Genomic DNA, 111,785 nt, shown 5'->3' with positions numbered 1-111,785 from the left:
CCTCGAACAGCGCGACATCGAAACCGCTGGCCAACGGCTTGGGTTGGCGCACCGGCATCAACGGCTCGGGCTTGACCGCGTCCTCGCGGCTACGCGCCAACGGGCGTTCGTTCAATGGCACCACCGAGGCGACCTCGGCAATGTCGTCGGCTGCTTCGCTCTCTGCGGGCGGGCTCTGCGCCGCCGAGCCGAGCGCGGCGGGCAACAGCAAACCGATCAGGCCGATCCGGGCGAGCGGGCGACGAGCTGGATGTCGGCTTTTCATCGGGCCTTCCCCCTGCGTATGCTCCGGCAATAGCGGGGATGATATAGCGCGTCAAATCCGGTTTGCATGAACAAGGGGAAGTTTGATGGGTAGCCTGCTGATCCTGCTGGCTTTTATCGGTGTGCTCTTCGCACTCGTCCTGTGGGGTGTGGGGATCTACAACGGGCTGATCACCGCCCGCAACGCCTACCGCAACGCGTTCGCGCAGATCGATGTGCAACTCCAGCGGCGCTTCGACCTGATTCCCAACCTCGTGGAGACCGCCAAGGGCTATCTGCAGCACGAGCGGCAGACGCTCGAGGCGGTAATTTCCGCACGCAGCGCGGCGCAGGCCGGACTCGCGGCGGCCAAGGCCGCCCCCGGCGACCCGGCCGCGATGGGCCGACTGGCGCAGTCGCAGGGCGCGCTCGACGGCGCGCTGGGCCGGTTGCTGGCGGTGTCGGAAGCCTACCCCGATCTCAAGGCCAGCCAGACCATGCTGCAGCTGACCGAGGAACTGGCCAGCACCGAGAACAAGGTCGCCTTCGCGCGCCAGGCCTACAACGATGCGGTCATGGCCTACAACAACCGGCGCGAGGTGTTCCCCTCGAGCCTGGTCGCCAACAATTTCCGCTTCCGGCCGGCGGCGCTGCTCGATATTCCCGCCGATCGTGCCGAGGTCCGCGACGCGCCCAGGGTGCGCTTCTGAGCCACGGGGAGCGGGGTTTGCGCATCGGGGACGGGACGTGGCGCGCCGCCTGTCTGCGGTTCCGGTGCCCCGATCCCGGGCTGCCATGAACTTCTTCGAACGCCAGGCCCAGGCCAGACGACAGTCGACACGGCTGGTGCTGCTGCTGTCGCTGGCCGTGATCGGGATCGTCGGACTCGTCGACGCCGCGGTGTGGTGGCTGATCGGACCGCACGCCAAGACGCTGGCCTGGGCGACGGCGCTGACGGCCGGCACGATCGTGATCGGATCGCTGTACCGCATCGCGACATTGCGCGGCGGTGGCGACCGGGTCGCGCGCCAGCTCGGCGGCACGCCGGTCGTTGAGGACACGCACGACGTGCAGTTGCGCCGGCTGCGCAACGTCGTCGAGGAGATGGCGATCGCATCGGGCGTGCCGGTGCCGAAGATCTATGTGCTCGAAGGCGAGCCCGGTATCAATGCCTTCGCCGCCGGCTACGCGGCCTCCGACGCCGCGGTCGCGGTGACCCGCGGTGCGCTCGACCGGCTCAACCGCGACGAACTGCAGGGTGTGGTTGCGCACGAGTTCAGCCACATCCTCAACGGCGACATGCGCTTGAACGTGCGCCTGATGGGCGTGCTGTTCGGTGTGCTGATGATCGGCGTCGCCGGCCGCAAGGTGCTGGTGTACGGGCGCCATGCGCGTTACAGCCTAGTCGCGGCATTGATGGGGCTGGCGGTCGTGGCGATCATCGTCGGCAGCGTCGGTACGTTCTTCGCGCGCATGATCAAGGCGGGCGTGAGCCGCAGCCGCGAGGAACTGGCCGATGCCTCGGCCGTGCAGTTCACGCGCCAGACCGCCGGCATCGCTGGCGCGTTGAAGAAGATCGCCGGCACGACCGGTGGCTCGCGCTTGGCGCGCCGTGATGCGGCCGAGGAAGCCAGCCACATGCTGTTCGGCGACGGGCTGGGCCTGCACGGGTGGTTCGCCACCCATCCGCCGCTGTTGCAGCGCATCCAGGCGCTCGAGCCGGGGTTCGACGCCGACCAGCTGATGCGGCTGCAGGTGCAGTGGTGGCAGTCGCCGCCCGACGGGCTGGCGGAGGATGCCGCGCTGGGCCTGCTACCTGCAGCGCAGGCCTTGCCGCAGGCGGGCGGATCGATGGCGCTGGACCCGCGCGCGGTGTCGGCGCAGGTCGCCCAGCCGCATCAGGACGATTACGCGCGGGCGCATGCGCTGGTGTCGGCAATCGGTGACGACCTGCGTGCGGCGGTCCTGCATCGGGACTCGGCGATGCCGCTGCTGCTGGGACTGTTGCTCGACGACGATGCGGGCGTGCGCGGCCTGCAGCACGAGGCGATCGCGAGCCGGCTCGGTCAGGCCACCGCGATCGAGGCCGATCACCTGCGCCAGGCCCATCTGCGCATGCTCCATCCGATGTTGCGCCTGCCGCTGGCCGCGCTGGCCTTCCCGGTGCTGCGACGCCAGGCGAGGCCAGCACTCGCCGCGTTCCTGGACACGGTCCACGCGGTGGTGCATGCGGACGACCACGTCTCGCTGTTCGAGTACTGCCTGGGCCGGCTGCTGGACGCGCAGGTCCGCGAGGCGCTCGCGCCGGCGCGCCATGTCCGCTTCGGGCGTCGCAAGCCGGGCAACGTCAAGCACGAGCTCGCGACCCTGCTCGCTGTGGTCGCGCAGGCCGGCCATCCCGACGATCCCGCCGCGGCCCGGCGCGCCTATCTGGCCGGCATGCAGCGGGTACTGCCGCGCGATCACCTGCCGTACGCACCGCCGAGTGCCGGCGTGCAGGCGCTCGATGCGGTCTGGGCGCCGCTCGACGCCCTCGATCCGCTGGCCAAGGAGGTGATGGTCGAGGCCATCACCGCAGCCGCCAGCCATGACGGCCGCATCGGCGTCGCCGAATCCGAATTGCTGCGCACGATCTGCGGTGTGCTGCACTGTCCGCTGCCCGCCGCGCTTGAGCCGGCGGCGGACCGGCTGCCCGGCGCGCCGTGATTCAGGTCCGCTGGATCACGCCTGCAGGATCAAGGCCGCGGCGCGTTCGGCGAGCATGACCACCGGCGCATTGAGGTCGCCGCCGGGCAGCGTGGGGATGACCGAGGCATCGACGACACGCAGGCCGGCGACCCCGCGGACCCGCAGTTGCGGATCGACGACGGCCTGGTCGTCGGTGCCCATGCGGCAGGTGCCGGCCGCGCGAAGGACCGACTCGGCCTGGTCGCGCACGAACGCGGCGAGTTCGTCGTCCGAGGCCGCGTCGCCCGGCGGCAGCGGCGCGTTGCGGATGCCATCGAAGGCGGCCTGCGCCAGGATCGTGCGCGCGATGCGCGCGCACTCGACCAGCATCCGCAGGTCGAAGCCTGCCGGATCGCTGAGGTAGCCGGGGTCGATGCGCGGCCGGTCGGAGATCCGGTTGCCGGTCAGTCGTACATCGCCGCGACTGCGCGGTCGCAGGACGCAGGCGCGCAGGCTGCAGCCCGCATCGAACGACCGCGGGTCGTGGGCATCGAGCTGCGCCGGTGCGAAGTGGAACTGGATGTCGGCGCGGTCATCGCCGGCGAGCGGCGAGCGGAAGAAGCCACCCGCCTCGAACCCGTTGCTGGTCCCCGCACCGCGCCGGCCGCGCACGAAGTAGTTCCAGGCGATCGCCGCCTCCCGCATGCGGCGGTGGCGCGGGGGACAGTCGCTCGGGAGCGCGATGCGGATGCCGAGCGCATCCTGCAGGTTGCGCCCGACATCCGGCGCGTCGTGCACCACTGGCAGCCCATGCCGGCGCAGCGCCAGCGCGGGGCCGATGCCCGAGAGCATCAGCAGTTGCGGCGAGTTGACCGCGCCACCGCACAACAGCACCTCGCGCGTCGCCGGCTGATGGAACGCGCCGCGCGCGCTCGCGTAGACCACGCCGTTCGCGCGGCCGTGCTCGAACGTCACCCGGTTGACCCGCGCCCCGGTCACGATCGTGAGGTTGGGCCGTGCCCTGGTCGCACGGTCCAGGTACGCGGTCGCTGCCGAGCAGCGGGCGCCGTCACGCTGGGTCACCTGGTACAGACCCACGCCGTGCGGGTCGGGGCCGTTGAAGTCGGCATTGGCCGGCAACCCGGCCTGTTGTCCCGCCTCGATGAACCGCCGCGTGTGCGGATCGACATGACGCAGATCGGAGACCGTCAGCGGCCCGTCGCTGCCATGCAACGGATCGCGGCCGCGACCATTGCCTTCGGCGTGCCGGAACCACGGCAGCACGTCGCGCCAGGCCCAGCCCTCGGCGCCGTGGGCGGCCCAGTCGTCGTAGTCGGCCGGGGCGCCGCGGGTGTAGCACATCGCGTCGATCGCGCTCGAGCCGCCCAGCACCTTCCCATGCGGCCACCGCAGGGTGCGCCCGGCAAGCGGTGGCTGCGGCGCGGTGGTGTCGTCCCAGGTCATGCCGCGGCCACGGAGTTTGCCTGCCGCCGCGGGCATGTGCAGGAACGGGTGGCTGTCGTTGGGGCCGGCCTCGAGCAGCAACACCCGGACCTTGGGGTCGGCGCTGAGCCGGTGCGCGAGCACGCAGCCGGCAGAACCGGCGCCGACGATGATGTAGTCGTGGACGGGCGGGGGCGTTGGGGGCATCGGACAACCGGGCGGGTGCGGGGCGACAAGGATAGGGCTGCGGTGTGTCCGGCGCTGGCGGTGAACCGGGGCATCGGCTAACGTGCGCGTCGACAGCCGCCTCCCGCACGTGTCCCGATGACCGACGTTGACGCCGATGCTCCCCACGGGCGCGGCCAGTTCCGGCGTGCGCTGCGCGAGTCGCCGCCGCTGTGGTGGGCGCTGCTGTACTTTTTCTGCCTGCTGTGCGGCTACTACGTGCTGCGCCCGGTGCGCGATGCGATGGGCGCGTCGACCGACGCGGTCGCCATCTTTCCTGGCTTCATGCTCGACTGGGCCGCCGCACGCGGCATCGCACTGGCTGAGTTCACCCTGCAGGTGCTGTTCACCGGCACGTTCTTCGTGATGCTGGTGTTGCAGCCGCTCTACGGCGCGCTGGTCTCGCGCTTTCCCAGGCGGGTCTTCCTGCCGCTGGTCTACCTGATCTTCATCGCGTGTCTCATGGCGTTCCGGTGGGCCTTCGACAGCGCCTTGCCCGGGCGCGGCGCGCTGTTCTTCATCTGGATCGCGGTGTTCAACCTGTTTGCGGTCAGCGTGTTCTGGAGCTTCATGGCCGACGTCTTCGACGATGCGCACGCCAAGCGCTATTACGGCTACATCGGCGCGGGCGGAACGATCGGCGCGTTCCTGGGGCCCTTGATCACGACGTTGCTGGTCGGGCGTCTCGGGGTGCAGACCCTGCCGCTGATCAGCGCGGGCTTTCTCGCCGTGTGCCTGCTGTGCATCCTCAAGCTGCGGGCCTGGGCGCGCCGGAATGAGGCGCGCCGCGCCGCGCAGGACGAGCGTGCGATCGGCGGCTCGATCTGGGCCGGGCTGAAGCTGATCGTCCGCGATCCGCTGTTGCGCGGGCTGGCGTTGCTGATGTTCTTCGGTGTCGGCGTCGGCACGCTGCTCTACAACGAACAGGCGGCGATCGTGCGCGCGTCGTACGCAACCGCCGAGGCGGCCACGCGCTATTACTCGACCATCGACTGGGCCGTGAACGGGCTGACGATCGTCGTCCAGTTGCTGCTCACCCGTTGGCTGCTGCGCCGCTACGGTGTGGCGCCGTTGCTGCTGCTGCCGGCCTGCGCGATCCTGGTCGGCTTCTCGCTGCTCGCGGCCTCGCCCTATCCGTTGCTGGTGGCGGTGGTCCAGGTCGCGACCCGGGCCAGCGAGTTCTCGCTGTCGAAGCCCGCGCGCGAGACGCTCTATACCCGCGTGGACCGTGAGTCCCGCTACAAGGCCAAGGCGGTCATCGACACCGCGGTCTATCGCGGCGGCGATGTCACTTTCGTGTGGGTGCACAAGGCCTTGGCCGTGCTGGGCTCGCAGGTGGTGTTCCTGGCCGGCGTGGGCATCGCCGCAGGCATGCTGGCCGGGGCCTGGCGCGTGGTCCGCGCCGAGCGGCGGCTGCCCGATCGCGGGCGCGACCCGATCGTCTAGACGCGCCGGTGAGGGGGCGCTTGACCGGCCTCAGCCGGATGCGAGCCCATGCACCGCCAGCGTGGTGAACATCAGCGCACCGAGCAGGAACAGGGCGCTCAGCCCATGCACCAGTCGATGGTGCACGCGGAGCCAGACGAACTGCAGTGTCAGCCGCAGCCACCAGAAGGCCGCCATGCCGGCGAGCACGTCCGACATCGCCAGGCACAGCCACGCGACGCCGGCAAACACCAGCACGAGTTGCGCATTGGCGATCTGCAAGATCGCGCGGTTGGCGATCGTCGTCGTCTGAAGCGTGCGCGGCCAGCCGAACAGACGCCAGAACGCGAGGTGGAACACCGCAAACGCCAGGCTGTGCACGCCACAGGCGATGAGCAGGGCGGCGTCGAAAGCGGGAAAGACTGCGCGATGGCATACGCGGCTCCAGAGACGACAACGGGCACGGCCCCCAGGAGGACCGTGCCCGTTCGGGTTCGCAGATCGCCGCCTCAGGCTGCTTCGCGGGACCTGTCTTCGCGGCGTCGTGCGACCAGGTCGCGATAGCCGGCCGAGCGCAGCTCCTCGGGGTCGAAATCGTCGACGGTGATCGTGTCGAGCGTCAGCGCGCGCAGTTCCTCGAGCAGCGCACGTTCCTCGGCGCTGATATGGCCCTCACGCACCGCCTCGTCCAACTGCGCGTCGTAGTCCAGCGCCTCGATGCCCTTGCTCTTGAGCGCCTTGAGGAACTTGCGCTCCACCGGCTCGGCCGCGACCGCCTTGGCGAGGTAGCTGGCGATGCGGCCACCGGGATTGTGCTCGGTCGGCTGCAGGAACACGCCATCGGCCAGACGCTCGCGCGCATCGTTGAGGCTCATCAGCAACGCCGCCACACGATGCCCCAGGCGATCGCCGGGCGCCTCGGCGCGGCGGCCGAGCGGGAAGATCAGCGCCCACATCAGCCAGCCGACCGGACGGATCGGGAAGTTGCGCAGCGCCGCCGACAGCGCGGTTTCGATCTTGTGCACGCTGTCGTGGAACGCCCAGGCCAGCAGCGGCTTGTCGGCTTCGGGCGCCCCCTCGTCGTGATAGCGCTTGAGGATCGCGCTGGTCATGTAGATGTGACTGAGCACGTCGCCGAGCCGGCCCGACAGCGACTCCTTGAACTTCAGCTTGCCGCCGAGCATCAACATCGACACGTCGGCCATCAGTGCGAGGTTGGCCGAGTAGCGGTCGAGCTTGCGGAAGTAGCGCCGGGTGTAGGCATCGCCGGGCGCCGCGCCGATGCGGGCACCGGTCAGGCCGAACCAGAACGAGCGCACCGCATTGGAGATCGCGAAACCAATGTGGCCGAACAGACTGCGGTCGAACGCCTCCAGGCCGGCCGCGGTATCGGGGTCCTGCGCGGCCTTCATCTCCTTCATCACCCACGGATGGCACAGGATCGCGCCCTGTCCGAAGATCAGCAGGCTGCGCGTCATGATGTTCGCGCCCTCGACGGTGATCGCGATTGGCGCGGCCTGCCAGTTGCGGCCGGCGAAGTTGCGCGGCCCCAGGATGATGCCCTTGCCGCCGATCACGTCCATGACGTCGCTGATGACCTCGCGGCTCATCGTCGTGCAGTGGTACTTGGCGATCGCCGACGGCACCGACGGCACATCACCCCGATCCACTGCGGCGGCCGTGGCCTGCGACAGCGCGCTGATCGCGTAGGCCTTGGCGCCGATGCGCGCCAGCGCTTCTTCGACGCCTTCGAAGCGCCCGACCGACAGCCCGAACTGCTTGCGGATGCGCGCATAGGCGCCGGTGATCACCGCGCCGGCCTTGGCGCCGCCGCTGGCCGTGGACGGCAGCGTGATCGAACGGCCGACTGCCAGACACTCGTTGAGCATGTTCCAGCCCTTGCCGGCCATCTCGGCGCCGCCGATCAACTGGCTCAGCGGAATGAACACGTCCTTGCCGCGGATCGGGCCGTTCTGGAACGGCGAGTTGAGCGGGAAATGGCGGCGGCCGATCTCGACCCCGGGGGTGTCGCGCGGCAGCAGCGCCAGCGTGATGCCGATGTCCTGGGTATCGCCGATCAGACCCTCGGGGTCGTACATGCGGAAGGCCAGGCCGATCAGCGTCGCGACCGGGGCCAGCGTGATGTAGCGCTTGTCGAACGTCAGCCGCACACCGAGCACGTTGGCGCCGTTCCACTCACCCTTGCAGACGATGCCGTAGTCGGGGATCGAGGTCGCGTCCGAGCCCGCGAACGGACCGGTCAGCCCGAAGCAGGGCACTTCCTGGCCGACCGCCAGGCGCGGCAGGTAGTAGTCCTTCTGCTCCTGGGTGCCGTAGTGATTGAGCAGTTCGCCGGGACCGAGCGAGTTCGGCACGCCGACCGTGGAGCTGACCACGCTCGAGACCGAGGCCAGCTTCTGGATGACCTTGTGGTGCGCGAGTGCCGAAAAGCCCAGACCACCGTAGGCCTTGGGGATGATCATCCCGAAGAAGCGGTTCTCCTTGATGTAGGCCCACAGCTCTGGCGGCAGGTCGGCATGGACATGGGTCAGCTCCCAGTCGTTGACCATCGCGCACAGCGTCTCGACCGGCCCGTCAAGGAAGGCCTGCTCCTCGGCGGTGAGCTGCGGCTTGGGGTAGTTCAGCAGAATGTTCCAGTCCGGATCGCCGGTGAACAATTCGCCTTCGAAGCCGACCGAGCCGGTTTCCAGCGCGATGCGCTCGGTCTTCGACAGCGGCGGGAGCACCTTGCGGAAGAACGTCAGCAAAGGCGCGGTGATCAGCGCCTTGCGGACCGGCGCGATCAGCAGCGGAACCGCGATCAGCGCAACGACCACGGCCGCAACGACCGTCGCGGTGGCATTGGCCCCGAGCAGCCAGCAGGCCAGCAACAACGTGATGGTGATCGCGGCCCAGTAGGCGAGCCGCAACCGGTGATAGGCGGCGAACGCGCCGGCTAGGAGGAAGGCGAGGAAAGGGATCGCAACGCTCATCATGGACTCCGACAATCGGCGTGGCAGGCAGGAAGGCGACAACTGACGTCGCCCGATGGGCCGATCTTGACCGTACGGTCGAGTATGGTAACGCGAGCGACCGAAGTCAATGCTGCGCCGCGGCGCGTCTTCGGAGCGTCGATACTGTTGCCGACGCAGGCGTATGGATAGACTGTGGCAATGAGTAAATCCGCTTCATCGCCCGCCGCGGGCACCGCCCGGACCGGCACCGCTGCGACCGAACGCCAGGGACGACTGAGCGCCGACGACTGGGCCCAGGCGGCCCTGGACCTGATCGCCGAAGCCGGGGTGCAGGCCGTCGCGGTCGAGCCCCTGGCCCGGCGCCTTGGCGTGACCAAGGGCAGCTTCTACTGGCATTTCCCGTCCCGCGACGCCCTGCTGCAGGCCGCGCTCGAGCGCTGGGAGAATGTCGAGCAGGAAGCGCTGTTCGGTGCGCTCGAATCGATGCCCGACGCGCGCGAGCGCCTGCGCGCGCTGTTCCACATGGTCGCGCGCGAATACAAGTCGCACGTCATCTATAGCGCCCTGCTCAAGGCGCAGGACCATGCCACGGTGCAACCGGTCATCGAGCGCGTGTCCAAGCGTCGCCTCGACTACCTGACCGCGTCCTTCCGCCAGGCCGGACTCGGCCGCGAGGACGCCCAGCACCGCGCGCGCCTCACCTACGCCGCCTATGTCGGCTTCCTGCAGCTGAACCTGCAACTGCACCAGGCCCGCATGCAGCAGGAGGAATTCGACGCCTATGTCGAGCACCTGGCGCAGACGCTGGTGCCGAGGTAGAGCACCGTAATCTTGGGGTCGGGCAATTCGGCCTCAGACACGGGCTCTGGCCTGCTCACAATCCGGCTGGTGGGCGTTGCGGTTCTACGCCTTGCAAGCGAAACCGGGCATTGAACGCAACGGTGATGCGCAAGCCATCGCCTGAGGGCTCGAATGGGGTGACCTCGTGGAGCAGCCAGGATGGAAACAGCAAGAGCTGTCCGGGTTCGAGCCGCGTGGGAATGTTCCCTAGCTGGAAAGGCGGAGTGAGCCTGTGCGAAGCCATGTCGACATACATGGTATTGGCGGCATAAGGGCTGATGAAGGTCAACTTGCCGCTGTCCGGGTTATCGCTGTCGCCCTCCTGGCAAACGCAATACACGCCCGACCAGGAATGCATAGGGTGGTTGTGCACGCCGAAGTAACCCCCTCTTCGAGTGACATGAAACCAGGATTCGTGTGCGATATGCAGCCGTTGCAGCATCTGCGTGTCGTAACCATTGAGGTCGCGCAGCGCCTGATACAGATGCGTCCAGCAGAAGTCGCGAAGGCGCGCGACCGCGGGGTGGCGCCAGTCGAACAGGGTGAACTGACTTTCAAATAAGGCCGGGTTTCGATGCGTGAACGGATCGGGGTTGGCGTATCGTTCGCCCTGCTCGGCGCAAGCGAAAAAGAAACTGCGTAGCTCGGCATTCAATGTATGACAGTCCTCCATCTGAATACTGACGATGGGGACTGCGAAGGCTGTGATGATCGTGGAGGACGCCATGGCGGGTTCCTTGCGAGGACGTGTCGCCGTATGTGAAAGGGAAGTCTCGCAGCGCTATCCATACCGAAAGGGGGCCCTGGTGGGCCCCCTTCCATCGAACATGCCGCCTGATCAGAACCGCTGTGTGTAGCGGAAGTACGGCACGCGCCCCCACGGATCGTAGAGGTACGAGTCGTAGCTCGCGCCGCCCTGCGACGTGTCGTACACCGGATCCTTGTTGGCGATATTGTTGACGCCCAGCGTGATCGTGGCATTCCACGGTGCACGGTAGTTGAGCTGGATGTCCTGGGTCAGATACGAGGGCAGACGATCGGGATAGCTCTCGTACAACGCCATATTGCGATCCTGCGTGGGGCTCCTGTTCGGGTTACGCGCCAGCGCCAACCACTCGCGGTACGCGGTGGACTGCGTGCCGTGGATGTAGTTGATGTTGTAGTTGAGCGTCCAATCACCGAACGACCAGGTGTTGTTCAACACGCCGCGCATCCGAGGGCTTCCCGGTCGGCCGGCGATGTTGGGATTGCCGTTACTGCTGTACTCGCCGACGTAGGTCAACGTCAGCTGGTTGCGCAGCGAACCGAAGTCGCCCAGGTTGAAGTTGGTCCGTGTGCTGAAGTCGTAACCCTGCGTTTGGATCCAGCCGATATTGGCCGAACCGGTCTGCGCGTTGACGATGCCGCCCGTGACCGGGTCGAACTGCGCACCCAAGCCCAACTGCTCGTTCGGTACCGAGGTGCCGCCCGGGAACTGGCTGATCCCGGTCGGGCACACGTCGATGGTGCCGCGCAGGCAGCCGACAATCGTGGCGAGGCTGACGGACTGGATGGACTCGGTGATCTCGATGTTGTAGTAGTCGAGGCTGAGGTTCAGCCAGCTCGCTGCATCCCACACCGCGCCCAATCCCCACTGCTCCGACTGCTCTGAGCCGAGCGCGGGGTTGGAGATGGAGTAGGTGGTCACCTGCGTCTGGCAGCTCGGCGTTCCGGTCAGCAGTGTGCACGTGGCCGGATCGGTGGTCGCCGTCGCGCTGAAAGCCGTCTTCTGGGTCAGCAGGTTCAGCGGCGGCGCGCGGAAACCCTCGCCGTAGGAAGCACGCAGGGTCAGCGAATCGATCGGCTGCCAGCGGAGCGAGACCTTGGGTGCAAAATCGCTACCGTAGTCGCTGTAGTCCTCGTACCGGCCGGCAACGTTGACCTCGAAGCCGTCGAAGATCGGGAACAGGAATTCGGTATAGGCGGCATAGACACTGCGTCCGCCCGCGGCCGAGTTGCCGGCCGAGCCGACGATCTGGCCGCTTTCCGACAGCGGATCGTAATTGTCCTGGTAATACTCGTCGCGGTACTCGGCGCCAAAGACCGCGCCGACCGTGCCGCCAGGCAACTCAAACAGGTCGAAGCCTGCGCTGGCGTACACCTCCTCGGAGGTGGTCTTCATGTCGCGCGAGATCGTCGAGGTGATCCCCAGAGCGCCCGGATTGCCTGAGTACGGGTCATAGATGTTGTAGCGGCCTGCAGTGATGGCCTGCTGCGCCAGACCTCCGACGACGTAGTTCGTCCCCAGGCTGGTGGCGCGCGATTCGACGTAACGCGCGCCGAATTCGAGATCGACCTCTCCCAGCCTTCCACGGAAGCCACCCAGATAATCGTAGGTGGTGTTCTCGACCCGGCCATCGCGTGCGCCGAGAGCGGCGAAGCGATGGTAGAGAAGCAGATCACGCGTCGCGAACTGCTGGTAGTAAGGGTCGCTTGCGAGCGGATTGTTGCCGCCGATCGTGCCAGGGTGATTGGGCGTACCGGCTTCCAGCAGGATGGCGCCGCCGGGCCACGGGCTGGAGGGAACGGGCGCGAAGCGTCCGAAGGACTCATTGCGATTCACCCGCGCGCTGAAGTAGACACTCCAGTCGTCGCTGATCTGGAACTCGCCCTTGCCGAAGATCGCGGTGTTCTCCAGGCTGGTGAGGTTGGCCGATGTCGCGCTGTGATTGAACTGGCAGGTCAGGTCGGCGGATGTGGAGCCGCTCAGGTAGAACAGGTCGCTGTCGTCGCCGTTGGTGCACAGTCCCGGCACGGCTGCGCCGTACAGGGGGTGGCGAAGGCGACCGGCCGTACCGAGTGCACTGGGGCGGGTCAGATTCCCGTCCGCGTCGGGAACCAGGGTGGAGAAGTTGTTCGAGTACGAGGAAGCGCCGGGCGAATCCGGGCCGAACCAATAATCGCGGTCACGGGTGTAGACGACATCGCGCTTGTTGTAGGACGCGCCTGCCAGCACGTGTCCGCGATCGCTCGAGGTGCCGACAACAACGCTGATCTCTTCGGTATCGCCACCGGCCTCAGTGGGGCGGCCCGCGCCATAGGTGAACTCAAGACCGTCGAGATCCTTGCGCATGATGATGTTGACGACACCGGCGATCGCGTCGGAGCCGTAGATCGCCGACGCGCCGTCCGAGAGCACCTCGATGCGCTCGATCGCGGCCATGGGGATCGAGTTCAGGTCCTGGGCGCTACCGACCATCGGTGCCTTGGGCGCCCGGCGCCCGTCGATCAGGATCAAGGTGCGCTCGGCGCCGAGGCCTCTCAGGCTGATGCCGGAAAAGCCGCCCCAGGAGCTGCCCGAGGTCGACTGATAGGAGCCGAATGAGTTGAAGTTCGTGTTGCGGAGGAAGTCGGCCACCGTGATGTCGCCGGCAGCGTCGATTTCCGTGCGGCTGACGACCGTGACGGGCAGGGCGCCTTCGATCGCTGCGCGGCGAATGCGCGAGCCTGTGACCTCGATGCGATCGAGGGTGGTCGCCGAAGAACCCGTCTGGGCCTGCTGACTCTGGGTCTGGGCGAATGCAACGCCGTGACCTGCGAGTGTCGTTGCACCTGCTGCAAGCGCGAATGTGACTGCATCGCGAAGCCTGTTCGTCTTCAACTTCATTCCTCTCTCCAAGTCAGTCTTGGGATTTCCCCAGGGGAACCCGCCGCTGGCGTCAAGCGAAACGCCAAATCCAGCAAGGTTGCAGCCGATACTAGCGAGGGCGAGAGAAAAATTAAAGGTCCGTTAACGAAATGCTTGCGCGGCGTGAAATCGCCTGAAGAGGCCATGCGAGGCCGGTCAAGCTGAATGTCTGTTCAGCTTCGACGTGCGTCGTGGGCGGGGGATCAAGACGAAAAAAAGGGCGCCGATGGCGCCCTTCTTACAGATCCTGCTGGTACCGGATGTACGGCACGGCGCCGTCGTCGTCGGGCAGGTCGGCCATGCGAGAGAACGGGTTCTTTCCGCGGGTGACGACGTTCTCGGCGCCGACGGTGAGTTGGCCGCTCCAGGGCGTGCGCCAGCTCACGCCCACACCCAGGCCTTCCCACTTGGGGAGCCCGGGGGTGTCGACGACCTGGCCGACGATGTTGGCGCTGAAGCGCCCGATGCCGCCGCCGACGCTGACGCTGCTGCTCGTCCACTGGTCGCTGAGGTCGGGCGGTGCGGTCGCTGACGGGATCAGGGTGGCTTTGGCGAGCGTCCCGGCCAGCGAGACGTACGCGTCGTCGCCAATGTTCTTTCTGGCGAACACGGTCAGGTCGTGGACGTCGACCCGGCCTGCGGAGCCGCCACGCGCAGGCGTCAGCCAGCCCGGCAGCGTGTCGCGGCCTTCGCCGAAGGTCACGCCGGCACCGCCGCCGGGTCGGCTGAAGGAGGCGGTCGCGGTGGCCCGACGGTTACCGGGGGCCGGGTCGTCGAGCGAGGCGAGCTGGCAATTGCGCGCCAGGCTGCTGACGGCACCGTTGAAGCTGCTGCCGGGGCTGCACAGCAAGGCGAGCGAACTGCCGGGTTCGAGGCCGAAGGCGGCGTCGAATCGGTTCTCGCCCATGCGCCAGCGTCCGCCCGCCTGGTGCGGCGTGGCCGGTTCCAGAACGAGGAAGGCTTCGACTTTGCCGGACGTATCGAGGACCGGCAGCACGGTCTGGTTACGCTTTTCCTGCGCATGCGCACCCGCCGCCACGCAGAGCGCGAGGGACGAGGCGAGCAGCAGTGGCGTCAAAGACAGTCGCATGGCCGATGTGACCCGGTCGTTGCCGGGAAGTTCCCCAGATTCACCGACCCTACTCTAGAGGGTTTATGTTTATTTAACAATCCTGCCGGTGCTCTGGCAGGGCCCCCTACTGCAACCGGTCCGACGCCTCGCCGCTGGCCACTGGCGCCGCGAGCAAGCGCTCAATCTCGTCCGCGGAGAACCGGTAGACACGACCGCAGAATTCACAGGTGATCGAGGCCTCGCCGTCGACGGCGGCCGCGCGGGCCTCCGTTTCGCCCAGCGAGACCAGCATCGCCTCCACGCGCTCGCGTGAGCACGAACAGGCGAAGGCCAACGGACGTTCGCCGAGCAGCTGTGGATCGTCGTCGGGAAACAACCGGGTCAGCAGCGTCTCCACGGGCCATCGAAGCAATTCGCTGGTCGAGAGCGTGTCAAACAGGATGCTCGCCCGGTTCCAGCCGTCTTCGTCGCCTTCGTCGCCCGGCAGCTTCTGCAGCATCAACCCGGCGGCGTGGTCGCCCTCGACCGCGAGCAGCACACGGGTCGGCAACTGTTCGGACTGGCGGAAGTAGTCCTCGAACGCGCCCGACAGCGATTCGGACTGCAGGCCGACCAGGCCCTGGTACCGCATCGGGTCGCGGCCCTGTGCGGGGTTCTCGATCGTCAGCGCCAGAATCGCGTCATCGCCCAGGGTGCGCAGGTCGCGTGAGATGGTCTCCGCGCCCGTCTCCGCGATCCGCGCGATGCCACGGATGGTGCCGGCTGCGGTGCACTCGGCAAACAGCGCCCGCAGCGGCCCGGATGCGCGCAGCTGCACCGACAGCCGGCCGTCGACCTTGGCATGGCCGGTGAAGAGTGCGGCGGCGGCGCAGGCCTCGCCCAGCAGGACCTCGACCGAGGCGGGGTAGCGTGCGTTCGCCAGGACCCGGCGCCAGGTTTCGGTCAGGTGCACTCGGACGCCGCGCACGCCGGCGCGCTGGAGCAGGAAGCGGGACAGCCGGTCGCTGTCGGGAGCGGAGGTTTCGGTCATGAGGTCGTCGGGAAGCAGCGGCGATTGGCGGCATCGGGCGTGCCCGATACAGTGGCCGCCATGATGCAGTCGGTTCGAGAAGATGGGGGCGAGGGCGGCGCGGCGCAAGCAGGCGCTGGACATCGTGGCAGGCCGCCGCGTCGGCGCCGATGGCTGCGCCGGTTGCTGTGGCTGCCGGTGCTGGCGATCGGGTTCACCGTGCTGCAGGTCCTGGTGCTGCGTGTGGTCGATCCGCCGTTCTCGACGGTCATGGCACTCCGTCAGATCGAGGCCTGGACCGGCGGCGAGGACGATTTCGTGCTCTATCACCAATGGCGCGATCTGGACCGGATCGCGCCGTCGCTCGCGGTCTCGGTGATCGCTGCCGAGGACCAGAACTTCGCGCGGCATCGTGGCTTCGATCTCGAGGCGATCGAGCGCGCCCGCGCGCACAACGCCCGTGGCCGCTCGACCCGGGGCGCAAGCACGATCAGCCAGCAGACGGCGAAGAATCTGTTCCTGTGGAGCGGGCGCAGCTGGGTGCGCAAGGGCTTGGAGGCCTGGTACACGGTGCTGATCGAACTGCTCTGGCCCAAGACCCGGATCCTGGAGGTATATCTGAACGTTGCCGAGTTCGGTGACGGGATCTATGGCGCCCAGGCTGCTGCACGTGCGCATTTCGGCAAGGACGCGGCGCAGCTGTCGCGCGCGCAGAGCGCCCGCTTGGCGGCGGTGCTGCCGAGCCCGCGGCGCTACAACGCCGCCCATCCCGGGCCCTATGTCCAGCGCCGGGCGCAGTGGATCGAACGCAATGCCCGCCAGATCGGCGGCGAGGCCTATCTGGACACGCTGCGATGAGCGCCGGCGCGCCGGCCGAGCGCCTGACGATCGTCATTGCTGCCTTCGACGAGGCGCGGTCGTTACCGCTGCTACACCCCAGGATCGCGGCGGTCATGGAGACGCTCGCCGACGACGGGATCGATGCAGGCGTGCTGTATGTCGACGACGGCAGCACCGACGGGACCTGGGAGGTGCTGCAGGCGCTGGCGGTATCGGATCGGCGGGTGTCGCTGCTGCGGCTGTCGCGCAACTTCGGCAAGGAGATCGCGCTGACCGCCGGCCTGGATCTGGTGACCGAGGGGGCGGCGATGATCCTCGATGCCGATGGCCAGGATCCGCCGGAGTTGATCCCGCGCTTTGTCGCGCTCTGGCGTCAGGGCTACGACGACGTCCACGGCACCCGGCTCAGCCGCGAGGGCGAGCGATGGATCAAGAAGCTCACCGCGCATGTGTTCTATCGGGTCATGCAGCGGCTGGCCAAGACGCCGGTGCCGGCCGATACCGGCGACTACCGGCTGCTGTCGCCGCGCGCACTGGCCGCGCTGCGCCAGTTGCGCGAGCGGCACCGGTTCATGAAGGGCCTGTTCGGCTGGATCGGGTTCAACCGCGTCGCGCTGCCCTACGAGCGGCATGCGCGCCTGGCGGGGCGCACGAAATTCGGCTTCTGGCGACTGTGGAATTTCGCGCTCGAAGGCGTGACCAGTTTCTCGACCGCGCCGTTGCGGCTGGCGACCTACGTCGGCGTGTTCACTGCGTTCGGTGCGTTCGCCTTCGCATTGTGGGTCATCGCCAAGGCGATGCTGTTCGGCGATCGCGTGGCCGGCTGGCCGACGATGATGGCGGTGATCCTGTTCCTGGGCGGTGTGCAACTGGTGGCGCTGGGCGTGATCGGCGAGTACCTGGGCCGGCTGTACGAAGAGTCCAAACAGCGGCCGCTCTACTTCGTGCGCGATTGGCATCCGGCGGGCGCTGCCAGGCCTGCCGTCGACCCTCCGGCCGATCTGCGCCGCAGCAGCTGAGGCTCACTTGGCGTAGGCACCGCCGCAGCTGCTGTCCTCGCCGCCGCCCAGTTCCAGGGTCGCCAGCAGCGCGGCGGGCGGGGCGATCGAACCGAGTGCGAGTGCGACCGCGCCGCGCAGGCCCAGGCGGGCCATGTCGGGGCGGAAGCTGGGATCGGCAAAGGTGCCACCGATGACCAGCGGCGAGCGCAGCGCGAGGATGCTGCGGTCTTTGGGACGCGGGCGCAGCTCCAGATCCAGCGTCTCCTGACCGAGATCGATGCGACCGTCGCCCACGATCAGAGTGTCGGTGGTGTCGAATGCGAGCGCGCGACTGTGCATGACGCCCTTCCGCACGCCGAAGTCGGCGAATGCGCAACGCACCGGAATCTGCTTGTCCTTGCCGATCAGGTACTTGAGGGTCTCGTAGATGTCGATCCCGGCCAGTTCGACGAGCATGTTGCTGACCCGGCCCGCACCCATGCCGACCGCGATATCGCCGTTGGCGCTGCCCAGCATTGCGGCCACCGAGTTGCCGGTGCCGGCGAGGTTGAAATCGCCGCCGATCTTGCCCACCGCCTGGTTGGCGAGGGCGGTATCGGGGAACAGGCCGCCCAGGTCGACCCGGCGGACGCTGGCCTGGAGCCGAGTGTCGATGACGTCCTTGCGCGCATCCATACGCACGGTCGAACGGATATTGCCGCCGGCGACGCCGAAGTTCAGTGGATCGAGCCGGAGCAGGCCTGCCTCGAGCTTGAGGTGGGCGTCCATGTCGTCGATCGGCAGCTTCGGCGCATTGATGCGTTGCGCACGCAGGCGCACGTCGGCATCCATCGAGCGCAACTTGCCCAGCTCATAGGGCGTATCGGGAATCACCTTGCCGCGGGCGGCCAGGGCCTGTTCGCGTCGGACGAGTTCGGGATCCAACGGGGCATCGCCTTCGGCGTCGGGGGTGCCGCCGATGAAACCGGCCAGGTCGTCGAAATCCAGGCGTCTGGACACCAGGTCGGCCTGCAGGAACGGGCGCTCACCGCCGACGGTGAAGGCGGCCGAGCCAGCGAGATCGCTCTGGCCGACCTTGCCGGTGAAACCGTCGTAGTGCCAGGTCTGGCCGTCGCGGGTCAGACGCCCGTCGAGGGCATAGGGCGGGGTGTCGGGCAGCGCAACCCCGACCAGCGGATACAGATGTTCGAGGTTGCGTCCCGACAGCGCGAATTGCAGATCGAAGTCGCGCAGTTCGAACGGCGCAGTGAGGCTGCCGCGCGCGTGTGCGTGGGTGGTGCCGGCCGACGCGCGCAGATCGAGGTGATAGGGCTTGTCCTCGTCCTGCAACGCCAGCGGTGACTCGGCCACGCCCTCGAGCGTGAAGCGGTTGCCGCTCCACTGGCCGTCGCCTTCGATCGCGATCGCAGGCGCGGCGTCGGCCCCTGCGCGCGATGACCGGCTGGCCAGGCGGACGTCGACGCGAGTCTTGCTCGATGCATCCACGAAGCGCAGGCGGCCGTCGTCGACCCAGAGACGGCGGATCTGCATCGGCTCGCCGTCGCCATCGCCCATGTCGAACGTCCAGTTGCCGCCGTTGCCGTCCGGATTGGTTTCCAGCAGCAGCACCGGGCGTGCCAGGCGGATCTCGGGCAAGCGGATACGGCCGCGCAGCAGCGGGAAGACTTCGACCTGGAGCTCCAGCCGGTCCGCCGCCGCCATCGTTCTGTCCTGAGCCCAGTCGGCGTTGGCGAAGCGCAGGCGGTCCGCACGCACGGTGGTCACCCGGCCCAGGTCGACATCGAGGTCGCCGCCGATCTGCAGTACCCGACCTGTCTGCGCGTGGACGATGCGCTCGACCGGGCGTTTGAACCAGTTCCAGTCCCAGAAGATGATCACCAGCAACAGCAGGACCGCGATCACCACCAGCACGATGCGCCCAGGATGGCCGGAAAACGCGCTACGCATCCGCGTAGTGGTCGAGCGCTGCTGCGGTACGGCAGTGGGCGTGGGATCGGTCATCGCGGCTCGCGTCCTGTTTGCGAGGCACCATCCCGCCGGCTCGATCAAGCCTGGGTGAATCCGTTGTGGCGTGTTCAGTCGCCGCGCGCAGAGGCCGTGGACGCGTCAGCGTGCCGGTACGACCTGCGCCAGCACTGCGACGTAGTGACAGACGCTGCCGGCGATGCAGAACAGGTGCCAGATCGCATGCGCGTAGGGGATCGACTCGCGCATGTAGAAGAACGTGCCCAGGGTGTAGAACACGCCGCCGGCGATGATCCAGCTCAAGGTCCAGGTGTCGAGCGCGGCGGCGACCGGGCCGATCGCGATCACCACCAGCCAGCCCATCGCCACGTAGATCGCGGTCGACAGGCCACGGAAGCGCCCGGTGTAGAACAGCTTGAAGACCACACCGGCCAGTGCCAGGGTCCAGATGGTGCCGAACAACCACCAGCCCAATGTGCCGCGCAGCCCGATCAGCGTGAATGGCGTGTAGGTACCGGCGATCAACAGGTAGATCGCGCAGTGGTCGAACACTTTCAGCCGGCCCTTGAGGACCGGGTGATGGACGGCGTGATAGAGCGTGGAGGCCAGGTAGAGCAGCAGCAGCGTGATGCCGAAGACGATCGAGGCGCCGAGTTGCCAACCGTTGCCGAACAGCGCGGCGAGCGTGATCAACACCGCGCCGGCGGCGAGCGCGGCAGTCGCACCGAGGCCGTGGGTCAGCGCACTCGCGAATTCCTCGCGCTTCTCGCGCAGGGACGGGGCAGGGGAGGGCATGTTGGTGCGTCCGACGGGGGAGGGACTGGTCGGATTATGACCCCCGCGGCGCGGTCCTGTCAGACCGCGCCGGTCGAGCCGGCGGTCAGGCGGCCGGCATCGCGTGCGCATGCTCGCGCGTGGCCAGGAACTCGACGCCCGGCGCGCGCTCTTCGGCCAGCTGCAGGTTCACCCGGGTCGGCGCGAGGTAGACCAACTGATCGGCCGCGTCGATCGCGAGATTGCCGGCGTGCTTGTCGCGGAAGTCCTCGAGCTTCTTGGCGTCCGCGCAGCGGATCCAGCGCGCGGTCGAGACCTGCACCGGTTCGAAGATCGCGTCCACGCCGTATTCGTCCTTGAGCCGGTAGGCGACCACGTCGAACTGCAGCACGCCGACCGCGCCCAGGATCAGGTCGTTGCTCATCAGCGGCTTGAAGAACTGGGTCGCGCCTTCCTCGCTGAGCTGCGCCAGGCCCTTCTGCAACTGCTTGAGCTTGAGCGGGTCGCGCAGGCGCGCGCGGCGGAACAGCTCGGGCGCGAAGTTGGGAATGCCGGTGAAGGCGATGGGCTCGCCTTCGGTGAAGGTGTCGCCGATCGAGATCGTGCCGTGGTTGTGGATGCCGATCACATCGCCCGGATAGGCCTCGGCCGCGATCTCGCGGTCGCTGGCCATGAAGGTCAGCGCGTTGGCGAGCTTGAGCTCCTTGCCGCTCCGCGGGTGGAAGGCCTTCATGCCCGCGGCGAACCGACCCGAGCACACGCGCATGAACGCGACCCGGTCGCGATGCTGCGGATCCATGTTGGCCTGGATCTTGAACACGAAGCCGGTCAGCTTGTCCTCCTGCGGCGCCACGGTGCGCGTGGTGGTGGCGCGCGGTTGCGGCGGCGGTGCGTGTTCGACGAAGAAATCGAGCAGCGGCTGGACGCCGAAGTTGTTGACGCCCGAGCCGAAGAACACCGGCGTCTGCCGGCCGGCGCGGTAGGCCTCGAGGTCGAACGGATGGCTGGCGCCCTGCACCAGCTCCAGCTCGTCGCGCAGGTCGGCCAGCATCGCCGGGCCGATCCGCTCGGCCAGGCCGGGCGCGTCCAGCGAGGGGAAAATCGTCGAGTCCTGGCGGGTGAAGTTACGGCCTTGCTCGTAGAGATGCACTTCGCCGGTGAGCAGGTGCACGACGCCCTTCAGGCGCTGGCCCATACCGATCGGCCAGGTCACCGGTGCGCACTGGATGCCGAGCACGCGCTCGACTTCGTCGAGCAGGTCGACCGGGTCCTTGCCCTCGCGGTCGAGCTTGTTGACGAAGGTCATGATCGGCGTGTCGCGCATGCGGCACACCTCCATCAGCTTGATCGTGCGCTCCTCGACGCCCTTGGCGACGTCGATGACCATCAGCGCCGAGTCGACTGCGGTCAGCACGCGATAGGTGTCCTCGCCGAAGTCGGCGTGGCCGGGCGTGTCGAGCAGATTGACGATGCGACCCTCGTAAGGGAACTGCATCACCGAACTGGTGACCGAGATGCCGCGCTCCTTCTCCAGCGCCATCCAGTCGGACGTCGCGTGGCGAGCGGCCTTGCGGCCCTTGACCGATCCGGCCATCTGGATCGCGCCGCCGAACAGCAGCAGCTTCTCGGTGAGGGTGGTCTTGCCGGCGTCCGGGTGCGAGATGATCGCGAAGGTACGGCGGCGGGCGGCTTCGGTGGCGACGTCGGGCATGCAGGCGGCGCACGCGCGTGCGTGCGGTCTCGAGGCTTCAGGAAGCCGGCGATTATACGCGGCGGGTCGGCTCAGTCCGGTGGGGGCTGGGCGAAGCGCAGAACCCCGCCGGGCCCGAACATGCGGAACGGCAGCGATTCCAGGCGCAGGCCACGGTTGGCCTGGACCGCGAAATGCAGGTGCGGACCGGTACTGGCGCCGGTGTTGCCGGAAAACCCCAGGATCTGGCCGCGGCGCACGCGCTCGCCCGGCGCGACGATCACGCCGCCGCGCTGCAGGTGCGCATACAGCGCCATCGTGCCGTCGTCGTGCAGCACCCGCACGAAGTTCGCGCGGGCCAGGTCGTCGTGCGCCACGCCCATGCGTGCATGGCCCGACATGCCAGCCTCGATCTGCATGACGGTGCCATCGCGCGCGGCCAGCACCGGCGTGCCCTCGTCGACCGCGAAGTCCACGGCATGGGCGTGCTCGGGGGCGCGATGGCTGAAGCCGCCGCCGAAGCCCTGGGCGATCCGCAGCGGAGCGCCGCGGAGCGGGTAGGCGTACTCGACATCGCGCGGGCGCGCGCTGGGATGGCCGGGTACGGCCTGCAGCGCGAGGGTGACCGTGCTGTCGGCGGCGTCGGGCAACCAGGCGACGAGCGTGCGGCCATGGGCCGGGACGGTCGCGCGGGCCGGCAGCGGCGGGTCGCTGCCCGGTGTCGCGCCGTCGGCGGTCAGCAGCACCTCCACCGGACCGGCCAGGGTGTTCTCCGCGACGACGCCCACGCGCCCGGCGGCGGGTTGCCGGTGCAGTCGGACCGCTGGCGAGGCTGTCGCCGGCGACCCCTGCGGGGACGCGGAAGACGGCGCCGGCCAGGCGGCGCTGGACGGCGTCTGGGCCGAGACGACGAGGGGCAGCGCGAGCGCCAGGCCGACGAGGCTGCCTGCAAGCACGGCATCGATGACCGGGCCGAGGCGTCTGGCGCGTGGGGCCAGGTCGGAAAGGGGCGGGCGGCGCATGCGCGCGATTATGCCGGGCGCTCGCCTGTCGCCGATGCCTCGTTGCACCGTGGTCTCGGCTGTATCGGCGGCAAGGCGTCGGATCCTGCGATCGCCTGCCGTGAATTCCATCGCTGCATCCGGATGAAGCGATTGACATGGCGTGCAGGGGCTGGCAACCTGCGTGGCATCCATCGAGACCGGCGGAGGGACAGGCCCTTTGATGCCGGGGCAACCTGATGGGATCCACGCGCCGCGTGGGCCCCGTCGCGGTGCCAAGTCCTGCGGGGACCTGTGCGTCCACCGGAAGATGGTCATGCGTCGCTTCGGCATCGAGGCGATGCATCCGCCGAGTCGGCGGCTTCCGGCATCCCCCGCAAGACGCGATGGTCCGTTCCCATCTGGACATCGCCATGAGTCTTGTCGACACCGCGCCCCGCCATTTCGACGCCGGCCCCGATCCGGCGTTCGTGCCCACGTCGTCGCCCGCGAACGCCGCGACCGAAGACCGCGCTCTGCGTGGCCGCATCGACGTCGCGCTGCCGATGCGCCACGCCGGTTTGCGCCACGTCGGCCTGCGCTACGAACTGCGCGGCACCCCTGGGACGCCGGTGGTGTTCGTGGCCGGCGGCATCTCCGCGCACCGCCATGTCGCCTCGAGCGCGTCGTATCCCGAGCCGGGCTGGTCCGAGGCGCTGCTCGGCGGGGGCCGTGCGCTGGACCCGGCGTGCGTCCAGGTGCTGGCCTTCGATTTCATCGGCGCCGACGGCGCGCTCGATGCGCCGATCGACACCGCCGACCAGGCCGATGCGATCGCCGCGCTGCTCGACGCGCTCGACATCCCGGTGCTGCACGCCTTCGTCGGCTATTCCTACGGTGCACTCGTCGGGCTGCAGTTCGCGGTGCGCCATGGCGGCCGGCTGCGGCGGCTGGTCGCGGTCAGCGGCGCGCATCGCGCGCATCCCTACGCCGCGGCGTGGCGCGCGCTGCAGCGCCAGACCGTCGCCCTTGGCCAACTGCAGTGCGCCGATGCGCAAGGCCTGTCGCTGGCCCGGCAATTCGCGATGCTCAGCTATCGCACACCCGAAGAATTCGCAGAGCGCTTCGACGCCGCGCCCGAAGTCGTCAACGGCCGTGTGCGTGTTGCCGCCGAGGACTATCTCGACGCCGCGGGCGCGCGCTATGTCGCGCGCACGCCGGTCGCCGCGTGGCTGCGGCTGTCCGAATCGATCGATCTGCACCGGATCGAGCCGGCGCAGGTCCGGGTGCCGACCACCGTCGTCGCCGTCGAGGGCGACCGGTTGGTGCCGCTGGCCGACGCGGTGACGCTGCTCGAGGGCCTCGGGCCGAACGGCCGGCTGCGCGTGCTGCGCTCGCCCTACGGCCACGACGCCTTCCTCAAGGAAACCGATCGCATCGACGCCATCCTGGCCGTCGCCCTGCGCGACACCGACCACGGAGATCTTGCATGAGCATCCAGAGCCCGTCCTTCGATCCGGCCGCGTGCCGCCCCAGCACACGCGCGGTGCGCGCCGGCATCGACCGCGATCCGGCCTACGGCGCGGTGACCCCGCCGATCGTGCTGTCGAGCAACTTCAGCTTCGAGGGCTTCGAGCGCAAGCGTGAGTATGACTACACGCGCAGTGGCAATCCCACCCGCGACCTGCTCGGTGAGGCGCTGGCCGGGCTCGAGGGCGGCGCCGGCGCGGTGGTCACGCCGACCGGCATGGCGGCGATCACGCTGGTGCTCAACGCGCTGCTGCAGCCCGGTGACCGGCTGGTGGTGCCGCATGACGCCTATGGCGGCAGCTGGCGGCTGTTCGATGCGCTGGCGCGCAAGGGGCATTTCGAACTGGTCACCGCCGATCTCACCGACCCGCGCGCGCTGGCCGATGCGCTGGCCTGCGGGCCCAAGCTGGTGCTGATCGAGACGCCGTCCAATCCCCTGCTGCGCATCACCGACCTGCGTTTCGTCATCGAGGCCGCGCAGCGGGCCGGTGCGCTGACCGTGGTCGACAACACCTTCCTGTCGCCGGCGCTGCAGCGGCCGATCGCCTTCGGCGCCGACGTGGTGCTGCACTCGACGACCAAGTACATCAACGGCCACAGTGACGTCGTCGGAGGCGCGGTGGTGGCGCGCGATGCCGAAGTGCACGCGCAACTGGCGTGGTGGGCGAATGCGCTGGGCATCACCGGCTCGCCGTTCGACAGCTTCCTGACCCTGCGCGGGTTGCGCACACTCGATGCGCGGTTGCGCGTGCATCAGGAGAACACTACCGGCATCGTCGCGCTGCTGGAGGCGCATCCGGCGGTGGCGCGGGTGCACTACCCGGGCCTGACTTCGCACCCCGGGCACGCGGTCGCCGCGCGCCAGCAGTCGGGCTTCGGCGCGATGCTGTCGTTCGAACTGGCTGGCCGCGATCCGCGCGCGGCGGTGCGCGCGTTCGTCGAAGGCCTGCAGTACTTCACGCTGGCCGAGTCGCTGGGTGGGGTCGAGAGCCTGGTCGCGCATCCGGCGACGATGACCCATGCCGCGATGAGCGCGGAGGCGCGCGAGGCGGCCGGCATTTCCGAAGGTCTGCTGCGGCTGTCGGTCGGCATCGAGGCGCTCGACGATCTGCTCGCCGACCTGCAGGCAGCGCTGGCACGCGCGGCCACGGTCGCCGGCCAGACGCCAGCGATCCGCGCCGGAGCCGACGCATGAGCACGGTGGTCGCCCTGCGCCGTGCGCGCCGGACGCAGCCGCAGCCCGCCCGGCTCGCGTTGCTGGGCACCGGCACCGTCGGCAGCGCCTTCGTCGCGCGCTATCAGCGGCTGGCCGCGCAGGGGCTGGCGCTGCCGGCCTTGGCGCGGATCTGCAATTCGCGCACGCAGATCGCCTGCGGCGACGATCCGGTGGCGGTGCTCGAGCAGGCGCGTGTCGCGGCGACCCGACGCAACGGCTTTCCGCCTTGGGCCGAGGGCGAGAGTCCGCGGCCGGGCGATATCGTGGTCGATGCGACCGCCAGCGAGACGGTCGCCGACTGGCATCCCGAGTGGCTCGCGCGCGGGGTCCACGTGGTCACCGCCAACAAGCTCGGCACCGGCGGCGAACTCGGCCGGGCGCAGGCGATCACCGAGGCGGTCGGCAGCGAAGGTGGCGGCCGCTATGGCGACAGCGCCACGGTCGGTGCGGGATTGCCGTTGCTGCGCAGCCTGCGTGCGCTGGTCGCCGGCGGCGATCGCATCCACGCCGTCGAAGGGGTGCTGTCGGGGTCGCTGGCCTGGTTGTTCGCCCGGTTCGACGGTAGCCAGCCGTTTTCGACCCTCGTGCACGAGGCCCGCGCTGCCGGCTTCACCGAGCCCGATCCGCGCATCGATCTGTCGGGCGAGGACGTGCGCCGCAAGCTGCTGATCCTGGCGCGGGCGGCGGGGTTGCCGCTGTCGGCGCATCAGGTCGCGGTCGAATCGCTGGTGCCGCCGGCATTGGCCGGATGCGAAATCGGGGCGCTCGAGGCCGGCTTCGCCGAGCTCGACACCGCGCTCGCGGCGCGCTGGACCGCGGCGTCCGCCGACGGGCTGCGGCTGTGCGTGGTGGGGCGTTTCGATGCGCTCGGCGGCGCCAGCGTCGGTCTGCGTGCATTGCCGGCGCATCACCCGCTGTGCGCCGGCGGCGGAACCGGCAACCGCGTCGCCATCCACAGCGATCGCTATCGCGAACAACCGCTCGTGATCCAGGGCCCCGGCGCCGGTGCGGAGGTCACGGCCGCAGCATTGCTCGACGACGTCCTGGCCTGCGCACGCCGCTGACCTGCGCCAAGCCTGGGGCGAACCCTAGATGGGGTGCACCCCGATGGCAGGAAGCTGAACGGCGCGCTGAAATGGCGTCATTCAGTTTCCATGTCGATCACGGGGGTCTTCCATCATGTCCAACACATCTTCCTTGAGCATGTCCGTCTCGCTGAGCGTCAGCGGCCAACTGCCGTCGGTGCAGAGCTCGGCCAGCACTCAGCGCACATCCGACGGGCGGGTGCAGTTCGAGAACGACAACTACCGCATCACCGCCGGCGACAACGACGAGGTGGTGGTGTTCAACAAGAACACCGGCGAGAACTACCGCATCTGGGGCGATCCCCACGTCGAGATCGACGGCAAGCACGCCTTCGACTTCTGGGGCCAGACCACGTTCCTGCTCGACGACGGGACCAAGGTCACCATCGAGACCACGCCGTGGGAGCAGGGCGGCAATGGCGCGACGGTGGCCTCGGTCGTGACGATCACCGATGGCGACTACGGCGTGCAGATCTCCGGTGTCGACAGCAACACCTATGGCGACCTGGCGTTCCAGGAATTCGCCGGCGGCGGCCGTCTGCTCGATGCCGCGGTGCGCGACGGCAATGTGCTGCTGGAGAACGAGAACGGCAGTGGCTTCATCGCCGTCGACCAGAACGGCAACATCCAGAATGTCGACCAGGCCTTCATCAATGCCACCGACGAGCTGAAGAACGGCGGCCCGGACTTCCTGGCCCACTTCGCCGAGATCTTCTCGTTCTTCACCGGCCTGATGTCGATCGGTTTCAACGGCGGGCTGTCTCTGGGCAGCGACAATCCCAACCGCGATCCCGAGCCGACCGCCCAGCCGGTGCCGTGGCAGTTCAGCCTGACGCTGTCGATCCGCGCCTGATTTGACGTGTGTCCCCAAAACGGCGTGCCGCGAACGCGGCGCGCCGTTTCCGTTTCCGTTTGCGGTAGGCGAGGCGCCGCGCAGGCGGCTCAGCACTCGATAACGTTCACCGCCAGGCCGCCGCGCGAGGTTTCCTTGTACTTGTCGCGCATGTCGCGGCCGGTCTCGCGCATCGTGCGGATGACCTTGTCGAGACTGACCTTGTGCTTGCCGTCGCCGCGGAAGGCCATGCGCGAGGCGTTGATCGCCTTGACCGCGCCCATCGCGTTGCGCTCGATGCACGGAATCTGCACCAGGCCGCCAATCGGATCGCAGGTCAGGCCCAGGTTGTGCTCCATGCCGATCTCGGCGGCGTTCTCGATCTGGCTCGGAGTGCCGCCGAGCGCGGCGGTCAGGCCGGCGGCCGCCATCGAGCAGGCCACGCCGACCTCGCCCTGGCAGCCGACCTCGGCGCCGGAGATCGAGGCGTTCTCCTTGTAGAGGATGCCCACGGCCGCTGCGGTCAGCAGGAAGTCGAACACGCCCTGCTCGTTGGCGTTGGGAATGAACCGGTCGTAGTAGTGCAGCACCGCCGGCAGAATGCCGGCCGCGCCGTTGGTCGGCGCGGTGACCACGCGCCCGCCTGCCGCATTCTCCTCGTTGACCGCGAGCGCATAGAGATTGACCCAGTCGAGCACGGTCAGCGGGTCGCGCATCGCCGCTTCGGGCTTGGCGGCGAGTTCGGCATGCAGCGCCGGCGCGCGGCGGGTGACGTGCAGCCCCCCTGGCAGGGTGCCGCCCTCGCGGATGCCGCGCGCGACGCACGACTGCATCGCCGCCCACAGTTCGCGCAGCCCGTCGAGGATCTCGGCCTCGCTGCGCCAGACCTTTTCGTTCTCCAGCATCAGCCGGGCGATGCCCAGCCCGCTGTCCTGCGCCTGGCGGATCAGCTCGTCGCCGCTGGCGAAGGGGTAGGGCACCTGGGTGGTGTCGGCGACGATGCGGTCCTCGGCCGCCTCGTCCTGGTTGACGACGAAGCCGCCGCCGACCGAGTAGTAGTCGCGCGTGGCGATCACCGCATCGTCGGCGCCGTAGGCGGTGAAGCGCATGCCGTTGGTGTGGAACGGCAGCTTCTGGCGCTTGTTCATCACCAGGTCGCGCTTCTCGTCGAAGTCGATCTCGTGGGTGCCGCCCAGCCGCAGCCGGCGTCCGCCGCGGATGCGCGCCAGCGCATCGGGAATGATGTCCGGGTCGATGCGGTTGGGCATGTGTCCTTCCAGGCCCATCATCAGCGCCTTGTCGGTGCCGTGGCCGCGGCCGGTCAGCGCCAGCGAACCGAAGACCTCCGCGCGGACGCGGACGACCTCGTGCAGGCGGCCGGGCTCGGTGAGCCAGCGCGCGACGAAGCGGGCACCGGCGCGCATCGGCCCGACGGTATGCGAGGAACTCGGCCCGATGCCGATCTTGTAGAGGTCGAAGGTGCTGACTGCCATCGCGCTATTCTACGGCCCGCTCCCCGTTCCATGCCTGACGCGACGCCGCATGACGCCCCAGACCCTGATCCTGTACCAGCGCGACGACTGCCATCTGTGCGACCTCGCGCTCGAGGTGCTGGCGCAGGCGCGCGCGCCTGCGTTCGACAGTGTCTTCATTGATGACGACGCTGCGCTCGAGGCGCGCTACGGCAGCCGTGTGCCGGTGCTGCGCGATGCCGGACGCGACGTCGAACTGGACTGGCCGTTCGACGCCGACGCGGTGCGACGGCTGCTGGCCTGACCCGCCGACAGCGGCGTCAGTTCGCAGGCTTGAGATACACCCGCGTGGCGACCGCGATCTCGTCGGGGATCGTGCCGGTGTCGGCCCATTCGCCGCCGCCGACGCCGAAATCCAGGCGACGCACGGTCGCCCTGCCCGACAGCAGCGGACGCGTGCCCGGGGTCCAGGTGAAGGTCAGCGTGACCGGCTTGCGCACGCCGCGCAGCGCGAGCTCGCCGTCGGCGGCGTAGCGGCCATTGCCGAGGTCGCGGAACCGGGTCGCGGTATAGGTGGCCTGGGCAAAGCGGCCGGCGTCGAAGAACGACGCGCCGCGCATCTCGCTGTCGTAGTCGTCGTTGCGGGTGGTCGCGGTGGCGATCGGGATCGCCACTTCCAGCTTGGCGCTGCTCAGGTCGGCCGGGTCGAACGCGAGCGTGGTGCGGAAGTCGGGAAACGTGCCGGTGAACACCTCGCCCTGGTACTTGCCGGCGAACGCCAGCGACGAGCCGGCGGCCTGCACGTAATCGGCAGCGGAGGCGGAGAGCGGCATCGCGACGGCGAGCGCGGCCGCGAGCAGGAAGCGGGGAGCGTGGGGCATCGATCAGTCCTGGAGTGAGGGCGGGGAAGCGGCGCGCAACCAGCCGCGTGGCAGCATCCGTGCCAGCGTGGCATCGCGCAGGAACAGGTGGTGGTACAGCGCGGCGGCGGCATGCAGCAGCGCCAACGCCACCAGCGTCCAGAACAGCCACTCGTGCGCCTGGTTGGCCAGGCCGCGCAGATCCGGGTTACGTGCGACCAGCGCCGGCAGATTGAACAGGCCAAACCACTGCAGCGGGTAGCCGGCGGCCGAATTGAAGGTCCAGCCGCTGAGCGGGATTGCCAGCAGCAGTGCATACAGCAGCCAGTGCGTGAGCGTGGCGATGCGGTCCTGCCAGCGCGGGGTGCCGGGCACCGGGCGCGGCGCGCCGGCGAACAGCCGCCAGGCCAGCCGCAGCGCCGCGAGCGCGAGAATCGTCAGGCCCAGCGACTTGTGCAGGGCGTAGACCTGGACCTTGGTGGGACTGGGCCGCATGTCGCCCATGGTCAGGCCGATGATGCCGACCGTCAGGATCAGCACCACGACGGTCCAATGCAGCAGTTGGCTCACCGCGCCCCAGCGCTCGACATTCTTCAGCGTCATGGTGTCTCGTCTCCGGGTGTGTCGGTGCCCACCGCCGTGTCGTCGGCATCGTCCGCATCGTCGCGACCCGTGCCGCGCTCGCGCACTGCTTCGAGTTCGATGCGCAGGCCGACCGTGTCGCCGATCATCGACGGCCAGGCGTCGATGCCGAAGTCCGCCCGCGACAGCTGGGTGGTCGCCGAGAATCCGACCATGCGCCTGAACGGCGGCATCGGGTGGCGGCGCGCGGCGTTGAACGTCGCATCGAGCGCGACCTCGCGCGACACGCCGCGCAGCGTCAGCGTGCCGTGGACGATCGCGTGCGTGGCATCGCGCGGCTCGATGCGGTTGGAGACGAACGTGGCGGCGGGATGGCGCTCGGTATCGAGCAGATTGCGCGCGCGGACCGCACGATTCCAGCGGTCGTCGCCGAAGTCGACGCGCGCCAGCGGCACCGAGACCTCGACCCGCGCGCTCGACCAGTCCGCGGGATCGAAGACCAGCGTGCCCTGGCTGCCCGACACCGTGCCGATCGCCTTCGACAGGCCGGCGTGTTCGATGTCGAGCATCACCCGGGTATGCACCGGATCGAGCGCGTACTGCGCCGGCCGCGCGGCCACCGGCGCGCAGGCCAGTGCCAGCAGCAGGCAGGGGACGAACAGGCGCCGCGGCAGTCGCATCGTCTCAAGTTCCGGTCGCCGCGGGCGGCATGCGGGGATTCTAGGCACGAATCGCACGGCCGCGCAGCCGTGGTGGCGCTTGCATCCGGGACGATGCGTTGCGAGCATCGCGCGTTGCGGGCAAGGCCGCGGGGAAAGGGATGTCGGGCCCATGTGGAAGCGTGTCGCCGCTCTGGCGCTGATCTGGACGTTCGCCTGCGGTGTCCTGGCCGCGACGCCGGAGATGCCGCGGTTGCGGGTGCTCGGCGTCGCCGACGGCCTGCCTACGTCCGATGTCACCGGTATCGCCCAGGACAGCGACGGCTTCGTCTGGATCGCGACCGCCGACGGCCTGGCCCGCTACGACGGCGCCGGGTTCATGGTCTGGCAGCACGACCCCGAAGCGGCGGATGCCTTTCCCGGCAACAATCTGCAGGCCCTGCATGTCGACCACGAGGACCGCGTCTGGGTCGCGGCCCAGGAAGGCGGTGTCGCGGTGATGGACCGCGATCGCTCGGCAGGCTTCCGGCCCTATCGGATTGACGCGCATCCCGAAGCGCGGCTCGGCGATGTCTGGGATTTCGCCAGCCGGCCGGGTGAGATCTGGATGGGCCTGGGGACCGACGGGGTCTACGGCCTGCGCGCCGACGGCAGTTTCGTGCATTTGCGCCACGATCCCAACGACCCGCGCACGCTGCCCAGCGACAACGTGGTCAGCCTGTCGTTCGACAACGACGGCATGCTGTGGATCGCGACGATGGCGGGTCTGGCCCGCTACGACGGCCGCCGTGTCTGGCGCGAGCTGTTGCCCGGCGGCGACATGCCGCTGACGGTCACCGATGTGCAGGCGATGGGCGACGAAGTCTGGGCCTCGAGCGCGCGCGGGCTGTTCGTGCGCATGCGCGATGGCCAGTGGCACTGGCGCCCGTGGTCGGGCATGTTCGCCCGGCCCAACAGCGTGCTGTCGATGCTCGCCGATCCCCGCGGCGGCTACTGGCTGGGCACCCGTCGCGGCCTGTGGCGGTTGTCGGAGGACGGCATCCCGACCCCGGTGCCGGTCGGCCGGGACGCGTCGCGGCCGTTCCCGGCGCGGGCGATGTTCCTGCAGTCCGACGGCGCGCTGTGGGCATCGGCGCCGGGCGAGGGCGTCGGCTTCCTGCGCTCGGACTGGCGGCATGTGGCCGAGCTGGTGCGCGGCGAACGCGGACTGCAGGGCCACGGGTACGCGACGATCGCGCCGGCCAACGACGGCGGGCTGTGGCTGGGATCGGAAACCGGCGTCGTCGAGCATGTGGACCAGGCGCTGCAGGTCTCCCGGCTCGATGGGGAGGCACGCGCGCGCCTGGCCAACCAGCGCATCCTCGGCATGGCCGAGACGCGCAGCGGTGTGCTGTGGATCGGCCATGTCGGCGGCCTGTTCCGGCACGGGCGCGACGGCACGCTGAGCGAGTGGGAAGGCGAGCCGGGCACGTCGGTCGCGCACGGCGTGGGCTACAACATCGTGCGCGCCGCGCCCGACGGCACGCTGTGGACCGGCAGCATGGGCGGCTACGGGGTCGAGCACCGCGATGGCGACACCGGCCGCATGCTGTGGCAGGCCGGCGACGATCCCCTGGTCCATGAGGGCGTCTACGGCTTCGACGTCGCACCCGACAACACCGCCTGGGCGGCTTCGGTGCCGGGGCTGGGCTACTTCGACCCGCATGCTGGCCGGTTCGTGATCGTCAGCGGCGAGCAGCCCTATTACGCGGTCGCCGTGCAGGGCGAGGACACGGTCTGGGCCGCCGGGCGCGACGGCCTGGAGCGCTGGCGCCGCGAGGACGGCACCTGGGCGCGGCAGGAGCGGATCGGCACGCGAGAGGGGCTGCCGTCGGTGATGCCGATGGGGCTGGCGGTCGATGTGCGCGGACGTGTCTGGGTCTCCACCCGGCGTGGTCTCTACCGCTGGGATCCGCAGGCCCGACGCATGCGCCGCTATGGCAGCGAACACGGCCTGTCGTCGCAGGAAATGCTGTTCCGCTCGATCGCGGTGAGCAGCAGCGGCCTGCTCGCTGCCGGGACCGCAGTCGATTCGGTGGCCATCATCAACACCGCCTCGGAGGAGACCGGCCGGGTCGAGGAGCCGAAGCTGCGCGTCCTCGGCCTGGACGTGCGCCGCGACGGGCTGTGGCAACCGCTCGAAGGCGCCCATCCCGAACTGTTCCCCGACGACCGCGAACTGCGCGTCTCGGCCCGGCTGCTGGCCTATGACGACCCGGGATCGAACCACTACTGGACCTGGCTCCAGGGCCTGGACACCGGCTGGGTCGACCAGGGCGCCAATGGCGACCGGGTGTTCTCGGGCCTGCGGCCCGGCAACTACGTGCTGCGCATCCGCGCCAGCGACGCCTACGGCAACGCCGCGCCGATGCAGGAACTGCGGTTCCGGGTGTTGCCGCCGTGGTGGCAGACCTGGTGGGCACTCACGCTGCTGATCTGCATGATGGGGCTGATCGCGCTGTGGGGCGCATCGATCTACCGCCGGCGCGTGCGGCGGCGCGCGGAACTGCAGTTGGCCGGGCGCCAGCGCGAACTTGCCGAGCAGGCATCGCTGGCCAAGAGCCGTTTCCTGGCCACGCTCGGCCATGAGGTACGCACGCCGATGACCGGCGTGCTGGGCATGAGCGAGCTGCTGCTCGATACGCCGCTCGACGCCCGGCAGCGCAGCTACACCGAATCCATCCGCCGCGCCGGCGACCACCTGATGCGCCTGGTCAACGACGCGCTGGATCTGGCGCGGATCGAGGCCGGCAAGCTCGAGCTCGATCCGCAGCCGTTCGAGCTGCGCGCATTGATCGAGGACATCGTCTCGCTGTCCGCGCCGATGGCCCGGCACAAGGCGCTGGGTTTCGATGTCGCCTTCGACGAGGGCGTGCCGGCCTGGGTGCACGGCGATGCAGTGCGGGTGCGTCAGATCCTGTTGAACCTGATCGGCAATGCGATCAAGTTCACCGATGATGGCCGGGTCGGGCTGCGGATCGCGCGTCCGCCCGAAGGCCTGTGTTTCCAGATCAGCGACACCGGCCCGGGGCTCAGCGCCGAGCAATGCCAGCGGCTGTTCCGGCGTTTCGAGCAGGCCGATGGCGCCCGCACCGCCGCGCGCTACGGCGGCAGCGGCCTGGGGCTGGCGATCAGCCAGGAACTGTCGCTGGCGATGGGCGGCCGGATCGATGTCGAGAGCACCCTGGGCGAGGGCACCCGGTTCACGGTCGTGCTGCCATTGGCCGAGGTTGCCACCCCGCCACGGCGCACGCGCTTCGAGGGGCACGAGCGCATCACCGCGGCGGTCGGACTGGTGGTGTTGCTGGTCGAGGACGACCAGACCGTGGCCGACGTGATCCGGGGTCTGCTCGAGGCGCAGGGCCACCAGGTCGCGCATGCGATGCATGGACTCGCTGCGCTGACCGACGTGCGGACCCAGACGTTCGACATCGCGCTGCTCGATCTGGATCTGCCGGGCATCGACGGCCTGACCCTGGCCGGCATGCTGCGCGCGCAAGGCTTCGACCGTCCGCTGGTTGCGGTCACCGCGCGCGCCGATGCCGAGGCCGAGCCGGCGGCGCGCGCGGCCGGTTTCGACGGCTTCCTGCGCAAGCCGCTGACCGGCGAGATGCTGGCCGACGTCCTGGCCCAGAGCTGGCGGCCGGTCCACGAAGGCGGCGGCCTGGACCACCGCGAGGACTGAACGGCGGCTTGGCACCGCCTGCACGGCGGCGTCGCCAGACTGCCGCCATGGCCGCCTCCCGCCCGTCTTCCACCGCCCGCATGCCGAAACGGCGGCGTGACGACCTCATCCAGTTGCGCCCCGAGGGCCTGTACTGCCCGGCCGGCGATTTCCATATCGATCCGTGGCGTCCGGTGCCTCGGGCGGTGATCACTCACGGCCACGGCGACCATGCGCGCACCGGCATGGGCGCCTACCACACCACGCGCGCCGGGCTGCCGATCCTCGAGTGGCGGCTGGGCGAGCAGATCTATGTCGCACACGATTACGGCGCGCCGTTCCAGATGGGCGCGGCGACGGTGTCGCTGCATCCGGCCGGCCATGTGCTGGGTTCGGCCCAGGTGCGGGTGGAGGTCGACGGCGAGGTCTGGGTCGCGTCGGGCGACTACAAGCGCCAACACGATCCGACCTGCGCGCCGTTCGAGGTCGTGCGCTGCGACACCTTCATCACCGAGGCCACGTTCGGCCTGCCGGTCTACCGCTGGCCCGACACCGCGCAGGTTGCAGGCGAAATCGAAGCCTGGCGCGCGCAATGCGAGACACGCGGTGAGGCGGCGGTGCTGTTCTGTTATGCGCTGGGCAAGGCCCAGCGCGTGCTGGCCGAACTGGCGGCGCACACCGACCGGCCTGCGCTGCTGCACGGCGCGGTCGCCGCCGGCGTCGAGGTCTATCGGCGGGCCGGCATCGCGATGCTCGACACGCTGCCGGTCGCCGAGACCGATCGCAGTGCCGATGTCGCCGGCCGGTTGGTCATCGCGCCGCCATCGGCGGCCGGCAGTGCATGGATGCGCCGGTTCCGCCGTGCGCAGCAGGGTTTCGCATCGGGCTGGATGCGCATCCGCGGCAACCGGCGCCGTCGCAACTACGATCGCGGCTTCGTGGTGTCCGACCACGCCGACTGGCCCGATCTGATGCGGACCGTCCGCGAGACCGGCGCCACGCGGGTGATCGCGACCCACGGCAACACCGATGCGATCATCCGCGCGCTGCGCGAGGACGGCATCGCGGCCGAAGCCTTCCGCACCGATTTCGGAGACGAGGAATGAGCGTCCGGCGCCGGAGGGCCTGCGCATGAGGCGCTTCGCCCGGCTGTACCGGGAGCTCGATCGCAGCACCGCCACGCTCGACAAGCGCGCGGCGCTGGTCGCCTACTTCCGCGAGGCGCCGCCGCACGATGCCGCCTGGGCGCTGTTCCTGCTGGCCGGCGGCAAGGTCGCCGGGGCCGGGCGACGCATCGCCAATACCCGCGAACTGCGCGAATGGATCGGCCAGGCCGCAAGCTTGCCCGACTGGCTGGTCGACGACAGCTACGACCAGGTGGGCGACCTGGCCGAAACCTTGGCGCTGCTGCTCGACGATCCCGTCGCGCCGGCCGATGACATCTCGCTGGCCGAATGGATCGAGCGGCGGCTGGTCCCGGTCGCCAATCGCGACCCGGCGGTCCGGCGCGCGTTGGTGGTCGAGGCCTGGGCGTCGCTGTGTTTCGACGAGCGGCTGGTGTTCAACAAGCTGCTGACCGGCGCGCTGCGCGTGGGCGTCTCGCAGCGGCTGGTGCAGCAGGCACTGGCGGAGATGAGCGGGCTGGACATCGCGCGTATCGCCCAACGCATGCTCGGCAGTTGGACGCCGAGCGCGCAGTTCCTGCGTGACCTGCTCTCGCCTGACGAATTGCCCAGCGACCGGCGTCAGCCGTATCCGTTCTTCCTCGCCTCGCCCTTGGAGCAGGCGCTGCGGCCCGACACGGCGAGCGAGGGGACGGACACCGACGCCGACGCGGCCCCCGATGCGGATGCGGCGGCGCCGGTGCTGGCCAACGATCCCGACGCGGTCGCGCGTGCACTCGGTCCGATCGACGACTGGCTGCTGGAATGGAAGTGGGACGGCATCCGCCTGCAACTGATCCGCCGCGGCGCCGACATCGCGCTGTGGTCGCGCGGCGAGGAACGTCTCGACGGGCGCTTTCCCGAGATCGAAGCCGCAGCGCTGACGCTGCCGCGCGACTGTGTGTTCGACGGCGAGCTGCTGGCCTGGCGGCCGGGCGAATCCGCGCCGATGCCGTTCACCGCGCTGCAGACCCGGATCCAGCGCCGCAAGCCCGGACCCAAGACACTCGCCGACACGCCGGTGCGCGTGCAGGTCTACGACCTGCTCGAGCTCGACGGCGAGGACTGGCGCAACCGGCCGCAGGCCGAGCGCCGGGCGATGCTCGAGACATTGGTCGCCCAGCATGACGATCCGCGCATCGTGATCTCGCCGCGGGTGGATGCGGCCAACTGGGCACAGGCCGCCGCCCTGCGCGCCGATGCCCGCGCGCGCGGCGTCGAGGGCTTGATGCTCAAGCGCGCCGATGCCCGCTATCAGGCCGGCCGGCGCCGCGGCGACTGGTGGAAGTGGAAGATCGATCCGCTGACCATCGATGCAGTGCTGATCTACGCGCAGGCCGGCCACGGCCGGCGCAGCACGCTCTATACCGACTACACCTTCGCACTGTGGGATGGCGACACCCTGGTGCCGGTCGCCAAGGCCTATTCGGGGCTCGACGACCGCGAAATCCTCGCGCTCGACAAGTGGATCCGCGCACACACCCTCGAGCGCTTCGGGCCGGTGCGTTCGGTCACCGCGCACCATGTGTTCGAACTCGGTTTCGAAGCGGTCAACCGCTCGAGCCGGCACAAGTCCGGCATCGCCGTGCGCTTTCCGCGCATCCTGCGCTGGCGCCGCGACAAGCCGATCGCCGAAGCCGATCGGCTCGAAACCTTGCGGGCACTCGCACGGTGACGACGGCGTCCGGCGATTGCGGCCATCAGCGGTGCGCAGGGCCGTGGCCCGGCCGGTGGCGATGACTGGTCTTCGCGGCCCCGATGCGCCGCTGCGCGCCTGGTTCGCCGCCCAGGGCTGGCGGCCGGCGCCGTTCCAGCGCGAGGTCTGGCGCCGCTATCTGGCCGGCGAGTCGGGCCTGCTGCAGACCCCGACCGGCAGCGGCAAGACACTGGCCGCCTTCGGCGGGCCCTTGCTCGAGGCACTGGCTGCGCGCCCGCGCGCGGCGGCCAGTCGCCATGCAGCGTCGGTGAAGCCGGCCGGGCGCGGCAAGGACGCCGGGCGCAGGTTTCAGGTGCTGTGGATCACCCCGCTGCGCGCGCTCGCGGTCGACACGGTGCGCGCATTGCGCGCGCCGATCGAGGCGCTGGGCCTGGACTGGACGGTCGCGATGCGCACCGGTGATGCCAGTGCGCGCGATCGGCGGCTGGCGCGCAGCGGCCAGGCCGAGGTGCTGGTCACCACGCCCGAATCGCTGTCGCTGCTGCTGTCCTATGCCGACACCGCGCCCTTGCTCGCCTCGGTGCGTTGCGTGGTCGTCGACGAATGGCACGAACTGCTCGGCAACAAGCGCGGCGTGCTGCTGCAACTGGCGCTGGCGCGGTTGCGCCGGCTTGCGCCGGCGCTGCGCATCTGGGGCGTCTCGGCGACGCTCGGCAATCTGGAGCAGGCGCGCGATGCGCTGCTGCCGCATTGTCCGCAGGCGCAGGTGGTCGCGGGCGTGGCGCCCAAGCGTTTCACGCTCGACACGCTGCTGCCCGGCGAGGACGAGCGCTTTCCGTGGGCCGGCCATCTGGGCCTGGCGCAGTTGCCGCGCGTGCTCGAGCGGCTGATGGCCGAACGTACCAGCCTGTTGTTCGCCAACACCCGCTCGCAGGCCGAACTGTGGCATCGCGCGCTGTCGGCGGTGTGGCCGGAGGCGCCCGAAACCCTGGCGCTGCATCACGGTTCGCTCGATCCAAAACTGCGGGCTGCCGCCGAACAGGGGCTGCGCGCCGGCAGCGTGCGCTGCGTGGTCGCCACCTCCAGCCTGGATCTGGGCGTCGACTTTCCCGCCGTCGACCAGGTACTGCAGATCGGCAGCCCGAAAGGCGTATCGCGGCTGCTGCAGCGCGCCGGGCGCGCGCGCCACCGCCCGGGCGAGGCCGGGCACGTGGTCTGTGTGCCGACGCATGCCCTGGAACTGGTCGAGTACGCCGCGGCCCGCGCCGCGGTCGCCGCCGGCACGATCGAATCGCGTCCGCCGCCAGTGCTCAGCCTCGACGTGCTGGCGCAGCACTGCGTGACGCTGGCGCTGGGCGGCGGCTTCGAAGCCGATGCGCTCTACGACGAGGTCCGCGGCACCCATGCGTTCCGCGCGCTCGACCCGCTCGCCTGGCGCGCGGTGCTCGATTTCATCGTCCAGGGCGGCGCGGCGTTGGCGCATTACCCCGATTTCCGCCGCGTGGTGCGCGGCGATGACGGGGTCTATCGGGTCGAGGACCGACGCATCGCGCTGCGTCATCGCCTGTCGATCGGCACGATCGCCAGCGATGGCGCGGTGCGCGTGAAGCTGCTGCGCGGCGGCGGCCTGGGCTCGGTCGAGGAAAGTTTCGTCGGTCGCTTGCGGCCACGCGACCGGTTCCAGTTCGCCGGCCGCACGCTGGAACTGGTGCGGCTGGAAGACATGACCGCGTACGTGCGCGTCGCCAAGGCCGGCAGCGGCACGGTGCCCAAATGGCAGGGCGGCCGGATGTCGCTGTCGGGCACGCTGGCGCACGAGGTCGAGCGCCTGTTCGCCGGCCCGCGCGATGCACCGGAGCTGCGTGCGATCGGGCGGCTGCTCGATCTGCAACAGCGGCTGTCGGCGCTGCCGGCGCCGGGCCGCCTGCTGGTGGAGTGGATCCGCGCGCGCGGTGCGCGCCACCTGTTCGTGTTTCCGTTCGCCGGGCGTCAGGTGCATGAGGGCCTGGCCGCGCTGCTCGCGCTGCGCTGGGGCCGCCTGCGCGCCAACAGCTTCTCGTTCGCCGCCAACGATTACGGCTTCGTGCTCTCGCCCGCGCAGGAGGTGGAGCTTGATGCGCTCGATGTCGAAACGATGCTTTCGCCCGAGGCCTTGATCGACGACCTGCGCGAGAGCCTGAACCTGGCCGAGCTCGCCCGCCGCCAGTTCCGCGACATCGCCCGCGTTGCCGGTCTGCTGCCGCCGTCGCTGCCCGGGCGCGCGCCACGTTCGATGCGCCAGCTGCAGGCCTCCAGCGGCCTGCTGTTCGATGTGCTGCGCCGGCACGATCCCGATCACATGCTGCTGGCGCTGGCCGAGCGCGAGGTGTTTGCCGCGCAACTGGACGTGGTGCAACTGCGCACTACGCTGGAGGACTGCAGCGCCCGCACGCTCGACCTGCACCCGTTGCGCACGTTCACCCCGCTGTCGTTCCCGCTGTGGGCCGAGTCGATGCGCGGCCAGCTCAGCACCGAGGACTGGCGCACGCGCGTGCAGCGCGCGGCGGCGCAACTTGAGCGGCGCAACCGTGGCTGACGGCGCGTTGGAGATCGAGATTGCCGGCGAGCCGCTGCAGTTGTTCGCAGAGCGTGCACTGCTGTGGCCGCGGCAGCGCGCGCTGGTCGTGGCCGATGTGCATCTGGGCAAGGCGCAGCACTTCCGCGAGGCCGGCATCGCGCTGCCGCGTGGCGGCACCGAGCACGATCTCGGACGGCTCGATGGCCTGATCAAAGCCAGCGGCGCGACGCGCTTGCTGGTGCTCGGTGACCTGCTGCACGCCGGTGCGCGCGATGCACCGTGGCGTGCAGCCTGGCAGGCATGGCGGGCCCGCCATCCGACGCTGTCGGTCGAACTGGTCGGCGGCAACCACGATCGCGCCCTGCGCGCCGCGCCCGAGCTGGCGCGCACGCTCGGCCTGCACCTGCACGGTGCGCTGTTGCACGCGCCGCCGTTCGTGTTCGTGCACGACGTCAACGATGCGGTCGCCGTCGACGTCGCGGGCTATCGGCTCGGCGGGCATCTGCATCCGGTGGTGCGCCTGCCGGGCCTGCCGCGCTTGCCGGCCTTCGTATTCGCGCGCGATGCCGGCCTGCTGCCGGCGTTCACCGCGTTCGCCGGTGGCCTGCCGATCGCACCGTCGCCGGGCATGCGTCTGTACCCCTGCGCGCCGGGCGCCGTGGTGGCCTTGCCGGTGACTTGACCGTCAGCGCGCGCTGTAGGCGTGCACCTCGTCGACGAGCACCGCGACGTGGTCGGGATTCATGTCCGGCGACATGCCGTGGCCGAGGTTGAACACGTGGCCGTCGCGCGAGCCCTGGTTGCCGGCCGCGTAGCTGTCGAGTGCCCGCCGCACTTCGCGGCGGATCGCCTCGGGCGCGCCGTACAGCGTCGCCGGGTCGAGGTTGCCCTGCAGGGCGACGCGGCCGCCGGTGCGGCGCGCGGCATCGCCGAGCTCGATCAGCCAGTCCACGCCGACGCCGTCGGCGCCGGTCTGTGCGAGGTCGTCGAGGTAGGCGGCGGTGCCCTTGCCGAACAGGATCAGCGGCGCGCGGTCGGCGCCGTCGCCGCGCTCGAGTTCCTTGGCGATGCGCGTCAGGTATGGCAGCGAGAACTCGCGGTACATCGCCGGGCTCAGCACGCCGCCCCAGGTGTCGAACACCTGCAGCGCCTGCGCGCCGGCCGCGCGTTGTGCGGCCAGGTAGGCGATCACCGCGTCGGTGTTGACCGACAGCAGTGCGTGCAGCGCCTGGGGGTCGTTGAGCGCCATGGCCTTGATGCGCGCAAAGTCCTTGCTGCCGCCGCCTTCGACCATGTAGCAGGCCAGTGTCCACGGGCTGCCCGAGAAGCCGATCAGCGGCACCGCGCCGTCGAGCTCGCGGCGGATCAGCCGCACTGCGTCCATCACGTAGCGCAGCTCGGTCTCCATGTCCGGCACGCCGAGCCGGGCGATCGCCGCCGCGTCGCGCACCGGGTGGCGGAACTTGGGGCCTTCTCCTTCGACGAAGTACAGCTCCAGGCCCATCGCATCGGGGATGGTCAGGATGTCGGAGAACAGGATCGCCGCGTCGAGCGGAAAGCGACGCAGCGGCTGCAGCGTGACCTCGCAGGCGATCTCCGGCTGCTTGGCCATGCCCAGGAAGCTGCCGGCCTGACGACGGGTCTCGCGGTACTCGGGCAGGTAGCGCCCGGCCTGGCGCATCAGCCAGACCGGCGTGCGGTCCACGGGCTCGCGGCGCAGGGCGCGCAGGAAGCGATCGTTCTTCAGAGGTGCGGACAAGGGGGTCTTCCTTACTCGGTGCGTCGGCATGCGCCGCGCGGGCATCAGGGGGCGGACGGCATCATTGCTGCGTGCGTGCCGACCAGGTGGAAACCGCGCCGCAGCTGGGTGTCGCGCGCGCGTTCGAGCGCGCCCAGCGCACTGGGTTCGTCGGCGTACTGCTGGCTGCGCAACTGGCTGCGCCCGCCGATCTGCCCCGATTCGCGCACGAGCGTCCAGCCGCCGAGCAGGTCGGGCTGCAGCATCAGCTGGACGAAACGCGCGGCCTCGTGGCCCTGGGCCGGTTGTTGCAGCAGCAGTCGCATGGGCGCCATTGTACGGGGCGCAGGCAAGGCGCGGGCCCGTCGCCGGGGAGACGCGATGTCGCAGCGGCGTTCAGCCGGTGCGCAGCACGCCGATCACCGCGCTCTCGGGCACGTCGGCCAGCACCTGCGCGCGACCGGCGCCGGACCAGACGATGAAGCGCAGGCCGCCGGCCTGGGCCTTCTTGTCGAGCCGCATATGCGCCAGCAGGCGTTCGGGGTCGAGGCCTGCCGGCAGCGCGACCGGCAGCTGCAGCCGTGACAGCAGCGCGATCAGGCGTGCGGTGTCGTCGGCCGGCGCCAAGCCCAGCGCTTCCGACAGCCGCGCGGCGAGCACCATGCCGACCGCGACCGCCTCGCCGTGGTTGAGTCCGCCGTAGCCCTGCTCGGTCTCGATGGCGTGGCCGAAGGTGTGGCCGAAGTTGAGTAGGGCGCGCTCGCCGTGCTCGAACGGATCGCGTGCGACGATCGCAGCCTTGTGCGCGCAACTGCGCGCGACCGCCTCGGCCAGCGCGGCCTCGTCCATCGCCAGCAGCGCCGGTGCCTGCGCATCGAGCCAATCGAGGAACGGCGCATCGGCGATCGCGCCGTACTTGACCACTTCGGCGAGCCCTGCGCGCAGTTCGCGCCCGGGCAGGGTGCGCAGCGCCGCGGTATGGGCGATGACCGCGCGCGGCGGATGGAAGGCACCGACCAGGTTCTTGCCCTGCGGCAGGTCGACCGCGGTCTTGCCGCCCACCGATGAATCGACCATGGCCAGCAGCGTGGTCGGCAGTTGCACGCAGTCGATGCCGCGCATCCAGCACGCGGCGGCGAAGCCGGCCAGGTCGCCGATCACGCCGCCGCCCAGGGCGAACAGCGTCGCATCGCGGCGCAGCCGCGCCTGCGCCATCGCATCGACGACCTGGGTGAAATGGGCCAGGGTCTTGGCCGACTCGCCGGCCGGCAACACGTGACGATGCACGCGCAGGTCGGGCCGGGCGGCCTGCAGTGCGGCGGCGACCCGGTCGGCGTAGAGCGGGGCGACGTGGCGATCGCTGACCAGCATCGCCTCGCCGCCGCGCACGTGCCGGACGAGCAGCGCGCCGTCGTCGAGCAGCGCCGGGCCGATGTGGATGGTGTAGGGGCGTTCGCCGGCGACGGCGACTTCACGAAGCGGTGGGGACATGGCAGATGACTCGGTTGCGCGTGGGGCCTGGCCTGCCGCATCGACGTGGTGCAGGCCCGGCAGGGGCGTGGAGGGTGAGGTGCGGCTCATTCGGCCGGCGGATCCGGACTCGGAGACGAGGCTGGGTGCCAGTGGGTCTCGACCAGGTGGCCGAGCGCGGCAGCGGCTTCCGCGCAGCCATAGGCGCCGGTGTCGAAGCGCAGATGGGCGGCCTGCGCGTACAGCGGCGCGCGCACCTGGGCCAGCCGATGCAGCACGTCGCTGCGATCGTCGCCAGCGATCAACGGCCGTGCGCGGTCGCGGGCCAGGCGTGCGAGCTGGGTCTCGACATCGGCGTGCATGTGGACCACGAAGCCGCGCGCGCGCATGCGCCGCCGGTTCTCGGCGTCGAGGACCGCGCCGCCGCCGGTCGCGACGATCTGGCGCGTGCCCTGGAGCACCGCGGCCAGTGCCGCCTGTTCGCGCGCGCGGAAGCCCGCTTCGCCCTCGCAGTCGAAGATCGTGGCGATCGTCGCGCCGGTGCGGACCTCGATTTCGTGGTCGACGTCGACGAACGCCAGCCCGAAGCGAGCTGCCAGGCGACGGCCGATCGACGACTTGCCGGCGCCCATCGGACCGACGAGCACGAGGTTGGGAGCACAGTGCATGGCCGAATCCTAGCAGCGGGGCGCACCGCATCGATGCCGCCGCGCGTCATTGCCGGCGCGGCGATCAGCCGGGCAGGCGCACGCGCCGCTGCGCGTCCAGCGCGATCACGACATCGGCGGTGTCCGGCAATGTACGCAGCAGTCGCCGGCTGACGCGCTCGTAGTGCTGCACGAAGCGTTCGACCTGGGCGCGGTCCATGCCTGCCCGATCGCGCGCCGCACTGCGCAGCGCCTGCTCCTGCTGCCAGCGCCAGGCCGGCACCACCTCGAAACCCGGCGGCTGCAGGAACAGCAGCCGGCCCACGCGCTGCCACAGCGCAGGGTAGTCGCGGGCGAGCGCGGCGTTGCACCAGCGGCGCCAGGTGCCGTCGGGATCTTCGTCGCGCTCCAAGGCGTTGATCGGCGCGGCCAGCGCCTCCGCAGGCTCAGGCGTCGCGCCCAGGCACCAGCCCTCGAACACCGTCAGCGCGACCGGGCCGGCGCTCGTCCAGTCCGCGGCCGGCCGCCGGTCGTCGCGCCCCTTGTCGAAGCGTGGCAACCGGGCGCTGCCGCCCGTCCGCAGTGTGTCGAGCAGCGCGCAGCCCAGCGCGACCTCGTGCGTGCCCGGCGGGCCGCGGGTGGCGAGCAGCGGGTGCACGGTGCGGGCCAGGTGCTGCCGGGCACGGTGGTCGAGATAGAGGTCGTCGAGCGAGAGCACCGCGATCGCCAGGCCACGCGCCCGACCGGCGGCGGCGAGCTGGGTGGCCAACGTGGACTTGCCTGTGCCCTGCAGGCCACTGATGCCCAGCACGCGCGCCCCATGCCGCAAGGCGTCGTCGAGCACGCGCGCGACGAGCGCGTCGGACCATTGCGCGGGTGAGGGCGGGGTGGCCATCGCGGCACGATACCCGAGCGTCGACGCGGCCAGTGACGAACGGTGCGCCGACGTTCGACATCGCGACGCGACGGCGCGATGATCGGCACATGACCACGCCCTGCGCCGCCCTGCTGACCGAAGCCCTGTCCACGTTCTCCGTGCTGTTCGACGAGGCCGCCGCGGCCGGCGAACCCGACCGCACCGCGATGACCGTCGCCACCGCCGCCCTCGACGGGCGCCCCTCGGCGCGGGTCGTGCTGCTCAAGGCCTGGGACGAGCGCGGTTTCGTGTTCTACACCCATCTCGATGGCCGCAAGGGCCGCGAGCTGCAGGACAACCCGCAGGCGGCATTGCTGTTCCATTGGCCACGCGTGCGCCACGGCGTGCAGGTCCGCATCGAAGGGCCGGTGGTGATCGTCGGCGACGACGAGGCCGACGCATACTTCGCGTCGCGTCCGCGTGGCAGCCAGCTCGGCGCCTGGGCCTCACGGCAGTCGGAGGAGCTCGACGACCGCGCGACCTTCGAGCAGCGGCTCGACGACGCCGCCCGCGAGTTCGAAGGGCGCGACGTGCCACGCCCGCCACGCTGGTCGGGCCTGCGCGTCCGTCCCGACCGCATGGAGTTCTGGTACGGCGCCGACTATCGCCTGCACGAGCGCTGGCTCTACGAATGCGATGCCGCCGGCAACTGCCGCAAGCGGATGCTGTATCCGTAGATCGGCATCGGGCGGGCGGCCGGTCACGGGGCGGAACGCTGCTTTGCACGGGCGTCATCCCCCCGTGGCAGCCCGCGCACTAGCATGCAGGCCCCCAGCTTCGAGAGTGCCCCCATGCAACGCATCGCCATTGTCGGCGTGACCGGCCGGGTCGGCTCGCGCCTTGCGCGCGAACTGCTCGCGCGTGGCCACCGCGTCACCGGTATCGCCCGCAACACCGCCGATGTCCCACCGCAGGCGGGGCTGAGCCTGCAGTCCGCCGATGCCTCGCGCAGCGAGTCGCTTGCGCCGGTCCTGGCCGGGCACGACGTCGTGGTCAGCGCCGCCCGCTTCGACGGCGGGCCGAACGCGCAGGTCATCGTCGACGGGGTTCGCGCGGCCGGTGTGCCGCGGCTGCTGGTCGTTGGCGGTGCCGGCAGCCTGGAGGTCGCACCGGGCGTCGCCTTGATCGACACCCCGGAGTTCCCCGAGGCCTATCGCGCCGAGGCCGCTGCCGGCCGCGCGTTCCTGCAGGCCTTGCGCGAGGTCGCCGACCTCGACTGGACCTTCGTCTCGCCGGCGGCTGTCTTCGAACCCGGCGAGCGCACCGGTGTGTTCCGGGTCGGCGGCGACAGCCTGCCGGTCGACGCCCAGGGCCACAGTGCGATCTCGATGGAGGATTACGCCATCGCCTTCGCCGACGAGATCGAACATCCCGCGCACCCGCGTCAGCGCATCAGCGTCGGCTACTGAGGCGCGTGCACGGGCGCGGCCCCGCCGCCGCGCCTGGCCCCTGCGTGCCGTCAGCGCGGGATCTCGCGGCTGAAACGCAGCACGGTGCGGACGCCGTCGGCGCCCGCGACCGCGATCTCCAACCGCAAGGTGTCGGGGCCGGAAGCGCGTGCAATGGCGATGTGCTCGACCTGCCTGTCGACGGTGACCGCTGCGAACGCCAGTGACTGACGCACACCGCGCAGGTCGCGCGCATGGCCGGTCACGGTCACCGGCGGCGTGGCGTCGCCGTCGCGGACGCTGACCAGTACGAGCACACGGTCGGCGCCGCGGTCGACGCCGTACTGGCGCGCGGCGGCCTCCGAGATGCGCGCGGTCGGCACGACGCTGGCCTCGACTTGCGCGGTGCCGAGCATGGCGCGTTCGGGCATCGCGAGGGTGTTGCCGACGCCGCTGACGACCGGCGGGGGCGGTTCGCTGCCGCAGGCGACGAGCGCCAGCGCCAGCATGGCCGCGAGCGGCAGCCGGCGCTCAGTCATTGGCGGCCGACAGTTCGGCGCCGCGGCGCGCCGCGCTCGCGATCGCGTCGGCGACCAGGGCGCGCAGCCCGCCGGCCTCGAAGGTCTCGATCGCCGCCTGGGTGGTGCCGCCGGGCGAGGTCACGCGCTGGCGCAGCGCGGCAGGCGCCTCGTCGCTCTCGGTGAGCATGCGCGCCGCACCGAGCACGGTCTGCAGGACCAGCGTGCGCGCGTCGGCCGCCGGCAGGCCCTGGGCGATGGCCGCCGCCTCCATGGCCTCGGCGAGCAGGAAGACATAGGCCGGGCCGCTGCCCGAGACCGCAGTCACCGCGTCCATGCGCGCTTCGTCCTCGATCCAGACCGTGGGCCCGGCGCTGCGCAACAAGGCGTCGGCGCGCTCGCGCCTGGCAGCGTCGACCTGGGCGTTGGCGAACAGCCCGGTCACGCCGGCGCCGAGCAGGGCGGGGGTATTGGGCATGGTGCGCACGACCGCGACACGGCCGCCGAGCCAGCGATCGAGCTGTGCAGCGGTGATGCCGGCCGCGATCGACAGCACCAGCGGACGTGCCTGCGCGGCCAGCGGCGCGAGCGCCTCGCAGACCCCGCGCAGCACCTGCGGCTTGGTTGCCAGCACCCAGGTCCCGGCGCCGGCGACGGCCTCGGCGGCGGTCTCGAACGTCAGGACGCCGAAGTCGCGCGCGAGCGCATCGCGGGTGCCGGCATTGGGATCGGCGACGCGGATCGTGCGCGGGTCGGCGTCGCGCGCGAGCAGCCCGCCGATCAGGCTGCGTGCCATGTTGCCGCCGCCCACGAAAGCGGTCGTGGCGTCGGGATCGAAGACAGAGGCTTGGGGCATGAGGAGTCCGGAAACGGCAGGAAGGGAGCCGCCGCCAATGCCGCGCCGCGCAGTCCGGCGACGCGGCCGCATCGGGGCTGCGACGGCGAGGTCTATACTGCCGCCGGACACCGGGAGGCGCCAGTCGCCGCCGGCCTGCGCCGTCGCCCGACCACCAACGAGGGACACCATGGACATCGCCGAACTGCTGGCGTTCTCGGTCAAAAACAAGGCCTCCGACCTGCACCTGTCGGCCGGCCTGCCGCCGATGATCCGCGTCGACGGCGACGTGCGGCGCATCAACATTCCCGCACTCGACCACAAGCAGGTGCATGCGCTGATCTACGACATCATGTCGGACAAGCAGCGGCGCGATTACGAGGAATTCCTCGAGGTCGACTTCTCGTTCGAGATCCCGGGCCTGGCACGGTTCCGCGTCAACGCGTTCAACCAGAACCGCGGCGCCGGTGCGGTGTTCCGCACGATTCCGTCCGAGGTGCTGACCCTCGACGACCTCAACTGTCCGCCGATCTTCCGCCAGCTGATCGACCAGCCGCAGGGCCTGATCCTGGTGACCGGGCCGACCGGCTCGGGCAAGTCGACCACGCTGGCGGCGATGCTCGATCACATCAACAAGAACGAGTACGCGCACATCCTGTCGGTCGAGGATCCGATCGAGTTCGTGCACACCTCGCAGAAATGCTTGGTCAACCAGCGCGAAGTCCACCGCGACACCCACGGCTTCAACGAGGCGCTGCGCTCGGCGCTGCGCGAGGACCCCGATTACATCCTGGTCGGCGAGTTGCGCGACCTGGAGACGATCCGCCTGGCGCTGACCGCCGCCGAGACCGGCCACCTGGTGTTCGGCACCCTGCACACCAGTTCGGCGGCCAAGACCATCGACCGCATCATCGACGTCTTCCCGGCCGGGGAGAAGGCGATGGTGCGCTCGATGCTGTCCGAAAGCTTGCGCGCGGTGATCTCCCAGGCGCTGCTCAAGAAGGTCGGCGGTGGCCGCACCGCGGCCTGGGAAATCATGGTCGGCATTCCGGCGATCCGGAACCTGATCCGCGAGGACAAGGTCGCGCAGATGTACTCGGCGATCCAGACCGGGCAGCAGTCGGGCATGATGACCCTCGACCAGCATCTCCAGGACCTGGTCCGGCGCGGCGTCGTCGCGCGCGCCCAGGCCAAGGAACATGCGAAGGACAAGCGACTTTTCGAATGAGTCTTGATGTCAGGATTCGTGAACAGTGATTCGTCAAGGCCAAGCGCGGCTGTTCGTCCGACTCCCGAATCACCCTTGACCAATCAGGGCTCCGCAGGAGCACAGATGAGCAGCCTCGACTTCACTTCGTTCCTCAAGCTGATGGCCCACCAGCGGGCCTCGGACCTGTTCATCACCGCCGGCCTGCCGCCGTCGATGAAGGTGCACGGCAAGATCTCGCCGATCACCCAGACGCCGCTCACGCCGCAGCAGGCGCGCGACATGGTGCTCAACGTGATGACCCCGCCGCAGCGCGAGGAGTTCGAGCGCACGCACGAATGCAACTTCGCGATCGGCGTCTCCGGTGTGGGCCGGTTCCGCATCTCGTGCTTCTACCAGCGCAACCAGGTCGGCATGGTGCTGCGGCGCATCGAGACGCACATCCCGACGATCGAGGAACTGAACCTGCCGGCGGTGGTCAAGACGCTGGCGATGACCAAGCGCGGCATCGTGATCATGGTCGGCGGCACCGGTGCCGGCAAATCGACGTCGCTGGCGGCGATGATCGGCTATCGCAACCAGAACTCGAGCGGCCACATCATCACGATCGAGGATCCGATCGAATTCGTGCACCGCCACGCCGGCTGCATCATCACCCAGCGCGAGGTCGGCATCGACACCGATAGCTGGGAGGCCGCGCTCAAGAACACGCTGCGCCAGGCCCCCGACGTGATCATGATCGGCGAGGTGCGCACCCGCGAGGGCATGAACCACGCGATCGCGTTCGCCGAGACCGGCCATCTGGTGCTGTGCACCCTGCACGCCAACAACGCCAACCAGGCGATGGACCGGGTCATCAACTTCTTCCCCGAGGATCGGCGCAGCCAGTTGCTGATGGACCTGTCGCTCAACCTCAAGGGCGTCATCGCCCAGCAACTGATCCCCACGCCCGACGGCAAGGGCCGGCGCGCGGCGATGGAGATCCTGCTCGGGACCCCGCTGGTGCAGGACTACATCCGCGAAGGCGAGATCCCCAAGCTCAAGGAGATCATGAAGGAGTCGACCAACCTGGGCATGAAGACCTTCGACCAGTCGTTGTTCGAGCTCTACCAGGCCGGCGAGATCTCCTACGAGGACGCCCTGCGCTACGCCGATTCGGCCAACGAGGTGCGCCTGCGCATCAAGCTGGCGCAGGGCGGCGATGCGCGTACGCTGGCCCAGGGCCTGGATGGGGTGGAAGTCGCCGAGGTCCGCTGACGGCATGCAGCCGGACGCTTGATCGGCGAGGTGCGTGCGGCCGAAAATCCGCGCGCGGCGACGGGCCCGGTGCGCGTCGCCGGCCCCTCCCATCACAAGGAAGCACCATGCATCACTTCGTTCCCCGCTGCGTCCTGGCCGTCTCGCTGTTGGCCGCGGCGGTCTCTGCCGCGCACGCGCAGAGCGCCCTCGATCGTCTCAAGGGGCTGGGCGGCGGCCGCGCCCAGACTGCGCTGGATGTCGGCAGCGACGTCGTCAAGGGGCTGACGCTCAGCGACGCCGACATCGCCACGCTCGGCGCCGAGGCCGCAGTCGCCTACGATGCCGAGAACCTGGTCGCGCCTGCCAGCGATCCCTACGCGCAGCGGCTGGCGCGCCTGGTCGCGGGTTGGGAGAACGATGCCGGCCTGAATCTCAACTTCAAGGTCTACCGCACGCCCGAGATCAACGCGTTCGCCTTGCCCGACGGCTCGGTGCGGGTGTTCAGCGGCCTGATGGACGCGATGGACGACGACGAACTGCGCTTCGTCATCGGCCACGAGATCGGCCACGTCAAGCATGGCCACAGCAAGGCCCGGTTCCGTACCGCTTATCTCGCCCAGGCCGCGCGCAAGGGCGTGGCGAGCACCAATAACGCAGCCGGCCGCCTGGCGGCGTCCGAACTGGGTGGCGTCGTCGAAGACGTGATCAAGGCGCAGCATTCGCAGTCCAACGAGCTCGAGTCCGACGGCTACGGCCTGGGGCTGCTGCAGCGCGGCGGTTTCAACCCGCAGGCGGCCGTGACTGCATTGCAGAAGCTCGATGACGGCGGCCCGAAGGCCGGCATGCTGTCCAGCCACCCGGACCCTGCGCGCCGCGCGCAGCGGATCCAGACGCAGCTGCGCTGACCGGCGCCGGGCACGCGTCGCGGGACTTGCCCGCCGCGCGCGCCGCGAAACGCTGCGTTGTTCCGATCCGGCCCGTGCTGCGCGTATCGTGGCCGGGCCTTGTCGCCAGTTTGACCTCCGTCGGAGGACAATGGCGCATTCATCTAAGAGGAGTTCCGCTGATGGCCTACACCCTTCCCGAACTTGGCTACGCCTACGACGCGCTCGAGCCGCATATCGACGCCAAGACGATGGAGATCCATCACACCAAGCACCACCAGACCTACATCAACAACGCCAACGCTGCGCTCGAAGGCACCGAGTGGGCGGATCGCCCGGTCGAGGAGCTGGTGGCCAATCTCGACAAGCTGCCCGAGGACAAGCGTGGTCCGCTGCGCAACAACGCCGGTGGTCATGCCAACCACTCGCTGTTCTGGACGGTGATGTCGCCCAAGGGCGGCGGCGCGCCGGTCGGCGATGTGGCCAAGCACATCGACAGCGACCTGGGCGGTTTCGATGCATTCAAGGAGGCCTTCACCAAGGCCGCGATCAGCCGTTTCGGCAGCGGCTGGGCCTGGCTGTCGGTCGACAAGGCCGGCACGCTGAAGGTCGAGAGCAGCGCCAACCAGGACAATCCGCTGATGCAGGGCATCGGCTCGGGCAACACCCCGATCCTGGGCCTGGACGTCTGGGAACACGCCTACTACCTTAAGTACCAGAACCGTCGTCCCGACTACATCGCCGCGTTCTACAACGTCGTCGACTGGAACGAGGTCGAGCGCCGCTACCAGGCCGCGGTCAAGGGCTGAGCCACAGTCAGTGCGGTCCCTGCAGCGCCCGCCGGTCGCACCGGCGGGCGTTTGCGTTCAAGGCGTCGCGATATCGGACGCCGGAACGATGTCGACCGCGAGCAGGCGGCGCTCGGTCGTGAGTGCGATCTCGGCGATCTGTGTGGCCTGCCGGTCGTACACCCAGGCCATGCAGCAGCTCTGGCCGCCGGCTGGGTGATCGCTGTTGAGCAGGTTGATCACGGTGACCTCGCTGCAGTCGCCGTCGTGGTGCAGCGCAAATGTCGCCGCGAACTCGAAGGTGTAATGCCCGGCGCCATGCCAGGGGCGGGGGGCATCGTCGCTGCGCTCGGGGCACGCGGGGGCCGGGCCGGTGCGCGTGGCAAGTGCGCTGAGGCCCTGATCGACTGCGGCCAGCAGCGATGGCGCTGACGGCTGGCTGCCTGGCTGCGGTGCGACCCGGTGGCGCATCGCGTAGCGCACGCGCAGTCCGTCCTGCGCGGGCTCGGCGTTGAACGGACGGGTGAGGGTGAGCATGTCCTGCGCATAGGCGCTGTCGCGGTAGACGATCCAGATGCGGCCGTCGATTGCGATGAGGTCGAAGGCCTGGTCGCCACCCCGGCCGTTGATCGAAAAGGTCATGGTGTCGCGCGCGTCGGCGTCGCCGACATCCGCAGGCGGCCACGCGAAGCCGTCCGGGCGCTGGCGGATCAGCTCGATCTGCGAAAACAGGCCAGTGCCGCCGACGTAGGTCTCGCGAACGAGGTCGAGACGTCCATCGCCATCGAGATCGAGCAGTTGCAGGTGGGCGCCGCGTCCTTCGCCATCGCCGCGATCGCAGGTGCCCGGCCAGCGCGCCAGGGCCTGCCAGTCGGCCAGCGGCACGCCTGGGGGCCGGACGATGTGCGCCAGGCAGTCGGCCAGCGGCGCGTCTGTCGCATCGGCCAATGCAATGTCGAGCTCCGTGGTGCTCCCGGCCTGGAGCGGGGAGAGGGCAGTCGCCAGCGGATCGACAGCGCCTGCGGTGGCGGCGTCCAGAATCGCCTGGCGCAGTGTGTCGACGGGGCGCTCGGCCTGCGCCGCCAGGACAGGCGCAAGCGCGAGAGCTGCGATGCGCAGCCCGCGCAGGCCGCCGGGCGTCATGGCGCGGCGCGTTGCCGCAGTTCGACCGCGACCGGGCAGTCGGGGCGATGCGCGCCGGGCAGATAACCCAGGCTCATCAGGAACTCGCCGGTGATCTCGCCACCGGTGAACCGGAACGTACGCTTGAACAGCTTCACCCACGAGGCCTTGTCGCGCCGTTTGCCGTCTTCGTTGGCGTGCGCGTCCAGCCAGGCCGCAAAGCCACCATGGCTCGCACGCATGCGCTGCACGACCCCGGCGTTGTGGATCGCCGCGTCGATCTTGAGCCGGTTGCGGATGATCGCCGGGTCGGCCAACAGGCGCGCGCGGTCCGCCTCGCCGTAGCCGGCGACCGCATCGACGTCGAACCCGTCGTAGGCCGCGCGGAAGCCCGCGCGCTTGCGCAGCACCGTCTCCCAGCTCAGCCCGGCCTGGTTGATCTCCAACAGCAGGCGCTCGAACAGCACCGCCTCCTCGCGCTGCGGAAAGCCGTACTCGGTGTCGTGGTAGGGCCCGTGCAGCGGATGGCCGGGGGCGATGTCGCAGTAGCCGCTCATACGCGCAGCATAGGCAGGGCCGCGGCCTGGCGCCAGGTGCCGGCTTGCGCCCTTCACGGCGGCCGCGCGACCATGCGCCATCGCCCAGCAGGAACCGTCGATGGAAATCGCACACCGTCGTGTCGCCACGGTCCACTTCACGCTGTCGGACACCTCCGGCGCACAGATCGCCACGACCCGCGGGCATGACCCGCTGGTCTACATGCACGGCAGCGGCTCGATCATCCGCGGGCTGGAGGAGGCACTCGAGGGGCGCAGCGCCGGGGACACGTTCACCGTCGAGATCCCGCCCGAAGCCGGCTTCGGGCCGCGCCACGATGGGTTGGTGCAGCGCCTGCCGCGCAGCGTGTTCACCGGCAGCACCGTGCCGGCGGTCGGCGAGAAGCTGCGCGCGCAGACCGAGAAGGGGCCGTTGGACGTCACGGTCACCGCGCTCGATGGCGACAGCATCACCGTGGACGGCAACAATCCGCTGGCCGGGCGCACGCTGCGCGCCGAGGTCGAGGTGGTCGGCGTGCGGGTGGCCACGCCCCAGGAAATCCAGTTCGGGCTGTGAGCCGGTGGCCGGCTCAGCCCGGCCGGGCAAGGTGGCCCAGGCGCGTTGCCAGAGCCTGGGCGTCGAACGGCGCGCGGACCTTGGCGTCGTTGTCGAAGTAGCAGTAGACGTCGCGACCGGAGGCCGCCGGCGGCGCCCGCGGGGCGCTGCGCGCGGCATCGCGCGGCTCGCCGCCGGCCGCCCAGCGGGCGACCCGGCGCGCCCAACGGTCGAGGGCCGCCTGGCCGTAGCCGCTGGTGTAGAGCTCGGTGTCGCCATGCAGGCGGATGTAGACGAAATCGGCGGTGACATCCTCGAGCACCGGGTGCCGCCCGGCGCTGTCGGAGACTACCAGGCCGACGCCATGGGCGCGCAGCAGGGCGATGAACGCGGGGTCGCGGAAACTCGCATGGCGCACTTCCAGCGCATGCCGGATCGGCCGTTCGCGCAGGCGCGGCAAGGCGGTGCGGCCGGCCATCCGGTCACGCTCGCGCCGCCGGGCCAGTGACAGCGCCTCACCGGTATCGCGCGGCAATGCGCGCAGAAAGGCGTCGATGCGCGCCGGCTCGAAGGCCAGGTTCGGCGGCAACTGCCACAGCAATGGGCCGAGGCGGTCATCGAGCGTCAGCACGCCGGATGCGAAGAAGTTCGCCAGCGGCCTCTCCACGTCGCGCAATCGCTTCATGTGGGTGACCAGACGCGGCCCCTTGACCGCGAACACGAAGCCTGGCGGGGTCGCATCGCGCCAGCTGCGCCAGCTCTTGGGCGATTGGAGCGAGTAGAACGACCCGTTGATCTCGATGGTGCGGAAGGTGCGCGAGGCGAAGGCCAGCTCCTCGCGCTGGACCAGGTCCTGGGGATAGAAGACCCCGCGCCAGGGGGCATAACGCCAGCCGGAGATGCCGATGCGGACCGTCATGGGACGAGCTTGGCGACCGGCGGCGGGGGCTGCGTGAAGCGGATTGCGTCGCCTGCGGCGCCGGCCTGCAGGTCGTGCACGCGTGGCGTGCAGCGCGGCCGGCTAGAATGCCGCCATGTCGTTCTTCGCCAATCACCTGCTGGTCGCGCTGCCGGCGCTGCAGGATCCCGACTTCGCGCGTTCGGTCGCGTTGATCTGCCAACACGATGCCGAGGGCGCGATGGGCGTGGTCGTCAACCGGCCCTCGGAGTACACCCTGGGCGAGGTGTTCGAGCAGATGGGCATCGTGCTCATCGACCAACGCCTGCGCGACCATCGGGTGCTCGCCGGCGGCCCGGTGCATCCCGAGCGCGGTTTCGTGCTGCACGATGGCCAGGCGCGCTGGGATTCGAGCCTGGCGATCGCCGAGGACCTGAATGTCACCACATCGCGCGACGTGCTCGAGGCGATGGCGGCCGGCGAAGGTCCGGACAACGCGATCGTCGCGCTGGGTTGTGCCGGCTGGGGCGCCGGCCAGCTCGAACAGGAACTGACTCAGCACAGCTGGCTGACCGTGCCCGCCGATGCGCCGCTGCTGTTCGACACCCCGCTCGACGCGCGCTGGCAGGCGGCGGCGGGCCGGATCGGCGTCGACATGACCCTGGTCGTCAGCCACGGCGGTCGGGCGTGAGCGAGGTCGCGCCCGCCGCGCCGGCGATCCGCCGCGACGGCACGGTGCTCGGTTTCGACGTCGGGGCGCGACGCATCGGCGTGGCCGTGGGCAGCGCGTTCGGCCATGGCGCGCGTGCGCTGGCCGTCGTCGATGTGCACGGCGGCCAGATCGACTGGCCGGCGGTCGCGCGGCTGCACAAGGAATGGCGGCCGGACGGCATGATCGTCGGCGACCCGCTGACCCTGGATGGTGGCGACCAGCCAGCGCGGGTTCGGGCGCATGCGTTCGCGCGCGAACTCGTCGCCCGCTTCGACTTGCCGGTGGTCCTGATCGACGAGCGCGCAAGCTCGATCGAGGCGGCCCGCCGCTTCGCGATCGACCGCGCCGAAGGACGCCGTCGCCGCCGCGACGCGGCGACACTCGACGCGGTCGCTGCGGCGGTCATCGTCGAGCGCTGGCTCGCCGCGCCGGACACCGGCACGCCGGTGACGCGCTGACCGACGCGCGCTATCCGCGCGGGCACCGGGTGCGGGACAATCGAGCTCCCGCCGCTGCCCGCTCACCGCGATGTCCCAGACCGCTTCTTCCGCGCAACTCGACGCCGACGGCCGCCTACGCCACCTGCTGACCCTCGACGGCTTGCCGCGTGCGACGCTGGAGACATTGCTGGACCGCGCGCAGGCGATCCTCGACGGGGACGAGCGCAATGCGCGTCTGGCCGGCGTCGCGGTCTGCACCCTGTTCTTCGAGCCGTCGACGCGGACCCGGCTGAGCTTCCAGCGCGCGACCCAGCGCCTCGGCGCCGACGTCCTCGGCTTCGACGCATCGACCTCGTCGACGACCAAGGGCGAGACCGCGCTCGATACCTTCCGCAACATCGAGGCGATGGGCGTGCGCGGTTTCGTCGTGCGCCACAGCGCCGACGGCGCGGTGGCCGCGCTGGCGCAGGCCGCCGCGCCGGACACCGCCCTGCTCAATGCCGGCGACGGGCGCAGCGCGCATCCCACGCAGGGCCTGCTCGACATGCTGACCTTGCGCCAGGCCAAGGGCACGGATTTCTCGGGTCTGCGGGTGGCGATCGTCGGCGATGTGAAGCACTCGCGGGTCGCGCGCAGCGACCTGCAGGCGCTGCGCACGCTCGGCGCCGGCGAGATCCGCGTCTGCGGCCCGGCGGCGCTGCTGCCGGACGAGACCACGCTGACCGGCTGCGCGGTCTCGCACGATCTGGATGCCGCGCTCGACGGTGTCGACGCGGTGATGATGCTGCGGTTGCAGCGCGAGCGCATGGAGGAAGGCCTGGTCGGCTCGCTGGAGGACTATCACCGCGACTACGGGCTCGACGCGCGCCGGTTGCGGCTGGCCGCGCGGGATGCGGTCGTGCTGCATCCCGGCCCGATGAACCGCGGCGTGGAGATCGCCGACGAGGTCGCCGACGGCCCGCAATCGCGGGTGCTGCGCCAGGTGCGCAATGGCGTCGCAGTGCGCATGGCGGCGCTGGAGGCGCTGCTGGCGTAGCGCAGTCGGCGGACCCGCTTACGCGCCGGCGCGCAGTTCGGCGAGCAACTGCTGCGCGCGGTCCTGGCGGACGTGGCCGTCGGCCGCCAGTCGGGCGGCCAGCGCGGCGACTTCGTGCTCGGCGGCGCCGGCGGCGACGGCGACGTTGCGCGCGTGCAGCGACATGTGGCCGCGTTGGATGCCTTCGGTCGCCAGCGCGCGCAGCGCGGCCATGTTCTGCGCCAGCCCCACAGCGGCGGTGATCTCGGCCAGTTGGTTGGCGCTGCGGACGCCCAGCAGCTTCACCGCTGCCTGAGCGGTGGGATGGGTCCGGGTCGCGCCGCCGACCAGGCCCAGGGCGAGCGGCAGTTCGAGGCTGCCGACCAGGTGACCGTCGGCGTCCTTCTCGAAGTGCGACAGCGACGTGTAGCGACCGTCGCGGCAGGCGTGGCAATGGGCCCCGGCTTCGATCGCGCGGGTATCGTTGCCGGTCGCCAGCACGACTGCGGAAATGCCGTTCATGATCCCCTTGTTGTGGGTCGCCGCGCGGTAGGGATCGGCGGCGGCGAAGCGGTACGCCTCGACGATCCCCTCGACCACGGCCTCGCCCCCCAGCTTGTCGGCATCGAACACCGCGCGCACCCGCACCAGGCGCAGGTCGGCCTTGTTGGACAGAATGCGCAGCAGGCTGCGGCCGCGCGCGATCGCCGCGATCCGCGGCGCCAGCGCCTCGGCCATGGTATTGACCGCATTGGCGCCCATGGCATCGCGCACGTCGACCTGCAGGTGCAGTACGACGGCGCGGAAGTCCGCCGATTCGACCAGCCGCACCTCGATGTCGCGCGCGCCGCCGCCCAGTTCGACCAGCAACGGATCCTGTGCGTTCGCCAGCGCGAGCAGTTCGTCGCGGGCCTCGAGCAGGCGCAGTCTCGCGGCCTGGGGATCGGCGACATCGAGCACCTGCACCTGGGCGATCATGACCGGCGCCATGCTGGAGGTGTGGAACCCGCCGCGCTCGCGGGCCACCAGCGCGGCATTGCTCGCCGCCGCGACCACCGAGGGCTCCTCGGTCGCCATCGGCACCAGGTGGTCGCGGCCGTCGATCAGGAAATTGGCCGCGACGCCCAGCGGGATCGCGATGGTGCCGATGGCGTTCTCGATCATGCGGTCGGCGATCGACGCCATGCCGGCATCGGTGTGCCGCATCGCGTGCAGGTGCTCGGCGGGCAGGCCGCTGACCTCGACGATCTTGCGAAAACGGCTGTCGGGGTCGAGCTTGTAGAAACCGGGAATGCGGCTGCTAGCGTTCATGGTGGTCCTGGAGACGATGGGCGTGGAGATCGGATGGCCCGGCGACCCTGGCGCGGGGCGCACCGAGACGCGCGCGGGCAGACCGGACGTGGTGGCGTCGGGGTGGGCGCAGCGGCCCGGATCAGTCGAAAACCGGGGTCTGCTTCTTTGCGAACGCAGCCAGGCCGCGCCGCGCATCGGCGCTGGTGAAGGCGCGCTGGCCCAGCCGCGCTTCTTCGGCGAAGGCCTCGGCTTCGGGCAGGTCGACCAGCCGTTGGGCCGACTCCTTGATCACGGCCAGCGCGCCGGGGCTGAGCGCTTTGATCCGCTCGGCCAGCGCCAGCGTCTGCGGCATTAGATCGGCGGCCGGCACGACGCGATTGATCAACCCCTTGGCCAGCAGCTCGTGTGCGCTGAAGCCGTTGGCGGTGAGCAGCAGTTCCATCGCGTGCGCATAGGGAATCTGCCGGACCAGCCGCACCAGGGTGCCGCCGGCCGGCACGATGCCCAGCGACGGCTCGGGCAGTGCGAACTTGGCATGCTCGGCCGCGATACGGATATCGGTGCCCAGCATGATCTCGAAGCCGCCGCCCAGACACAGTCCGTTGATCGCGCACAGCACCGGCTTGTAGAGCCGCAGATTCTTGAGGTGGGCGTCATCCCATTGCGAGATGTCGAACCGGTCCTCCATCAAGGCGGGGATCGACTCGCCGAGGTCGGCCCCAACGCAGAACGCGCGCTGGCCGCTGGCGGTGAGGATCACCACGCGCACGCGTGGGTCGTCGCGGGCGGCGACGAATGCCTCGCCCAACGCCTGATACATCGCCAGGGTCAGCGCGTTGAGCTTGTCGGGCCGGTCGAACCGGATCATCGCGATGCCGTCCGACACCTCGTAGGCAATGGCCATCAGTGGTCTCCTGTCGATGCGCGGTACATCACACCGCGCCCAGCGATTTCAGACGTTGCAGTTCCTCGGCATCGATGCCGAGCAGATCGGCATAGACCCCGGCGTTGTGTTCGCCCAGCCGCGGCGCGCGGCCGCGGACCTCGGCCTGGGTGCGCGAGAGCTTGATCGGCGTGCCGAACATGCCGACCCGGCCTTCGGGATACTCGACATTCACCACCATGTCGCGCGCGGCGATGTGCGGGTCCTCGACCACCTCGCGGATGTTCTTCACCGCGCACAGCGGGATGTCGTCGCCGGCCATCGCTTCGAGTTCGGCCTTGTCGCGATCGCGGAACCAGCCTTCGACCACCGGCTTCACCCGGTGCGCGTACACCTGCGGGTCGAAGCGCTTGGCCATGGTGTCGATCTCGGGGTCGTCGATCAGCTCGGGCGTACCGAATGTCCGGCACGACAGCGCCCACAATTTGTCGTTGTAGCCGCCGAAGAAGACGTGGCCGTCCCGGCATGGGAACTGCCCGTAGGGTCTGACGAAGGGATGATCGTTGCCCAGCGGCGCGGCGATCTCGCCGTCGACTGTGTACTTGACCACCGCGTTCTCGGTCAATGCGAGCACCGAGTCCTGCTGGGAAACATCGACCAGTTGCCCCTGACCACTGCGCTCGGCTTCGCGCACCGCGGCCAGCACGCCGATCGTGGCGAACAGCGTCGCCGACACATCGCCGATGATCGTGCCCACCCGGACCGGTGGGCGGTCGGCGAAGCCGTTCATCGACCACAGGCCGCCGGTGGCCTGGCCGCTGTTGTCGAAGCCGGGCTTGCGCGCATTCGGACCGGTCTGGCCGAAGCCGCTGATCGCCGCGTAGACCAGCCGCGGATTGAGCTCGCGCAGTACCTCGTAGCCGACCCCGAAGCGTGCCATGGTGCCGGGACGGAAGTTCTCCACCAGCACATCGGCCCGTGTCGCCAGCTGTTTGAGCAGCGCGCGACCGGCCTCGTGCTTGAGATTGAGGGTGATGCCCTCCTTGTGCCGGTTGTACTGCGCGAAGAAGGCGCTGAAACGTGCGTCGCCCTGACCGACCAGCGGTGGGAACTCGCGGACGTAATCGGGATCCTCCGGGTGCTCGATCTTGATGACCCGCGCACCGAGGTCGGCCAGGATCATCGCGCAGTAGGGGCCGGCAACGACGCGGGTGATGTCCAGGACCAGCAGCCCGGCCAGCGGTCCACGGCGCGCCTGCGGCGCGCTCGCGGTCATCGCGCACCTCCCGGGACGGGCCGGGTCGCCGGACTCAGCCGGTGGCCGGCGTCAGCGGATAGCCCTTGAAGGCCTTCATCTCCTCCATCAGAAAGCTCGAGACGATCTTCTCCACGCCGAAGTCGCCATCGGTCATGTCGCGCATGATCCGCTTCCAGTCGTGCAGATCGCTGACCACCACCCGCAGCAGGTAGTCGTAATGCCCGCTGATACGGATCGATTCGGCGATTTCCGGGGTGCGCTGGGCCCAGGCGTCGAAGTCCACGAACCGGCCGGCCGAATGCCGCTCGAAGGAGACCTGCGCGATCACGATCGTCGCAGTGCGGATGCGGTCGATCGCGACGTGGGCCCGGTAGCCGGTGATCAGCCCCCGGGCTTCCAGGTCGCGGATCCGGCGCAGGCAGGCGCTGGGCGACAACGCAACCCGGTTGGCCAGGTCGCGATTCTTGGTCTGGGCGTCTTCCTGCAGGACCTGCAGGATCCTCAGGTCGATCCGGTCGAGCGTGTCTTTCGGGGGCATGGCGGGCATCGGACGAAGCGGATGCCACGAGTCTCGCCGCTGCGCCGCAGAACGACAACGGCGTCGGCCGCCCGCTCGCCGGGTCGTGCGTCGCGCGGTCGCCGGGACAACTGCGCGCATTGTCCGTGTCGCGACGCGCTGCGCGCGCGTTTGCAGCGTCCGCGACGCTGCGATGTTGCGCGCAAACCTGGCGTTTGCCTGTCGAAACAACGACATATCCGAAATCGCGTCCGGCGCGCCGGCTCTGGACAGCCGACTCGCGCCGGCTTCTCATGCGGGTATGGACTGAAAGGATGATGGCCAAGAATCGAGGCACCGATGGAAGGTGTTCGCAAGCGTAGTCCCGGGGCGTGGCGGCCAAGATGCCGATCGGGGCGGCGACTTCACCGAAACCGCCCGGGCCACGCCGGCGCCCACGCGCTGCGAGCCGTTCGTCCACGACGGGTCCTGTCGGTTTCACGACCGACCGCGGAGTTTCCGCCGACTGCTGGATGCGGATGGCCTACCGGTTCGACGCGGGCATGACGCCCGGCGCTCGGCCAGGCATGGAGGTGATGACCGATGATCCTCGACGAGCGCACGATCGAAGACATGCTCGGCTGCGCCGGGCAGGCCTCGGACCTGGCGCACTGGCGCAGTGCCGTGGTGCACGAAGGCTGGCGCGAGCCGCTGGCGGCCGGCCATGGCTTCAGGCACCGCTACGATGCCGCCGTGGGCGATGGCGGATGGGTGTTCCACCAACTCAACGATGCGCTGTCGATGGCGATCGTCGATTTCCGCGCCGCGCGTCCGCTCTCGCGGCTGCATCGCCACGACGACCACCTGGTGTTCTGCGCCTGGATCGAAGGGCGCAGCACGATCTGTGCCGGCGACGAGCGTGATGACGATGCGCTGGCGCACGGCTTCTGCACGTTCTACGGCCTGTCCAGCGGCGATGCGGTGCGCACCGTCTACGAACCCGACCGGCCCCTGCGCTGGGTGTCGATCTTCCTGCGCCGCGACCGCGTACGCGATGTCCTGGGCGTGGACGCGGCTGCGCTGCCGGCCCTGTTTCGTGACTACATCCTGCATCGGACGCCGACCGGGCTACGCCACGTGCCGCTGGGCAGCGCCGCCAGCGTCGCCGCGCACCAGGCCTTCGAGTGCGCCGAGCAGGGCGAGCTGCGGCGGCTCTATCTCATTGCCAAGGCGATCGAGATCATCTGTGCGGTGATCCGTGCGCATGCCAGTGGCCACGCCGATGGCGGTCCGGTGCTGTCGCGGATCGAGGTCGACAAGGTCAAGCTCGCCAGGCAACTGATCGAGCGCAATCTCGACGAGCCGCTGAGCGTATCGGAACTCGCGGCGGCGGTCGGCATGACGGTCAAGAAGCTGCAGGCCGGGTTCCAGGGGCTGTTCCGGGGCAGTGTGGGGCAGGTCTACAAGCAGGTGCGGCTGTCGAAGGCACTGACCCTGGTCAGCAAGAGCGACATGCCCATGATCGACATCGCGATCGAATGCGGTTACGAGTGCCCGGGCAGCTTCACGCGTGCGTTCAAACTGGCATTCGGGACCTGTCCGACCCTGGTGCGCGCGTCGGCGGCCCGGGGTGCGACTGCTTCGCCGTCATGCGAGGGCGTGGCGGGACGGGTGAACTAGCGGATGTCGCGCCTTACGAACGCGCGATCGATCGGAGACAGCACGATGCGGCACTTGTTGACACCCCTCGCGGTCGCGACGCTGCTCGCGACCGCCACGAGCACCGCCACCGCCGCGGGCCTGCCGTCTCCGGACGGCGGATACGCCGTCGGCACGATGCAGACGCAGTTCGTGGATCGCACGCGAACGCTCGATACGGGCGATACCGAGAGTGGCCCCCGGTTGCTGCCGGCGGTGGTCTGGTATCCGGCGCACGCGGTCGCGGCGCGTGCCGCCGTTGCGCCGACGTACCTCGACGGCGCAGCGCTGGCCACGACCTTGCCGGCCATCGCCCGCAACTTCGGTTATGCCCAGGACGATCTGCGCGCATTGGCCACCGTCCGCGTGGACGTGCATCCCGGGGCGCCGCCGGCGCACAGCCCGGCGGGATTCCCGCTGGTGGTGTTCAGTCACGGCTTCTTCCTGTATCCCTCGCAGAACACCGCGCTTGCGATGCACCTGGCCAGTCACGGCTACATCGTCGTCTCGATCGCGCACCCGGGCGATGCCGCCGACATCGGCCTGGATGACGGTCGCGTCGTCCAGACCCGCCTCGGCGTCGAGGGCGACGATCCGCGGCTGGCGAAGACGTTGCAGGTGCTGGCGGGCGGCGCGGACCGGCAACAGCTGCGCGAGGCGCTTCCGATCTACGCCGACGCATTGCCCGCGACGCGGATCGGACGGTCCTTCGCCGACTGGCGCGACGACACCCTGGCGGTGGCACAGCACCTGCGCGACGGACGGTCCCCCGAGGCGCTGCACGACGTGTTGGCCGGTGCAGATCTCGGGCGTCTGGCCTTTGTCGGGATGTCGTTCGGCGGCGCCACCGCGGCCACGAGCTGCCGGCTGGTGGCCGTCTGCCGCGCGGCGGTCAACCTCGACGGCCAGAACTTCGACCCGGCGCTCTACGACGGCCCGGTCGATCGCCCGCTGCTGCTGATGCTCAGCGACTGGACACGCTATGGTCTGCTCGCGGGCCAGTCGCGCGATACCGACTTCAGCCCGAACGATCTGGCCTATGCACGATGGCGCGATGCCGCGCGCGACAGCGATGTCGTCCGCGTCCGCCTGCAGGGGGCGCGCCACCTCGGATTCACCGATCTCGTCGCCCTGCTCGATGGCCCCGAGCGCGAGGCGCGCGTCGGCGAACTGGACGGCGACGCGGCGCTGTCGGCGATCGGCGACCTGGTCCTCACCTTCCTCGACGCGCATGTGCGCGATGGCGAGATCGCGGAGGTCGATCGCGCGATCGGACGCCATCCGGCCCTGGTGCGGCATGTGCCCACGCGGCTGCGGTCCTGGACGACGCCGGTGCGCGCGGCCACGCCCGATCCGCCGTGAGCAGCGGGTCACGCGCTGCCGCCTGCGGCATGCCCGGATGCGGGCCAGGCGTCACAGGTGGATGACGCGCGCCGGTCCGCCCGGCGCGCCCAGCCTCAGAAGCGCCAGTCCAGGCTGATCGCGTACTCGCGCGGCGCGCCGTAGTAGCTGACCGAGTACAGACTCTGGATGTACTTCTTATCGCCGATGTTGTTGACGTTGGCGCGCAGCGTCAGGTCGGGGGCGATGTCCCAGGCGGCGAAGGCGTTGAACAGCGTGTAGCCGCCCTGTCGCACCGGTGCACTGGTCACGTAGCTTTCGAAGTTGGAGATGCGGCTCTGCCAGCGGCCGCCCACGCCGACCGAGAATGCCGGATTGCCGGGCAAGCGCGTGCTCAGCAGCAGGTTCGCGGTGCGACGCGGCACCCAGCGGTAGGTGTCACGGCCATCCTCGCCGTCCATCGACAGTTGGGTGTAGCCGAGCAACAGGTCGCTGTGTTCGCCGATCCGGCCCGAGGCCTCGAACTCGAAGCCTTGCGAGTCGATGTCCACCGGCCGCGAGTAGCCGTAGGCGTAGCCGTCCATGAACCGCGTGCCGACGTAGGTGGCCAGGCCCGCCTGCTTGGCGCTGAACCAGGCCAGCGTGGTCAGCAATCGGCGATCCAGCCATTCGGCCTTGACCCCGAGTTCGTAGTTCGTGCCCTTGCTCGGGTCGAAGTACTGGCGCTCGTAGTCGACCTCGTCCTGCGGCTGGAAGATGTACGAGTAGTTGGCGTAACCGGTCACGCGGTCGTTGAAGTCGAAGGTGATGCCGGCATACGGCGCGAGGTTGCGGTCGGTGTTGTCCGAGGCGCCGCCGGCGTTGTCGGTCGTATCGCGCTGGTACTGCGCCCAGTTGAAACCCAGGACGCTCTTGAAGCGGTCGGTGAACGCGATGCGGGTCGCGCCGAACACACGGGTCATGCGCTGGTTCAACGTGGTGTAGACCCGACGCTCGCCCCAGCTGGGCTCGCCGATCGCGTTGCCGGGGTAGGGGAAGCCGGGCAGTGCGCCGAACGCCGGGCCTGTGGTGTCGGTCGGGTGGTACCAGTCTGTCCCGCGGCTTCTGGCCGCACTCATGCCGAGCATGGCTTCCTGCTCGCGGCCGAATAGGGTGAACCGCCCGTTGAGCGTCAGATCGCCCAGGTGCGCCTTGGTCTGGTACGGGCTCTTGTAGGCCCAGCCGTACAGCCCGGTGCCGGTCGCCGGATCGATGCCGAACAGCGAGTAGGCCATGAACAACTGCGCGTCGTGCTCGTAGAGCCGGTAGTTGTAGGAGACCTTCGCCTGCCAGTTGGCGCCCAACTGATGGGTGTAGTCGACGAACCCGGCCTGGGTGGTCGAGTTCCAGTAGGTCCAGTCCTGCGTGGTCGAGGCGCTGCGGTCCCATTCGAGCTGGCGGCCCTGGGTATCGATGAAGCTCAGCGCGCCCCACATGTTGCCGCTGGTGTCGGCCTGCTGCCAGGCGTAGCCGACGGCCAGCGTGCCGTTCTCGCCGACCTGGCCGTCGACGACGCCGTAGAGGTAGCTGCGGTCGCTTTCGAAGTCGCGCAAGTAGGAATCGCTGTCCTCGCGCGCGGCGACGATCCGCCCGGCCCACGTTCCCTCCTCGGTGAGCGGTGTCGAGTAGTCGGCTTCGAACCGGCGGCGGCCGTGCGAACCGAAGGTGACGCCGAGTTGCCCGCGGGTGTCATTGGTGGGCCGCTTGCGCACGTAGTTGATCGTGCCCGAGGCATTGCCCACGCCGGTCAGCAGACCATTGGCGCCGCGGATCACCTCCAGCTTCTCGAAGCCGAAGGCATCCATCGCATTGGTGACCACGCCCCAGCCGTTCGGCAGGCCGACGCCGTCGATCTGGGTGTTCTTGATCTCGAAACCGCGCGCGAGGTACTGCGTCTGGTTGGTCGAGACCTTCTCCACCTGGATCCCGGTGGCCAGGCGCAAGGCATCGTCGAGGCTGTCGGCACCGAACTGCTGCATCTGGGTCTGATCCACGACGCTGATCGACTGCGGGGTTTCCTTGATGTCCAGGTCGAGGTTGGTGGCGCCGTTGCTGACACGGCTGGCGCGCTGGCCCACGACCAGCACCGCATCCAGTTCGCGCGCCTGCGGGCTCGTTGCGGTGGCTTGCAGCGGCGTGCCGGTGTCGTCGGCGGTCTGTGCGAAAACCGGTGTCGCCAGCAGCGCGAGCGCGAGCGCGCTCGGCATCGCGGCGCGGGTGGATGCGTTCTTCATGTCGACCTGTCCCCTTTCAGGATGTCGTGCGTCGGCGGCGTATCCGCGTCCTGTCACGATCGTGTGATAACGCAGGCACTGCCCGGTCCGCTTGGCAGGTCAGCACAGGCGCTTAGCCATTCGATGCCGACGCGGCGGCTTCGCTCGCGGCGATGTCGGCGCGCAGGTGCCGGGCCGACATCACGAAGCCGAACACCGACACGGCCGAGCCCGTGGTCGCGGCCAGCATCGCGTAGCGCAGCGAGTCCTCGCCCAGCGCCGGTCGCCACAGATCGCTGGCCAGACCGACGAACTGCGGCCCCAGGCCGAGGCCGACGACGTTGTCGATCAGGATCAGGGTCGCCACCGCGGTGGCGCGGCTGCGCAGCGGCACCAGCCGCTGGACGACCGCGATCGTCGGACCGATGAAGGCGGCGGTCAGCGACAGCGGCACGATCGCCGCAGCCAGTGCGATGCCGGTGTCCCGGGCTAGAAAGCAGATCGGCGCCAGCGGCAACGGCGCCAGTGCGGCCAGTGCCGGGATGTAGGCGTACCAGCGCTGGTCGCGGCGTCCCAGGCGGTCGGCGAAGTACCCGGCCGTGTACGTTGCCAGCCCGCCGCACACGCCCATGATCAGCGCCATGACGATGCCGATGTCGCGTGTCGACATGCCGTGGCTGCGATCGAGAAACAGCGGAAAGAAGCTGCCCAGCGCGTAGGCGGTGAAACACGTCGACGACGCGCCGAGCGCGGTGTAGCGGAACGCGCGACTGCGCCAGAGTTGCACCATCACCGTGGCGAAACCCGGTGCGTCCCGTTGCTCGGCGCGCGCCGGATCGTGCGCGCCGCGCTTGGGATCGCGGACGGTCGCCAGCAGCACCAGGGTCAGTGCGAGCCCAGGCAGGCCGGCTGCGATGAAGGCGACGCGCCAGCCCCAGGCGTGGGCGATCGCGCCGCCGGCAGCGAAGGCGACCAGCACGCCGAGGTTGGCGCCGGTGGCGTACACCGCCTGGGCGCGGGCGCGCCGCTCCGGCGGATACAGGTCGGTGATCATCGTCTGCGAGGCGGGGCCGGTGCCGGCTTCGCCCACGCCGGTCAGGACCCGCGCCACCGCCAGCTGCCAGAACTGCGCGACCAGGCCGCAGGCAATGGTCATCGCCGAGAACAGGGCCAGCGACGCGGCGATCAGCCGACGTCGATTGACGCGGTCGGCGAGCAGCGCCAGCGGCAGGCCCATCGTGGCGTAGAACAACGCGAACGTCGGTCCCACCAGCAGACCCAACACGGTGTCCGACAGGTCGAACTCCGCTTTGACCTGCGGCAGCAGGATCGACAGGATCTGGCGATCGATGAAGTTGACCAGATAGATGGCGGTCAGTACGCCGAGGACCCAGCCGCGACTGCCGACGATCCGTTGCGGCGACGCGGGCAGGGCGTTCATTCGCACAGTGCCTCGACCAGGCGATCCATGAATGCTTCCGCTGCGGCGAGCTGGTCGATCGCGATGTACTCGTCGGGCTGGTGGGCCTGTGCGATCCAGCCCGGCCCGCAGATCACCGTGGGCAGACCCGCGCGCTCGAACAGACCCGCCTCGGCGACATAGGACGCGGCCTGGCGCGTGTCGCTGCCGGCCAGGCGGGCGATCAGTGCCTGCGCCGGCGCGTCGAGTGCGCCGGTCAGCGGCGGCACGTCGGACAGCACCTCGGTGGCGATGCCGCAGTCCTCGAAGCGGGCGTGGATATCGGCCCCCAACCGCTGGGCCAGGACGTCGACCTCGTCGAAGACCCGGCGTGCTTCGTCCGGCGTGCCGGCGCGGATGTCCCACACGAACGTGCATCGCCGGGCCAGGATGTTGGGCGCGGTACCGCCTTCGACCAGGCCGATCGTGACCGTCGCATGCGCGGGCTCGAAGCCGGTGCAGGTCGCCGGCGCAGTGGCCAGCCGCTCGGCGATCGCCACGATCCGGGCCATCAACTGCGCGGCCACCATGGTCGCGCTCACGCCCAGATGGGTCTGGCTCGAATGCGCTTCGTGGCCGAGCACGGTGGTCCGCAGTCCCATGATGCCCTTGTGGCGGTCGACCACCTGCATGCCGGTCGGCTCGCCGACGACGACCAGGCGCGGTCTGGGCACGTTGGCCATCAACGCCTCGATCAGCGCGGGCGCGCCGAGCAGACCGACCTCCTCGTCGTAGGACAGCGCGAAATGGACCGGACGTGTCAGCCGCGCGCCGAGCATGGCCGGCACGCGCGACAGGCCGGCGGCGATGAACCCCTTCATGTCCGCAGCCCCACGCCCGTGCAGGCGCCCGTCGCGTTCGGTCAGCGTCCACGGATCGCTGCGCCAGGTCTGACCGTCGACCGGCACCACGTCGGTGTGTCCGGACAGCACGACGCCGCCCGGTACGTCGGGTCCGATCGAGAACAGCAGGTTGGCCTTGCCGCCGCCGGCTGCAGGGATCCGCGTCGAGCGCACGCCCAGCGTCTCCAGCCAGCGCTCGATCGATTCGACCAGGGCGAGGTTGGAGTTGCGCGAGGTCGTGTCGAAGGCGACCAGATGGGCAAGCCAGTCGCGTGCGCTGGCGGGGAAGGCGGGAAGCGGAATGGTCAAGGCCTGGCCTGCGGCGGGAGCGAGCCCTGAGCCTAGCCGCGCGCTGGCGCTAGGGACATGCCGATTGTGTCCGCGGCTTATCCGAAACAGCCCGGCACGGTTCGGGCGTCTTGCCATCGCACGACGGGGCTGCATCAATGGTCCAGCTCGCCAGCGTGCGAGGCGAGCGTTCTGGCTCGAGGGCGGCGCAGTGCGTCGATCGGCTACCGCCGGCGGTGGGTACGGATCAGCAGACAGGAGCGCGACATGGCGAAGATGTGTGGACTGCGTTGGCGCTACGGTGCGGCACTGCGAGGCGCGATGGTCGTCGTGGCGTTGTGCCTGTGTGGCCTGCAAGCCTGGGCCCGGCCGGCAGCCAGTGATGCGGTGGGGCCGAAGGTGACGGGCTACACAATGCCGGCGACCGAGGTCTGGGATCTCGCCGCCGACAGCGGCGAGGTGTACCGGATCTTCGTGTCCTATCCCGCCGGCAAGGAAGACGAGGCGCCCGAGGACGGCTACCCGGTGTTGTACGTGCTCGATGGCAACGCTTACTTCGGCTCGTTCGCACAGGCGCGCTGGGTGCAGGATGATCTGCCGGTCGGCAAGTCGATCGTGGTCGGCGTCGGCTATCCCGGCGACGCGGCCTGGGACGTGCGCCGGCTCAAGGACTTCACCGCGCCGTTGCTCGATCCGCCGCCGCGGCAATGGCGCGCGCTGGCGCAGTACGAAAGCGGCGCGCGCCGGCAGTTCCTGGACTTTCTGACTGGCAAACTGCGCGAGGAGATCGCCCGTCGCCATCGGGTCGATCCCGATCGCCAGTCCCTGTTCGGCCACTCGCTGGGCGGGCTGTTCGCGCTCTACGCGTTCTACGAACGACCCGGTGCGTTCCACTCGATCGTCGCCGCCAGCCCGTCGATGGAATGGAACGCGCAGGGCATCCTCGAGGACGAGCGCGCGTTCACCGCGCGTCTGGCGAGCGGCGCGATTGCCGGCACCAGCCGCCTGATGGTCGTGGTCGGCGATCGCGACACCGATGACGACCCGGAGCCGGCCCGGGCGCTCGTCGATCGGTTGGACCGATTGTCCGGCCAGGGCCTGCGCGTCCGCCTGCATCGCTACCCGGACGAAGTGCATGTCAGCGTGCCGGCCCGTGCGGTGACCGACGTCCTGCGGTTCGCGTTCGAGATCCGCTGACACGCCGCGTCATCGGTCGGGTCGCGGGAGCGCATGGCGCAAACGCGGCCTGTTCGGCCAAGTCGGAGAGCGGGATGGCGAAGCGCCGGCTCCGCGTTGCGCACAGCATCGACGGCATGACCGCTCGCCGACGTCCCTCCCGCCGCGCCCGCACGCCATCGCCCGTGATCGCGCACCGCGTCGGTGACCGCCAGTGACCGCGCCGGTCCGGCCGGATGCCGCGCCCGGGCTGCAGCCGCGGCTCGGCTGGGGCGCGCTGCTGGTGCTGGGCGTGGCCCAGATCCTGGGCGCCGGCGTGTACGTATTGATCGGCACTGCGGCGTCGCTGTACGCCGGACCGGCGGTGACGGTGTCGTTCCTGATCGCGGGTCTGGCCTGCCTGCTGGTCGGCCTGTGCTATGCCGAACTGGCGTCCAGCGTGCCCGAGTCCGGATCGGCCTATAGCTACTGCAAGTCCACGATGGGCATCGGGCCGGCCTGGGCCTTGGGCTGGTTGCTGTTTCTGGAGTTCAGCGTGGCAGCGTCGTTGCTGGCCGTGGGGTTCTCCGGCTATCTGGCCAGTCTGCTGGTCGATCTGCGCATCGCGCTGCCGGCGGCGGTGTCCACGCCGGCGATCGTGCTGCAGCCCACCGGCGAGGGCGGATCGTTGGCGGTCAGCGGACACCTGAACCTGGTGGCCGCCGGCGCAGCGCTGGCCGCCGGTGCGGTCGTCGCGCTGGGCGTCAGTCGCTCGTCGCTGGCCAACGCCGTGCTCGTCGCGGTGAAGGTGCTGGTGCTGGTCGGTTTCATCGTCGCCGGCGCGACGGCGGTCGATCCGGCCAACTGGTCGCCGTTTCTGCCGCCCAACGAGGGGGGCTTCACCTACGGCTGGGAGGGCGTGGCGCGGGCCGCGGCGCTGCTGTTCTTCGCGTTCCTGGGCTTTGAGACCGTCTCCACGGCCGCAGCCGAAACCCGCAATCCGCAGCGCGATGTGCCGATCGGCATCCTCGGTTCGCTGGCGATCTGCGCCACGCTGTACGTGGCCGCGGCGATCGTGTTGACCGGACTGGTGCCGTTCCGCGACCTCGATGTGCCCGATCCGATCGCGCTCGCGGTCGACCGCATCGGCTGGCCGCAGTTCGCGGTGGTGATCAAGATCGGCGCGCTCGCCGGATTGGCATCCGTCCTGCTGGCCAATGCCTTCGGGCATTCGCGCGTCTGCTACGCGATGGCGCGCGACGGCTTGCTGCCCGACCTGTTCGCCCGCCTGCATCCCACCCGCAACAGCCCGTGGATCGCCAATCTGCTGCTCGCGACGCTGGCCGCGGTCAACGCCGCGCTGCTGCCGATCTCGGTGATGGCCGACCTGATCTCCTTCGGTGTCGCCTTCATGTTCGCGATCGTGGCGATCGCGCTGATCCGCATGCGCAGCCTGCCAACCGGGCGGCCCGGGCGCTTCCGGGTGCCGCTGGGCGGCGTGCGCATCGGCGGCATCTGGTTCGGCGTGGTGCCGGTCGCGGCGATCGTGCTGAGCTTCGCGATGACGCTGCCGGTGGCGTTGGACATCGCGCAGCAGGCCCGCGACGGCGACCTGCTGCCGATCGCCCTGCTGGGCGGCTACGCCGTGCTCGGCGCCTTGCTCTACCGCTTCTACGGCCGCGATCGCGCGTTGCGGCGCGCTGCCTGACTTCCCTCGACACGACTTGCCTGCATGCCTCATCACGACACGCTGACCCGGTCCGATGCGTTCCGCATCGGACGCCTGGATGCCCACGACCAGGCCGCGCTGGTGCGGTCCGGCCAACTCGATGCCGCCGGCCTGATCGACGCGGCGATCCTGCGCATCGAGGCGCTCGATCCTGCGTTGCAGGCCTTGAGTCATCGCGCGTTCGAGCCGGCCCGGCGTGAGGCGGCCGAACTGGACCGCGCGCACGCGCGCGCGCCGATGGCCGGTGTGCCGTGGCTGCCGAAGGATTCGCTGGACTATCCGGGCATGCCGACGCGTTCGGGGTCGCGCAGTCGCAGCGGCACGCTGGTCGCGCACGGGCATCCGTATGTGCAGCGTCTGGTCGCGCAGGGCCTGGTTGCCGTCGGCAAGTCGGCGATGCCGGAGTTCGGCCTGCTCGCGTCGACCGAGCCGCTGCTCGGTCCGGTGACCCGCAACCCCTGGTCGCTGGCGCATTCGCCCGGCGGCTCGAGCGGCGGTGCGGCGGCCGCGGTCGCCGCCGGCCTGGTGCCGGTCGCGCACGGCAGCGACGGCGGCGGCTCGATCCGGTTGCCGTCCTCGTGCTGCGGCGTCGTCGGCCTCAAGCCCGGCCGCGACAGCACCGTGCGTGTACGCGACCGCCATCTGGTCGAAGACCTGCTGGTGGCCGACGGCCTGCATGCGCGCAGCGTCCGCGATGTCGCCTGGGGCTTCGCGACGACCCATCCGCAGGCCGGGCGTCCGATGGTCCGTGCACCGTCGGCGCGCCGCCTGCGTATCGGCGTGATCGAGCAGGGCCTGCGCGGCGCGGCGCCGCACCCGGAGGTGCGCGACGCGGTCGCGCGCACGGCCTCGCTGTGCGAGGCGCTGGGGCATCGGGTCGAGCGCGTGCGCTGGCCGATCGACGGCGACGCCTTCCTGACGGCCTTCGAGAATCTGTGGTCGCACCTGGCCGCCGACGCCGTCGATGCAGCCACTGCGCTGATCGGCGGACGCCGTCTGGAGGATGCGCTGGAGCCGTGGACGCTGGCGCTGGGCGCGCGCGCCCGTGCACTGCCCACGCGCGCGCTCGAAGACGTGTACGCACAGATCGCCGGGTTGCCGCGCCAGCTGTCGGCCTTCTACGCGACCCACGATGTCGTGCTGACGCCGGTGGTCAGTGCGCCGCCGCCGACGATCGGCACATTCGCACCCGAGGTGCCGATGGATGCCCTGATGCCGACGATGTTCGCGTGGATCGACTACACGCCGCTGCAGAACATGGCGGGTACGCCGGCGATCTCGCTGCCGCTGGGCATGTCTGCCGACGGGCTGCCGATCGGGGCGATGTTCGCCGCCGATCGCGGCCAGGAGGATGTGCTGCTCGCACTGGCCTACGAACTCGAAGCCGCAGCGCCGTGGGCCGACCGCTGGCCCGCGCATTCTGTGGCTGCACCGGCCGCCTGACCGTCCTTCGCTGATTTCCCCCCGACCAGGTTCGCATGTCCATGTCTTCCCCGTTTCAAGCCCGCTGCGCGCGCGATGTCGCCGACCTCGTCGCCGAGCAACCGTTCGCCTGGATCGTGTCCGGCGCCGCCGGCGCGCTGGCCACCACGCCGCTGCCCGTCCAGCTCGAATGCGATGCCGATGGCACGCCGCTGCGCCTGCTCGGGCATTTCGCCCGCCGCAACCCGCAATGGCGTGCGTTCGTCGAGGATCCGCGCGCTACCGTGCTGCTGCTGGGGCCGCATGGTTATGTCTCGCCGTCGTGGTTCGCCGATCGCACGCGCGCGCCGACCTGGAACTATGCCGCGGCGGTGTTCCAGGTCGAGATCGAACTGCGCGACACGCCGGAGGACGCGGACGCGCTGTTGCGGCATCTCACCGACGATCTGGAGCGCGACCGTCCCGGGGCCTGGGGCGTGGAGGAAGTGGGACCGCGTTATGACAGTCTGCGCGGGGCCGTCGTCGGCTTCCATGCGCACGTGCGCGCCACCCACGCCACCTTCAAGCTGGGCCAGGACGAGCGCGACGATGTGTTCGACGACATCCTGCGCGGCCTGTGGGACACGCGTCAGCATGACCTGGCGGCGTGGATGCGGCGCTTCGACGACGGCCGCGGTGCCGATGCGATCGCCGCGATCGAACCGCGTGCGCGGCCGATCGATCCGGAGATCGCCGGTTTCATCGACAGCGTGATCGCCGAGGGCCGGCGGCTGGTGGCCGGACGCGACCTGGGCTGGCCCGCGCGGCGCGAGATCGTCGAACAGGTCCGGCGTCCCTGGCGGGAGGGCGGCCCGGTCATGGGCCGCACCGAGGAGGTGACCGCACCGACCCGCCACGGCCCGGTGCGCCTGCGTATCCACGATCCCGCGCCGGGCACGTCCAAGCCGACGCTGGGGTTCCTGCATGGCGGCGGCTGGGCGATGTTCAGCCTCGACACCCACGACCGGGTGATGCGCGAACTGGCAGCGCGCGCTGGTGTCACGGTCGTCGGCATCGACTACGCGCTGTCGCCCGAGGTGCATTATCCGGTCGCGCTCGAACAGGTCGTCGATGTCGTGCGCTGGCTCCAGGACCACGGCGCCGCGCATGGGCTGGATGCATCGCGGCTCGCGCTGGGCGGGGATTCGGCCGGCGGCAACCTCACTACCGGCGCGTTGCTGGCGTTGCGCGATCTGGGCGAGGGCGGGCGCGTGGCCGCGGCGCTGAACTACTACGCCGGCTACACGCCCGACTGCTCGCCGCATTCGCGCCGCCGCTACGGCACCGCCGAGGACATGCTGACCGCCGCCGAGGTGGACACGTTCTGGAACCACTACATTTCCCGGCCTGGCGACCGCAATGCGCCTTATGCGCACGGCCTGCTCGCCGAGGTGGAGGGGCTGCCGCCGTTCTTCATCGGCGTGGGCGAGTGCGACGTGCTCGCCGAGCAGAACCTGACGATGGCCGGCAAGCTGCTGGCCGCTGGCGTCGGCGTCGAGGTCAAGCTCTACAAGGGCGCCCCGCACAGCTTCATCGAGGCAGTGTCGGTCTCGGCCATCGCCCGGCAGGCGCTGGAGGACGGTGCCACATTCCTGCGCAGGCGCTTCGACCTCGATCGCGACTGACCGCTGCGGGTCGCGCGTCCGGGGCCGGCGCCGAACGCGCGGCCGCGATCCTGTATCGTGCCTCGCTTTCGAACCAGACCGGCCCCGATGCAGCCCACCCGCACGCCCCGTCCACAGGCCGGCCGCCCGGTCGCCACCGCCGCGCACGCGCTCAAGCCCCGCCAGTTGGTGATGATGGGCCTGGGCAGCGCGATCGGCGCCGGTCTGTTCCTGGGCTCGGGCGTCGGCATCCAGGTCGCCGGTCCGGCGGTGCTGCTGTCCTATCTGATCGCCGGCGCGCTGGTGATCGTGGTCATGCACGCGCTCGGCGAGATGGCCGCGGCCAAGCCGGCCAGTGGTGCGTTCTCGGTCTACGCCGAGGACGCGATGGGCGCGACCGCCGGCGCCACCGTCGGCTGGCTGTGGTGGCTGCAGGTGGTCATCGTCATCGCCGCCGAGGCGGTCGGCGCCGCCGGCCTGCTGGCCACCTTGTGGCCCGGCGTCTCGGTACCCGGGTTGGCGCTGACGTTCATGGCCGCGTTCACCGCGATCAACCTGCTGGGTGTGCGCCACTTCGGCGAGTTCGAGTTCTGGTTCGCGATCCTCAAGGTGGTCGCGATCCTGGCGTTCATCGCGGTCGGCGTCGCGCTGCTGCTGGGCTGGCTGCCGGACGTGGCATCGCCGGGGCTGGCGCATTTCCATGCCGATGGTGGCTTCGCACCGAACGGACTGATGGGCATCGGCGCGGCGCTGCTGGTGGTGGTGTTCGCGTTCGGGGGCACCGAGATCGTCGCCATCGCCGCCGCCGAGACCGACGATCCGGCGCGCAGCCTCGCGCGCGCGATCCGCACCGTCGCCTGGCGCATCCTGGTGTTCTATCTGGGCTCGATCGCGGTGATCGTGGCCGTCGTGCCCTGGAACAGCCCGGCGCTGGCCTCACCGTTCGCGGCGGTGCTGCAGGTGGCGCGCATTCCCGGCGCGGCGGCCGCGATCACCCTGGTCGCGGTGATCGCGTTGCTGTCGGCGCTCAACGCCAACCTCTACGGCGCGTCGCGGATGATCTGGTCGCTGGCCCGGCGCGGGGAAGCGCCGGCGGTGCTTGGTCGCAGCGACCGTCGCCAGGTGCCGGTCGCCGCGGTGCTGGCCAGTGTCGCCTTCGGTTTCCTCGCGGCGGGCCTGGAGCTGCTGTTCCCGCAGCGGGTGTTGCCGGTGCTGCTCAACATCGTCGGCGCGACCTGCCTGCTGGTGTGGACGATCGCGCTGGTCTCGCAGCTGATCCTGCGCCGCCGCGCCGACCGAGTCGGCGCGGCGCTGCCGTACCGGATGCGCGGATTCCCGGTGCCGACCCTGGCCGCGCTGGCGATCCTGGGGCTGATCTTCGTGCTGTTGATCGTCTCCCCCGACACCCGCGCGCAGTTCCTGTCGATGGTGCTGCTGGTCGCAGTGATCGCCGCGCTCGGTGCGCTGGCGCGGCGGCTGCGGACGGGCGCGCGCGCCGCGCCTTAGTCGCGCGTCGCGCGTGGCCGACGATGCCCCGGTCCGTGCTCTGCTCGGGCGACGCGTCGCTCAGCGCCGCTGCGCGAACAGCCAATCCCACAGCGCCTGCGTGGCGTAGGCCGCGTCCCAGCTATTGTGGTTGGCGTCGGGGAACTCGGTGTAACGCACGTCGGCGCCGGCGCGCTGCAGCGCGGCGTACATCCGGCGCGACTGGTCCGGTGGCACGACATCGTCGCGGGCGCCGTGGAACAGCCAGCTCGGGATGTCGCGCAGCCGTTGCGCGGCGGCGTCGAACGGATCGGGCGTATCGCGGGTCGATTCGACCTGCAGGCTGTTGAGATCGGGGCGTGTGCCGGGCGGGGTGATGCCGCCGCAGACCGGCACCAGCGCGGCGAAGCGTTCGGGCGCACGCAAGGCCAGCGACCAGGTGCCGTAGCCGCCGCGGGACATGCCGGTCAGCGAGGTGCGCCCCGGGTCGCCGTCGAACTCGGCGGTCGCGGCATCGAGCGTGGCCAGGGCCATCGTCGCCACATCGCCTTCCCATGACGTGCCCTCGGGCGATTGCGGGAATACCACCAGGGCCGGGAAATCGGCCGCGTGCGCGCGCACGTACGGCCCCAGGCCGGCGTGGGTCTGCTTGTCGCCGTCGCTGCCGCGTTCGCCCGAACCGTGCAGGAACAGCACCACCGGCAGCGGCCGGGGCAGGGCTGCCGTCGGCACGAAGACCTGGTAGGCGTAGCGGTGTCCACCCACCTCGACCGTACGGCGCACGAAGCGGCCCGGTGCCTGCGCGGACGGCGACGAGCGACAGCCGGCGAGCCAGGCTGCGCCGCCGGCACCAGCGAGTGCGAGACCGCGCAGCACGCGGCGGCGGGACGTGGAATCGGGGGGCAGGGACATCGGAGGCTCCAGGACGGGGCGCGCTCAGAGGGCGGGCCGCAGGACGAGGGCGAGGGCGATCGCATGCAGCGCGATCATCGCCACGAAGACATGACGGTAGGCGCGCTTGACGCTCTTGTGCCGCAGCAGGCGTTGCGCGAGCCAGGCAGCCGGCCAGCCGCCGAGCAGTTCGAACAGGTGCAACTGGGCTTCGGGCGTGCGTCGGCGTCCGGCCTGCGCGGCGCGCTTGTCGACCGCATACATCCCGAACGTGACCAGGTTGAGAACCGCCAGCCCTGGGACGAGCATGGCAGGCAGGCGGCCGGTGTCGATGCCCCAGGCCAGCGCCGCGGCCCACAGCGCGATCGTCAGCAGCATCGCCAGCGCGCCGACCGGGCCGCGCGCGCGCGGCCTTGGGGCCGGTGGCGCCTGGCGCAATCGGCGCTCGCGTGTGGCGGCCAGCGACACGCGCACCACCCGATGGGCGCGCCAACGTCCATCGGCCTGGCGTTCGGGCGTGTAGCGCACGATCTCGCCGATTTCCGGCCGACGTCCGCCCTGGTCGTAATCGCGGATATGGAAGAACGCGCGGGGCCCGTCCGCAGGATCGAGAGGCTCGACGAACCCGTAGCCGCGGCCATCGTCCCAGCTGGTGATCTTTCCCGGTTGCGAGGTCGGCGGCATCGGTGGGCCTCTTCAGCGCAGCATGATCGCAGTGGCCAGACCGAGGAAGCTGAAGAAGCCCATGATGTCGGTCACCGCGGTGACGACGACCGTGCCGGCGACCGCGGGGTCGACACGCATGCGCTTGAGCAGCAACGGCAGCAGCACGCCGGCGGTTGCGGCCGAACAGAAGTTGATGACCAGGGCTGCGAAGATCACCAGCGACAGCACCCAGTCGTGGAACCAGACCAGCGCGACCAGTGCCACCAGGGTGCCGATCAGCATGCCGTTGATCAGCGCCACGCGCAGTTCCTTCCACATCAGGATGCGTGCGTTGCTGGCGCCGACCTGGCCCAGTGCCAGGCCGCGCACCATCAGTGTGAGCACCTGCACCGCGGCATTGCCGCCGATGCCGGCGACGATCGGCATCAGCACTGCCAGCGCGACCACCTGTTCGATCGTCGCCTCGAAGCGACCGATCACGAAGGCGGCCATGAACGCGGTCAGCAGGTTGATGCCCAGCCACACGACGCGGCCGCGCACCGCGCGCCGGATCGGCGAGAACAGGTCTTCGTCCTCGTCCAGGCCCGCCGCGCCCAGGGCCTGATGTTCGGCCTGTTCGCGAATGATGTCGACGACGTCGTCGACGGTGATCCGGCCCAGCAGCACGTTGCCGTCGTCGACCACCGGCGCGGACACCCAGTCGTTGTCGGAGAACTGGCGTGCGACCTGGTCGGCCGATTCGTCGACGTGGATCGAGTCGAGCTCGTCGTCGATCAGCCGGTTGATCGGGGTGCCGGGATCGCGGGTCACCAGATCCTGCAGCGCGACCCAGCCGATCAGCTGGTGGCGACGGTTGACCACGTACAGATGGTCGGTGTGATCGGGCAGTTCGCCGCGCAGGCGCAGGAAGCGCAGCACCACGTCGACCGTGGTGTCGGCGCGCACCGTCACCACGTCGGGGTTCATCAATCGGCCGGCGGTGTCCTCGGGATAGGAGAGCACCTGCTCCAGGCGTTCGCGGTTCTCCCGGTCCATCGAGCGCAGCAGCGTGTCGATGACCGCATCGGGCAGGTCCTCGACCAGGTCGGCGAGGTCGTCGATATCGAGATCCTCGACCGCCGCGACCAGCTCATCGGGGTCCATGTCCGCGATCAGGCTTTCGCGGACCTCGTCGCCGACGTGGACCAGCACCTCGCCGTCGTCATCGGCATCGACCAGCCCCCAGACCACGATGCGCTTGTCGTGCGGCAAGGACTCGAGCAGGTTGCCGATCTCGGCCGGCGCCAGCGTGTTGACCATGCGCCGCACCGGCCCCAGCCGCCCGCTGTCGAGGGCGTCGGAAAGCAGGCGCAGCTGGCGCGCGGTCTTGTCGTGGCGGACGGCTTCGGCCATGGAATGGCTCCGTTGCGCGTCGCGACGGACGCGGCGCGACTGGGTCAGATGTGCATCGGCGCATTATCCGCGCTGTGTTGCGGAATAGGAACGGTCGAACGGCAGGAAGACGCGGCCGCCATCACACCACGGTCAGTCCGGCCTGGTGCGGGCCGGCGGCGATCGGAGTCAGGCGGCCCCGCGCGCCGGCTGCGCAGTGTCGAGCCAGCGTTCGATCGCCGCGCGATCGCGTGCGCGCAGCAACGCCGGCGTCCGCGATCGCAGGGCGCCCAGGTCGATGCCGCGGATCGCGCGGCGCACTTCCAGCAGCGGCGATGGGTGCAGGCTCAGTTCCTCGATGCCCAGCGCCAGCAGCAGTGGGGTGAAGCGTGCGTCGCCGGCGATCTCCCCGCAGACCGAGGCCGAGATGCCGCGCGCGCGCGCCACGCGCACGATGCCGTGCAGCAGGCGGATCACCGCCGGATGCAGCGGCGAGTACAGGTCGCCGAGGGCGTCGTTGTTGCGGTCGGCCGCCAGCAGGTACTGCACCAGGTCGTTGGTGCCGATCGACAGGAAGTCGAGCTCACGCACGAAGGTGGGCAGCGCGATCGCCGCCGACGGCACCTCGATCATCGCCCCCAACGCGATCCGCTCGGCGGTCTCATGCCCCTCGCTGTGCAGATCGCGCTGGACCCGGTCGAGCAACCGGCGCACCGCGACGATCTCCTCGCGGCCACTGACCATCGGCACCAGCACCCGCACCGGGCCGTAGCCCGAGGCCCGTGCGATCGCCCGCAACTGGGTCTCCAGCAAGCCGTTGCGCGCCATCGACAGTCGGACGCCGCGCAGACCCAGTGCGGGGTTGGGCTCGTGGCGCAGGGCCAGGCCGGTGTCGTCGGCCTTGTCGGCACCGATGTCGAGCGTGCGGATCGTCACCGTGCGGCCGGTCATGCCCAGCACCAGATCGCGATAGGCGCGGAACTGTGCGTGCTCGTCGGGGATTTCACGACTCTGCAGGAACAGGAATTCGGTGCGGTAGAGGCCGACGCCGGCCACGCCCAGCGCGTGCGCCTCGGCGACGTCCTCGCGCGATTCGGCATTGGCCCACAGCTTCATGTCGACGCCGTCGAGTGTCTTGCTCGGCTCGCGCCGGAGCCGCCGCAACTGCTTGCGCTCGCGCTTTTCCTCGCGCACCCGCGCGCGATAGGCGCGCAGATCCTCGGCGTTGGGCTCGACGACGATCTCGCCGGTGCCGCCATCGACGACCAACACCGCGCCGTCGTTGATCTGGGCCAGTGCCTGCGGCGCGTTGACGATCAGCGGCAACTGCAGGCTGCGGGCGAGGATCGCCGAATGCGACAGCGTGCTGCCGGTCGAGGTGACGATGGCCAGCACGCCCTGGGCCTGCAGCCGGCCGATCTCCGACGGCGCGATGGCATCGGTGACCAGGATCTCGCCGGCCACGCCTTGCAACTCGGCCTCGTGCGCATGCAGCGCCGCGTGCACCCGCCCGATGACGTGGTCGATGTCCTCGATGCGGCTGCGGAAGTAGGCATCGTCCATGCCTTCGAACACCGCCGCCAGACGGTCGCGCTGCAGCCGCAGCGCGTAGTCGGCGCCGTACAGCCCGGTGCCGACGAGTTCGTCCAGGCCCTGCAGCAGTTCCGGGTCGTCGAGCAGCAGCGTGTGCAGGTCGAGGAATTCGCCCACCTCGTGGGCCAGCGCGCCATGCAACTGGTCGCGCATGGTGCGGATCTCGCCGCGCACCTGGGCGATCGCAGCGTGCAGTCGCGCCAGCTCGGCCGGCGCCTGTGCCGCGCTGATGCGCTCTTCGGCGACTTCCAGTGCATGCGGTTCGCGGACGCGCGCACGCCCCAGCGCGTTGCCGCGCGAGGCGCCGTGCCCGTGCAGCGACTGCCGCATCAGGCGTGCTCGCCCGCCGCCGGACGGCAGGTGGCGCGGGCGGGCGGCGAGGCGTTCATCACCCCTCCTCGTCGAACCGGCGTTCGAACAGCGCGGCGGCCGCGTCCATCGCGGCGGCTTCGTCGTCGCCATCGAGCCGCAGTACCACCCGCGTGCCGTGGCCGGCCGCCAGCAGCATCACCCCCATGATGCTCTTGGCGTTGACCTCGCGGCCCTTGGCGACCAGCGTCGCATTGCAGCGGAAGCCCGACAGCACCTGCACCAGTTTGGCGGTGGCGCGCGCATGCAGGCCGAGCTTGTTGGCGACGAGCAGTTCACGTTCGATCATCGGGGGCGGGGCCTGTCCTGGAAGCGAGAAGATGGCGGTGCGTCAGGCGTCGTCGAGGACGACGCCGTTGCGGGCGCCCGCCGCGGCAGTGGCCGGCAACGCGTCGAGCGCCTGCTCAGGATAATTCATCACCCGCAGCAGCATCGGCAGACTGAGCGCGGAGATGCGCCGGGCCGGGGTGCCGAGCCGCGCGAGCTGGGCGGCGACATTGCTGGGGCTGGCGCCGTAGAGATCGGTGAGGATCAGCACGCCGTCGCCATCGTCCACCGTGCGCATCGCCGCGCTGGCCTTGGGGAGCGACACCTCGAGCGCCTCGTCGAAGGGCACCTCGAACACTGCGGTGCGCAGCGGCAGCTGCGTCAACAGGCGCACGGCCACCGCGTGCATCGCAGTGCCGATGCCTTCGTGGGTCAAGAGGAGTACGCCGACGGCCATGCGTGGACGTTACCAGAGCGAGGGGACCGCCCGGAAGCGTCGCAGTCGCGATGCAGCGTCTCCCGCCGGCAGCGCGCGGAGCCGTACGTCGTGGAGTGAAGGACGGGCGCTCAGTCGAGCTCGCGGTGCCAGGTCGCCACATCCGGCCAGCCGGTCTCGCGGGCGTGGCGCGCGAGCGCCTCGGCCAGGTAGACCGAACGATGCCGGCCGCCGCTGCAACCGAATGCGACGGTGACGTAGCTGCGCGTGGCGCTGCGCATGCGCGGCAGCCAGGTGTCGAGGAACTGCGTGACCTGCGCCACGAACTCGCCGACCTCGGCATGGGCCTCGAACCAGGTCCGCACATCGACATCGCGCCCCGACAGCGGCCGCAGGCGTGGATCCCAGTGCGGATTGGGCAGCGCACGGGCGTCGAACACGAAGTCGGCATCGGGCGGCACGCCGCGCCGGTAGGCAAAGGATTCGAACAACAGCGACAGCGCATCGTTGTCGGCCAGTTGCAGTTCGGTGACCACGCGCCGGCGCAACTGATGGACATTGAGGTCACTGGTGTCGATCACCGTGTCGGCCAGCGCCCGCAACGGTCGCAGCAAGGTGCGCTCCAGCGCGATCGCGTCGGCCAGCGACACGCCGACGCGACTGAGCGGATGGCGGCGGCGGGTGTCGGCGTAGCGGCGCAGCAGGATCTCGTCGCCGGTCTCGAAGAACACCAGGCGCGGGTCCAGCCCCATGCGGCCGACCTCGGCCAGCCAGGTCGGGATCCGCGACAGGTCGGTATGCCGGTTGCGAACGTCGATGCCGACCGCGAGCCGCCGCGGCGGCTCGTCGGCGCGGGTCACGTTGCCGACGAACTCGGCCAGCATGCCGGCCGGCAGGTTATCGACGCAGTAGAAGTCCAGGTCCTCGAGCGTGCGCAGCGCGACCGACTTGCCGGCGCCCGACAGGCCGCTGACCACGTACAGCAGCGGGGCATCGGTCATGGCGCGCCCCGCTCGAGGAACTGCGAATGCCGGGCCAGGAACGCCGCCGCCGGGTCCAGGCCCTTGGTGCGCAGCACATGCGTGCGGGTCGCGGCCTCGGCGAGCACCGCGAGGTTGCGGCCGGGCATGACCGGCAGCGTGATCAGCGGCACGTCCAGGTCGAGCACGCGGCGGATGCCCAGGTCGCCGGTCAAGCGCACCATGCCGTCGCTGTCGCCGGCCAGGGGATCGGCGTTGGGCCGGCTCAGGTGCACGATCAGTCGCAGATACTTGTTCCGCTTGACCGCGGTGTCGCCGAACATCTCGCGGATGTTGAGCACGCCCAGGCCGCGCAGTTCCAGCAGGTCCTGCAGCAGCTCGGGGCAGGTGCCGTCGAGCACGTCCGGTGCGATCTGGGTGAACTCGGGCGCGTCGTCGGCAACCAGGCGGTGGCCGCGGGTGATCAACTCCAGCGCCAGTTCGCTCTTGCCCGATCCCGATTCGCCGGTGATCAGCACGCCGATCGAATAGATCTCCATGAAGACCCCGTGCAGCGTGATCCTGGGCGCGAGCACGCGCGCCAGGTGGTACTGCAACAGGTTCAGCAGCTCGTGGCCGCGGTTGGGCGAGCTCCACAGCGGAGTCTGCGATTCCTCCGCCGCCTCACGCAGATCCTCCGGGCAGGGCTGGTCCTTGCTGATGACCAGCGCCAGCGGACGGTACTGGACGATGCGCTCGATGGTCTCCCAGCGCAGCCGAGAATCCAGTCCGTCGAGCCAGGCCAGCTCCTCGGTGCCCAGGATCTGCACCTTGTTGGGGTAGATGATGTTGAGGTAGCCGGCGAGCGACGGGCGGCGGGCGATCGTCTCCACCGCCTCGAGCGAGCGTTGCGCGCCATGCTGGCCGGCCAGCCAGCGCAGCCCCAGTCGATCGTGCAGCTGCGCGAACAGTTCCTGCGCTTCGATGGTCGCGTTCATGCGTTGGCCGCAGTCGATTGCCCGACATCGTCGAGCAGCAGCGCCTGCAGCGCGTGACGGTCGTGTGCACCGCGCAGCGCGTCGCGGAAGGCGCCATCGGAGAAGCGCTCCACCAAGCCCGACAGGAACTGCAGGTGCTGCTCGACCAGGTGTTCGGGCACGCACATCGCAAAGACCAGGTCGACCGACTCGCCGTCCGCGGCGCCGAAGTCGACCGGCGAGGACAGCCGCAGGAACGCCGCGCGCGGCTCGTGGAACGCGCCGCTGCGTGCATGGGGAATCGCGACGCCGCGTCCGATCCCGGTGCTGCCCAACTGCTCGCGTTCGCGCAGGGCGCGGCCGAGCAGCGGGGTCATGGTGGGCGAATTGCCGGACAGCAGACGCGCAGCCGAATCCAGCACAGCGTCGCGGGAACCAGGCGCGACCAGCATCACGATGCGGTCGGCCGAGAGCAGATCGGAAAGAGGCATGCCGAGCGGGCTCGAGGACGGGGCGTGGGGCCAGCAGTCTAGCCCGATTCGACGCGGGGTCGTCGCAGCGCGCGGTCCGGGTCGCGGCGGGCATGTCGCCTGCGGCCTGGGAAGGGAAGACGGGCGAGGTCTCCGGCCCGTCGGTGCCGGCCGGCCGCGTCGCCGCGGCCGGCCAGGGAACGATCAGCCGAACGTACCGTCGCGGGCGGGGTTCTCACCGCGATGATGGTCGACGATCTTCTTGCGATGCTTGACGACGATCCGATCGAGCTTGTCGGTCAGCAGGTCGATCGCGGCGTACATGTCGACTGCGCTGGCATCGACGTGCTGCGTCTTGCCGGCGATCGTCAGCGTCGCCTCGGCCTTGTGATCGGGCTTCTCCAGGCTGAGCTGGACGCGGACCTCCAGCGGGCCGTCGAAATGCCGGGAGAGCTTCTGCAGCTTGGTCTCCACGTACTCGCGCAGGGCGGGCGTCACTTCGATCTGATGGCCATGGGTCTCGACGTGCATCGGCAACCTCCTTCAAGGTAGGAAACGGACCGTCGGTCGATGTGCCGGCGGTCGGGTTCAGAGTAGCGCGGCCGGCGTGGCTGACAAGCGGCCACCGGTCGCACCCTTAAGGACCATCGTGCGGGGCGGGAAGTTCAGGCGATGCGAACGCGTTCGTGCGATGAGGCGATCTGCATCGCCTCACGGTATTTGGCCACGGTGCGGCGCGCGACCGGCACCCCGGCGGCCTTGAGCAGGTCGGCCAGGCGCGCATCCGACAGCGGTTTGCGCGGATCCTCGGCGTCGATCAGGCCGCGGATCATCTGCTGGATCGCGGTGCTCGAGGCCTCGCCGCCGCCTTCGGTGCCGATGCCCGAGGCGAAGAACGCCTTCAGTGGCAGGGTGCCGCGCGGGGTATGCACGTACTTGCGCGCGACCGCGCGCGAGACCGTCGATTCGTGCATGCCGATCTCCTCGGCGACCTCACGCAGGGTCAGCGGCCGCAACGCGCGTTCGCCGAACTCCAGGAATCCCGACTGCTGGCGCACCAGGCAGCGCACGACCTTGAGCAGGGTGTCGCCGCGCGCCTCGAGGTTGCGCAGCAGCCAGCGCGCCTCCTGCAGCCGCCCGCGCAGATAGCCTGCGTCGCTGCTGCAGGCGTGCTCGATCATGCGTTCGTAGCCGCGGTGGATCGTCAGCCGCGGATGCTGGCGGCCGGCCAGCGTGACGCGCCAGACGCCGTTGTGGCGGCCGATCACGCAGTCGGGGGTGACGTAGTTGTCGTGCGGCACGCCGCCGATCCGTGCGCCGGGCCGCGGGTCGAGGCTGCGCAGCAGCTGCAGCGCGGTCTGTGCCTGCTCGAGCGTGTGGCCCAGTGCATCGGCCAGGCCCTGCGGGCCGAGCCTGGGCAGTCGTTCGATATGCGTGGTCGCCGCCTGCAGCGCGATGGCGCGTCCGGGGGTGTCGGCAGGCAGCGCCTCGAGTTGCAGCCGCAGACACTCGCCCAGGTCGCGCGCGCCGACCCCGGGTGGGTCGAAGCGCTGGATCCGACACAGCACCGCGGCGATCTCGGCCTCGGTGGCGCGGGTCTCGGGCAGCAGCGCCTCGGCGATGCCCGCGAACGTTTCGCGCAGATAGCCATCGTCATCGATCGCGTCGATCAGTGCGATGCCGATATTGCGATCCCGCGGCGAGACCGTGCTCAGATGCCACTGCCAGGACAGGTGGTCGCGCAGGTCTTCGGACTGGACGATGCGATCGGCGGGATCGCCGTCGCCTTCGCTGTCGGCGTCGCTGCGCTGTCCGCCGGAGGCCTGCCAGCCATCGTCGCCGTCCCAGGCGGGGGCGGCGGCCTCGTCGTCGTGTGTCCGGTCCGACGCGTCGGGGCTGGCGTCGCCGACGGCCGGGCCGTCGCCGCGCTCCCCCGCGCTCGATGGGGCCGGCATCGGGGCGTCGTCCCAGTCGAGCAACGGATTGCTCTCGACCGCAGCGGCGATCTCGGTCTCCAGTTCCACCGCCGAGAGCTGCAGCAGATGCAGCGCCTGACGCAACTGCGGCGTCAGGACCAGGTGCTGCCCCTGCGATGTCTGCAACCGTGGCTTCATCGTCCCCGGATCTCCATGGCCGGATACGCGAGCACGTTACAGACGGAAGGAATCCCCAAGGTAAACGCGGCGCACGTCCGGATCGGCCAACAGCGCCTCGGGCGCTCCCTGCGCGAGCACGCCGCCATCGCTGAGGATATACGCGCGGTCGCAGATTCCCAAGGTCTCTCGGACATTGTGGTCGGTGATCAGCACCCCGATGCCGCGTTCCTTGAGATGGGTGACGATGCGCTGGATCTCGCCGACGGAAATCGGGTCGACGCCGGCGAACGGCTCGTCGAGCAGGATCATCCGCGGGTTGGCCGCGAGCGCGCGCGCGATCTCCACCCGGCGGCGTTCACCGCCCGACAGGCTGGCGCCAGCCTGGTCGGCGACGTGGGTGATCTGCAATTCGTCCATCAGATCGGCCAGCGCCTTGTCGCGGCCCGGCTTGTCGAGGTCCTCGCGCAGTTCGAGCACCAGCATGATGTTGTCGGCCACGCTGAGCTTGCGGAACACCGAGGGTTCCTGCGGCAGATAGCCGACGCCGCGCTTGGCCCGGGTGTACATCGGCTCGGCGGTGATGTCGTGACCGTCGAGCACGATGCGTCCGGCATCGGCCGGGACCAGGCCGACGATCATGTAAAAACAGGTGGTCTTGCCGGCGCCGTTGGGGCCGAGCAGGCCGACGACCTCGCCCGCCTCGAGCGTCAGCCCGAATTCCTTGACGACCTCGCGCTGTTTGTAGCGCTTGCGCAACCCCTCGGCGACGAGCATCAGCGGCCGCCTTCCGTTGCCGGCTGGGCCGCAGGCCGCGCGGCGGGTGTGGCGGCCGGCTGCGCCGGCTGGCGGTTGCGCGGCTCGAACTGCATGCGCACGCGGCCATGGCCCTCGCCGCCGCCCTGCACCTGGCCGGTGGACATGTTGTAGACGATCCGCTCGCCCTCCATGCGGCCGCGGCCGGGCTGGTTGACGACCGCGTTGCCGGTCAGCACGACGGTGTCGTTGGGCATGTTGTAGTCGGCCTGGGCGGCGGTGGCGTCGACCCAGCCGCCGTCGTCCATCTGCTGCTTCATCTTGACCGGGCCGCCGGTCAGGATCACCCGTTGGAACTCGCCGCCGTGGCGGCGCACGTCGGCGCGGCTGGCCTGGATCTCGAGCGTGCCCTGGCTGATGGTCACACCGTTGGTGAACAGGCAGGGCAACTGCTCGTTGCTGACCGAGCAGTCGCTGCCGCCGGCGTCGACCGACAGCGTCTGGTTGCGGTCGGCCGCCTTGGCCAGAACGGCGCCGGGCGCAAGGGCCAGGACGAGGAGCAGGCTAGCGGCGGGAATTGGGTTCATTGCGGAATTTGACCTGGGAAAGGAGTTCGATCCGCCCCGACTCGAGATCGGCGCGCATGCCCGTGCCCTGCATTGTAGAGCCGGGCTGGACCACGTCCACGAGCGCGTCGGAGGCGGCCTGGTTGCGTTGCGGGAACACGTCGAGCGCCTCGGTGCGCATCGTCGTGGGGCGCGGCGCGCCGTCGGGGCTGGTCGCAGTGACCTCGCCGCGCAGACGCACCAGTTCGTTGTCCTCCGACACCCAGCCGGTCTTGGACCGGACCTGCCAGTGGCCGCCCGACTCGGCGGGGATGTTGAACACCGGGGTGACCAGTTCCAGCGTGCGCGCGCCCGGGGTCTGCTGCAGTTGCGGCGCCTGCACTGCGAATGCCTCGCGACCGTCGCTGTCGAGTGCGACGAGATCGAAATCGCGCAGCAGATAGTCGGTGCGGGTATCGGCGGGGCCGTCGACGGCCAACCGGTCCTTCTGGCGCCAGGCCGACCAGCCCGACACCAGCGCGCCGGTGAGCAGCAACAGCGTCAGTCCCAGACGCCAGTTCACGAGACCCGTCCGTCGGCATGGATCGTCGCCAGACGACCCTGCGCATGCAGGATCAGGTCGCACAGTTCGCGGCCCGCGCCGCGCCCGCCGGGGGCGCGGGTGCGCCAGTGCGCGGCCGAGACGGCGCAGGCGTTGGCGTCGGCCGGGGCCACCGCCAGGCCCGCTTCGCGCATCGCACCAACGTCGGCCAGGTCGTCGCCCATGAACGCGACCTGGTCGTCGCCCAGACCGAGTTCGGCGCACAGCGCGACGACCCGCGCCCGCTTGTCGGCGACGTGCACATGCGCCTGAACGCCCAGATCGGCGGCGCGGCGCTCGACGATGCCGCCGGGGCGCGCGGTGACCATCGCCACCGCGATGCCGGCCTTGCGCAGCATGACCAGCCCCTGGCCGTCGTGGACGTGGAAGGTCTTGATCTCCCGTCCCTCGCTGTCGAAACCGAGCCCGCCGTCGGTCAGCGTGCCGTCGACGTCGAAGCACGCCAGGCGCACGCGCGCCGCGCGCGCGAGCACATCGGGCGGCACGTGGTCGAAAAGGGAGGCGGGCATCGGTGTCGTTCTGTCCATGAATGGAGAGTGGGGTTACACCACGCGGGCGCGCAACAGGTCCTGAATATTCAGCGCGCCCACGACCCGGCGCTCGGCGTCGAGCACCGGCAGCATCGTGATCTTGCGCGTCTCCATCAGCCGCGCGGCTTCCACCGCCAGCGCGTCGGCGTCGATCGCGATCGGGTCGCGGGTCATGACGTCGGCGATGCGGGCATCGCGCACATCGATGCCCGGGTCGGTGAGCGTGCGCCGCAGGTCGCCGTCGGTGTACAGGCCGATCAGCCGCTGCGCCTCGTCGACGACGACGGTCATGCCCAGCCGCTTGCGGCTCATCTCCATCAGCGCATCGGCCAGTGAGGCGTCCGCGCGCACCGCGGGCACCTCGTCGCCGCCATGCATGACGTCGCGGATGTGCAGCAGCAAGCGCCGGCCGAGCGCGCCGGCCGGGTGGGAGCGGGCGAAGTCATCGGCGGTGAAGCCGCGGGCGTCCAGCAGCGCCACCGCCAGCGCATCGCCCATGACCAGCGAGGCGGTCGTGCTGCTGGTCGGCGCCAGCGCCAGTGGGCAGGCCTCGGCCGGCACGCTGATGTCGAGATGGATGTCGGCTGCGGTGGCCAGCGTCGACGCCGGGCGGCCGGTCATCGCGATCAGCCCGTTGCCCTGGCGCTTGAGCACCGGCAGCAGCATCAGGATCTCGTCCGATTCGCCCGAGTACGACAGCGCCAGCACGACGTCGGCGTCGGTGATCATGCCCAGGTCCCCGTGCCCGGCCTCGCCCGGATGCACATAGAACGCCGGGGTGCCGGTCGAGGCCAGGGTCGCGGCGATCTTGCGCGCGATATGGCCGGACTTGCCCATGCCGGTGCACACGACCCGGCCGCGGCACTCGAGGATGCGCGTGCAGGCAGCGGTGAAGGCGCCGTCGAGTCGGGCGGCCACGGCGTGCAGGCCCTGAACCTCGACCTCGAACACCTGACGCCCGCTGTCGGCGAACGCCGCCGTGCGTGGGGCGGGGCGGGCGGAGACGGCCTGGGCCGCGTCGTCGAACGTATCCGGCAAGGGTCTTTTCCGTTAGGCTAAGCCGTTCATTTTATGCGCTTCCCGGCGTGAATGCCCCGCGACCGTCGGCGGCGTCGAAGACGGCTCATCCCCGCTTCACGCGAGGCGGCGCCCGGCCCCGTCCTGCGGCGCCCACAGGATCGAAGACTTGGATACCCGCACCATCACCGCACTCATCCAGCAGGGCATGCCCGACGCCCATGTGCATGTGGAGGGCGCCGACGGCGTCCATTTCGAAGCGCTGGTCGTCTCGCCGGCGTTCGCCGGCAAGCTGCCGCTGGCCCGCCATCGCATGGTGTACGCCACGCTGGGCGCGCGCATGGGTGGCGAGATCCACGCACTGGCGCTGCGCACGCTGACCCCCGACGAACACGCGCGGCAGACGGGGCAGGGCTGATGGACAGCATCATCGTCTCGGGCGGCGCCACACTGCAGGGCGAGGTCCGCATCTCCGGCGCCAAGAACGCGGTGCTGCCGATCCTGTGCGCGACGCTGCTGGCCGACGCGCCGGTCGAGATCGGCAATGTCCCGCACCTGCACGACGTGCTGACCACGGCCAAGCTGCTGGCCGGCCTCGGCGCCGGCGTCGAGCACGATGTCGAAGGCGCGCGGGTGATCGTCGATCCGCGCGGTGTGCACAGCCACGTCGCGCCGTACGAACTGGTGCGCACGATGCGCGCCTCGGTGCTGGTGCTCGGGCCGTTGCTCGCGCGTTTCGGCGCGGCCGAAGTGGCGTTGCCCGGCGGCTGCGCGATCGGTGCACGGCCGGTGGATCTGCACATCAAGGCACTCGAGGCGCTGGGGGCGACGATCACCGTCGAGCACGGTTTCATCCGCGCCCGCGCGCAGCGTCTGCGCGGCGGGCACGTGGCGTTCGAGACGATCAGTGTCGGCGCGACCGAGAACGTGCTGATGGCCGCGACGCTGGCCGAAGGCGACACCGTGATCGACAACGCCGCGCGCGAACCGGAGATCGTCGATCTGGCGCAGTGCCTGGTCGCGATGGGCGCCGACATCCGGGGCGCCGGTACCTCGCGGATCGAGGTCCGCGGCGTGGAGACGCTGCACGGGGCGCAGCATGCGGTCGTGGCCGATCGTATCGAGACCGGCACGTTCCTGGTCGCCGCGGCGATGACCGGCGGGCGGGTGACCGCCACGTCCACGCGTCCCGATACGCTCGGCGCGGTGCTCGACAAGCTGCGCCAGGCCGGTGCCGAGATCACGATCGACGGTGATCGGATCACGCTCGACATGCACGGCCGCCGCCCGCGCGCGGTCGATATCGTCACCGCGCCGCATCCCGGATTTCCGACCGACATGCAGGCCCAGTTCATGGCGCTCAACTGCATCGCCGACGGCCGCGGCACGATCGACGAGACGATCTTCGAGAACCGCTTCATGCACGTCAATGAACTGATGCGCCTGGGCGCGGAGATCGACATCGATGGGCCAAGGGCCTCGGTCACCGGGGTCGAACGGCTGAGCGGCGCGCCGGTGATGGCGACCGACCTGCGCGCCTCGGCGTCGCTGATCCTGGCCGGCCTGGTGGCCGATGGCGACACGACGATCGACCGCATCTACCACCTCGACCGCGGCTACGAGCACATCGAGCGCAAACTCGGCGGCCTCGGCGCGAACATCCGGCGGGTGCGCTGACGATGGCGTTCCGCGGTCGCATGTCGAGCCGGCGGGTCGCGCTGTTCGCGACGCTGGCCGTGGTGCTGCTGGCGCTGGGCTGGATGCGCTACACCGGCGCGGCGGCCTTGAGCGGCATCGAGTTCAAGGACATGGACTGGAACGAGGATGGCGAACTGACCCGCGGCGAGGTGCTGCAGGGCTTCTTCATGATCGTCGCCGTGCGCACGACCGACGGCGCCCGCAGTTGCGTCGACTACCGCCGACGCGGCTCGGGCGAGTCGATCCGCGTCGAATGCCGGACCACGCCCGCCGCGCCGTAGGCGCGAGCCGGTCTTCCTGCCCGAAGAAGAGAACGGTTTCGCTCCCAGGGGCAGGAATGGGGCACTCCCCTTCGGATAGGCAGCGGCCTGCCAGCCGGAAGCCGCTCTGCCCTCGGCAAGGCATCCTGCCTTGACTCGGGCGCGCACCATCCATGGCGCGCTCGACGCGGCCACCGGCTGCCAGTCCGCTGTCATAGAGGTTTGCAACCTGACTTCGGTGGACGCAGCGTCGCCCGTTGAAAGAAGTCGCGCGCTGTCGGCCTCAGTACGTCGTGCTGCTCGGGTTGCGATAGCGGGCCAGGGCTGGTCTGCGGCGGCGAGTCAGCCATGGATGAGTGTGGGCTGCTCGCGCGGCATGCCGCGCAGCCCGCACGAACGCGCGGCGTGCTTCGCCGGGCTGGCCTGAGGAGCGGGCTGACCGAGCCGGGAAGCAGTTCCCTGCCGGCGCGACGCGCGCTCCGGAGACGCGCGCCGTAATCTTGCGAGCAAAAAGCAAGATTCCACTGACTTCGACCAAGCACCCAGAAAAAGGCCCCGCAATGCGGGGCCTTCCTTGCTCAGTCGCCAGCGGCGCTCAGTTCACCGACTGCAGGCGCATGTCGATATGGTCGCTGCCGTCGCGGCGTTGCAGCAGCCGGGCCGGGACCGGCAGATCGTCGACGATCCAGGCCACGATCTCGCGCCGCCCGTCGGTACGCACCACCTTGGTCGCCTGCAGTGTGCGGCCGCCAACCGTCACCGCCTCGGTGCCCTGGCGCTCGAATACCTGGCGCTTGCTGCGGCCGTCCTCGACAAGGCGATAGCGCAGCGGCGAGCGGCCTGCCTGCACGTCGCGCACCAGCACCAGATTCATCAGCATGCCGTCCAGGTCGCCGGACTGCAGCTTCACCGGGCCGCCCTGGTCATCCTTGACGTCCCCGCTCCAACGCGCCTCGCCGGCGTTCCAGTCGTAGGTCGCGTTGACACTGCGACGCTTGACCAGCATCGCCGCCAGGCCCGACTCGCCGCGCTGGGAGTCGGTGCTGCTGATCGGCCGCCACTGGTCTCCGTTGGCTTCGAACACCGTGCTTTGTTCGAGCCGGGCGCCGGCACCTGTGACGTTGAGGCTGTACTTCCAGCGCGCGCTGCCTTCGCGGGCGAGCTTCATGTCGGCCTGCCCACGCAGACCCATGAAGGTCGTCTGGTAGCTCGCGGTGAAGGGCTCGAGTGCCAGCGCCGGCAGCGTGGCGAGCGACAGCAGGGCGGCGCCGCAGGCGGCGAGCAGGCGGGGGCGGCGGGTCGTCTGGGGCATCTTAGGGAACTCCTTGGTATTCGACGAGGCGCAGGTCGATCGCGTCTTCGCCGTCTTCGCGTTGCAGGATGCGGATGGGGGTGGGAACGCCATCGGCGATCCAGACGATCATCTCGTCATTGCCGCCGTTGGTTCGTGAAACCCGCAACGCCGAATAACTGACATCGGCGACCTGGACGATCTCCGGCTCGGGCGCGGTGAGGTAGGCATAGTCGCGCGCGCGGCCGCCGTCGACGAAGCGGTATTGCAGTGCCGCGCCCGGGGCGGCGTCGCGGACGATCGCCAGGTTGATCAGCAGCGCGCTCATGTCGCCGGGCTGCAGCGGCACCGGGGCGCGGCGGCGCTTGCTGATGTCGCCGGTCCAGGTCGCAACGCCCCGTGTCCAGTCGTAGATGCCCTCGGTGCGGCGGTTGAACAGCACTGCCGCCTTGCGCAGCGTGTGCTGGGTCAACGGGCGGAAGGTCTCGCCGACGAGGTCGAATCGGGTGCCCTGCTCGACGTTCAGCCCGAGAATGCCGGCAAACCCGCGGTTGCCGCGGATGCTTAAATCGATCTGCCAGTTCGGCCCGTCGGGCTGCAGCCGCATGGTCGCGGTGCCCGCCTGGCGGCCCTGGTACCAGGCCTCGTAGGTCGCGACGAACGGCTGCAGCGGCGCCGCCCGGCCGGCGGGCATCCAGGCGATCAGCAGGCCGGCGACGAGGGCGAGGAGAGGGCGCATTGGGCGGCCATCATGGGAAGCGCTGGTTGGCTGCCAGCTGAAGCGGCGCCGCTGCGGTCCGGCCGTCGATCTGCACCGCGCCGGCCGCGTTCAGCCGGACCCGCCCGGCGGCGATCCAGCGCAGGGTTTCCAGCAGCAGCGGATGCTCGCGCGCCAGCACCCGCTGGGCGAGCGCGGCCTCGTCGTCGCCGGGGTGCACCGGGACGCGCGCCTGGGCGATCACCGGTCCTCCGTCGAGGTCGGCGGTCACGAAATGCACGCTGGCCCCATGTTCGTCGACCCCGGCCGCCAGTGCCTGGCGATGGGTGTGCAGGCCCTTGAAGGCCGGCAGCAGCGAGGGATGGATGTTGATCATCCGGCCGGCGCGCCCTTCGACGGCCGCGGCGCCGATCAGCCGCATATAACCGGCGCAGACGATCAGCTCGGGCGCGGCGGCGTCGATCGCCGCGAACAGTGCGGCGTCGTACGCATGGCGGTCGGCATGGTCGCGTGGGCGGATGGCCTGCGCCGGGATCCCGGCAGCGCGCGCGCGTTCCAGCGCGCCGGCATCGCCGCGATCCGACCAGACGCCGGTGACGGTCGCGTCGAGCGTGCCGGCGGCGATCGCGTCGAGGATCGCCTGCAGGTTGCTGCCCCGACCCGAGGCGAGCACCGCGATGCGCAGCGTCATCGAGTGGGGCCGGTGGTAGCGAATGCGGCGTGCACGTCGGGGCGCGACAGCACGACCAGCGCGTAGACACCAAGTGCCGTACCCAGCGGAAAGTTCAGGCACACGAGCGCGGCGACCGCCACACACAAGCCGTGGCGGCGACGGCGTGCGAGATCGAAGCCGGCGCGGATGCACAGGGCGCCGCCGGCCAGCGCGGCCAGGACCAGCGCACCGACCACTGCGATTGTGCTGACCCCGCCCGGATCGGCGAAGTCGTCCGCAGCTTCATTGACGATGCCGAACACCAGCAGCACCAGCAGCGGCAGGCTCCCGGCCAGCGACAGTGCACCCAGGACATGGTGCAGGACCGAGAGCGTGCGCAGTTGCCCATCGATCTGCGCCGGCGACAATGCCGGCGCGGCCGGGCCCGGGGCCCGGGGCGGCGCGTAGGGCGCGGGGGCGGGATCGGCGTGCATGCGGCCGGCTCAGCCGATACGTACGCGCTCGCCGTCGCTGTGCGCGACGACCTCGCCGATCGACCAATGGGCCAGGCCCAGACCATCGAGCGCGGTGCCGAACGCCCCGACGCTGTCGGCCGGCACCACCAGCACGAAACCGATGCCGCAATTGAAGGTGCGCCACATCTCGTGGTCGGCGACCGCGCCTTCGCGCTGCAGCCACTCGAACACCGGCGGCAACGGCCAGGACGCCGCGTCGATCGTCAGGCCGAGGCCGTCTGGAACCACTCGGATGATGTTCTCGGTCAGGCCGCCACCGGTGACGTGCGCCATCGCATGCAACTGCGGCCCGAGCGGTCCGCGCAGCAGCTCGAGCACCGGCTTGACGTACAGCGTGGTGGGCGCCATCAGCGCATCGACCAGCTTCACGCCGCCGACTTCGACCTCGGCCGGGCTGCCGGCCCGCTCGTAGATGCGGCGGATCAGCGAATAGCCGTTCGAATGCGGACCGCTGGACGCGATGCCGATCAGCACGTCACCGGCCTGGACCTTGCCGCCGTCGCGCAGTTCCGACTTCTCGACCGCGCCGACGGTGAAGCCGGCCAGATCGTATTCGCCGATGCCATACATGTCCGGCATCTCGGCAGTCTCGCCGCCGATCAGCGCGCAGCCCGACAGCTCGCAGCCGCGGGCAATACCGCCGATGACCGCGGCCGTGGTGTCGATGTCGAGCTTGCCGGTGGCGAAGTAGTCGAGGAAGAACAGCGGCTCGGCGCCCTGCACCAGCACGTCGTTGACGCACATCGCGACCAGGTCGATGCCGATGGTGTCGTGGCGGCCCAGTTGCTGGGCGAGCTTGAGCTTGGTGCCCACGCCATCGGTGCCCGAGACCAGCACCGGCTCGCGGTACTTGCCCGACAGGTCGAACAGCGCGCCGAATCCGCCCAGGCCCCCCATGACCTCGGGCCGGAAGCTGCGCTTGACCAGCGGCTTGATGCGTTCGACGAGTGCATTGCCCGCGTCGATGTCGACGCCGGCATCGCGGTAGGTCAGGGGAGTGGGGGCGGTCACGGCGGCCGTCGCGAAGCGGAAAGGACCGGGGATTCTAGCAGCCGCGGCCGGCCTGCCGCGGTCGGCGCGTCGGCGTATCGCCACGAACCGCTCGCACGGTTTGTGGCACCATCCCGCGTCGATGTCCCCCCGACTCAGGATCAACCGGATGCACCGCCCGAAGCGCTCGTTGGGAATGATGGCGTGGCTGTTGGCCGCCCTGCTGCTGTCCGCCGGCCAGGCGGCCGCGCAGCGCATGGAGGGCGACCGCGCCGAAGGCACCGGCCTGTACGCGGCCGAGATCCCGGTGCGCAGCCAGAACGAGAACGAGCGCACCGCGGGTTTTTCGCGCGCGCTGGCCCAGGTGCTGGGCAAGCTGTCGGGCGACCGCGGGGTCGCCCAGCGGCCGGGCGTGTCGCAGGAACTGCGGCGCGCAGAACAGTATGTGGAGGGCTACGACTACCGCCAGGACGAGGGCGTGTCCTCGCGCGGCTCGCCGACCTTCACCACGACCCTGGTGGTGCGCTTCCGCCCCGAGGACGTCGACGGCGTGGCGGCCGCGCTCGGCCTGCCGGTGTGGCCCGATCCGCGGCCCAAGCCGGTGCTGTGGCTGGCGATCGACGACGGCTCCGGGCCGCGTCTGGTCGGCCTGCAGCAGAACAACGTCGCCCGGCCGGTGCTCCAGCGTGCGATCGAGCGCGGCTACCGGCTCGGGCTGCCGGGCGGCAGCGCCGCCGAGCAGGCCGCCGTCGGCGCGATCTGGCGGGGCGACACCGCCGCGATCGCCCGCATCTCGGCGCGCTACAACCCGCCGATGCAACTGGTCGGCAAGCTCTATCGAGACGGCAGCGGCTGGAAGGCCGAGTGGATCTTCGTCGATGGCGGCCGGGTGCTGGCGCGCTGGAGCGAGACCGGCGACGACGCCCGGCGGATCCTGCCGACCGGCGCCGACGGCGCGGCCGATGCGCTGACCCGCCGCTATGCCAAGGCCAGCCCGGCCGGCACGCCTTCGACCGAAGCGATCCTGTTCACTGGCATCAACAGCAGCGCCGACTTCATCCGCCTGTCGGCGCAGTTGCAGCGCATGTCGGTGGTCCGTGCGATCCGTCCGCTGCGCGCGACGCCGCGCGGGCTGGAGGTGCAGCTCGACCTGCTGACCGGGCTGAGCGGTTTCCGCCGCATGGCCGATGAGAACGTGCTGGTCGAGGCCGACGGCGCTCCCGAGGGCGTGACCCCCACTTTCCACCTGCGCTGATCGCGCCAGGACCACCATGACCGAGCACGATCCCGCGAACGCCGACATCGCGCGTTTCCTCCGGCGCCTGCAATGGGGATTGGCGCTGGTCGCGGTCGCCTGGGTGATCGGGCAACTGGGCCCGGTGCTCACGCCGTTTGTGCTCGCCGCGCTGCTGGGCTGGCTGGGCGACCCGCTGGTCGATCGCATCGAGCGCCGCGGCCACTCGCGCACGCTGGCCGTCTCGCTGGTCTTCGCGCTGATGACGCTGTTGCTGGCGCTGGTGCTGATCATCCTGGTGCCGATGATCGAACGGCAGATCGTCACTCTCGTCGACAGCCTGCCGGCCTACCGCGACTGGATCATCGGCACCGCGCTGCCCTGGATCGAGCAGCGCACCGGCTACGAGGTCGTCGCCTGGCTCGATACCGACCGGTTGATCGAGCTGATCCGCGAACACTGGCAGCAGGCCGGCGGCGTCGCCGCGGCGGTGCTGGGCTACCTGTCGCGCTCGGGCTTCGCCCTGCTGGCGGTGGTGATCAACCTGGTGCTGGTGCCGATCCTGACGTTCTATTTCATGCGCGACTGGGATCTGCTGGTCGAGCGCTGCGCCTCGCTGGTGCCGCGCGACCACATCGGCACCGCGAACCGGCTGGCGCGCGAGACCAGCGAATCGCTTGGCGGTTTCCTGCGCGGCCAGTTCCTGGTGATGCTCGGCCAGGGCGCGATCTATGCGGTCGGCATGTCGCTGGTCGGCCTGCGCCTGGGCCTGTTGATCGGCATGATCGCGGGCCTGATCAGCTTCATCCCGTATCTGGGCGCGACGGTCGGCATTCTGATGGCGTTGATCGCCGCGATCGTCCAGGTCCAGGGCTTCGACTGGACGTTGCTGATCCTGATCGGCGTGGTGTTCACGATCGGCCAGCTCGTCGAAAGCTACGTGCTGACCCCGCGCCTGGTCGGTGACCGGATCGGCCTGCATCCGGCCGCGGTGATCTTCGCAGTGCTGGCCGGCGGCCAGTTGTTCGGGTTCCTGGGCATGCTGCTGGCGTTGCCGATGGCCGCGGTGGCCAATGTGCTGTTGCGCTACGCGCACGAGCGCTACACCCAGAGCAAGCTCTACGCCGGCGACAAGCCGACGATTGCATTGGCAGGCAGCAGCATCGTCGTGCCACACGACAGCCGGACCGACGACCCGGTCGATCCGACGCGATGAGCGCGCCGTCGCCGCAATTGCCGCTGGCGCTGCGCTATCCGCCGGACCAGCGGCTGGACACGTTCGTCGCGAACGACCCGGCGTTGATGCCGCAGTTGCGCGACTTCGCGCTGGCCGGTGCACGCCGCGCGCTGTACGTCGCCGGCCCGGCCGGCACCGGCAAGACCCACCTGGCGATCGCACTGTGCGCGCAGGCCGAGCAACTGGGCCGCAGCGCGGTCTACCTGCCGTTACGCAGCCTGGCCGGACGCGTGCGTGCGGCCGCCGAGGCCTTGCAGGGGCACGACCTGGTCGCGGTCGACGGTCTGGACGCAATCGCCGGCGACCGTGACGACGAGATCGCGCTGTTCGACCTGCACAACCGGCTGCACGACGCCGGCCGCAGCGTGTTCTACACCGCCGACCAGCCGCCCGAGGCGCTGGCGTTGACCTTGCCCGACCTGCGCTCGCGGCTTGCGCAGAGTGTGCGCGTGGCGCTGGCGCCGCTCGACGACACGGGCCGACATACGCTGCTGCGCTTGCGCGCCGAACGTCGCGGCCTGCAGGTCGACGCGGCCACGATCGATTGGTTGCTGCGCCGGGTCGACCGCGACCTGCCGGCGCTGACCGCGTTGCTCGATCGGCTCGACCGCGCCTCGCTGGCCTCGCAGCGCCGGCTCACCGTCCCGTTCGTGCGTCAGGTGCTGGCCGAGGCCTCGTAGCCGCAGTCGCCGCGCACGCGTGCCGTCATTCCTTCAGGCGCGGACGGATCGTCGCCAGGTTGCAGGGCCGGGTGGTCGAATCGAGCTGGTGGCGGATGATCCGCTCCCACGCGGTCGTGCAGGCCGAGGTCGAGCCGGGCAGGGCGAAGACGAAGGTCGCATTCGCCAAGCCAGCGAATGCGCGCGACTGCAGCGACGAGGTGCCGATCTCCTCGAACGACACCGCGCGGAACAGTTCGCCGAAGCCCGGCATCTCCTTGTCGAGCAGGGGCAGCAGCGCTTCTGGCGTCGAATCGCGGCCGGTGAAGCCGGTGCCGCCGGTGACCAGGATGCCGTCGACATCGGGATCGGCGATCCAGCGTGAGACCAGCGCGCGCATCGCATAGCGGTCGTCGGGCAACAGTGCGCGCTCGGCGACGCGGTGGCCGTCGGCGCGCAACGCCTCGGCGAGGTAGTCGCCCGAGGTGTCGTTGGCGGCCGTGCGGGTGTCGGAGACCGTCAACACGCAGATGGACAGCGGGATACGTTCGTTCAATGCGCTCATGCGGTCAGGTTACCACCGGCATGCGCATACCCGGCGGCGGCCGGGTGTGGCGGATGGTCGCGGCGCCGACGCATCGCCCGCTTGGAAAGCATGCTGGTCGGCGCACACCATGACGGGCACCTCCGCCGCGCGCACGGGAGATGGGCTGAAGACTTCGAGGCGGCGTTGGCCGCATGCGCACCTCCCCCGCCTTGCGGGAGAGGTCGACGCCGGAGGCGTCGGGTGGGGGCTCTTACTGCGCGGTCAGCTGCGCCAGCGCGTCGGCCTGGTGTTCCTGCGACAACCGGTCGATCAGCGGCTCGAGCTGGCCTTCGAGCACGTTGGGCAGGTCGTAGAGGGTCAGGCCGTCGACACGGTGGTCGGTGATCCGGCCCTGGGGATAGTTGTAGGTGCGGATGCGCTGGCTGCGGTCGCCGCTGCCGACCTGCAGTCGACGGATCTGCGCCGTCGCGGCCGCGCGGCGTTCGGCCTCGGCCTCGGCCAGCATCGCGCGCAGTCGCTTCATCGCCTTGTCGCGGTTGGCGTGCTGGCTGCGCTCGGTCTGCGACTCGACCACGGTGCCGGTGGGCACGTGGGTGATGCGGATCGCCGAGTCGGTCTTGTTGACGTGCTGTCCACCCGCGCCCGAGGACCGGAAGGTGTCGACTTTCAGGTCGGCCGGGTTGAGCACGATGTCGGCGGCCTCGTCCTCGATCGGGATGATCGCCACGGTCGCCGCCGAGGTATGGATACGCCCCTGCGATTCGGTCTCGGGCACACGCTGCACGCGATGGGTGCCCGACTCGAACTTCAGCCGCGCGTAGGCGCCGGCGCCTTCCACGCTGGCGACGATCTCGCGGAAGCCGCCGTGCTCGCCGGGGCTGGCCGATTCGACCTCGACCCGCCAGCCGTTGCGCTCGGCGAAGCGCTGGTACATCCGGAACAGGTCGCCAGCGAAGATCGCGGCCTCGTCGCCGCCGGTACCGGCGCGGATCTCCAGGTACAGGCCACCCTCGTCGCGCGCGTCGCGCGGGACCAGCAGCGCCAGCAGCTCGGCCTCGAGCGACTCGATTCGCGCAGTCGCCGCAGCGATTTCTTCCTCGGCGAGTTCGCGCAGATCGGCGTCGTCGAGCATCGCGCGCGCGGCGGCGAGGTCGGCATGGGCCGCGCGTTCCTGCGCCAGCGCTGCCGACAGCGGTTCGAGCTGGGCGAACTCGCGTGATAGCGCACGGTAGCGGCCCTGGTCGGCGACCGTGGTCGGATCGGAGAGCAGGCGTTCGACCTCGTCGCGACGCTCGGCCAGGGCCTCGAGCTTAACGCGCAGGGTCGGCAGCATCGGCATCGGTCCGGGCGGGAACGGGCGGCAGCAGCCGGTCGAGGCTGTCGGCCAGCGCGTCGTCGCCGCGCAGCGCGGCCTCACGCAGCGCAGCGGTGGGCAGGTGCAGCAGCCGATTGGTCAGGGTGTGGGCGAGCAGTTCGAGCACCGCCTCGGGGGGCTGGCCGGCCGCCAGTTGCTGGCGCGCGCGCGCCAGCGATTCGCTGCGGATCGCGTCGCCGTGCGCACGCAGCCGCTTGACCGGAGCCAGACGCGCACTCGCCGCGCGGGTCTCGCCATAGCGGCTGACCTGCAGGTCGATGATCGCCTCGGCATCGCTCGCGGCCTCGCGCCGGCTGCGGCGGTTGTCATCGAGCGTGCGCTCGAGGTCGTCGACCGTGTACAGGAATACGTCGCGCAGTTCGGCGACATCAGGCGCGATGTCGCGCGGGACCGCGAGGTCCATCAGCAGCATCGGGCGATGCTTGCGCGCGGCCAGCGCGGCGGCGACCTGTGGCCGGGTCAGCACCGGCTCGCGGCTGGCGGTGGCCGAGAACACGATGTCGGCCAGAAACAGATGCCGGTCGATCTCGTCGAGCGGCAGCGCAATGCCACCGTGCCGTGCCGCCAGTTCCTGGGCGTGGGCATAGGTGCGATTGGCGACAAGCAGCCGCTTGACCTTGGCCTGCGCCAGGTGCCGGGCTGCCAGCTCGATGGTCTCGCCGGCGCCGACCAGCAGCACCGCCGAATCCGACGGCCGCGCAAACGATTCCTGCGCCAACCGCACGGCGAGCGAGGCGACCGACACCGGACTGTTGCCGATCCGGGTCTCGCTGCGCGCCCGCTTGGCGGTCACGAAGGCATGCTGGAACACGCGGTCGAGCTCGCCGCCCAGCGTGCCGGCGCTGCGCGCAGTGGCCCAGGCCTGTTTGACCTGGCCCAGGATCTGCGGCTCGCCGAGCACCAGCGAGTCCAACCCGGTCGCCACTCGGAACAGGTGGCGCACCGCATCGTCGTCGCGATGGCGGTAGAGATAGGCATCGAGCGAGCCGCCGCCAGTGCCGCCGTCCTGGTCGGGATGGGCGGCCAGCCAGTGCGCCAGCGCGCTGCCGTCGTCGTCGGCGACCGCGTAGAGCTCGGTGCGGTTGCAGGTCGACAGCAGCGCGACCTCGCGCACCGGGGGCAGCGACTTGAGTTCGGCCAGCGCCGTCTGCAGCGCGTCCCCGGAGAACGCGACGCGCTCGCGCAGGGCGACCGGCGCGGTCTGATGATTGATGCCGAGGGCGTACAGACTCATGGGCTGGCGGGCTCTCCCGGGATGGCTCATCCCGTTCAGGCGCTTGCGATAAGCTTCCGGTGAAGCGCCCATTTTACGGCCCGGTTGCCCCAGATGCCCGTTTTCGATTCCATTCCGGTCGCCCGATTGCGCGCGGCCCTGCTGGTGCCGTTGCTCGGCGTCGCCTGCGCGGCGCAGGCGCAGCCCGCGGCCGAGGCCACAGATCCGCTCAGGCGCGACGTGCTCGGCGCCACATTGGCCGGCGAATTCGCGGTGCAGGCCGGGCGTCTGGACGAGGCCGCCAACTGGTATCTGGACGCGGCCCGCCATTCGGACGGCGATGCCGGGCTGGCCGAGCGGGCGACCCGCATCGCGCTGCTGGCCGGGGACGACCGCCGCGCGGGCCAGGCGCTGGACCTGTGGCGCCGCAACGCGCCCGAGTCGCTGCCGATGCGGGCCGCGGAGGCGACGCTGTCGTTGCGCAATGGGCGCGATCGCGCCGCGCGGCGCCAGCTCGAAGCCCTGTTGCGCAGTGGCGATGCGACTGGCTGGCGGCATGCCTTCACAGTGCTGTCGGGCGGTGGTCGCGATCCGCAGCAGGCGGCGCGGTTGCTCGAGCGGATCGTCGCCGATGGCGCGATTCCCGACGAGTTGCAGGCGTGGATGGCGTTCGGCGGCCTGGCCCAGCGGCTCGATCGCCCCGACCTGACCGAGCGCGTGCTCGACAACATCGTCGCGCGCTTCCCCGGCGAGCCGCGGGTCGCGCTGCTGCGGGCCAGTCAGCTGCGCGAGTCGGGTCGTCTGGACGAGGCCCGCGCGGCGCTGGCGGCGATGGCCGAAGCGGCGCTGGCCGCGCCCGACCTGCGCCTGGCGATCGCGGGCGAGTACGAGGCGATGGGGGATCTCGACGCCGCCGAAGCCACGCTGGCGGCAGGCCCGCAGGATGGCCGCACCTATGTGCTGCGGGCCTCGCTGCTGGCCCGCGCCCAGGACAAGGCGCGGCTGGCGGCGCTGTACGAGGAGGTCAAGGCGGTGGCGCTGGCGCCCAATCCTGCGCAGCGGTTGCTGCTGGGGCAGATGGCCGAGTACCTGGAGCAGTACGACGAGGCGCTGGAGTGGTACGACGCGGTGCCGGGCGGCGAAGAACGCTTCCAGGCCAGGCTGCGCGGCGCCCGGGTGCTGCACGAACTGGGGCGCCACGACGAGGCCTGGGCGCGCTTGCGTGCGCTGCAGGCCGACGGCACCGCCGATGACGAATTCCGCCGCAGCGCCTATCTGCTGGAGGCCGAGCTGCGCCAGTCGGCCGACGATCCGGCCGAGCTCGACGCCTACAACCGGGGGTTGTCGGCAATGCCCGACGACCCGGCGCTGCTCTACGCACGTGCGCTGATGTGGGAGCGCCGCGACGACATTCCGCGCGCCGAGGCCGACCTGCGCCGGCTGCTGGTCGCCGAGCCGGAAAACGTCGCTGCGCTCAATGCGCTGGGGTACACGCTGGCCGATCGCACCACCCGCTACACCGAGGCGCTGGAACTGATCGACCGTGCGCGTGTGGCCGAGCCCGACAATGCCGCGATCGTCGACAGCTACGGCTGGGTGTTGCACCGCCTGGGCCGCAATGCCGAAGCGCTGGTGGAGCTGCGCCGGGCCTATTCGATGATGAAGGACGCGGAAGTTGCCGCGCACATCGCCCAGGTGCTCTGGGCGATGGGGCGCCGTGACGAGGCGCGCAAGTACTTCGACGAGGCGCGCGCCATCGATCCGGAGAACCGGTCGCTGCTGCGTGCGCTGGAGGTCACCGGCGCATGAGACGGTGGCATGGCATGGCGATGCTCGCGGCGGTGCTCGCGCTGTCGGCCTGCACCAGCGTCCCGGTCCGGCCGCCTGCCGAGGTCGTGCGGCTCGACGCCGACGCGCGGGCGGCGGCCGATGCCCGGCTCGCTGCGCGTGAGGCGGCGGTGCGCGCCCTGCCGGAGTTCGGATTCACAGGGCGTGTGGCGATGTCCAACGGCCGCGATGGCGGCAGTGGTCGCATCGAGTGGCAGCAGCAGGGCGCGCGTTACCGGGTCGTGCTCAGCGCGCCGGTCACCCGCCAGAGCTGGCAACTGCAGGGTGGACCGGACGGCGCACGGATCGACGGCCTGGACGGTGGGCCGCACGAAAGCGCCGATGTCGGGCAGTTGCTGTGGGAGACCACCGGGTTCGAGATCCCGGTCGCGGCGATGGCTGCCTGGGCGGCCGGCGCGCGCGCCGACGCTGCCCTGTCGGGCGAGGCTGAGGTCGACTACGACGCCGCGGGGCGCTTGGCACGGCTGCGCCAGGACGGCTGGACGATCGATTATCTCGAGTGGCAACCCGACACCGACGGCGCGCTGGCGCTGCCCACTCGCGTGAATGCCGCGCGCGGCACGGCGCGGGTGCGGCTGGTGGTCGATGCCTGGACGCTTCCCGGCGCTGCGTCCGCAGCGCCTGTCGCGCCGTGACGCCGCTGGACGATGCCGGCTGGTCCAGTTGGCCGGCCCCGGCCAAGCTCAATCTGTTCCTCAGGATCACCGCCCGGCGTGCAGACGGTTACCACGCCTTGCAGACGGTGTTCCGGATGCTCGACTGGGGCGACACGGTGCGCCTGCGGCGCCGCGACGACGGTCTGATCCGCCGGGTCGGGGCTTCGGTCCCCGGATTGGCGGAGGACGATGATCTCGTCGTGCGTGCGGCGCGTCTGCTTCAAAGTGCTGCCAATTGTACGCAAGGCGCCGATATCGCCGTCGAAAAGCGGATTCCGACCGGGGCCGGGCTCGGCGGTGGATCGTCGGATGCGGCCACCGTGCTGCGGGTGCTCGACCGGCTGTGGGGCACCGATCTCGGTGAGGACCGGCTGGCCGAGTTGGGTCTTTCGCTAGGGGCCGATGTGCCGGTGTTCGTCCGCGGCCGCAACGCCTGGGCCGAGGGCGTGGGCGAAACGCTCAGCCCGGTGGCGCTCGAACCGGCCTGGTATCTGCTCGCCGACCCCGGCGTGCACGTGAACACCGCGGGCCTGTTTCAGGCCCCTGAATTGACGCGAAATGCCCAGCCCGCGACAATGGTCGACTTCGTTTCAGGTGCTTCGCTCGGCAACGCGTTCGAGCCGGTCCTGCGGCGCCGCGAACCTGCCGTCGAGGCGGTGTTTGCCGCGCTCGCAACGGTCGGCACACCGCGCCTGACCGGGACGGGCAGCGGCTGCTTCGTCGAATTCGCGACCCGCGAATCCGCCGAGGCCGCCCAGGCGCAGGTCGCATCGCGGGTCCAGACCCGTGTGGTCGCCGGTGCCGCCCGCTCGCCGCTGCTCGAGGCACTGGAAAGGGAAATTCGGGATAAGGGTTGAAGATGCGTGGTCCGGCGCTGCCGAATCCCGATCTCAATCCAATCCTGTTCGCCATAGGGGCGTCGCCAAGTGGTTAAGGCACCGGGTTTTGATCCCGGCATTCGCAGGTTCGAATCCTGCCGCCCCTGCCATGCCCGTGCGCGCGTGCGTGCACGGTCCTTCCATCCGCTCGGTCAGAGCGACGCGGAATCTCCGACATGAAAGAAGAACGCAATCTCCTGATCTTCTCGGGCAACGCCAATCGCCCGCTCGCCAAGTCCGTCTGCCGCGAGCTGGGGGTGCGCCAGGGACGGGCACTGGTGTCCACGTTCTCCGACGGCGAGGTGCAGGTCGAGATCGAGGAGACCGTGCGCCGCCAGGACGTGTTCGTCCTGCAGCCCACCTGCGCGCCGTCTGCCGAGAACCTGATGGAGCTCTTGGTGCTGATCGACGCGCTCAAGCGCGCATCGGTGTCGAGCGTCACTGCGGTGATCCCGTACTTCGGCTATTCGCGTCAGGACCGCCGGCTGCGCTCGAGCCGCGTGCCGATCACCGCCAAGGTCGCCGCGCGCATCATCACCGCCGCCGGCGCCGATCGCGTGCTGACGGTGGACCTGCACGCCGACCAGATTCAGGGCTTCTTCGACATCCCGGTCGACAACGTCTATGCCTCGCCGTTGCTGCTGGCCGACATCTGGCGCGCGCACGGCACCGACAACCTGATCGTCGTGTCCCCGGACGTCGGTGGCGTGGTGCGCGCGCGCGCGATCGCCAAGCGGCTCGACGATGCGGACCTGGCGATCATCGACAAGCGCCGTCCGCGCGCGAACGTCGCCACGGTGATGAACATCATCGGCGACGTGCAGGGCAAGACCTGCGTGCTGGTCGACGACATCGTCGATACCGCCGGCACGCTGTGCGCCGCCGCCGCCGCGCTCAAGGCCCAGGGGGCCATCAAGGTGGTCGCCTATTGCACGCACGCGGTGCTGTCGGGGGCTGCGATCGACAACATCAACAAGTCCCAGCTCGACGAGATGGTCGTCACCGACACCATTCCGCTGTCGGAGGCCGCACGCAACTGCGCGCGCATCCGCCAGCTCAGCGTCGCCGAACTGCTCGCCGAGACGATCCGCCGGATCGCGTTCGGTGAGTCGGTCAGTTCGCTGTACGTGGATTGATCTGAATCCAACCGGCTCTTCTGGTCGCGGAAGAGTCAACCCAACCGCCGCGAGGCGGAATCATCGCAACATCAAGAGTGAATCCAATGGCCATTTCGCATGAAATCAAGGTGCAGCGCCGCGAGGACGAGGGGAAGGGTGCGAGCCGCCGCCTCCGTCACGCCGGTGAAGTGCCTGCTGTCGTCTACGGCGGCGACCTCGCACCGGTGAGCATCAAGCTCAGCCACAACGATGTCTGGCTCGCCAGCCAGCACGAGTGGTTCTACGCGTCGATCCTGGACCTGAGCCTCAATGGCGACGTTCAGAAGGTGCTGCTGCGCGATATGCAGCGTCACCCGTTCAAGCAGCAGATCCTGCACCTGGACTTCCAGCGCGTGAACGACAACGAGGTGATCAAGACGGCGGTGCAGCTGCACTTCCTCAACGAGGACACCTCGCCGGCCGGCAAGGCGGCCGACGTGATCGTGATGCACGAGCTCACCGAAGTCACCGTGACCTGTCTGCCCAAGGACCTGCCGTCCTCGATCGAGGTCGACCTGGCCAATCTGGCGGTCGGCGACATCATCCACCTCTCGGCGCTGAAGCTGCCCAAGGGCGTGGAGATTCCCGAGCTGGCGCTGGGCCCCGACCACGACGTCGCTGTGGTCGTCGCCAAGCACGGTCGCGTCGAAGCCGAGCCTGAAGAGGGCGAGGGCGCGTCGGCCGATGTGCCGGCGACCAAGGCCGCGAAGGACGAGTAATTCCGTCGTGGGCGCGCGTGCCGGTTCGGGCGCGCGTCCCGGCGGCATTGCGATGACGACCGGTCTGCAATTGATCGTGGGGCTGGGCAATCCCGGCCCCGAGCACGCGCGGACCCGGCACAACGCCGGGTTCCGCGTCGTCGACGCGCTTGCCGCACGTGCCGGCGAGGCGTTCGCCATCGATGCCAAGCTGTTCGGCGAGACCGCGCGGGTGCGCATCGATGGGCATGACGTGCGCCTGCTCAAGCCGGCGACCTTCATGAACCTCAGCGGCAAGTCGGTATTGGCCGCACAGCGGTTCTGGAAGATCGACCCCGAGCGCACGCTGATCGCCCACGACGAGCTGGACCTGCCGCCCGGCGTGGCGAGGTTCAAGTTCGACGGCGGCCATGGTGGCCAGAACGGCCTGCGCGACACGATGCGGCTGTTGGGTCACGGTCGATTCCATCGCCTGCGCATCGGTATCGGCCATCCCGGCCACCGCGACAAGGTCACGCCCTGGGTGCTGGGCCGACCGAGCGCCGACGACGACATCCTGATCGGCCGCGCCGTGGATGACGCGATCGATGCGCTGCCGCTCGCGCTGGCGGGCAACTTCATGGACGCGATGACGCGGCTGCATACGGTGAAGCCGTAATTGGTGATTGGCGATTCGGGGCGCACCGGCCGCCTTGAGTCCCCAATCGCGAATCACGAATCACGAATCACGAATCACGGACGCGCCATGGGCATTAAATGCGGCATCGTCGGCCTGCCGAACGTCGGCAAGTCGACTCTCTTCAATGCACTGACCAAGGCGGGCATCGCTGCGGCCAACTTCCCGTTCTGCACGATCGAGCCGAACGTCGGCATCGTGCCGGTGCCGGACCTGCGTCTGAACGCGTTGGCGACGATCGTCAAGCCGCAGAAAGTGCTGCCGACGGCGGTCGAGTTCGTCGACATCGCCGGGCTGGTCGCCGGTGCGGCCAGCGGCGAGGGCCTGGGCAACAAGTTCCTGTCGCACATCCGTGAGGTCGATGCGATCACGCACGTCGTGCGCTGTTTCGAGAACCCGGACGTCATCCACGTCAACAACAAGGTCGACCCGATCGCCGATATCGAGACGATCGACACCGAGTTGGCGCTGGCCGATCTCGATTCGGTCGAGCGCGCGCTGCAGCGCGCCGAGCGTTCGGCCAAGACCGGCGACAAGGATGCGAAGGTCCGCGCCGAGGTGCTCGGCCGCGTGCACAAGGGGCTGGCCGACGGTCGGCCGGTGCGCTCGCTCGAATTGTCGGACGACGACCGCGCGGCGATCCGCGATCTGTTCCTGCTGACCGCCAAGCCGGTGCTGTACATCGCCAACGTGCTCGAGGACGGCTTCGAGAACAATCCCCACCTTGACGCGGTGCGCGCGCGCGCGGCGGGCGAGGGCGCCGAGGTCGTGCCGGTGTCGGCGGCGATCGAAGAGGAGCTGTCGCAGCTCGACGACGCCGACCGCGATGCGTTCCTGGCCGACCTCGGGCTCGACGAACCCGGTCTGAACCGGGTGATCCGCGCCGCCTACGGCCTGCTGGCACTGCAGACCTACTTCACCGCCGGCGTCAAGGAAGTGCGGGCATGGACGGTGAAGATCGGCGCGACCGCGCCGCAGGCCGCTGCGGTCATCCATACCGACTTCGAGAAGGGCTTCATCCGTGCCGAGGTCGTCGGCTACGACGACTTCATCCGTTACGGCGGCGAATCAGGTGCCAAGGAAGCCGGCAAGTGGCGCCTGGAGGGCAAGGAGTACATCGTCAAGGACGGCGACGTGATGCATTTCCGCTTCAACGTCTGATTTGCGTCGAGGGGCTTTGGCGTGAGTTCCGCCGTCTGAGTCCTTGAGGGTCGAATATCGCCAAAGGCGTCCTTCGGGGCGCCTTTCGCGTGTCTGGCGCCCATGGGCAGGCGCGGCATGTCGGCCGATGGCCGCGACGCGTCGCGTGTCGATGGGCCGCGGCCCGCCTACACTCGACGCCTTGCCACGTCACCGGAGTTCCCATGCGCGCACTCGTCCTGTCTGCCTGCGTTCTGCTGTCGAGCGCCGTCCTCGTTCCACCTCCGGCTGTGGCGTCCGGCGCGGCGGCGGACGGGGTCGCGCCCGGCCCGGTGCTGGCGATCCATGGGGGCGCCGGGGTCGTGCGCGGCAATCTCACGCCCGAGGAGGCGGCCTCGGCGCGCGCGGCGCTGGCGCTGGCCTTGCGCACCGGCCACGCCTTGCTGCGCGAGGGGCGGCCGGCGCTCGATGCGGTGGTCGCGGCGGTCACCGTGCTCGAGGACGATCCGGCGTTCAACGCCGGTCGCGGCGCGGTGTTCACGCATGAGGGCCACAACGAGCTCGATGCCTCGCTGATGGACGGGGCCACGCGCGCCGCGGGGGCGGTCGCGGGCGTGCGGCGGATCCGCAATCCGATCCAGCTCGCGCGGCGGGTCATGGAGGACTCCCCGCACGTGATGCTGATCGGCGAGGGGGCCGAGGCATTCGCCCAGTCGCAGGGGGTCGAACTGATCGGCCCGGCCTGGTTCCGGACCGAGAAGCGCTGGCAGCAACTGCAGAAGGTCCGGGCCGAGGGCGCCGCGGCCGAGCGTGCGGTGACTGTCGTCGCTGACGATCCGCTGCGCTATTTCGGGACCGTCGGCGCGGTCGCGCTCGATGCGCGCGGCGCGCTGGCCGCGGCGACCTCGACCGGCGGCATGACCGACAAGCGCTGGGGGCGTGTGGGCGATGCGCCGGTCATCGGCGCCGGCACTTGGGCCGATGCGCGATGTGCGGTCTCGGGCACCGGCTGGGGCGAGTTCTACATCCGCAGCGCCGCCGCGCACACGATCTGCAGCCGCGTCGGGCTGCTGGGCGAGGGAATCGATGAGGCGGCCGCTGCGGTGATCGACCGGGACATCCCGGCGATGGGCGGCAATGGCGGCGCGATCGCGCTCGATGCCGCCGGCAACATCGCCATGCCGTTCAACACCGAGGGCATGTACCGGGGCTGGATCGGCGCCGATGGTGTGCCGCATGTCGCGATCGGGCGCGACGATGTCACCCAAGAGGATGGCGCGCCGGCGCGTTGACCGGTACTATGCGCGCCCCGCCATCGTGTACGGCAAGTACCGGGGCGGGGCAGCCTGGCTCCACCGCATCGCGGCGTTGACAGGAAGGAAAACTGGCCGCAAAATCGCGGGCTGTTTTCACCGGCAACGCGAAATCGCCGGAGGGATACCCAAGCGGCCAACGGGGGCAGACTGTAAATCTGCTGGCTTACGCCTTCGGTGGTTCGAATCCACCTCCCTCCACCATCTTGCGGTCCGGTGGAACGAACAAGCAGTGCGACAGGTTGTGCGGCAGGCTGGATCCCGGTGCGGGAGTAGTTCAATGGTAGAACCTCAGCCTTCCAAGCTGATGGTGCGGGTTCGATCCCCGTCTCCCGCTCCATTGACGGCTCCGGCCGCATCCAGAGGTTGAAATCGTTGCTCACGTAGCTCAGTCGGTAGAGCACCTCCTTGGTAAGGAGGAGGTCGAAGGTTCGATTCCTTTCGTGAGCACCATATATGCGGATCCTTCCGCGAAAAGCCCGGCCCTTCATGGCCGGACTTTTCATTAAGGCAGTCAATTCACAAACGTTCAGCGAGACAAGGCAGCCATGGCAAAGGGTAAGTTCGAGCGCACCAAGCCGCACGTCAATGTCGGCACGATCGGTCACGTCGACCACGGCAAGACGACGCTGACGGCGGCGCTGACGAAGATCGGCGCTGAGCGTTTCGGCGGCGAGTTCAAGGCCTACGACGCGATCGACGCGGCGCCGGAAGAAAAGGCGCGCGGCATCACGATCTCGACCGCGCACGTGGAATACGAGAGCCCGACGCGCCACTACGCGCACGTCGACTGCCCGGGCCACGCGGACTACGTCAAGAACATGATCACCGGTGCGGCGCAGATGGACGGCGCGATCCTGGTGTGCTCGGCCGCTGACGGCCCGATGCCGCAGACGCGCGAGCACATCCTGCTGTCGCGTCAGGTCGGCGTGCCGTACATCGTCGTGTTCCTGAACAAGGCCGACATGGTGGACGACGCCGAGCTGCTCGAGCTGGTCGAGATGGAAGTGCGCGAGCTGCTGAGCAAGTACGAGTTCCCGGGCGACGACACCCCGATCATCTCGGGTTCGGCGCGCCTGGCGCTGGAAGGCGACCAGTCGGAGATCGGCGTGCCTGCGATCCTGAAGCTGGTCGACGCGCTGGACACCTGGATTCCGGAGCC

Annotated in this window: 105 protein-coding genes, 4 tRNA genes and 1 riboswitch (1 of these 110 running past the window's edge); of the genes, 52 read left to right on the top strand and 57 right to left on the bottom strand. The window is 70.0% G+C overall.

Annotation, left to right across the window (positions count from 1 at the left end; translation table 11 throughout):
- Window positions 1-265 carry the 5' portion of a serine hydrolase domain-containing protein gene (locus tag FHW73_RS14490; RefSeq protein WP_183427461.1) on the bottom strand. 1,151 nt of this gene lie to the left of the window's left edge, so the window shows 265 of its 1,416 coding nt (coding positions 1-265); its start codon is at window positions 263-265; the stop codon falls past the left edge of the window.
- Window positions 266-350: 85 nt separating this feature from the next.
- On the opposite strand from FHW73_RS14490, the gene FHW73_RS14485 reads away from it, so the two are divergent.
- Complete coding sequence (locus tag FHW73_RS14485) at window positions 351-953, top strand: LemA family protein (protein ID WP_183427460.1); 603 nt, start codon at window positions 351-353, stop codon at window positions 951-953.
- An 85-nt stretch (window positions 954-1,038) separates the two neighbouring features.
- The gene (locus FHW73_RS14480; protein ID WP_183427459.1) at window positions 1,039-2,949 is read left to right on the top strand and encodes a M48 family metallopeptidase; all 1,911 of its coding nucleotides are present in this window, start codon (window positions 1,039-1,041) and stop codon (window positions 2,947-2,949) included.
- 15 nt (window positions 2,950-2,964) lie between these two features.
- On the opposite strand, the gene FHW73_RS14475 is transcribed toward FHW73_RS14480, so the two are convergent.
- The gene (locus tag FHW73_RS14475; protein ID WP_183427458.1) at window positions 2,965-4,560 is read right to left on the bottom strand and encodes a GMC family oxidoreductase N-terminal domain-containing protein; all 1,596 of its coding nucleotides are present in this window, start codon (window positions 4,558-4,560) and stop codon (window positions 2,965-2,967) included.
- Window positions 4,561-4,677: 117 nt separating this feature from the next.
- Here FHW73_RS14475 and FHW73_RS14470 point away from each other — a divergent pair, with 117 nt between their 5' ends.
- Window positions 4,678-6,024: an MFS transporter gene (locus FHW73_RS14470; protein WP_183427457.1), complete on the top strand. Its 1,347-nt coding sequence runs from the start codon at window positions 4,678-4,680 to the stop codon at window positions 6,022-6,024.
- Between the two features lie 30 nt (window positions 6,025-6,054).
- Here the strand turns inward: FHW73_RS14470 and FHW73_RS14465 are convergent, their stop codons facing one another.
- Together FHW73_RS14465 and FHW73_RS14460 are read right to left on the bottom strand one after the other, a co-directional pair.
- Complete coding sequence (locus FHW73_RS14465; RefSeq protein ID WP_345776193.1) at window positions 6,055-6,384, bottom strand: hypothetical protein; 330 nt, start codon at window positions 6,382-6,384, stop codon at window positions 6,055-6,057.
- Window positions 6,385-6,512: 128 nt separating this feature from the next.
- On the bottom strand, window positions 6,513-8,996 hold the full coding sequence (locus FHW73_RS14460; RefSeq protein WP_183427456.1) for an acyl-CoA dehydrogenase: 2,484 nt from the start codon (window positions 8,994-8,996) through the stop codon (window positions 6,513-6,515).
- Window positions 8,997-9,176: 180 nt separating this feature from the next.
- Between FHW73_RS14460 and FHW73_RS14455 the strand changes: the two genes are divergently transcribed.
- Entirely contained in the window at window positions 9,177-9,797 is a 621-nt protein-coding gene (locus FHW73_RS14455) for a TetR/AcrR family transcriptional regulator (protein ID WP_183427455.1), read from the top strand.
- Between the two features lie 55 nt (window positions 9,798-9,852).
- Here the strand turns inward: FHW73_RS14455 and FHW73_RS14450 are convergent, their stop codons facing one another.
- The 4 genes from FHW73_RS14450 to FHW73_RS14435 form a co-directional block, all read right to left on the bottom strand.
- Window positions 9,853-10,545: a putative 2OG-Fe(II) oxygenase gene (locus FHW73_RS14450; protein WP_183427454.1), complete on the bottom strand. Its 693-nt coding sequence runs from the start codon at window positions 10,543-10,545 to the stop codon at window positions 9,853-9,855.
- Between the two features lie 111 nt (window positions 10,546-10,656).
- The gene (locus FHW73_RS14445; RefSeq protein WP_183427453.1) at window positions 10,657-13,464 is read right to left on the bottom strand and encodes a TonB-dependent receptor; all 2,808 of its coding nucleotides are present in this window, start codon (window positions 13,462-13,464) and stop codon (window positions 10,657-10,659) included.
- A gap of 259 nt (window positions 13,465-13,723) precedes the next feature.
- Window positions 13,724-14,575 carry a hypothetical protein gene (locus tag FHW73_RS14440; protein ID WP_221187577.1) on the bottom strand — a complete coding sequence of 284 codons (852 nt, stop codon included), beginning with the start codon at window positions 14,573-14,575 and terminating at the stop codon, window positions 13,724-13,726.
- Between the two features lie 106 nt (window positions 14,576-14,681).
- The gene (locus tag FHW73_RS14435) at window positions 14,682-15,587 is read right to left on the bottom strand and encodes an Hsp33 family molecular chaperone HslO (protein ID WP_183427611.1); all 906 of its coding nucleotides are present in this window, start codon (window positions 15,585-15,587) and stop codon (window positions 14,682-14,684) included.
- Between the two features lie 162 nt (window positions 15,588-15,749).
- Between FHW73_RS14435 and mtgA the strand changes: the two genes are divergently transcribed.
- Window positions 15,750-16,424 (top strand): monofunctional biosynthetic peptidoglycan transglycosylase, encoded by a 675-nt coding sequence (gene mtgA, locus FHW73_RS14430; RefSeq protein WP_255493015.1) that lies wholly within the window; start codon window positions 15,750-15,752, stop codon window positions 16,422-16,424.
- A complete protein-coding gene (locus tag FHW73_RS14425) occupies window positions 16,421-17,425 on the top strand; it encodes a glycosyltransferase family 2 protein (RefSeq protein WP_183427452.1) in 1,005 nt (334 codons plus the stop codon). Before mtgA ends, FHW73_RS14425 begins: the two co-directional genes overlap by 4 nt.
- Before the next feature lie 3 nt (window positions 17,426-17,428).
- On the opposite strand, the gene FHW73_RS14420 is transcribed toward FHW73_RS14425, so the two are convergent.
- The 4 genes from FHW73_RS14420 to FHW73_RS14405 form a co-directional block, all read right to left on the bottom strand.
- On the bottom strand, window positions 17,429-19,354 hold the full coding sequence (locus tag FHW73_RS14420) for an AsmA family protein (protein ID WP_183427609.1): 1,926 nt from the start codon (window positions 19,352-19,354) through the stop codon (window positions 17,429-17,431).
- A gap of 159 nt (window positions 19,355-19,513) precedes the next feature.
- On the bottom strand, window positions 19,514-20,167 hold the full coding sequence (locus FHW73_RS14415; RefSeq protein ID WP_183427451.1) for a hemolysin III family protein: 654 nt from the start codon (window positions 20,165-20,167) through the stop codon (window positions 19,514-19,516).
- 85 nt (window positions 20,168-20,252) lie between these two features.
- Complete coding sequence (locus FHW73_RS14410) at window positions 20,253-21,857, bottom strand: peptide chain release factor 3 (protein ID WP_183427450.1); 1,605 nt, start codon at window positions 21,855-21,857, stop codon at window positions 20,253-20,255.
- Between the two features lie 71 nt (window positions 21,858-21,928).
- Window positions 21,929-22,858: a M23 family metallopeptidase gene (locus tag FHW73_RS14405; RefSeq protein WP_221187576.1), complete on the bottom strand. Its 930-nt coding sequence runs from the start codon at window positions 22,856-22,858 to the stop codon at window positions 21,929-21,931.
- A 167-nt stretch (window positions 22,859-23,025) separates the two neighbouring features.
- Window positions 23,026-23,154, top strand: a riboswitch (SAM riboswitch).
- A 96-nt stretch (window positions 23,155-23,250) separates the two neighbouring features.
- On the opposite strand from FHW73_RS14405, the gene FHW73_RS14400 reads away from it, so the two are divergent.
- From FHW73_RS14400 to FHW73_RS14385, 4 genes are all read left to right on the top strand, one after another.
- Window positions 23,251-24,309 carry a homoserine O-succinyltransferase gene (locus FHW73_RS14400; RefSeq protein ID WP_183427449.1) on the top strand — a complete coding sequence of 353 codons (1,059 nt, stop codon included), beginning with the start codon at window positions 23,251-23,253 and terminating at the stop codon, window positions 24,307-24,309.
- On the top strand, window positions 24,306-25,541 hold the full coding sequence (locus tag FHW73_RS14395) for an O-succinylhomoserine (thiol)-lyase (RefSeq protein ID WP_183427448.1): 1,236 nt from the start codon (window positions 24,306-24,308) through the stop codon (window positions 25,539-25,541). The genes FHW73_RS14400 and FHW73_RS14395 overlap by 4 nt, the downstream gene beginning before the upstream one ends.
- Window positions 25,538-26,626, top strand: coding sequence for a homoserine dehydrogenase (locus FHW73_RS14390; protein ID WP_183427447.1), 1,089 nt, complete (start codon window positions 25,538-25,540; stop codon window positions 26,624-26,626). The genes FHW73_RS14395 and FHW73_RS14390 overlap by 4 nt, the downstream gene beginning before the upstream one ends.
- A 139-nt stretch (window positions 26,627-26,765) precedes the next feature.
- Window positions 26,766-27,500, top strand: coding sequence for a DUF1521 domain-containing protein (locus FHW73_RS14385; RefSeq protein ID WP_255493031.1), 735 nt, complete (start codon window positions 26,766-26,768; stop codon window positions 27,498-27,500).
- Window positions 27,501-27,589: 89 nt separating this feature from the next.
- Here FHW73_RS14385 and FHW73_RS14380 read toward each other — a convergent pair whose 3' ends face one another.
- Window positions 27,590-28,972: an L-serine ammonia-lyase gene (locus FHW73_RS14380; protein ID WP_183427445.1), complete on the bottom strand. Its 1,383-nt coding sequence runs from the start codon at window positions 28,970-28,972 to the stop codon at window positions 27,590-27,592.
- A 49-nt stretch (window positions 28,973-29,021) separates the two neighbouring features.
- Between FHW73_RS14380 and FHW73_RS14375 the strand changes: the two genes are divergently transcribed.
- Window positions 29,022-29,255, top strand: coding sequence for a glutaredoxin family protein (locus tag FHW73_RS14375; protein WP_183427444.1), 234 nt, complete (start codon window positions 29,022-29,024; stop codon window positions 29,253-29,255).
- Window positions 29,256-29,271: 16 nt separating this feature from the next.
- On the opposite strand, the gene FHW73_RS14370 is transcribed toward FHW73_RS14375, so the two are convergent.
- The 3 genes from FHW73_RS14370 to FHW73_RS14360 are packed head-to-tail and all read right to left on the bottom strand — an operon-like array spanning window position 29,272 to window position 31,073.
- On the bottom strand, window positions 29,272-29,784 hold the full coding sequence (locus tag FHW73_RS14370; protein ID WP_255493030.1) for a YceI family protein: 513 nt from the start codon (window positions 29,782-29,784) through the stop codon (window positions 29,272-29,274).
- 51 nt (window positions 29,785-29,835) lie between these two features.
- The gene (locus FHW73_RS14365; protein ID WP_183427442.1) at window positions 29,836-30,414 is read right to left on the bottom strand and encodes a cytochrome b; all 579 of its coding nucleotides are present in this window, start codon (window positions 30,412-30,414) and stop codon (window positions 29,836-29,838) included.
- A complete protein-coding gene (locus FHW73_RS14360; RefSeq protein WP_183427441.1) occupies window positions 30,411-31,073 on the bottom strand; it encodes a YceI family protein in 663 nt (220 codons plus the stop codon). The genes FHW73_RS14365 and FHW73_RS14360 overlap by 4 nt, the downstream gene beginning before the upstream one ends.
- 151 nt (window positions 31,074-31,224) lie before the next feature.
- Between FHW73_RS14360 and FHW73_RS14355 the strand changes: the two genes are divergently transcribed.
- From FHW73_RS14355 to pdeM, 5 genes are all read left to right on the top strand, one after another.
- Window positions 31,225-34,776, top strand: a complete 3,552-nt coding sequence (locus FHW73_RS14355) for an ATP-binding protein (RefSeq protein ID WP_183427440.1) — start codon at window positions 31,225-31,227, stop codon at window positions 34,774-34,776.
- Window positions 34,777-34,856: 80 nt separating this feature from the next.
- Window positions 34,857-35,861, top strand: a complete 1,005-nt coding sequence (locus FHW73_RS14350) for a ligase-associated DNA damage response exonuclease (RefSeq protein ID WP_183427607.1) — start codon at window positions 34,857-34,859, stop codon at window positions 35,859-35,861.
- Between the two features lie 25 nt (window positions 35,862-35,886).
- The gene (locus FHW73_RS14345; protein WP_183427439.1) at window positions 35,887-37,593 is read left to right on the top strand and encodes a cisplatin damage response ATP-dependent DNA ligase; all 1,707 of its coding nucleotides are present in this window, start codon (window positions 35,887-35,889) and stop codon (window positions 37,591-37,593) included.
- Window positions 37,594-37,654: 61 nt separating this feature from the next.
- On the top strand, window positions 37,655-40,150 hold the full coding sequence (locus FHW73_RS14340) for a ligase-associated DNA damage response DEXH box helicase (protein ID WP_183427438.1): 2,496 nt from the start codon (window positions 37,655-37,657) through the stop codon (window positions 40,148-40,150).
- Entirely contained in the window at window positions 40,128-40,814 is a 687-nt protein-coding gene (gene pdeM / locus FHW73_RS14335) for a ligase-associated DNA damage response endonuclease PdeM (RefSeq protein WP_255493013.1), read from the top strand. The genes FHW73_RS14340 and pdeM overlap by 23 nt, the downstream gene beginning before the upstream one ends.
- Before the next feature lie 3 nt (window positions 40,815-40,817).
- On the opposite strand, the gene hemE is transcribed toward pdeM, so the two are convergent.
- The 5 genes from hemE to FHW73_RS14310 form a co-directional block, all read right to left on the bottom strand.
- Window positions 40,818-41,921, bottom strand: coding sequence for a uroporphyrinogen decarboxylase (gene hemE / locus FHW73_RS14330; protein WP_183427437.1), 1,104 nt, complete (start codon window positions 41,919-41,921; stop codon window positions 40,818-40,820).
- Between the two features lie 14 nt (window positions 41,922-41,935).
- Entirely contained in the window at window positions 41,936-42,196 is a 261-nt protein-coding gene (locus FHW73_RS14325; RefSeq protein WP_183427436.1) for a WGR domain-containing protein, read from the bottom strand.
- Window positions 42,197-42,266: 70 nt separating this feature from the next.
- Window positions 42,267-43,361: a 3-dehydroquinate synthase gene (gene aroB / locus FHW73_RS14320; protein ID WP_183427435.1), complete on the bottom strand. Its 1,095-nt coding sequence runs from the start codon at window positions 43,359-43,361 to the stop codon at window positions 42,267-42,269.
- Between the two features lie 86 nt (window positions 43,362-43,447).
- Window positions 43,448-44,008: a shikimate kinase gene (locus FHW73_RS14315; RefSeq protein WP_183427434.1), complete on the bottom strand. Its 561-nt coding sequence runs from the start codon at window positions 44,006-44,008 to the stop codon at window positions 43,448-43,450.
- 64 nt (window positions 44,009-44,072) lie between these two features.
- Window positions 44,073-44,882: a kinase gene (locus FHW73_RS14310; protein WP_183427433.1), complete on the bottom strand. Its 810-nt coding sequence runs from the start codon at window positions 44,880-44,882 to the stop codon at window positions 44,073-44,075.
- A gap of 59 nt (window positions 44,883-44,941) precedes the next feature.
- Here FHW73_RS14310 and pdxH point away from each other — a divergent pair, with 59 nt between their 5' ends.
- Both pdxH and FHW73_RS14300 read left to right on the top strand, forming a co-directional pair.
- Window positions 44,942-45,580 carry a pyridoxamine 5'-phosphate oxidase gene (pdxH, locus tag FHW73_RS14305; protein WP_337244378.1) on the top strand — a complete coding sequence of 213 codons (639 nt, stop codon included), beginning with the start codon at window positions 44,942-44,944 and terminating at the stop codon, window positions 45,578-45,580.
- 114 nt (window positions 45,581-45,694) lie between these two features.
- Entirely contained in the window at window positions 45,695-46,312 is a 618-nt protein-coding gene (locus FHW73_RS14300; protein WP_183427431.1) for an NAD(P)-dependent oxidoreductase, read from the top strand.
- Window positions 46,313-46,362: 50 nt separating this feature from the next.
- Here FHW73_RS14300 and FHW73_RS14295 read toward each other — a convergent pair whose 3' ends face one another.
- Both FHW73_RS14295 and proC read right to left on the bottom strand, forming a co-directional pair.
- A complete protein-coding gene (locus tag FHW73_RS14295) occupies window positions 46,363-46,830 on the bottom strand; it encodes a DUF4426 domain-containing protein (RefSeq protein ID WP_183427430.1) in 468 nt (155 codons plus the stop codon).
- Window positions 46,823-47,665, bottom strand: coding sequence for a pyrroline-5-carboxylate reductase (gene proC, locus FHW73_RS14290; RefSeq protein ID WP_183427429.1), 843 nt, complete (start codon window positions 47,663-47,665; stop codon window positions 46,823-46,825). The genes FHW73_RS14295 and proC overlap by 8 nt, the downstream gene beginning before the upstream one ends.
- Before the next feature lie 169 nt (window positions 47,666-47,834).
- Between proC and FHW73_RS14285 the strand changes: the two genes are divergently transcribed.
- The 4 genes from FHW73_RS14285 (at window position 47,835) to FHW73_RS14270 (ending at window position 51,783) form a co-directional block, all read left to right on the top strand.
- Complete coding sequence (locus tag FHW73_RS14285; protein WP_183427428.1) at window positions 47,835-48,872, top strand: type IV pilus twitching motility protein PilT; 1,038 nt, start codon at window positions 47,835-47,837, stop codon at window positions 48,870-48,872.
- Between the two features lie 105 nt (window positions 48,873-48,977).
- Window positions 48,978-50,108 carry a PilT/PilU family type 4a pilus ATPase gene (locus FHW73_RS14280; RefSeq protein WP_183427427.1) on the top strand — a complete coding sequence of 377 codons (1,131 nt, stop codon included), beginning with the start codon at window positions 48,978-48,980 and terminating at the stop codon, window positions 50,106-50,108.
- 107 nt (window positions 50,109-50,215) lie between these two features.
- Window positions 50,216-50,995 carry a M48 family metallopeptidase gene (locus FHW73_RS14275; RefSeq protein WP_183427426.1) on the top strand — a complete coding sequence of 260 codons (780 nt, stop codon included), beginning with the start codon at window positions 50,216-50,218 and terminating at the stop codon, window positions 50,993-50,995.
- A gap of 161 nt (window positions 50,996-51,156) precedes the next feature.
- Entirely contained in the window at window positions 51,157-51,783 is a 627-nt protein-coding gene (locus tag FHW73_RS14270) for a superoxide dismutase (protein WP_183427425.1), read from the top strand.
- A gap of 57 nt (window positions 51,784-51,840) precedes the next feature.
- Here the strand turns inward: FHW73_RS14270 and FHW73_RS14265 are convergent, their stop codons facing one another.
- Together FHW73_RS14265 and FHW73_RS14260 are read right to left on the bottom strand one after the other, a co-directional pair.
- Window positions 51,841-52,905 (bottom strand): hypothetical protein, encoded by a 1,065-nt coding sequence (locus FHW73_RS14265; RefSeq protein WP_183427424.1) that lies wholly within the window; start codon window positions 52,903-52,905, stop codon window positions 51,841-51,843.
- Window positions 52,902-53,441 carry a DNA-3-methyladenine glycosylase I gene (locus FHW73_RS14260; protein WP_183427423.1) on the bottom strand — a complete coding sequence of 180 codons (540 nt, stop codon included), beginning with the start codon at window positions 53,439-53,441 and terminating at the stop codon, window positions 52,902-52,904. Before FHW73_RS14260 ends, FHW73_RS14265 begins: the two co-directional genes overlap by 4 nt.
- A 100-nt stretch (window positions 53,442-53,541) precedes the next feature.
- On the opposite strand from FHW73_RS14260, the gene FHW73_RS14255 reads away from it, so the two are divergent.
- Window positions 53,542-53,997 (top strand): peptidylprolyl isomerase, encoded by a 456-nt coding sequence (locus FHW73_RS14255; protein ID WP_183427422.1) that lies wholly within the window; start codon window positions 53,542-53,544, stop codon window positions 53,995-53,997.
- A 13-nt stretch (window positions 53,998-54,010) separates the two neighbouring features.
- Here the strand turns inward: FHW73_RS14255 and FHW73_RS14250 are convergent, their stop codons facing one another.
- The gene (locus FHW73_RS14250) at window positions 54,011-54,895 is read right to left on the bottom strand and encodes a DUF72 domain-containing protein (protein ID WP_183427421.1); all 885 of its coding nucleotides are present in this window, start codon (window positions 54,893-54,895) and stop codon (window positions 54,011-54,013) included.
- A 115-nt stretch (window positions 54,896-55,010) separates the two neighbouring features.
- On the opposite strand from FHW73_RS14250, the gene FHW73_RS14245 reads away from it, so the two are divergent.
- From FHW73_RS14245 to FHW73_RS14235, 3 genes are all read left to right on the top strand, one after another.
- Window positions 55,011-55,565, top strand: a complete 555-nt coding sequence (locus FHW73_RS14245) for a YqgE/AlgH family protein (RefSeq protein ID WP_183427420.1) — start codon at window positions 55,011-55,013, stop codon at window positions 55,563-55,565.
- Window positions 55,562-56,044, top strand: a complete 483-nt coding sequence (gene ruvX / locus FHW73_RS14240; RefSeq protein WP_345776192.1) for a Holliday junction resolvase RuvX — start codon at window positions 55,562-55,564, stop codon at window positions 56,042-56,044. The genes FHW73_RS14245 and ruvX overlap by 4 nt, the downstream gene beginning before the upstream one ends.
- Before the next feature lie 70 nt (window positions 56,045-56,114).
- Entirely contained in the window at window positions 56,115-57,062 is a 948-nt protein-coding gene (locus FHW73_RS14235; protein ID WP_183427419.1) for an aspartate carbamoyltransferase catalytic subunit, read from the top strand.
- 18 nt (window positions 57,063-57,080) lie between these two features.
- On the opposite strand, the gene FHW73_RS14230 is transcribed toward FHW73_RS14235, so the two are convergent.
- The 4 genes from FHW73_RS14230 to FHW73_RS14215 form a co-directional block, all read right to left on the bottom strand.
- On the bottom strand, window positions 57,081-58,352 hold the full coding sequence (locus FHW73_RS14230; protein ID WP_183427418.1) for a hydroxymethylglutaryl-CoA reductase, degradative: 1,272 nt from the start codon (window positions 58,350-58,352) through the stop codon (window positions 57,081-57,083).
- A gap of 121 nt (window positions 58,353-58,473) precedes the next feature.
- Complete coding sequence (locus FHW73_RS14225) at window positions 58,474-59,238, bottom strand: enoyl-CoA hydratase/isomerase family protein (RefSeq protein ID WP_183427417.1); 765 nt, start codon at window positions 59,236-59,238, stop codon at window positions 58,474-58,476.
- 28 nt (window positions 59,239-59,266) lie between these two features.
- Window positions 59,267-60,493, bottom strand: a complete 1,227-nt coding sequence (locus FHW73_RS14220; protein ID WP_183427416.1) for a CoA transferase — start codon at window positions 60,491-60,493, stop codon at window positions 59,267-59,269.
- A 34-nt stretch (window positions 60,494-60,527) separates the two neighbouring features.
- Window positions 60,528-61,013, bottom strand: a complete 486-nt coding sequence (locus FHW73_RS14215; RefSeq protein WP_183427415.1) for an Lrp/AsnC family transcriptional regulator — start codon at window positions 61,011-61,013, stop codon at window positions 60,528-60,530.
- 561 nt (window positions 61,014-61,574) lie between these two features.
- Between FHW73_RS14215 and FHW73_RS14210 the strand changes: the two genes are divergently transcribed.
- Both FHW73_RS14210 and FHW73_RS14205 read left to right on the top strand, forming a co-directional pair.
- Entirely contained in the window at window positions 61,575-62,651 is a 1,077-nt protein-coding gene (locus tag FHW73_RS14210; protein WP_183427414.1) for an AraC family transcriptional regulator, read from the top strand.
- Between the two features lie 54 nt (window positions 62,652-62,705).
- Window positions 62,706-64,031 carry a hypothetical protein gene (locus tag FHW73_RS14205; RefSeq protein ID WP_183427413.1) on the top strand — a complete coding sequence of 442 codons (1,326 nt, stop codon included), beginning with the start codon at window positions 62,706-62,708 and terminating at the stop codon, window positions 64,029-64,031.
- 95 nt (window positions 64,032-64,126) lie between these two features.
- Here the strand turns inward: FHW73_RS14205 and FHW73_RS14200 are convergent, their stop codons facing one another.
- The 3 genes from FHW73_RS14200 to argE form a co-directional block, all read right to left on the bottom strand.
- Complete coding sequence (locus FHW73_RS14200) at window positions 64,127-66,283, bottom strand: TonB-dependent siderophore receptor (protein WP_183427412.1); 2,157 nt, start codon at window positions 66,281-66,283, stop codon at window positions 64,127-64,129.
- 112 nt (window positions 66,284-66,395) lie between these two features.
- Window positions 66,396-67,703 carry an MFS transporter gene (locus tag FHW73_RS14195; RefSeq protein ID WP_183427411.1) on the bottom strand — a complete coding sequence of 436 codons (1,308 nt, stop codon included), beginning with the start codon at window positions 67,701-67,703 and terminating at the stop codon, window positions 66,396-66,398.
- The gene (gene argE, locus FHW73_RS14190) at window positions 67,700-68,872 is read right to left on the bottom strand and encodes an acetylornithine deacetylase (protein WP_221187574.1); all 1,173 of its coding nucleotides are present in this window, start codon (window positions 68,870-68,872) and stop codon (window positions 67,700-67,702) included. The genes FHW73_RS14195 and argE overlap by 4 nt, the downstream gene beginning before the upstream one ends.
- A 246-nt stretch (window positions 68,873-69,118) precedes the next feature.
- Here argE and FHW73_RS14185 point away from each other — a divergent pair, with 246 nt between their 5' ends.
- The 5 genes from FHW73_RS14185 to FHW73_RS14165 all read left to right on the top strand — a co-directional run bounded on the left by FHW73_RS14185 (window position 69,119) and on the right by FHW73_RS14165 (window position 76,306).
- Entirely contained in the window at window positions 69,119-70,048 is a 930-nt protein-coding gene (locus tag FHW73_RS14185; protein ID WP_183427410.1) for an alpha/beta hydrolase-fold protein, read from the top strand.
- A 193-nt stretch (window positions 70,049-70,241) separates the two neighbouring features.
- Entirely contained in the window at window positions 70,242-71,714 is a 1,473-nt protein-coding gene (locus FHW73_RS14180) for an amino acid permease (RefSeq protein ID WP_183427409.1), read from the top strand.
- 24 nt (window positions 71,715-71,738) lie between these two features.
- Window positions 71,739-73,178 (top strand): amidase family protein, encoded by a 1,440-nt coding sequence (locus FHW73_RS14175; protein ID WP_183427408.1) that lies wholly within the window; start codon window positions 71,739-71,741, stop codon window positions 73,176-73,178.
- Window positions 73,179-73,213: 35 nt separating this feature from the next.
- On the top strand, window positions 73,214-74,821 hold the full coding sequence (locus FHW73_RS14170; RefSeq protein ID WP_183427407.1) for an alpha/beta hydrolase fold domain-containing protein: 1,608 nt from the start codon (window positions 73,214-73,216) through the stop codon (window positions 74,819-74,821).
- A gap of 87 nt (window positions 74,822-74,908) precedes the next feature.
- On the top strand, window positions 74,909-76,306 hold the full coding sequence (locus FHW73_RS14165) for an amino acid permease (RefSeq protein WP_183427406.1): 1,398 nt from the start codon (window positions 74,909-74,911) through the stop codon (window positions 76,304-76,306).
- Between the two features lie 60 nt (window positions 76,307-76,366).
- Here the strand turns inward: FHW73_RS14165 and FHW73_RS14160 are convergent, their stop codons facing one another.
- From FHW73_RS14160 to FHW73_RS14085, 16 genes are all read right to left on the bottom strand, one after another.
- Entirely contained in the window at window positions 76,367-77,197 is an 831-nt protein-coding gene (locus FHW73_RS14160; protein WP_183427405.1) for a prolyl oligopeptidase family serine peptidase, read from the bottom strand.
- 24 nt (window positions 77,198-77,221) lie between these two features.
- Window positions 77,222-77,860, bottom strand: coding sequence for a DUF1294 domain-containing protein (locus tag FHW73_RS14155; protein ID WP_183427404.1), 639 nt, complete (start codon window positions 77,858-77,860; stop codon window positions 77,222-77,224).
- Between the two features lie 12 nt (window positions 77,861-77,872).
- Window positions 77,873-79,234, bottom strand: coding sequence for a magnesium transporter (gene mgtE / locus FHW73_RS14150; protein WP_183427403.1), 1,362 nt, complete (start codon window positions 79,232-79,234; stop codon window positions 77,873-77,875).
- 168 nt (window positions 79,235-79,402) lie between these two features.
- Window positions 79,403-81,136: a phosphoenolpyruvate--protein phosphotransferase gene (gene ptsP, locus FHW73_RS14145; protein ID WP_183427402.1), complete on the bottom strand. Its 1,734-nt coding sequence runs from the start codon at window positions 81,134-81,136 to the stop codon at window positions 79,403-79,405.
- A 58-nt stretch (window positions 81,137-81,194) separates the two neighbouring features.
- Window positions 81,195-81,464: an HPr family phosphocarrier protein gene (locus FHW73_RS14140; RefSeq protein ID WP_183427401.1), complete on the bottom strand. Its 270-nt coding sequence runs from the start codon at window positions 81,462-81,464 to the stop codon at window positions 81,195-81,197.
- Between the two features lie 42 nt (window positions 81,465-81,506).
- Complete coding sequence (locus FHW73_RS14135) at window positions 81,507-81,899, bottom strand: PTS fructose IIA subunit family protein (RefSeq protein ID WP_183427400.1); 393 nt, start codon at window positions 81,897-81,899, stop codon at window positions 81,507-81,509.
- Window positions 81,900-82,009: 110 nt separating this feature from the next.
- Window positions 82,010-82,879, bottom strand: coding sequence for an RNase adapter RapZ (gene rapZ, locus FHW73_RS14130; RefSeq protein WP_183427399.1), 870 nt, complete (start codon window positions 82,877-82,879; stop codon window positions 82,010-82,012).
- Window positions 82,876-83,835: an HPr(Ser) kinase/phosphatase gene (gene hprK / locus FHW73_RS14125; protein WP_183427398.1), complete on the bottom strand. Its 960-nt coding sequence runs from the start codon at window positions 83,833-83,835 to the stop codon at window positions 82,876-82,878. Before hprK ends, rapZ begins: the two co-directional genes overlap by 4 nt.
- On the bottom strand, window positions 83,832-84,305 hold the full coding sequence (locus FHW73_RS14120; RefSeq protein WP_183427397.1) for a PTS sugar transporter subunit IIA: 474 nt from the start codon (window positions 84,303-84,305) through the stop codon (window positions 83,832-83,834). Before FHW73_RS14120 ends, hprK begins: the two co-directional genes overlap by 4 nt.
- Window positions 84,306-84,488: 183 nt before the next feature.
- A complete protein-coding gene (raiA, locus tag FHW73_RS14115; RefSeq protein WP_183427396.1) occupies window positions 84,489-84,815 on the bottom strand; it encodes a ribosome-associated translation inhibitor RaiA in 327 nt (108 codons plus the stop codon).
- 134 nt (window positions 84,816-84,949) lie between these two features.
- Window positions 84,950-86,398 carry an RNA polymerase factor sigma-54 gene (locus FHW73_RS14110; RefSeq protein WP_183427395.1) on the bottom strand — a complete coding sequence of 483 codons (1,449 nt, stop codon included), beginning with the start codon at window positions 86,396-86,398 and terminating at the stop codon, window positions 84,950-84,952.
- Between the two features lie 36 nt (window positions 86,399-86,434).
- Window positions 86,435-87,154, bottom strand: a complete 720-nt coding sequence (gene lptB / locus FHW73_RS14105; protein WP_183427394.1) for an LPS export ABC transporter ATP-binding protein — start codon at window positions 87,152-87,154, stop codon at window positions 86,435-86,437.
- Window positions 87,154-87,720, bottom strand: coding sequence for a lipopolysaccharide transport periplasmic protein LptA (gene lptA / locus FHW73_RS14100; protein WP_183427393.1), 567 nt, complete (start codon window positions 87,718-87,720; stop codon window positions 87,154-87,156). Before lptA ends, lptB begins: the two co-directional genes overlap by 1 nt.
- Window positions 87,698-88,261: an LPS export ABC transporter periplasmic protein LptC gene (lptC, locus tag FHW73_RS14095; protein ID WP_183427392.1), complete on the bottom strand. Its 564-nt coding sequence runs from the start codon at window positions 88,259-88,261 to the stop codon at window positions 87,698-87,700. The genes lptA and lptC overlap by 23 nt, the downstream gene beginning before the upstream one ends.
- Window positions 88,258-88,809, bottom strand: a complete 552-nt coding sequence (locus FHW73_RS14090) for an HAD hydrolase family protein (protein ID WP_183427391.1) — start codon at window positions 88,807-88,809, stop codon at window positions 88,258-88,260. Before FHW73_RS14090 ends, lptC begins: the two co-directional genes overlap by 4 nt.
- Before the next feature lie 33 nt (window positions 88,810-88,842).
- Window positions 88,843-89,781 (bottom strand): KpsF/GutQ family sugar-phosphate isomerase, encoded by a 939-nt coding sequence (locus FHW73_RS14085; protein ID WP_345776198.1) that lies wholly within the window; start codon window positions 89,779-89,781, stop codon window positions 88,843-88,845.
- Window positions 89,782-90,016: 235 nt separating this feature from the next.
- On the opposite strand from FHW73_RS14085, the gene FHW73_RS14080 reads away from it, so the two are divergent.
- The 3 genes from FHW73_RS14080 to FHW73_RS14070 are packed head-to-tail and all read left to right on the top strand — an operon-like array spanning window position 90,017 to window position 91,826.
- Entirely contained in the window at window positions 90,017-90,265 is a 249-nt protein-coding gene (locus tag FHW73_RS14080) for a BolA/IbaG family iron-sulfur metabolism protein (RefSeq protein WP_183427389.1), read from the top strand.
- Window positions 90,265-91,524, top strand: coding sequence for a UDP-N-acetylglucosamine 1-carboxyvinyltransferase (gene murA, locus FHW73_RS14075; protein ID WP_183427388.1), 1,260 nt, complete (start codon window positions 90,265-90,267; stop codon window positions 91,522-91,524). Before FHW73_RS14080 ends, murA begins: the two co-directional genes overlap by 1 nt.
- Window positions 91,525-91,526: 2 nt before the next feature.
- On the top strand, window positions 91,527-91,826 hold the full coding sequence (locus FHW73_RS14070; protein WP_183427387.1) for a hypothetical protein: 300 nt from the start codon (window positions 91,527-91,529) through the stop codon (window positions 91,824-91,826).
- A gap of 574 nt (window positions 91,827-92,400) precedes the next feature.
- Here the strand turns inward: FHW73_RS14070 and FHW73_RS14065 are convergent.
- Genes FHW73_RS14065 through purM form a run of 5 tightly spaced genes read right to left on the bottom strand, consistent with a single transcriptional unit; the run spans window position 92,401 to window position 96,013 of the window.
- Window positions 92,401-93,117 carry a DUF3108 domain-containing protein gene (locus FHW73_RS14065; RefSeq protein ID WP_183427386.1) on the bottom strand — a complete coding sequence of 239 codons (717 nt, stop codon included), beginning with the start codon at window positions 93,115-93,117 and terminating at the stop codon, window positions 92,401-92,403.
- Window position 93,118: 1 nt separating this feature from the next.
- Complete coding sequence (locus FHW73_RS14060; protein ID WP_183427385.1) at window positions 93,119-93,835, bottom strand: DUF3108 domain-containing protein; 717 nt, start codon at window positions 93,833-93,835, stop codon at window positions 93,119-93,121.
- 10 nt (window positions 93,836-93,845) lie between these two features.
- Window positions 93,846-94,505 carry a phosphoribosylglycinamide formyltransferase gene (purN, locus tag FHW73_RS14055; protein WP_183427384.1) on the bottom strand — a complete coding sequence of 220 codons (660 nt, stop codon included), beginning with the start codon at window positions 94,503-94,505 and terminating at the stop codon, window positions 93,846-93,848.
- The gene (locus FHW73_RS14050) at window positions 94,502-94,960 is read right to left on the bottom strand and encodes a hypothetical protein (protein ID WP_183427383.1); all 459 of its coding nucleotides are present in this window, start codon (window positions 94,958-94,960) and stop codon (window positions 94,502-94,504) included. Before FHW73_RS14050 ends, purN begins: the two co-directional genes overlap by 4 nt.
- A gap of 9 nt (window positions 94,961-94,969) precedes the next feature.
- Window positions 94,970-96,013, bottom strand: coding sequence for a phosphoribosylformylglycinamidine cyclo-ligase (purM, locus tag FHW73_RS14045; protein WP_345776191.1), 1,044 nt, complete (start codon window positions 96,011-96,013; stop codon window positions 94,970-94,972).
- A 148-nt stretch (window positions 96,014-96,161) separates the two neighbouring features.
- Between purM and FHW73_RS14040 the strand changes: the two genes are divergently transcribed.
- The 3 genes from FHW73_RS14040 to hda are packed head-to-tail and all read left to right on the top strand — an operon-like array spanning window position 96,162 to window position 99,143.
- Window positions 96,162-97,247: a DUF2066 domain-containing protein gene (locus tag FHW73_RS14040; protein WP_183427381.1), complete on the top strand. Its 1,086-nt coding sequence runs from the start codon at window positions 96,162-96,164 to the stop codon at window positions 97,245-97,247.
- Window positions 97,248-97,263: 16 nt separating this feature from the next.
- On the top strand, window positions 97,264-98,442 hold the full coding sequence (locus FHW73_RS14035; protein ID WP_183427380.1) for an AI-2E family transporter: 1,179 nt from the start codon (window positions 97,264-97,266) through the stop codon (window positions 98,440-98,442).
- On the top strand, window positions 98,439-99,143 hold the full coding sequence (hda, locus tag FHW73_RS14030) for a DnaA regulatory inactivator Hda (protein ID WP_183427379.1): 705 nt from the start codon (window positions 98,439-98,441) through the stop codon (window positions 99,141-99,143). Before FHW73_RS14035 ends, hda begins: the two co-directional genes overlap by 4 nt.
- 25 nt (window positions 99,144-99,168) lie before the next feature.
- On the opposite strand, the gene moaB is transcribed toward hda, so the two are convergent.
- From moaB to hemA, 3 genes are all read right to left on the bottom strand, one after another.
- A complete protein-coding gene (gene moaB / locus FHW73_RS14025; RefSeq protein ID WP_183427378.1) occupies window positions 99,169-99,687 on the bottom strand; it encodes a molybdenum cofactor biosynthesis protein B in 519 nt (172 codons plus the stop codon).
- A gap of 232 nt (window positions 99,688-99,919) precedes the next feature.
- Window positions 99,920-101,002 carry a peptide chain release factor 1 gene (prfA, locus tag FHW73_RS14020; RefSeq protein ID WP_183427377.1) on the bottom strand — a complete coding sequence of 361 codons (1,083 nt, stop codon included), beginning with the start codon at window positions 101,000-101,002 and terminating at the stop codon, window positions 99,920-99,922.
- A complete protein-coding gene (gene hemA, locus FHW73_RS14015; protein ID WP_183427376.1) occupies window positions 100,980-102,278 on the bottom strand; it encodes a glutamyl-tRNA reductase in 1,299 nt (432 codons plus the stop codon). The genes prfA and hemA overlap by 23 nt, the downstream gene beginning before the upstream one ends.
- 93 nt (window positions 102,279-102,371) lie before the next feature.
- Here hemA and FHW73_RS14010 point away from each other — a divergent pair, with 93 nt between their 5' ends.
- The 13 genes from FHW73_RS14010 to FHW73_RS13950 form a co-directional block, all read left to right on the top strand.
- Window positions 102,372-104,066, top strand: a complete 1,695-nt coding sequence (locus FHW73_RS14010) for a tetratricopeptide repeat protein (RefSeq protein ID WP_183427375.1) — start codon at window positions 102,372-102,374, stop codon at window positions 104,064-104,066.
- Window positions 104,063-104,740: a lipoprotein insertase outer membrane protein LolB gene (gene lolB, locus FHW73_RS14005; protein ID WP_183427374.1), complete on the top strand. Its 678-nt coding sequence runs from the start codon at window positions 104,063-104,065 to the stop codon at window positions 104,738-104,740. Before FHW73_RS14010 ends, lolB begins: the two co-directional genes overlap by 4 nt.
- Window positions 104,737-105,618: a 4-(cytidine 5'-diphospho)-2-C-methyl-D-erythritol kinase gene (gene ispE, locus FHW73_RS14000; protein WP_183427373.1), complete on the top strand. Its 882-nt coding sequence runs from the start codon at window positions 104,737-104,739 to the stop codon at window positions 105,616-105,618. Before lolB ends, ispE begins: the two co-directional genes overlap by 4 nt.
- 55 nt (window positions 105,619-105,673) lie before the next feature.
- Window positions 105,674-105,749 (top strand) — tRNA-Gln (locus FHW73_RS13995).
- A gap of 66 nt (window positions 105,750-105,815) precedes the next feature.
- Window positions 105,816-106,775 carry a ribose-phosphate diphosphokinase gene (locus FHW73_RS13990; protein WP_183427372.1) on the top strand — a complete coding sequence of 320 codons (960 nt, stop codon included), beginning with the start codon at window positions 105,816-105,818 and terminating at the stop codon, window positions 106,773-106,775.
- 86 nt (window positions 106,776-106,861) lie between these two features.
- On the top strand, window positions 106,862-107,515 hold the full coding sequence (locus FHW73_RS13985; protein ID WP_183427371.1) for a 50S ribosomal protein L25/general stress protein Ctc: 654 nt from the start codon (window positions 106,862-106,864) through the stop codon (window positions 107,513-107,515).
- A gap of 52 nt (window positions 107,516-107,567) precedes the next feature.
- Window positions 107,568-108,152: an aminoacyl-tRNA hydrolase gene (pth, locus tag FHW73_RS13980; protein WP_183427370.1), complete on the top strand. Its 585-nt coding sequence runs from the start codon at window positions 107,568-107,570 to the stop codon at window positions 108,150-108,152.
- 87 nt (window positions 108,153-108,239) lie between these two features.
- The gene (ychF, locus tag FHW73_RS13975; protein ID WP_183427369.1) at window positions 108,240-109,331 is read left to right on the top strand and encodes a redox-regulated ATPase YchF; all 1,092 of its coding nucleotides are present in this window, start codon (window positions 108,240-108,242) and stop codon (window positions 109,329-109,331) included.
- A 218-nt stretch (window positions 109,332-109,549) separates the two neighbouring features.
- Window positions 109,550-110,602, top strand: coding sequence for an isoaspartyl peptidase/L-asparaginase (locus FHW73_RS13970; protein WP_255493027.1), 1,053 nt, complete (start codon window positions 109,550-109,552; stop codon window positions 110,600-110,602).
- 139 nt (window positions 110,603-110,741) lie between these two features.
- Window positions 110,742-110,827, top strand: a tRNA-Tyr gene (locus tag FHW73_RS13965).
- Window positions 110,828-110,889: 62 nt separating this feature from the next.
- A tRNA-Gly gene (locus FHW73_RS13960) sits at window positions 110,890-110,963 on the top strand.
- Between the two features lie 37 nt (window positions 110,964-111,000).
- Window positions 111,001-111,076: transfer RNA gene (locus FHW73_RS13955), tRNA-Thr, on the top strand.
- Between the two features lie 95 nt (window positions 111,077-111,171).
- The coding region (locus tag FHW73_RS13950; RefSeq protein ID WP_183427367.1) for a GTP-binding protein at window positions 111,172-111,785 on the top strand (614 nt) is incomplete at its 3' end.

Origin of the sequence: Luteimonas sp. RC10 (genome assembly GCF_014192745.1) — a bacterium.
Taxonomy (GTDB): Bacteria; Pseudomonadota; Gammaproteobacteria; order Xanthomonadales; family Xanthomonadaceae; genus Luteimonas.
The sequence above is the reverse complement of the archived record's forward strand: the minus strand, read 5'-3'. Positions and strand labels throughout refer to the sequence as shown.

Coding starts and splice junctions, on each gene's coding strand:
- FHW73_RS14250 (WP_183427421.1), bottom strand. CDS start 54,895: ATGACGGTCCGCATCGGCATCTCCGGCTGGCGTTATGCCCCCTGGCGC.
- lptB (WP_183427394.1), bottom strand. CDS start 87,154: ATGCTCGTCGCCGAGGGGTTGCGCAAGCGCTACAAACAGCGCGAGGTC.
- FHW73_RS14060 (WP_183427385.1), bottom strand. CDS start 93,835: ATGCGCCCTCTCCTCGCCCTCGTCGCCGGCCTGCTGATCGCCTGGATG.
- FHW73_RS14470 (WP_183427457.1), top strand. CDS start 4,678: ATGACCGACGTTGACGCCGATGCTCCCCACGGGCGCGGCCAGTTCCGG.
- hemA (WP_183427376.1), bottom strand. CDS start 102,278: ATGAGTCTGTACGCCCTCGGCATCAATCATCAGACCGCGCCGGTCGCC.
- FHW73_RS14395 (WP_183427448.1), top strand. CDS start 24,306: ATGAGCATCCAGAGCCCGTCCTTCGATCCGGCCGCGTGCCGCCCCAGC.
- FHW73_RS14210 (WP_183427414.1), top strand. CDS start 61,575: ATGATCCTCGACGAGCGCACGATCGAAGACATGCTCGGCTGCGCCGGG.
- rapZ (WP_183427399.1), bottom strand. CDS start 82,879: ATGACCGATGCCCCGCTGCTGTACGTGGTCAGCGGCCTGTCGGGCGCC.
- FHW73_RS14475 (WP_183427458.1), bottom strand. CDS start 4,560: ATGCCCCCAACGCCCCCGCCCGTCCACGACTACATCATCGTCGGCGCC.
- FHW73_RS14385 (WP_255493031.1), top strand. CDS start 26,766: ATGTCCGTCTCGCTGAGCGTCAGCGGCCAACTGCCGTCGGTGCAGAGC.
- FHW73_RS14040 (WP_183427381.1), top strand. CDS start 96,162: ATGCACCGCCCGAAGCGCTCGTTGGGAATGATGGCGTGGCTGTTGGCC.
- pth (WP_183427370.1), top strand. CDS start 107,568: ATGACGACCGGTCTGCAATTGATCGTGGGGCTGGGCAATCCCGGCCCC.
- FHW73_RS13990 (WP_183427372.1), top strand. CDS start 105,816: ATGAAAGAAGAACGCAATCTCCTGATCTTCTCGGGCAACGCCAATCGC.
- hda (WP_183427379.1), top strand. CDS start 98,439: ATGAGCGCGCCGTCGCCGCAATTGCCGCTGGCGCTGCGCTATCCGCCG.
- FHW73_RS14285 (WP_183427428.1), top strand. CDS start 47,835: ATGGACATCGCCGAACTGCTGGCGTTCTCGGTCAAAAACAAGGCCTCC.
- FHW73_RS14280 (WP_183427427.1), top strand. CDS start 48,978: ATGAGCAGCCTCGACTTCACTTCGTTCCTCAAGCTGATGGCCCACCAG.
- FHW73_RS14035 (WP_183427380.1), top strand. CDS start 97,264: ATGACCGAGCACGATCCCGCGAACGCCGACATCGCGCGTTTCCTCCGG.
- FHW73_RS14265 (WP_183427424.1), bottom strand. CDS start 52,905: ATGACGCCCGGCGGCCTGCGCGGGCTGCGCATCGCAGCTCTCGCGCTT.
- FHW73_RS14480 (WP_183427459.1), top strand. CDS start 1,039: ATGAACTTCTTCGAACGCCAGGCCCAGGCCAGACGACAGTCGACACGG.
- FHW73_RS14315 (WP_183427434.1), bottom strand. CDS start 44,008: ATGCACTGTGCTCCCAACCTCGTGCTCGTCGGTCCGATGGGCGCCGGC.
- FHW73_RS14435 (WP_183427611.1), bottom strand. CDS start 15,587: ATGACCGAAACCTCCGCTCCCGACAGCGACCGGCTGTCCCGCTTCCTG.
- FHW73_RS14065 (WP_183427386.1), bottom strand. CDS start 93,117: ATGCCCCAGACGACCCGCCGCCCCCGCCTGCTCGCCGCCTGCGGCGCC.
- FHW73_RS14235 (WP_183427419.1), top strand. CDS start 56,115: ATGTCCCAGACCGCTTCTTCCGCGCAACTCGACGCCGACGGCCGCCTA.
- FHW73_RS14345 (WP_183427439.1), top strand. CDS start 35,887: ATGAGGCGCTTCGCCCGGCTGTACCGGGAGCTCGATCGCAGCACCGCC.
- lptA (WP_183427393.1), bottom strand. CDS start 87,720: ATGAACCCAATTCCCGCCGCTAGCCTGCTCCTCGTCCTGGCCCTTGCG.
- FHW73_RS14375 (WP_183427444.1), top strand. CDS start 29,022: ATGACGCCCCAGACCCTGATCCTGTACCAGCGCGACGACTGCCATCTG.
- FHW73_RS14070 (WP_183427387.1), top strand. CDS start 91,527: ATGGCGTTCCGCGGTCGCATGTCGAGCCGGCGGGTCGCGCTGTTCGCG.
- FHW73_RS14390 (WP_183427447.1), top strand. CDS start 25,538: ATGAGCACGGTGGTCGCCCTGCGCCGTGCGCGCCGGACGCAGCCGCAG.
- FHW73_RS14165 (WP_183427406.1), top strand. CDS start 74,909: ATGCAGCCCACCCGCACGCCCCGTCCACAGGCCGGCCGCCCGGTCGCC.
- FHW73_RS14380 (WP_183427445.1), bottom strand. CDS start 28,972: ATGGCAGTCAGCACCTTCGACCTCTACAAGATCGGCATCGGGCCGAGT.
- FHW73_RS14425 (WP_183427452.1), top strand. CDS start 16,421: ATGAGCGCCGGCGCGCCGGCCGAGCGCCTGACGATCGTCATTGCTGCC.
- FHW73_RS14360 (WP_183427441.1), bottom strand. CDS start 31,073: ATGCGACTGCCGCGGCGCCTGTTCGTCCCCTGCCTGCTGCTGGCACTG.
- FHW73_RS13985 (WP_183427371.1), top strand. CDS start 106,862: ATGGCCATTTCGCATGAAATCAAGGTGCAGCGCCGCGAGGACGAGGGG.
- FHW73_RS14255 (WP_183427422.1), top strand. CDS start 53,542: ATGGAAATCGCACACCGTCGTGTCGCCACGGTCCACTTCACGCTGTCG.
- FHW73_RS14110 (WP_183427395.1), bottom strand. CDS start 86,398: ATGAAGCCACGGTTGCAGACATCGCAGGGGCAGCACCTGGTCCTGACG.
- moaB (WP_183427378.1), bottom strand. CDS start 99,687: ATGAGCGCATTGAACGAACGTATCCCGCTGTCCATCTGCGTGTTGACG.
- FHW73_RS14185 (WP_183427410.1), top strand. CDS start 69,119: ATGGCGAAGATGTGTGGACTGCGTTGGCGCTACGGTGCGGCACTGCGA.
- FHW73_RS14485 (WP_183427460.1), top strand. CDS start 351: ATGGGTAGCCTGCTGATCCTGCTGGCTTTTATCGGTGTGCTCTTCGCA.
- FHW73_RS14245 (WP_183427420.1), top strand. CDS start 55,011: ATGTCGTTCTTCGCCAATCACCTGCTGGTCGCGCTGCCGGCGCTGCAG.
- FHW73_RS14405 (WP_221187576.1), bottom strand. CDS start 22,858: ATGCGCCGCCCGCCCCTTTCCGACCTGGCCCCACGCGCCAGACGCCTC.
- FHW73_RS14295 (WP_183427430.1), bottom strand. CDS start 46,830: ATGACTGAGCGCCGGCTGCCGCTCGCGGCCATGCTGGCGCTGGCGCTC.
- FHW73_RS14010 (WP_183427375.1), top strand. CDS start 102,372: ATGCCCGTTTTCGATTCCATTCCGGTCGCCCGATTGCGCGCGGCCCTG.
- FHW73_RS14225 (WP_183427417.1), bottom strand. CDS start 59,238: ATGGCCATTGCCTACGAGGTGTCGGACGGCATCGCGATGATCCGGTTC.
- FHW73_RS14200 (WP_183427412.1), bottom strand. CDS start 66,283: ATGAAGAACGCATCCACCCGCGCCGCGATGCCGAGCGCGCTCGCGCTC.
- FHW73_RS14175 (WP_183427408.1), top strand. CDS start 71,739: ATGCCTCATCACGACACGCTGACCCGGTCCGATGCGTTCCGCATCGGA.
- FHW73_RS14455 (WP_183427455.1), top strand. CDS start 9,177: ATGAGTAAATCCGCTTCATCGCCCGCCGCGGGCACCGCCCGGACCGGC.
- FHW73_RS14410 (WP_183427450.1), bottom strand. CDS start 21,857: ATGCCCGACGTCGCCACCGAAGCCGCCCGCCGCCGTACCTTCGCGATC.
- FHW73_RS14135 (WP_183427400.1), bottom strand. CDS start 81,899: ATGGCCGTCGGCGTACTCCTCTTGACCCACGAAGGCATCGGCACTGCG.
- aroB (WP_183427435.1), bottom strand. CDS start 43,361: ATGTCCCCACCGCTTCGTGAAGTCGCCGTCGCCGGCGAACGCCCCTAC.
- FHW73_RS14445 (WP_183427453.1), bottom strand. CDS start 13,464: ATGAAGTTGAAGACGAACAGGCTTCGCGATGCAGTCACATTCGCGCTT.
- hemE (WP_183427437.1), bottom strand. CDS start 41,921: ATGCCGACGCACCGAGTAAGGAAGACCCCCTTGTCCGCACCTCTGAAG.
- FHW73_RS14450 (WP_183427454.1), bottom strand. CDS start 10,545: ATGGCGTCCTCCACGATCATCACAGCCTTCGCAGTCCCCATCGTCAGT.
- FHW73_RS14230 (WP_183427418.1), bottom strand. CDS start 58,352: ATGAACGCTAGCAGCCGCATTCCCGGTTTCTACAAGCTCGACCCCGAC.
- FHW73_RS14195 (WP_183427411.1), bottom strand. CDS start 67,703: ATGAACGCCCTGCCCGCGTCGCCGCAACGGATCGTCGGCAGTCGCGGC.
- proC (WP_183427429.1), bottom strand. CDS start 47,665: ATGCCCCAAGCCTCTGTCTTCGATCCCGACGCCACGACCGCTTTCGTG.
- FHW73_RS14340 (WP_183427438.1), top strand. CDS start 37,655: ATGACTGGTCTTCGCGGCCCCGATGCGCCGCTGCGCGCCTGGTTCGCC.
- FHW73_RS14365 (WP_183427442.1), bottom strand. CDS start 30,414: ATGACGCTGAAGAATGTCGAGCGCTGGGGCGCGGTGAGCCAACTGCTG.
- ychF (WP_183427369.1), top strand. CDS start 108,240: ATGGGCATTAAATGCGGCATCGTCGGCCTGCCGAACGTCGGCAAGTCG.
- FHW73_RS14415 (WP_183427451.1), bottom strand. CDS start 20,167: ATGCCCTCCCCTGCCCCGTCCCTGCGCGAGAAGCGCGAGGAATTCGCG.
- FHW73_RS14260 (WP_183427423.1), bottom strand. CDS start 53,441: ATGAGCGGCTACTGCGACATCGCCCCCGGCCATCCGCTGCACGGGCCC.
- FHW73_RS14355 (WP_183427440.1), top strand. CDS start 31,225: ATGTGGAAGCGTGTCGCCGCTCTGGCGCTGATCTGGACGTTCGCCTGC.
- FHW73_RS14440 (WP_221187577.1), bottom strand. CDS start 14,575: ATGCGACTGTCTTTGACGCCACTGCTGCTCGCCTCGTCCCTCGCGCTC.
- lolB (WP_183427374.1), top strand. CDS start 104,063: ATGAGACGGTGGCATGGCATGGCGATGCTCGCGGCGGTGCTCGCGCTG.
- FHW73_RS14310 (WP_183427433.1), bottom strand. CDS start 44,882: ATGGCCACCCCGCCCTCACCCGCGCAATGGTCCGACGCGCTCGTCGCG.
- FHW73_RS14300 (WP_183427431.1), top strand. CDS start 45,695: ATGCAACGCATCGCCATTGTCGGCGTGACCGGCCGGGTCGGCTCGCGC.
- FHW73_RS14270 (WP_183427425.1), top strand. CDS start 51,157: ATGGCCTACACCCTTCCCGAACTTGGCTACGCCTACGACGCGCTCGAG.
- FHW73_RS14460 (WP_183427456.1), bottom strand. CDS start 8,996: ATGAGCGTTGCGATCCCTTTCCTCGCCTTCCTCCTAGCCGGCGCGTTC.
- ptsP (WP_183427402.1), bottom strand. CDS start 81,136: ATGCGGCAGTCGCTGCACGGGCACGGCGCCTCGCGCGGCAACGCGCTG.
- FHW73_RS14140 (WP_183427401.1), bottom strand. CDS start 81,464: ATGATCGAACGTGAACTGCTCGTCGCCAACAAGCTCGGCCTGCATGCG.
- raiA (WP_183427396.1), bottom strand. CDS start 84,815: ATGCACGTCGAGACCCATGGCCATCAGATCGAAGTGACGCCCGCCCTG.
- FHW73_RS14370 (WP_255493030.1), bottom strand. CDS start 29,784: ATGCCGCTCTCCGCCTCCGCTGCCGATTACGTGCAGGCCGCCGGCTCG.
- FHW73_RS14400 (WP_183427449.1), top strand. CDS start 23,251: ATGAGTCTTGTCGACACCGCGCCCCGCCATTTCGACGCCGGCCCCGAT.
- FHW73_RS14215 (WP_183427415.1), bottom strand. CDS start 61,013: ATGCCCCCGAAAGACACGCTCGACCGGATCGACCTGAGGATCCTGCAG.
- FHW73_RS14350 (WP_183427607.1), top strand. CDS start 34,857: ATGCCGAAACGGCGGCGTGACGACCTCATCCAGTTGCGCCCCGAGGGC.
- hprK (WP_183427398.1), bottom strand. CDS start 83,835: ATGAACGCGACCATCGAAGCGCAGGAACTGTTCGCGCAGCTGCACGAT.
- murA (WP_183427388.1), top strand. CDS start 90,265: ATGGACAGCATCATCGTCTCGGGCGGCGCCACACTGCAGGGCGAGGTC.
- FHW73_RS14160 (WP_183427405.1), bottom strand. CDS start 77,197: ATGTCCCTGCCCCCCGATTCCACGTCCCGCCGCCGCGTGCTGCGCGGT.
- FHW73_RS14155 (WP_183427404.1), bottom strand. CDS start 77,860: ATGCCGCCGACCTCGCAACCGGGAAAGATCACCAGCTGGGACGATGGC.
- FHW73_RS14050 (WP_183427383.1), bottom strand. CDS start 94,960: ATGCACGCCGATCCCGCCCCCGCGCCCTACGCGCCGCCCCGGGCCCCG.
- mgtE (WP_183427403.1), bottom strand. CDS start 79,234: ATGGCCGAAGCCGTCCGCCACGACAAGACCGCGCGCCAGCTGCGCCTG.
- FHW73_RS14120 (WP_183427397.1), bottom strand. CDS start 84,305: ATGCCTCTTTCCGATCTGCTCTCGGCCGACCGCATCGTGATGCTGGTC.
- FHW73_RS14170 (WP_183427407.1), top strand. CDS start 73,214: ATGTCCATGTCTTCCCCGTTTCAAGCCCGCTGCGCGCGCGATGTCGCC.
- FHW73_RS14420 (WP_183427609.1), bottom strand. CDS start 19,354: ATGCGTAGCGCGTTTTCCGGCCATCCTGGGCGCATCGTGCTGGTGGTG.
- FHW73_RS14325 (WP_183427436.1), bottom strand. CDS start 42,196: ATGCGACTGCTGCTGCAACAACCGGCCCAGGGCCACGAGGCCGCGCGT.
- FHW73_RS14220 (WP_183427416.1), bottom strand. CDS start 60,493: ATGACCGCGAGCGCGCCGCAGGCGCGCCGTGGACCGCTGGCCGGGCTG.
- FHW73_RS14275 (WP_183427426.1), top strand. CDS start 50,216: ATGCATCACTTCGTTCCCCGCTGCGTCCTGGCCGTCTCGCTGTTGGCC.
- purN (WP_183427384.1), bottom strand. CDS start 94,505: ATGACGCTGCGCATCGCGGTGCTCGCCTCGGGTCGGGGCAGCAACCTG.
- FHW73_RS14090 (WP_183427391.1), bottom strand. CDS start 88,809: ATGCCCGCCTCCCTTTTCGACCACGTGCCGCCCGATGTGCTCGCGCGC.
- prfA (WP_183427377.1), bottom strand. CDS start 101,002: ATGCTGCCGACCCTGCGCGTTAAGCTCGAGGCCCTGGCCGAGCGTCGC.